76 protein-coding genes, 4 tRNA genes and 3 pseudogenes are annotated in these 96,745 nt (G+C 71.4%); 28 read left to right on the top strand and 55 right to left on the bottom strand.

The features are described from left to right. Nucleotides 1–635 precede the first annotated feature (635 nt). The 4 genes and pseudogenes from ACRWNP_RS22165 to ACRWNP_RS22150 all read right to left on the bottom strand — a co-directional run bounded on the left by ACRWNP_RS22165 (nt 636) and on the right by ACRWNP_RS22150 (nt 7,533). Nucleotides 636–1,481, bottom strand: coding sequence for a DegV family protein (locus tag ACRWNP_RS22165; protein ID WP_431963970.1), 846 nt, complete (start codon nt 1,479–1,481; stop codon nt 636–638). Between the two features lie 102 nt (nt 1,482–1,583). Next, nucleotides 1,584–2,228: a hypothetical protein gene (locus ACRWNP_RS22160; protein WP_431963969.1), complete on the bottom strand. Its 645-nt coding sequence runs from the start codon at nt 2,226–2,228 to the stop codon at nt 1,584–1,586. Nucleotides 2,229–2,454: 226 nt separating this feature from the next. Then, nucleotides 2,455–5,310, bottom strand: a complete 2,856-nt coding sequence (leuS, locus tag ACRWNP_RS22155) for a leucine--tRNA ligase (RefSeq protein ID WP_431963967.1) — start codon at nt 5,308–5,310, stop codon at nt 2,455–2,457. A 249-nt stretch (nt 5,311–5,559) separates the two neighbouring features. Then, nucleotides 5,560–7,533, bottom strand: a pseudogene (locus tag ACRWNP_RS22150) (S53 family peptidase). A 347-nt stretch (nt 7,534–7,880) separates the two neighbouring features. On the opposite strand from ACRWNP_RS22150, the gene ACRWNP_RS22145 reads away from it, so the two are divergent. Together ACRWNP_RS22145 and ACRWNP_RS22140 are read left to right on the top strand one after the other, a co-directional pair. Next, the gene (locus ACRWNP_RS22145; protein WP_431963965.1) at nt 7,881–9,044 is read left to right on the top strand and encodes a hypothetical protein; all 1,164 of its coding nucleotides are present in this window, start codon (nt 7,881–7,883) and stop codon (nt 9,042–9,044) included. After that, complete coding sequence (locus ACRWNP_RS22140; RefSeq protein ID WP_431963963.1) at nt 9,041–10,624, top strand: NADH-ubiquinone oxidoreductase-F iron-sulfur binding region domain-containing protein; 1,584 nt, start codon at nt 9,041–9,043, stop codon at nt 10,622–10,624. Before ACRWNP_RS22145 ends, ACRWNP_RS22140 begins: the two co-directional genes overlap by 4 nt. 93 nt (nt 10,625–10,717) lie before the next feature. Here the strand turns inward: ACRWNP_RS22140 and ACRWNP_RS22135 are convergent, their stop codons facing one another. Continuing rightward, nucleotides 10,718–11,167, bottom strand: coding sequence for a MarR family winged helix-turn-helix transcriptional regulator (locus tag ACRWNP_RS22135; RefSeq protein ID WP_431963961.1), 450 nt, complete (start codon nt 11,165–11,167; stop codon nt 10,718–10,720). Between the two features lie 116 nt (nt 11,168–11,283). Here ACRWNP_RS22135 and ACRWNP_RS22130 point away from each other — a divergent pair, with 116 nt between their 5' ends. From ACRWNP_RS22130 to ACRWNP_RS22070, 13 genes are all read left to right on the top strand, one after another. Next, entirely contained in the window at nt 11,284–12,735 is a 1,452-nt protein-coding gene (locus tag ACRWNP_RS22130) for an MFS transporter (protein WP_431963959.1), read from the top strand. A gap of 300 nt (nt 12,736–13,035) precedes the next feature. Continuing rightward, nucleotides 13,036–14,727 carry an AMP-binding protein gene (locus ACRWNP_RS22125; protein ID WP_431963957.1) on the top strand — a complete coding sequence of 564 codons (1,692 nt, stop codon included), beginning with the start codon at nt 13,036–13,038 and terminating at the stop codon, nt 14,725–14,727. A gap of 178 nt (nt 14,728–14,905) precedes the next feature. Next, nucleotides 14,906–15,943 carry a ribonucleotide-diphosphate reductase subunit beta gene (locus ACRWNP_RS22120; RefSeq protein ID WP_431963955.1) on the top strand — a complete coding sequence of 346 codons (1,038 nt, stop codon included), beginning with the start codon at nt 14,906–14,908 and terminating at the stop codon, nt 15,941–15,943. Nucleotides 15,944–15,982: 39 nt separating this feature from the next. Beyond that, entirely contained in the window at nt 15,983–16,246 is a 264-nt protein-coding gene (locus ACRWNP_RS22115; protein WP_431963953.1) for an acyl carrier protein, read from the top strand. Next, nucleotides 16,243–16,914, top strand: coding sequence for an SGNH/GDSL hydrolase family protein (locus ACRWNP_RS22110; RefSeq protein ID WP_431963951.1), 672 nt, complete (start codon nt 16,243–16,245; stop codon nt 16,912–16,914). Before ACRWNP_RS22115 ends, ACRWNP_RS22110 begins: the two co-directional genes overlap by 4 nt. Further along, the gene (locus ACRWNP_RS22105) at nt 16,911–18,467 is read left to right on the top strand and encodes a GMC family oxidoreductase (protein ID WP_431963949.1); all 1,557 of its coding nucleotides are present in this window, start codon (nt 16,911–16,913) and stop codon (nt 18,465–18,467) included. The genes ACRWNP_RS22110 and ACRWNP_RS22105 overlap by 4 nt, the downstream gene beginning before the upstream one ends. A 10-nt stretch (nt 18,468–18,477) precedes the next feature. Continuing rightward, nucleotides 18,478–18,843: a hypothetical protein gene (locus ACRWNP_RS22100; protein WP_431963947.1), complete on the top strand. Its 366-nt coding sequence runs from the start codon at nt 18,478–18,480 to the stop codon at nt 18,841–18,843. 45 nt (nt 18,844–18,888) lie between these two features. Then, nucleotides 18,889–20,163 (top strand): acyl-CoA dehydrogenase family protein, encoded by a 1,275-nt coding sequence (locus tag ACRWNP_RS22095; protein ID WP_431963945.1) that lies wholly within the window; start codon nt 18,889–18,891, stop codon nt 20,161–20,163. 29 nt (nt 20,164–20,192) lie between these two features. Further along, entirely contained in the window at nt 20,193–21,110 is a 918-nt protein-coding gene (locus tag ACRWNP_RS22090; protein ID WP_431963943.1) for a hypothetical protein, read from the top strand. Beyond that, nucleotides 21,107–21,964, top strand: a complete 858-nt coding sequence (locus ACRWNP_RS22085; RefSeq protein ID WP_431963941.1) for a HesA/MoeB/ThiF family protein — start codon at nt 21,107–21,109, stop codon at nt 21,962–21,964. Before ACRWNP_RS22090 ends, ACRWNP_RS22085 begins: the two co-directional genes overlap by 4 nt. A 9-nt stretch (nt 21,965–21,973) precedes the next feature. Further along, on the top strand, nt 21,974–22,897 hold the full coding sequence (locus ACRWNP_RS22080; protein WP_431963939.1) for an AurF N-oxygenase family protein: 924 nt from the start codon (nt 21,974–21,976) through the stop codon (nt 22,895–22,897). Then, nucleotides 22,894–23,256, top strand: coding sequence for a DUF4873 domain-containing protein (locus tag ACRWNP_RS22075; RefSeq protein WP_431963937.1), 363 nt, complete (start codon nt 22,894–22,896; stop codon nt 23,254–23,256). The genes ACRWNP_RS22080 and ACRWNP_RS22075 overlap by 4 nt, the downstream gene beginning before the upstream one ends. Before the next feature lie 28 nt (nt 23,257–23,284). Continuing rightward, complete coding sequence (locus ACRWNP_RS22070) at nt 23,285–24,058, top strand: dienelactone hydrolase family protein (protein WP_431963935.1); 774 nt, start codon at nt 23,285–23,287, stop codon at nt 24,056–24,058. Nucleotides 24,059–24,130: 72 nt separating this feature from the next. Here ACRWNP_RS22070 and ACRWNP_RS22065 read toward each other — a convergent pair. Next, nucleotides 24,131–24,203: transfer RNA gene (locus ACRWNP_RS22065), tRNA-Ala, on the bottom strand. Nucleotides 24,204–24,352: 149 nt separating this feature from the next. On the opposite strand from ACRWNP_RS22065, the gene ACRWNP_RS22060 reads away from it, so the two are divergent. Next, nucleotides 24,353–25,627, top strand: coding sequence for a glycosyltransferase 87 family protein (locus tag ACRWNP_RS22060; protein WP_431963934.1), 1,275 nt, complete (start codon nt 24,353–24,355; stop codon nt 25,625–25,627). A gap of 146 nt (nt 25,628–25,773) precedes the next feature. On the opposite strand, the gene ACRWNP_RS22055 is transcribed toward ACRWNP_RS22060, so the two are convergent. From ACRWNP_RS22055 to ACRWNP_RS22030, 6 genes are all read right to left on the bottom strand, one after another. Further along, a tRNA-Ala gene (locus ACRWNP_RS22055) sits at nt 25,774–25,846 on the bottom strand. A 107-nt stretch (nt 25,847–25,953) separates the two neighbouring features. Next, complete coding sequence (locus ACRWNP_RS22050; RefSeq protein WP_431963978.1) at nt 25,954–26,607, bottom strand: histidine phosphatase family protein; 654 nt, start codon at nt 26,605–26,607, stop codon at nt 25,954–25,956. Then, a complete protein-coding gene (gene rsfS / locus ACRWNP_RS22045; protein WP_431963932.1) occupies nt 26,604–27,041 on the bottom strand; it encodes a ribosome silencing factor in 438 nt (145 codons plus the stop codon). The genes ACRWNP_RS22050 and rsfS overlap by 4 nt, the downstream gene beginning before the upstream one ends. Nucleotides 27,042–27,125: 84 nt before the next feature. Further along, nucleotides 27,126–28,865: an LCP family protein gene (locus ACRWNP_RS22040; RefSeq protein WP_431963930.1), complete on the bottom strand. Its 1,740-nt coding sequence runs from the start codon at nt 28,863–28,865 to the stop codon at nt 27,126–27,128. Nucleotides 28,866–28,902: 37 nt separating this feature from the next. Then, complete coding sequence (nadD, locus tag ACRWNP_RS22035; RefSeq protein ID WP_431963928.1) at nt 28,903–29,484, bottom strand: nicotinate-nucleotide adenylyltransferase; 582 nt, start codon at nt 29,482–29,484, stop codon at nt 28,903–28,905. A gap of 34 nt (nt 29,485–29,518) precedes the next feature. Further along, nucleotides 29,519–29,677 carry a hypothetical protein gene (locus ACRWNP_RS22030; protein ID WP_018556595.1) on the bottom strand — a complete coding sequence of 53 codons (159 nt, stop codon included), beginning with the start codon at nt 29,675–29,677 and terminating at the stop codon, nt 29,519–29,521. Between the two features lie 142 nt (nt 29,678–29,819). On the opposite strand from ACRWNP_RS22030, the gene ACRWNP_RS22025 reads away from it, so the two are divergent. Continuing rightward, nucleotides 29,820–30,941, top strand: coding sequence for a M48 family metallopeptidase (locus ACRWNP_RS22025; protein WP_431963926.1), 1,122 nt, complete (start codon nt 29,820–29,822; stop codon nt 30,939–30,941). Here the strand turns inward: ACRWNP_RS22025 and ACRWNP_RS22020 are convergent. The 5 genes from ACRWNP_RS22020 to proB all read right to left on the bottom strand — a co-directional run bounded on the left by ACRWNP_RS22020 (nt 30,862) and on the right by proB (nt 35,772). Then, the gene (locus ACRWNP_RS22020) at nt 30,862–32,004 is read right to left on the bottom strand and encodes a hypothetical protein (RefSeq protein ID WP_431963925.1); all 1,143 of its coding nucleotides are present in this window, start codon (nt 32,002–32,004) and stop codon (nt 30,862–30,864) included. The genes ACRWNP_RS22025 and ACRWNP_RS22020 overlap by 80 nt on opposite strands. A 64-nt stretch (nt 32,005–32,068) precedes the next feature. After that, nucleotides 32,069–32,557, bottom strand: coding sequence for a hypothetical protein (locus ACRWNP_RS22015; protein ID WP_431963923.1), 489 nt, complete (start codon nt 32,555–32,557; stop codon nt 32,069–32,071). A gap of 71 nt (nt 32,558–32,628) precedes the next feature. Next, complete coding sequence (locus ACRWNP_RS22010) at nt 32,629–33,954, bottom strand: glutamate-5-semialdehyde dehydrogenase (protein ID WP_431963921.1); 1,326 nt, start codon at nt 33,952–33,954, stop codon at nt 32,629–32,631. Nucleotides 33,955–34,044: 90 nt separating this feature from the next. Then, the gene (locus tag ACRWNP_RS22005; RefSeq protein WP_431963919.1) at nt 34,045–34,491 is read right to left on the bottom strand and encodes a hypothetical protein; all 447 of its coding nucleotides are present in this window, start codon (nt 34,489–34,491) and stop codon (nt 34,045–34,047) included. Between the two features lie 126 nt (nt 34,492–34,617). Beyond that, nucleotides 34,618–35,772 (bottom strand): glutamate 5-kinase, encoded by a 1,155-nt coding sequence (gene proB, locus ACRWNP_RS22000; protein ID WP_431963917.1) that lies wholly within the window; start codon nt 35,770–35,772, stop codon nt 34,618–34,620. 266 nt (nt 35,773–36,038) lie between these two features. Here proB and ACRWNP_RS21995 point away from each other — a divergent pair, with 266 nt between their 5' ends. Next, the gene (locus ACRWNP_RS21995) at nt 36,039–37,436 is read left to right on the top strand and encodes a polysaccharide pyruvyl transferase family protein (protein ID WP_431963915.1); all 1,398 of its coding nucleotides are present in this window, start codon (nt 36,039–36,041) and stop codon (nt 37,434–37,436) included. 6 nt (nt 37,437–37,442) lie between these two features. On the opposite strand, the gene ACRWNP_RS21990 is transcribed toward ACRWNP_RS21995, so the two are convergent. From ACRWNP_RS21990 to ACRWNP_RS21980, 3 genes are all read right to left on the bottom strand, one after another. Next, nucleotides 37,443–38,708: a glycosyltransferase family 2 protein gene (locus tag ACRWNP_RS21990; protein ID WP_431963913.1), complete on the bottom strand. Its 1,266-nt coding sequence runs from the start codon at nt 38,706–38,708 to the stop codon at nt 37,443–37,445. Nucleotides 38,709–38,909: 201 nt separating this feature from the next. After that, nucleotides 38,910–41,057, bottom strand: a complete 2,148-nt coding sequence (locus ACRWNP_RS21985) for a hypothetical protein (RefSeq protein WP_431963911.1) — start codon at nt 41,055–41,057, stop codon at nt 38,910–38,912. Nucleotides 41,058–41,195: 138 nt separating this feature from the next. Further along, nucleotides 41,196–42,692 carry an SDR family NAD(P)-dependent oxidoreductase gene (locus ACRWNP_RS21980; RefSeq protein WP_431963909.1) on the bottom strand — a complete coding sequence of 499 codons (1,497 nt, stop codon included), beginning with the start codon at nt 42,690–42,692 and terminating at the stop codon, nt 41,196–41,198. A 315-nt stretch (nt 42,693–43,007) separates the two neighbouring features. On the opposite strand from ACRWNP_RS21980, the gene ACRWNP_RS21975 reads away from it, so the two are divergent. Further along, nucleotides 43,008–45,062 carry a hypothetical protein gene (locus ACRWNP_RS21975; protein WP_431963976.1) on the top strand — a complete coding sequence of 685 codons (2,055 nt, stop codon included), beginning with the start codon at nt 43,008–43,010 and terminating at the stop codon, nt 45,060–45,062. Nucleotides 45,063–45,208: 146 nt separating this feature from the next. On the opposite strand, the gene obgE is transcribed toward ACRWNP_RS21975, so the two are convergent. The 4 genes from obgE to ACRWNP_RS21955 all read right to left on the bottom strand — a co-directional run bounded on the left by obgE (nt 45,209) and on the right by ACRWNP_RS21955 (nt 48,152). Further along, a complete protein-coding gene (gene obgE, locus ACRWNP_RS21970) occupies nt 45,209–46,648 on the bottom strand; it encodes a GTPase ObgE (RefSeq protein ID WP_431963907.1) in 1,440 nt (479 codons plus the stop codon). Between the two features lie 115 nt (nt 46,649–46,763). Then, nucleotides 46,764–47,018, bottom strand: coding sequence for a 50S ribosomal protein L27 (rpmA, locus tag ACRWNP_RS21965; RefSeq protein ID WP_018556585.1), 255 nt, complete (start codon nt 47,016–47,018; stop codon nt 46,764–46,766). A gap of 14 nt (nt 47,019–47,032) precedes the next feature. After that, nucleotides 47,033–47,353, bottom strand: a complete 321-nt coding sequence (rplU, locus tag ACRWNP_RS21960; protein ID WP_431963905.1) for a 50S ribosomal protein L21 — start codon at nt 47,351–47,353, stop codon at nt 47,033–47,035. Nucleotides 47,354–47,537: 184 nt separating this feature from the next. After that, entirely contained in the window at nt 47,538–48,152 is a 615-nt protein-coding gene (locus ACRWNP_RS21955) for an acyltransferase (protein ID WP_431963903.1), read from the bottom strand. Nucleotides 48,153–48,377: 225 nt separating this feature from the next. Here ACRWNP_RS21955 and ACRWNP_RS21950 point away from each other — a divergent pair, with 225 nt between their 5' ends. Next, nucleotides 48,378–48,635, top strand: a complete 258-nt coding sequence (locus ACRWNP_RS21950) for a hypothetical protein (RefSeq protein ID WP_431963901.1) — start codon at nt 48,378–48,380, stop codon at nt 48,633–48,635. Nucleotides 48,636–48,927: 292 nt separating this feature from the next. Here ACRWNP_RS21950 and ACRWNP_RS21945 read toward each other — a convergent pair whose 3' ends face one another. The 20 genes from ACRWNP_RS21945 to ACRWNP_RS21850 form a co-directional block, all read right to left on the bottom strand. Then, complete coding sequence (locus ACRWNP_RS21945; protein WP_431963899.1) at nt 48,928–50,211, bottom strand: nucleotide sugar dehydrogenase; 1,284 nt, start codon at nt 50,209–50,211, stop codon at nt 48,928–48,930. Nucleotides 50,212–50,219: 8 nt separating this feature from the next. Further along, entirely contained in the window at nt 50,220–51,794 is a 1,575-nt protein-coding gene (locus tag ACRWNP_RS21940) for a glycosyltransferase family 2 protein (RefSeq protein ID WP_431963897.1), read from the bottom strand. Beyond that, nucleotides 51,794–53,278 carry a glycosyltransferase family 4 protein gene (locus tag ACRWNP_RS21935; protein WP_431963974.1) on the bottom strand — a complete coding sequence of 495 codons (1,485 nt, stop codon included), beginning with the start codon at nt 53,276–53,278 and terminating at the stop codon, nt 51,794–51,796. The genes ACRWNP_RS21940 and ACRWNP_RS21935 overlap by 1 nt, the downstream gene beginning before the upstream one ends. Nucleotides 53,279–53,321: 43 nt before the next feature. Then, entirely contained in the window at nt 53,322–54,341 is a 1,020-nt protein-coding gene (locus ACRWNP_RS21930; RefSeq protein WP_431963895.1) for a Gfo/Idh/MocA family protein, read from the bottom strand. After that, nucleotides 54,338–55,450, bottom strand: coding sequence for a DegT/DnrJ/EryC1/StrS family aminotransferase (locus ACRWNP_RS21925; RefSeq protein ID WP_431963893.1), 1,113 nt, complete (start codon nt 55,448–55,450; stop codon nt 54,338–54,340). The genes ACRWNP_RS21930 and ACRWNP_RS21925 overlap by 4 nt, the downstream gene beginning before the upstream one ends. A gap of 416 nt (nt 55,451–55,866) precedes the next feature. Continuing rightward, on the bottom strand, nt 55,867–59,997 hold the full coding sequence (locus ACRWNP_RS21920; protein ID WP_431963891.1) for an Rne/Rng family ribonuclease: 4,131 nt from the start codon (nt 59,995–59,997) through the stop codon (nt 55,867–55,869). Between the two features lie 218 nt (nt 59,998–60,215). After that, the gene (locus ACRWNP_RS21915; protein ID WP_431963889.1) at nt 60,216–60,989 is read right to left on the bottom strand and encodes a TIGR03936 family radical SAM-associated protein; all 774 of its coding nucleotides are present in this window, start codon (nt 60,987–60,989) and stop codon (nt 60,216–60,218) included. 101 nt (nt 60,990–61,090) lie between these two features. Continuing rightward, a complete protein-coding gene (locus ACRWNP_RS21910) occupies nt 61,091–62,197 on the bottom strand; it encodes a hypothetical protein (RefSeq protein ID WP_431963887.1) in 1,107 nt (368 codons plus the stop codon). Nucleotides 62,198–64,448: 2,251 nt separating this feature from the next. Next, nucleotides 64,449–64,637: a hypothetical protein gene (locus ACRWNP_RS21905; protein WP_431963885.1), complete on the bottom strand. Its 189-nt coding sequence runs from the start codon at nt 64,635–64,637 to the stop codon at nt 64,449–64,451. Between the two features lie 2 nt (nt 64,638–64,639). After that, nucleotides 64,640–66,565 (bottom strand): TIGR03960 family B12-binding radical SAM protein, encoded by a 1,926-nt coding sequence (locus tag ACRWNP_RS21900; RefSeq protein ID WP_431963883.1) that lies wholly within the window; start codon nt 66,563–66,565, stop codon nt 64,640–64,642. A 137-nt stretch (nt 66,566–66,702) separates the two neighbouring features. Beyond that, nucleotides 66,703–68,238: a CHAD domain-containing protein gene (locus tag ACRWNP_RS21895; RefSeq protein ID WP_431963881.1), complete on the bottom strand. Its 1,536-nt coding sequence runs from the start codon at nt 68,236–68,238 to the stop codon at nt 66,703–66,705. Nucleotides 68,239–68,297: 59 nt separating this feature from the next. Then, nucleotides 68,298–69,494, bottom strand: a complete 1,197-nt coding sequence (gene rodA, locus ACRWNP_RS21890) for a rod shape-determining protein RodA (RefSeq protein ID WP_431963879.1) — start codon at nt 69,492–69,494, stop codon at nt 68,298–68,300. Then, nucleotides 69,491–71,701: a penicillin-binding protein 2 gene (mrdA, locus tag ACRWNP_RS21885; protein WP_431963877.1), complete on the bottom strand. Its 2,211-nt coding sequence runs from the start codon at nt 71,699–71,701 to the stop codon at nt 69,491–69,493. Before mrdA ends, rodA begins: the two co-directional genes overlap by 4 nt. After that, nucleotides 71,698–72,306: a rod shape-determining protein MreD gene (gene mreD / locus ACRWNP_RS21880; protein ID WP_431963875.1), complete on the bottom strand. Its 609-nt coding sequence runs from the start codon at nt 72,304–72,306 to the stop codon at nt 71,698–71,700. The genes mrdA and mreD overlap by 4 nt, the downstream gene beginning before the upstream one ends. Next, the gene (gene mreC, locus ACRWNP_RS21875; protein WP_431963873.1) at nt 72,303–73,250 is read right to left on the bottom strand and encodes a rod shape-determining protein MreC; all 948 of its coding nucleotides are present in this window, start codon (nt 73,248–73,250) and stop codon (nt 72,303–72,305) included. The genes mreD and mreC overlap by 4 nt, the downstream gene beginning before the upstream one ends. A 122-nt stretch (nt 73,251–73,372) precedes the next feature. After that, a complete protein-coding gene (locus ACRWNP_RS21870) occupies nt 73,373–74,392 on the bottom strand; it encodes a rod shape-determining protein (protein WP_361797330.1) in 1,020 nt (339 codons plus the stop codon). A 315-nt stretch (nt 74,393–74,707) separates the two neighbouring features. Then, the gene (gene ndk / locus ACRWNP_RS21865; protein ID WP_431963871.1) at nt 74,708–75,121 is read right to left on the bottom strand and encodes a nucleoside-diphosphate kinase; all 414 of its coding nucleotides are present in this window, start codon (nt 75,119–75,121) and stop codon (nt 74,708–74,710) included. A gap of 95 nt (nt 75,122–75,216) precedes the next feature. Continuing rightward, nucleotides 75,217–75,552 (bottom strand): DUF4233 domain-containing protein, encoded by a 336-nt coding sequence (locus ACRWNP_RS21860; RefSeq protein ID WP_431963869.1) that lies wholly within the window; start codon nt 75,550–75,552, stop codon nt 75,217–75,219. 24 nt (nt 75,553–75,576) lie between these two features. Next, nucleotides 75,577–77,061, bottom strand: coding sequence for a bifunctional tetrahydrofolate synthase/dihydrofolate synthase (gene folC, locus ACRWNP_RS21855; protein ID WP_431963972.1), 1,485 nt, complete (start codon nt 77,059–77,061; stop codon nt 75,577–75,579). 131 nt (nt 77,062–77,192) lie between these two features. After that, on the bottom strand, nt 77,193–79,829 hold the full coding sequence (locus ACRWNP_RS21850; RefSeq protein ID WP_431963867.1) for a valine--tRNA ligase: 2,637 nt from the start codon (nt 79,827–79,829) through the stop codon (nt 77,193–77,195). A 444-nt stretch (nt 79,830–80,273) separates the two neighbouring features. Between ACRWNP_RS21850 and ACRWNP_RS21845 the strand changes: the two genes are divergently transcribed. After that, nucleotides 80,274–81,155 carry a hypothetical protein gene (locus ACRWNP_RS21845; RefSeq protein ID WP_431963865.1) on the top strand — a complete coding sequence of 294 codons (882 nt, stop codon included), beginning with the start codon at nt 80,274–80,276 and terminating at the stop codon, nt 81,153–81,155. A gap of 69 nt (nt 81,156–81,224) precedes the next feature. Here the strand turns inward: ACRWNP_RS21845 and clpX are convergent, their stop codons facing one another. The 5 genes from clpX to ACRWNP_RS21820 form a co-directional block, all read right to left on the bottom strand. Continuing rightward, nucleotides 81,225–82,511: an ATP-dependent Clp protease ATP-binding subunit ClpX gene (clpX, locus tag ACRWNP_RS21840; protein ID WP_431963863.1), complete on the bottom strand. Its 1,287-nt coding sequence runs from the start codon at nt 82,509–82,511 to the stop codon at nt 81,225–81,227. A gap of 174 nt (nt 82,512–82,685) precedes the next feature. Then, nucleotides 82,686–83,351: an ATP-dependent Clp protease proteolytic subunit gene (locus ACRWNP_RS21835; protein ID WP_431963861.1), complete on the bottom strand. Its 666-nt coding sequence runs from the start codon at nt 83,349–83,351 to the stop codon at nt 82,686–82,688. Nucleotides 83,352–83,420: 69 nt separating this feature from the next. After that, nucleotides 83,421–84,023, bottom strand: a complete 603-nt coding sequence (locus ACRWNP_RS21830; protein WP_319139309.1) for an ATP-dependent Clp protease proteolytic subunit — start codon at nt 84,021–84,023, stop codon at nt 83,421–83,423. A gap of 241 nt (nt 84,024–84,264) precedes the next feature. Continuing rightward, nucleotides 84,265–85,659, bottom strand: coding sequence for a trigger factor (gene tig / locus ACRWNP_RS21825; RefSeq protein WP_431963859.1), 1,395 nt, complete (start codon nt 85,657–85,659; stop codon nt 84,265–84,267). Nucleotides 85,660–85,823: 164 nt separating this feature from the next. Further along, nucleotides 85,824–85,900 (bottom strand) — tRNA-Pro (locus ACRWNP_RS21820). A 111-nt stretch (nt 85,901–86,011) separates the two neighbouring features. Between ACRWNP_RS21820 and ACRWNP_RS21815 the strand changes: the two genes are divergently transcribed. The 3 genes and pseudogenes from ACRWNP_RS21815 (at nt 86,012) to ACRWNP_RS21805 (ending at nt 88,036) form a co-directional block, all read left to right on the top strand. Further along, nucleotides 86,012–86,082, top strand: a tRNA-Gly gene (locus ACRWNP_RS21815). A gap of 593 nt (nt 86,083–86,675) precedes the next feature. Continuing rightward, a pseudogene (locus ACRWNP_RS21810) lies at nt 86,676–87,524 on the top strand (CorA family divalent cation transporter); the annotation flags it as partial. A gap of 137 nt (nt 87,525–87,661) precedes the next feature. Next, nucleotides 87,662–88,036 carry an arsenate reductase family protein gene (locus tag ACRWNP_RS21805; protein ID WP_431963857.1) on the top strand — a complete coding sequence of 125 codons (375 nt, stop codon included), beginning with the start codon at nt 87,662–87,664 and terminating at the stop codon, nt 88,034–88,036. A 19-nt stretch (nt 88,037–88,055) separates the two neighbouring features. On the opposite strand, the pseudogene ACRWNP_RS21800 reads toward ACRWNP_RS21805, so the two are convergent. Continuing rightward, nucleotides 88,056–88,370, bottom strand: a pseudogene (locus ACRWNP_RS21800) (glutaminase); the annotation flags it as partial. 25 nt (nt 88,371–88,395) lie between these two features. Next, complete coding sequence (locus ACRWNP_RS21795; RefSeq protein ID WP_431963856.1) at nt 88,396–88,848, bottom strand: Lrp/AsnC family transcriptional regulator; 453 nt, start codon at nt 88,846–88,848, stop codon at nt 88,396–88,398. Nucleotides 88,849–88,964: 116 nt separating this feature from the next. Here ACRWNP_RS21795 and ACRWNP_RS21790 point away from each other — a divergent pair, with 116 nt between their 5' ends. Beyond that, nucleotides 88,965–89,969: an asparaginase gene (locus ACRWNP_RS21790; RefSeq protein WP_431963854.1), complete on the top strand. Its 1,005-nt coding sequence runs from the start codon at nt 88,965–88,967 to the stop codon at nt 89,967–89,969. A gap of 67 nt (nt 89,970–90,036) precedes the next feature. Here the strand turns inward: ACRWNP_RS21790 and ACRWNP_RS21785 are convergent, their stop codons facing one another. Beyond that, entirely contained in the window at nt 90,037–90,231 is a 195-nt protein-coding gene (locus ACRWNP_RS21785) for a hypothetical protein (protein WP_431963852.1), read from the bottom strand. Nucleotides 90,232–90,684: 453 nt separating this feature from the next. On the opposite strand from ACRWNP_RS21785, the gene ACRWNP_RS21780 reads away from it, so the two are divergent. Continuing rightward, complete coding sequence (locus tag ACRWNP_RS21780) at nt 90,685–91,935, top strand: acyltransferase family protein (RefSeq protein WP_431963850.1); 1,251 nt, start codon at nt 90,685–90,687, stop codon at nt 91,933–91,935. 90 nt (nt 91,936–92,025) lie between these two features. Here ACRWNP_RS21780 and ACRWNP_RS21775 read toward each other — a convergent pair whose 3' ends face one another. Next, nucleotides 92,026–93,168 carry a PP2C family protein-serine/threonine phosphatase gene (locus tag ACRWNP_RS21775; RefSeq protein ID WP_431963848.1) on the bottom strand — a complete coding sequence of 381 codons (1,143 nt, stop codon included), beginning with the start codon at nt 93,166–93,168 and terminating at the stop codon, nt 92,026–92,028. A gap of 128 nt (nt 93,169–93,296) precedes the next feature. On the opposite strand from ACRWNP_RS21775, the gene ACRWNP_RS21770 reads away from it, so the two are divergent. Both ACRWNP_RS21770 and ACRWNP_RS21765 read left to right on the top strand, forming a co-directional pair. Further along, nucleotides 93,297–94,526: a GNAT family N-acetyltransferase gene (locus ACRWNP_RS21770; RefSeq protein WP_431963846.1), complete on the top strand. Its 1,230-nt coding sequence runs from the start codon at nt 93,297–93,299 to the stop codon at nt 94,524–94,526. A gap of 239 nt (nt 94,527–94,765) precedes the next feature. After that, complete coding sequence (locus ACRWNP_RS21765; protein WP_431963844.1) at nt 94,766–95,194, top strand: MscL family protein; 429 nt, start codon at nt 94,766–94,768, stop codon at nt 95,192–95,194. Nucleotides 95,195–95,240: 46 nt separating this feature from the next. On the opposite strand, the gene ACRWNP_RS21760 is transcribed toward ACRWNP_RS21765, so the two are convergent. Both ACRWNP_RS21760 and ACRWNP_RS21755 read right to left on the bottom strand, forming a co-directional pair. Then, nucleotides 95,241–96,056 carry an Fpg/Nei family DNA glycosylase gene (locus ACRWNP_RS21760; protein WP_431963842.1) on the bottom strand — a complete coding sequence of 272 codons (816 nt, stop codon included), beginning with the start codon at nt 96,054–96,056 and terminating at the stop codon, nt 95,241–95,243. A 7-nt stretch (nt 96,057–96,063) separates the two neighbouring features. Further along, the gene (locus ACRWNP_RS21755; RefSeq protein WP_431963840.1) at nt 96,064–96,552 is read right to left on the bottom strand and encodes a ribose-5-phosphate isomerase; all 489 of its coding nucleotides are present in this window, start codon (nt 96,550–96,552) and stop codon (nt 96,064–96,066) included. Nucleotides 96,553–96,745: the final 193 nt, after the last annotated feature.

Below are 96,745 nucleotides of genomic sequence, written 5' to 3'. Positions count from 1 at the left end.
GCACCGCGAGGGTGCGCGGCCGGCCGGTGCGGAAGTGGTGCACCGCGAAGGCGAGGGCGAGGAGGAGCACGACGGCGAGGGCGGCGGCGGTCTTCGCCTCGATGCCGCAGCGCACGGAGAACCAGGTGGGGAGGCGTTCGGTGAGGGCGAGGTGCCAGGCGCCCGCGACGCGGCGCCGCGGCGGATCCTGGGCGCTCGGCCGTTCCGGCGCGACCGGCCGTTCGTTCGCGACGGGCCGTTCGCGCGCGTCCTGTCGTTCGTGCGCGACCGATCGTTCCGGTGGATCCGGCGCCGCCGCACCCGGCCCACCCCGTGGCTCGGGGCGGGCCGGCAGAGGGGCGAAGAGCGCGGCGGCCCGTGCCCGGACCGCGCCGGGGTCGGGCGCGGGTCCGGATGCGGATGCGGGTGCGGATGCGGATGCGGATCCGGATGCGGATCCGGATGCGGGTGCGGATGCGGGTGCGGATGCGGATGCGGGTGCGGATGCGGATGCGGACGGATGCCTGCGGTGGCGAGGAGTTGCGGTGGTCGATCCCATGTCAGGGACGGTAGGCGGACCGGCACCAAAGAGATGATCTTGCTCAAGTCCTGTGAATTGTTCAGAGGTTGTGGATATCCCCGTCACCCGAAAGGTGTCACAGCGGGGAGACGACCGCCCCCAGCAACCCGGGCCCCGTGTGGGCGCCGATCACCGCGCCGACCTCGCTGAGGATGAGGGTGTTGAGGCCGGGGACCCGCGCGCGAAGCCGCTCCGCCAGGGTGGAGGCGCGGTCGGCGGCGGCCAGGTGGTGGACGGCGATGTCCACCGGCCGGGTGCCCGCCCGCTCGACGACGATCTCCTCGAGCCGCGCCAGCGCCTTGGAGGCCGTACGGACCTTCTCCAGCAGCTGGATGCGGCCCTCGTCCAGCTGCAGCAGCGGCTTCACCGCCAGCGCCGACCCGAGCAGCGCCTGCGCCGCGCCGATGCGGCCGCCCCGGCGCAGGTAGTCCAGGGTGTCCACGTAGAAGTACGCCGAGGTGTCCGAAGCCCGCTTCTCCGCCGCCGCCACGATCTCATCCGCGGAACCGCCCGCCTCCGCCGCCTCGGCGGCGCTCAGCACCGGGAACCCGAGGGCCATGGCGACCATGGCGGTGTCCACGACGCGCACCGGCACCGGTGCGTCCGCCCCCGCGAGCAGCGCGGCGTCGTAGGTGCCGGAGAACTCGGCCGACAGGTGCAGGGAGACGATCTCGGTCGCGCCCGACGCCGCCACCGCGCGGTAGGCGGCGGCGAATTCCGCCGGGCTCGGCCGCGACGTGGTGACGGGCTTGCGGCGCTGCAGGGCGCGGGCGACCGCGGGCGCCGACACCTCGGTGCCCTCTTCCAGCGCCTCGTCGCCGATCACCACCGCCAGGGGCACCACGGTGATCCGGTGCCGGGTCAGGGCCTCCTGCGGCAGGTAGGCCGTGGAATCGGTGACGATAGCGACATGGGGCGACATGTGCGGGAGGTTACCCGCGCCGAAGGCCGGACGACAGTACGGCTCCGCCGAGGTGAACCCCGGTGAACGTCCTCGGAACCCTTCCCGGCCGCGCCCGGCCCGTCACAACGCCTTGGGCGGCTGCCCGGCACCGGGCTCGGACGCCGGCTCGCGCCGCCTCCCCGGCTGAGTGCGCGGTTCCGGTTCCGGCTCCGGGAGCGCCGCGGGCGCCCAGTGCCGCAACGCCCCGGCCTCCAGGTCGATGTCGCGGCCCAGCGCCGCGAGATCGTCGTCGGCGAAGCGGCGGGCGCGGTCCTGGGCGGCCCAGCGCAGCGAGTCCGCGGAATGGGTGATCCGCCGCGTGCGCTCCTCGAGCTCGCCGATCCGGGCGGCGATGCGGGCACGGTCGGGCTCGCGCTCCAGCAGCCTCAGTTCCGCGTCGAGCTCGTGGGCGTGGGAACGCAGCCGGCCGAGGAGGGCGACGGCCTCGCTCAGGGAGGGGTCCACGCTTGCCTGCCCCTCCAGCGCCTCTGCCGTGCTCGTGATGGACGTACGCAGCGCAAGGCGCAACTCGGCGAGCTTCCCGGCGGGCCCCGGCCGGCTGTAGCGGCGCGCTCTGAGACCGGTCTCCTCGACCACGCGGCGGGCCTCGATGCCCGTGCGCTCCACCCCGCGCTTGACCGCCCGCGCCGTCTTGACCGCGGCGAAGACGCCGAGCGCCATGAAAGAGGCGAAGAGCAGCAGGATCACGGCGACGGCGACATCCACGGCGGCTCCTCTGCCTGGTCGGCCCGGTCCGTCCGACCGGCCCGATCCGTTCGATCGGCTGTATGCCCACCGTAAACGGACGGGGACGGGCGAGGGTTCCGGGAGAACCCCTACCCGCCCCCTACACCGACGTGCGCCGACCGGGCGACCAGACGACCGTGCCGCCGTCACGTCCCCAGGCGGGCAGGCCACCGTCAGACGCTCAGCCCCTCAGGCCCTCAGGCCCTCAGGCGGGAACGATGTTCACCAGCTTCGGCGCCCGCACGATCACCTTGCGGACCCCCGCCCCGTCCAGCGCGGCGACGACCGCCGGGTCGGCCAGGGCCTGGGCCTCCAGGTCGGCCTCGGAGATCGTCGGCGGCACCTCCAGACGGGCCTTGATCTTGCCCTTGATCTGGACGACGCAGGTGACGGCCTCGTCCACCACGTACGCCGGGTCGGCCACCGGCAGGTCCTCGTGCGCCAGGGACCCGTCGTGGCCCAGCCGTCGCCACAGCTCCTCGGCGATGTGCGGGGCCAGCGGCGCGATCAGCAGCACCAGGGGCTCGGCCACCGAGCGCGGCACGGGGCCGCCCACCTTGGTCAGGTGGTTGTTCAGCTCGGTGATCTTGGCGATGGCGGTGTTGAAACGCAGCCCCTCCAGGTCCTGGCGGACGCCTTCGATCGCCTTGTGCAGCGCGCGCAGGGTGCTCTCGTCCGGCTCGGCGTCGGTCACCGTGACCTCGCCGGTCGTCTCGTCCACGACGTTGCGCCACAGCCGCTGCAGCAGCCGGTACTGGCCGACGACGGCGCGGGTGTCCCAGGGGCGGGAGACGTCCAGCGGGCCCATCGCCATCTCGTACAGGCGCAGGGTGTCCGCGCCGTACTCGGCGGCGATCTCGTCCGGGGTGACGGCGTTCTTCAGGGACTTGCCCATCTTGCCCAGCTCGCGCTTGACCTGCTCGCCGCCGTACCAGTGGCCGCCGTCCCTCTCCTCGGCCTCGGCCGCCGGGACGGGGAAGCCACGGCTGTCGCGGTAGACGTAGGCCTGGATCATGCCCTGGTTGAACAGCTTGTGGAACGGCTCGGCGGACGAGACGTGGCCCAGGTCGAACAGCACCTTGGACCAGAAACGCGCGTACAGCAGGTGCAGCACCGCGTGCTCGGCGCCGCCGACGTACAGGTCGACGCCGCCGTGCGGCTGCCCCTCGCGCGGGCCCATCCAGTACCGCTCGATCTCGGGGTCGACCAGTTTCCGGTCGTTGTGCGGGTCCAGGTAGCGCAGCTCGTACCAGCACGAACCGGCCCAGTTGGGCATGGTGTTGGTCTCGCGGCGGTAGCGGCGCACGCCCCGGCCGTCGCCCAGGTCCAGCTCGACGTGGACCCACGACGCGTTGCGGGACAGCGGGGTCTCGGGCTCGGTGTCCGCGTCGTCCGGGTCGAAGGTGCGCGGCGAGTAGTCCTCGACCTCTGGCAGCTCCAGCGGCAGCATCGACTCGGGCAGGGCGTGGGCGACGCCGTCCTCGTCGTAGACGATCGGGAAGGGCTCGCCCCAGTACCGCTGGCGGCTGAACAGCCAGTCGCGCAGGCGGTAGTTGATGGTGCCCTCGCCGATGCCGCGCTGCTCCAGGTACGCGATGACCTTGCGCTTGGCGTCGGCGACCTCCAGGCCGTTCAGGTCGATCTCGTCGTTGGCGGAGTTGATCGCCGGGCCCTGGCCGGTGTACGCCTCGCCCTCCCAGCCCTCGGGCGGCCGGACGGTGCGGATGATGGGCAGGTCGAAGACGGTGGCGAACTCCCAGTCGCGCTCGTCCTGGCCGGGGACGGCCATGATGGCGCCGGTGCCGTAGCCCATCAGGACGTAGTCGGCGACGAAGACCGGGATGCGGGTGCCGGTCAGCGGGTTCACCGCGTACGCGCCGCTGAAGACGCCGGTCTTGTTCTTGCCCTCGGTCTGCCGCTCGACGTCCGACTTGGCCTGGGCCTGCTTGCGGTACTCCGCGACGGCCTCGGCCGGGGTGGCCGCACCGCCGGTCCAGGCGTCCTTGGCGCCCTCGGGCCAGGCGGCCGGCACCACGGTGTCGACCAGCGGGTGCTCGGGAGCCAGCACCATGTAGGTGGCGCCGAACAGGGTGTCGGGGCGTGTGGTGAAGACGGTGACCGGGGTGTCGCCGTGACCCTCGACGGCGAAGTCGACCTTGGCGCCCTCGGAGCGGCCGATCCAGTTGCGCTGCTGCAGCTTGATCGCCTCGGGCCAGTCCAGCGCGTCCAGGTCGGCCAGCAGGCGGTCCGCGTAGGCGGTGATGCGCATCATCCACTGGCGCAGCTTGGCCTTGAAGACCGGGAAGTTCCCGCGCTCGGAGCGGCCGTCTGCGGTGACCTCCTCGTTGGCCAGCACGGTGCCCAGGCCGGGACACCAGTTGACCGGGGACTCCGAGGCGTACGCCAGGCGGTACTCGCCCAGCACGGCGTCGCGCTCGGCGGGGGTCAGCTCGGCCCACGCCCGCCCGTCGGGCGTGGGCCGCTCACCCTTCTCGTACTGCTCGACCAGCTCGGCGATGGGGCGGGCGCGGTCGGCCTGCGGGTCGTACCAGGAGTTGAAGATCTGCAGGAAGATCCACTGGGTCCACTTGTAGTAGTCCGGGTCGATAGTGGCGAACGACCGGCGCTTGTCGTGGCCCAGGCCCAGCCGGCGCAGCTGGGACCGCATGTTGTTCATGGCCGCCTCGGTGGTGACCCGAGGGTGCTCGCCGGTCTGCACGGCGTGCTGCTCGGCGGGCAGGCCGAAGGCGTCGAAGCCCAGGGTGTGCAGCACGTTGTGCCCGGTCATCCGCTGGAAGCGGGCGAAGACGTCGGTGGCGATGTAACCCAGGGGGTGGCCGACGTGCAGTCCCGCGCCCGAGGGGTACGGGAACATGTCCATGATGAACTTCTTGGGCTTGGCCAGCTCGCCGTCCCCGGCCAGGTCACCGGTGGGGTTCGGGGCGGCGAAGGTCTGGTTCTGCTCCCAGAAGTCCTGCCAGCGGCTCTCGATGTCGGCGGCCAGGGCGGCCGTGTAGCGGTGGGGCGCAGCCGCCTCGGCGGCGGGGGTGGTCTCGCTCATCGTCCTTCGTACTCCATCGCTGTCATGACGGCCTGCGGCCCGGCCGCCGTACGGACATCTGCCTGCGAACTGCGGAAACGAAAAAGCCCCTCGCACAGGAGGGGCGCCGCACTGACATCGATCCTGGTCAGCGCGGCTTGCTAAGCAGAAGGCGTACGGCATGCATGGGGTCAGGGTACCCCAGAGCGGAAAGGGCCCGTACCGAGGATCCCCCCGGTACGGGCCCGTCCCTGCCGTTTCCGGCCGTGCTCAGCGGCGGTGGTGCGGCTTGTACGAGTCGACGTACCCGCGCGCCGGGGTGCCGACGCCGGTCACGTCGTCGTACCCGACGACCGCGGACAGCGAGCTGTCCTTGCCGAGGCTGCGGAGCGAGGTGAGCAGCCCGTCCGCCGCGTCGAAGCCGTTGGCGTAGTCCACGCGGACCACCGCGAGGTCCTTGCCGCGGCCCAGCGGGTGGTCGGTCACGTCGTGGTACGCGCCGGTGCCGTAGCGGTCGTAGATCAGCGGGTTCGCGAAGCCGATCGGCACGCCGTGCCGGGCCTGCTGCGCCAGCGCCTGGACGCCCGCGATGACGGGCGCGGCGAGCGAGGTGCCACCGATGCGGTACTCGCTGTACTGGAAGGACCCGTCGGGGAACGCTTGGGTCTGGCCGACCAGGAAGCCGGTGTTCGGGTCGGCGACGGCCGCGATGTCCGGCTCGACGCGCTGCTTGACCGTGCCACCGCCTGCCAGGGCGAGCGAGTCGGGGACGACGCCGCGCTGGTAGAAGGGCTGCCCGTAGAGCCTGCTGGTGCCGCCGCCCGCGCCGGAGGTGAAGCCGCCGGGGAAGGCCGTCCAACTGGAGCCGTCCACGGACAGCGTTGCCCTCAGGGTGCCCCAGCCGGTCTCCCACTGGTACTTGTCGCCCTTGCCGACGGCGAGCGAGGTGCCGCCGACGGAGGTGACCCAGGGGGAGTTCGCCGGGGTGTCGACCTGCTTCGCGCCCGTGCCCAGCGGGTTCGCCACGTTGTCGCCCGCGTCGCCGGAGGAGAAGTAGAAGCCGATGCCCTCGACCGCGCCGATCTGGAAGATCCGGTCGTAGGCGGCGGCGATGTCCGGCGTCTCGTTGGACTCGAGGTCGCCCCACGAGTTGGAGACGATGTCGGCGAGCCGGTGGTCGACGATCTTGCCGAGCGCGTCGAGCAGGTCGTCGTCCGTGCAGGAGGAGGCGCCGACGTAAGTGATGTCGGCGGCCGGTGCGACCGCGTGCACCGCCTCGACGTCCAGGGTCTCCTCGCCGTACCAGCCGGAGGCGTCGCACTCGTCGGGGCTCGTGTAGCGGTAGTCGTCCGGCAGCACCTGGGAGAGCTGGCCGCGCTTGTACGGGGCGTCGCCGTTGCGGGCGGCGTACTTCTGGGCGTCGGCGACGATCGTCGGGGAGGCGAACGCGTCGGTGATGGCGACGGTGACGCCCTTGCCGTTGTACGAGCCGGCGCCGTAGGCGGCGCGCAACTGCCTGCCCGTGTAGCCCTTGACGGCGTACGGGGCGTGCGTGCCGTAGGCGACCGGCAGCTTCTTGTCGGTGTTCGACCCGTAATAAGTGGAGAAGGGGCCGGAGTTCTTGAAGACGGCACCGGGCGGCGGCAGCGTGTCCTGGTGCCGCGCGCGCCGCGGGGAGTTGTCCAGGCCGGTGACCGTGAGCACCGCGCCGCCCAGGGAGGCCGGGACGGAGGCGGTCCCGGTCGGGGCGTGGTAAGTCTTCGCGCCCTTTACGTAGTTGTGGAGCTGGGTGCCGAAAGCCTTCTCCGCGTCGGCGACCTCGCCGGTGACGGTCAGGTAGTGGTCGTTGGCACCGGTGATTTTCAGCCCGGAGGACTCCAGCCACTACCGGGTCTGCGCGACCTGCCGCGCGGAGGCGCCGAAGCGGGCCTTGGCCCGCTTCGGCGAGAGGAACTTGCCGTACGAGACGGAACCGGGGTCGGACACCGCCTGCGCGTAGGCCGCCAGGCCCTGGGCGTCGCGGCCTGCGAGGTACACCCGGAGGGTGACCTCGGCCGAGTCGGCGGTGGCGCCCTTGTCCGCCTTTGCGGTGGCCCAGGCCGGCTTGCCGCCGGCGAGGTTGTGACGTCCGTGCGATGCGTCGGCCTGGGCGCTGGGTATGCCCATCGCCAGCACACCGGCGGCCAGCGGCAGTGTCGCCGCCAGGGCCAGGCCGGCCCGCTTCCTCGAGCGGGTGGAGCTCATGTAACCCCCTGCTGTGTGAAGTTCGCGCGGAGCGGCGGCGCGCCGGAACCGGCAGCGCGCGTGGACCGCCAGGCCACTCTCGCGGTGAACAGCTCACGCCAGGGACATGTGTGCGCCAAGAAGGACTCAAGGAAGGCCCACGAAAGGGCAATTGGGACGGCAATCCGACTCGGAATGCGGACATATGGTGCCGGAGAGCGGGCGCTCCGCTGAAGGACCGGTCATCCCTGCCGAACAGCGCCCGAACAGCGCCCGAACAAACCGACGTTAGCAGTTCGTAATGATCGTCATCCCGGGTTGTCGAAAGACGATCGATCCGACCACCCGTACGGGTTAGCGTCTGCCGCATGCGCACCAACCGACAGTCCCCGGACGGTCGCCGGACCCCCCCGATACCGGCGAGCGACATCCTGTCCGGGGCCCTTCGCGCCGCACGGTCGCCCCGCGCCTGGGCGATCGCCGGCACCGCCGCCGCCCTGCTCGTCCTCGCCGCCACCGCGGGTCCGTACCTGCGGGCGTTCCTGGACTTCGGCGCCGGCGTCCTCACCCTCGTCTCCCTGAGCTGCACCGTCATCTGGGGCCTGGTGTCCACCGACACCTTCTTCCTCGGGCCCCGCGAACGCCTGCTCACCCAGGGCATCCACCGTGGCCTGGGCGTGGCCGCGATCGGGTTCCTGATCCTGCACGTGACGACGAAGGTCATCGAGGTACGTGTCACCACCGCCGGCGCCTTCCTCCCCCTCGGGGTGACCGGCCGGGACGGCCTCATCGCTCTCGGCGTGCTGGCCGCCTACCTGATGATCCTCGCCGCCGCCACGGGCGCCATGCGCAGCATCTTCGCCGCCAACCGGCACCCCGTCCGGTGGCGCATCCTGCACAGCACGGCGTACGCGTCCTGGTGCATGGCGCTGATCCACGGCCTGCAGTCCGGCCGTTCGGCCAAGTCCTGGATCGTCGTGGCCTACGGGATCTGCCTGGTGGGTGTCGCCATCGGCCTGATCTACCGGCTCCGCAGGACCCGCGGCGAGGCGCTCTTCCCCGAGACCCGCGAACGCTCCGCCTCCTTCCGCAAGCTCGGGGGCGAACGGGCCGCGTCCCGGGGCGGTTCCGGCGGCCGACGGCGCGCCGCGCCGCGTGAGGAGACCGGGCCCAGCCTGGCCAGCGCCTACAGCGAACCGCTGCCGCCGCTGCCCAACTTCCCCACCGCCCAGCAGTACACGGCTGTCCCTCCCCCGGCCCCTGACCGTACCCTCGGCATGGATCCCGCGGCCGCCACGATGCAACTGCCGCAGTTACCGGCCGAACCTCAGGCGACGTACCCGCAGCAACCGCAGGTGCCGTACCAGCAGCAACTCCAGCAGCAGGCCCAGCAGGCCGGCTGGGACGGCACCCCGGCGTGGGGTACGCCGATGCCGGGCGGCGCGCAGGACGCGGACCCGCTGGGGGCCGACCGGCTCCAGCCGATCGCCTGGCAGCAGTCCACGCCCGGACCCTATGAAGGACAGCGATGAGCGTTCCCGCCATACCGAACCGGTCACCCGCCCCTCGTTCGGGGGCGGGTGACGTGCTCCCCGACGTGCGCACTGTCGGGCTGCCCCGGATCACCGCGGGTTTCGACGAGGTGGAGCGCCTGGACCGGGTGACCCACCTGAACGTCCACGGCTCCATGCCGAGCATGACCGAGGGCGAACTGCTCGACCTCGCCGAACTGATGGGCCTGCGCGGTCGCGGCGGCGCGGGTTTCCCCTTCTACAAGAAGCTCAAGGCCGTCGGTGAGGCCGCGCGCCGGCGCGGCTCCCCCACCGCGGTGATGGTCAACGGCTGCGAGGGCGAGCCGGCCTGCCGCAAGGACGCGGTCATCCTGCGCCGCGCCCCGCATCTCATGCTGGACGGGGCCCTGCTGTGCGCCGAGATCCTCGGCGCCCGCGAACTCGTCATCAGCGTCACCCGCGACACCAACGAGCAGTCCGTCCGCGACGCGCTGGCCGAACGCGGCCTCGGCACCAAGCGCGGCCGCCAGCTGAGGGCCCGGATCGTGCGCATGCCGGAGCGCTTCGTGTCCGGCGAGTCCTCGGGCATCATCTCGGCGGCCAACGGCGGCCTCCCCCTGCCGCCCGGCAAGAAGGTGAGTGCGAGCGAATCCGGCCTCGGCGGCCTGCCGACACTCTTCTCCAACACCGAGACCTACACCCAACTGGCCATCGGTGCCCGCATGGGAGCAATCCGCTTCGGCTCCGCGGGCGCCCCCGGCGAGCCCGGCACCGCCATGCTGACCGTCTCCGGCTCGGTGCCCCGGCAGACGGTCGTGGAGACCCCGACGGGCGTGCCGATGTCGTACATCCTGCAGATGTGCGGCGGTAACCCGGGGCAGGGCGTGCTCGTGGGCGGCTACCACGGCAACTGGATCGACCCCAACGTCGCCTCGATGGTGACCATCGCCCGCGAGAGCCTGGAGGCCCACAAGGCCACCCTGGGCGCGGGCGCCCTGCTCCCGCTGGACCCGGGCCTGTGCCCGCTGGGCGAGTCGCTGCGGGTCGCGCAGTGGCTGGCCGCCGAGACGGCCGGCCAGTGCGGGCCGTGCCGCCTCGGGCTGCCGCGTATGGCCGGACTGCTCCAGGACGTGCTCAACGGCGGCGGGCAGGCCGCGCTGGAGCAACTGCGGCAGACCGCGGTGGCGGTGAAGGGCCGCGGGGTGTGCAAGCACCCCGACGGCTCGATGCGCTTCGTGATGTCCACCATCAACGCCTTCACCGACGACCTGGCCGCCCACGTCCTCGGCGGCGGCTGCGGGCGCCCCACGGTGGGCGTGCTCCCACTGCTGAAGTCCGACCCGCCGGTGCTGCGCGGCGGCGCCCCCGCGGGCGCGACGGCCGCGCAGCCCAGCAACAAGCGCCTGGTCGTGGACTGGACGCTGTGCAAGGGCCACGGACTGTGCGCCGGCGTGCTGCCCGAGATCGTACGGCTGGACCGGGACGGCTACCCCGATATCGCCGGCACCCCCGTCCCACCGCACCTGGACGCGGCGGCGCAGCGCGCGGTGGCCCGCTGCCCCGCACTGGCGCTGCGCATGGAGGAGGGCGGCCGCCGCTGACCGCGGCCGCGTGGCAGAGGGGCCCGGCACCCACGGCCCACGGTGCCGGGCCCCTCGTACGTCCGTGCCGGCCGCCGGGCCGGCACCGCGCGCTCACTCCGCGCGGTCACCGGTCATGCGTCGCAGCCACTGCCGGGCCAGCCGGCGCTCCTCGTTGCTGAACCCGGCCTCGAGCTCCCGTTCGCGCTCGCGCACCACGGGCCGGGCCTCCTCGAGGCGCTCACGCCCGGCGTCGGTCAGGAAGACCTGCTGGCTGCGGCCGTCCGTGGGGTGCCGCCGGCGTTCGACCAGACCCTGGTCCGCGAGCCCGGCGAGCAGTTCGTTGGCCGACTGCCGGGTGCTCGCGACGGCACGGGCCAGGTCGGCGATGGTGATGCCCGGCTGGTCCGCCAGCACGAGCAGGGACGCGTACTGGGCGACGGACAGCCCGAGCCCCGACAAGGCGCCGTCCATGGCCCCGCGCATGTTCAGCCAGGCCTGACGCACCAGGAAGCTCAGGCAGAGCTCATCGATGTCGGCGTCCACCCAGGTCTCCCCTCGCATTGACAGGAACCTTACGTTCTTGGCACGCTAAGAACGTAAGGACCCTGTCCATCTTACCCGAGACGGCCGGTCCGCAGCAGTTCCGTCATACCCGCTCACCGGAGGTGTGCCGTACTATGTCCGATCGCTTAAGGAGTGGGCAGGGAGAGCCCGAGGTCAATCCGGGCCTGGTGCTGCTCCTCTGCTCGGGCGCGACCTTCATGGCGTTCCTCGACCTGTCCGTCGTGAACATCGCGTTCCCCAAGATCATCGAGAAGTTCCCGGACACCGGGATGGCCACGCTGACCTGGGTGGTCAGCGGCTACGCGGTGATGTTCGCCGCCGTACTGACGCCGGCGGGACGGCTGGCCGACACCGTCGGGCGCACCAAGGTCTTCCTCTGGTCGCTGGCCGGCTTCACGCTCGCCTCACTGGCCTGCGGCGCGGCCACCGGCCCGGAGTGGCTGATCGGGGCGCGGTTCGCGCAGGGAGCGCTCGCGGCGGGGATGATCCCCTCTGCGCTCAGTCTGATCATGTCCTCGACCCCACTGGAGAAGCTGATCAAGGCGATCGGCACCTGGTCGGCGGTGGCGGGTTTCTCCGCGGTCGTCGGCCCGGCCATCGGCGGCGTGCTCGTGGAGCAGCTGAGCTGGCGTGCGGTCTTCTACATCAATGTGCCCATCGGCGTCCTGCTGGCCGTCGCCGGGCTGAGGGCGCTCCCCCGCCATCAGCCCGCGACGGGCAGCAGGCTTCCCGACGTCGTGGGCACGGCGGCGCTCGCGCTCGGCATCGGACTGGTCGTGGCCTCGCTCACCGAGGGCGACTCCTGGGGATGGACGAGCGCCCGCACGCTCGGCCTGCTCGCCGGCGGACTGGCTCTGGGCGCGTTCGCGGTGCTGAGGTCGCGGCGGCACGAGTCCCCGGCCATCGCCACCGACCTGTGGAAGAGCCGGAAGTACGCGGTGGTCAACGGCGTCTCCGCGGTCTTCGGCGTGTCGATGTTCGCCTGGCTGCTGGCGGGCGCGCTCTTCGCCACCGGGGTGTGGCACTGGAGCATCATGGAGGCCGCCGGGGCGATGAGCGTCGGCGCGGTCGCCTCCATGATCACCTCGACCGCCGCCGGCCGGGTCTCCCGACCGGCGACGCATCGCTGGCTGGTGGTCCTCGGCGCGCTGATGTTCGCCGCGTGCACCGCGCTGATGGGCAGTGACTTCCTGGGCGCCGAACCCGACTTCTGGGGGGCCTGGGTCCCGACCGGACTCCTGGGCGGCGGCGGTCTCGGCTTCGCCGTCACCTCGCTGTCGTCCATCGCGGCGACCGCGCTCCCGCCGCTGCAGTTCGCGGCCGGCGTGGGGATGAACCTCACCGCGCGCCAGATCGGCGGCGCCCTGGGGACGGCGATGCTGGCCGCGATCCTGGCCGCGCACTCGGCGCCGGGCATCGACGCCTTCCACGACCTGTACCGGGCGTGCACGGCCGTCACCGTCGTGGCGGCGCTCGCCGCCCTGGGGCTCACCGACCGGGCCCCCGCGGCCGCCCCGCGGCAGGAGGCGGACACGCCGGCACCGGCGGAGGTCTCCGGCTCCTGACCCCCGCCCCGGAGCCGGGAAAATCGGCGGCCGGGAGAACATTGAATCGTTCTCCCGGCCGCCGCCCCCCCCGTTTTCCCTCAACATTCCCCACGATTGCTCACCGAACGGCGGAGTAAATCATTCCGGAAAGAATTCAAGGAATAAACCAATCCGCTCCCGCCGATCATTACCGATGGGTCGACTCAAATAATTTTCTTGCAGTCAACCCCTCCCCATGGCAGACTCGGTCGCGGCAGGGCCGGAACTTCGAAAACGACCATGTTCCGGCTCGTAGATCAGTGACCGCGGGGGGACCTGGTGCACACCGTTCTTGATTGGCTCGACCATGCCGCCGAAGATCGCGGAATCCATTTCTCGGATTCCGGTACCGGCTGGTCGTTCGTCTCCTACACCACACTGGCCGGCGAGGCGCACCGAGTGGCCTCCTTGCTCCATGCCCACGGCGCACAGCCCGGCGACGTGGTGTCTTTGCTGGTCAGCGAGGTACGTGACTTCGCACCCGCCTTCCTGGGCACCATGCTGGCCGGCCTCACACCGGCCCCCATCGCCTCGCCCCTCACCTTCCAGGGGAATGACCGGTACACCGAGCACGTCACGGACATCCTGAAGGTCGCCGAACCGGTCCTGGTGCTGTCCGACGCGCCCCTCGCCGAAATAGCCGGGAAAACATCGGCACAACTGGACGGCAGCTCCGTGGTACTCCTCGACGGCGCGGCAGAATTACCGATCGAGGATTCCGCGCGACGCGCTCCGGCGAACCTCGGGCTCCTGCAGTTCACGTCGGGATCCAGCGGCTCCCCGAAGGGGGTCCGGGTGTCCCGGGACAATCTGGCGGCGAATGTCCGGAGCATTCACGAGTGGCTGGGGATATCCGCCGCCGACTCCTGCTCCTCCTGGCTCCCGCTCTACCACGACATGGGGCTCATCGGAACGTTCCTCGGTTCGCTCACGGCCCAGATCGACCTGTGGCTCATGTCACCCCTGGACTTCGTTCGGGACCCGCTGCGCTGGCTGGAGGCGCACGGCCGGCACGGCGCGACCGTGACCACCGCCCCCAATTTCGGATACGGCTACACCGCCAAACGCGTCCGTCCGCAGGACCTGGAGGGAATGGACTTCTCCGGCTGGCGGGTCGCCATGAACGGAGCGGAGCGCATCGATCCCCGTGCCGCCGCCGCCTTCGACGCGCTGCTGGCCCCTCACGGCTTCCGCGCCACGGCCTTCGCCCCCTGCTACGGACTCGCCGAGGCCACCCTCGCCGTCTCGGGCGTCACGCCGGGCACCGGGGCGCGCACCGTACGGCTGGAGGGCGGACTGCACACCGGCCGGCCGGTCGTGCCCACCGACCGCGGACGGCTCGGGTCCGCACACCCCGACGGCGGGACGAACTGGCTGACGTCCTGCGGCCCGGCGGTGCCGGGCACCCGCGTGGACATCGTCGACGAGGACGGCGCGCCGCTCCCCGAGGGGCACTTCGGCGAGATCCGCGTCCGGGGGGCGTCCGTGGCGGGCGGCTACCGGTCCTCGGTACCGGACGCCTCGTCCGACTTCACGGACGGCGGCCTGCGCACCGGCGACTCCGGATTCCTGCTGGACGGCGAGCTGTTCGTGGTCGGGCGGGTCGGCGACAGCATCAAGGTCCGCGGTCGGAAGGTGCACGCGGAGGACCTCGAGACCGCGCTCACCGCGATCGACGGCATCCCGTCCGGGCGCTGTGCCGTCGCCCTCGGCACGACCGGTGAGGCCCACCACGTGGTGGCCGTCGTCGAATCGGGGCAGGCCGGCTGGCTCGACGGCGCGCTCGCCGTGGTCCGCGCCGCCACCGACGACACCGTCGGGGTCACCGTGGTCCGCGCCGCGCGGGGCGGCATCCCCCGCACCTCCAGCGGCAAGCCGCGCCGGCGCCTGCTCTGGCGCCGCTTCCAGGACGGAGAGGCCATCGGGGAGGTCGTGCACGGCACGGCTCCCGCCGGCCCCGTCACCGGCTGACCCGGCGCCTCCCGCACATCCGGCGCACCCGGCCCTCCCGGCACGTGCGCCGCAGCCGCAGTCCCCTTCACAGTCCCATGCGCAGCACATTCCTTTCCGTCATCCGTGAATTCCGCCGCATTCCCGCCGCGGTCACGCATGCCCTGACGACGTGAATTCCCACAAGGAGACGAGTGCCATGACGACCGCCGCCACCACGGACACCGGCCCCGGCCAGGGATACGTCCCCGACATCACCGCGGAAACCGGCGCCGACGAGCACGGACCCGGCCAGGAACGGCAGGGCCGGCTCGCCACCTCCGCCGACCTCTACCGCCGCTGGGAACGGCAGCAGTGGAGCGTCGCCGAGGTCAGGCCGGCCCGTGACGCGGAGCGCTGGAACGCCCTCACCCCGTTCATGCGGCAGCAGATGCTGGGCGCGCTGGCCGAACTGGAGGTCGGCGAGGTCGCGGTGACCCACACCCTCGGCACGCTGATCGACAGCCCGCCGACCGAGGACGACCGCATCTACCTGTGCACCCAGCTCGCCGACGAGGCCCGCCACGTGAGGTTCTTCCAGACCTACCTGGAGGACGCCTGCGGCATCGACCTCGACGCCGCGGAGGGCGGCGACCTGGAGGCGGCGGCCGACTACGCCAAGGTCTTCGCCCCCGAGCTCACCAGGGTCACCTCGGAGGTCCGGCGCAGCGGCGACACCGAGTCCTGGTACCGCGCCCTGGTCTACTACCACCTGATCACCGAGGGCGTGCTGGCCGCCACCGCGCTGCGCACCACCCGCTTCCTCGCCCGGCGGCTGCGGCTGGCCGCCCTGGAGGAGGGCCTGACCAACGTCACGCGGGACGAGTCCCGGCACGTCTCGTTCGGGCTGCGGGCCGCCGAGGACGGCGTGGCGCGCGGTTTCGGCCGAGTGGTCGAGGACGCCCACTTCGAGGCGGTCGGGATGGCGGCCTGGGTGCTCGTCGGCCCGGCCCGCCACAACCCCTCGCCCGCCATCCCCGCCGCGCTCGCCAGCCGGGCCGCGCAGTTGCAGGGCTCCGTCGACATCGGCGAGGAGCGGCTGGTCAAACAGCTGCGCCTGATCGGTATGCCCGAACTGGCCGACCGCGCCCAGCGGGCCTGGCGCGAGGAGATCGACAAGGCGCTCTCCGCCTACGAGGAGCGGTGGTCGGCCCCGCACCCGATCCGTGCCGCGGCCCGCGACGCCGCCGCCCGGTGAGCCACCCGTCAGTACACCTCTCAGGAAAGTGAGTTCGGCATGTCCAACGAGTCCACACGCGCCAGGGTCCGCGAGATCGTCGGCGAGATGAGCCCCAGCGGCAAGCGGGACGTCGCCCCCTCGGACCTCCTGGTGGAGGACCTCGGCTACGACTCCCTCGCCGTGATCGAGCTGTCGCTGCAGATCGAGTCCGCCTTCGGTCTCAGTTCCGTGAGCCAGGGGACGGTGCCCGACATCATCACCGTCCAGGACGTCGAGGAGCTGGTCGTGCAGGCCCTCGCCACCCCCATCGACGCCGCGTGAGCGCCGCCGTGACCCCGGCGAAGGAGCGCGCCGACCGGCACTGCCTGGCGGAGGACGCGGCGGCGGAGCTGCTGCGCCCCGCGCCCTGGCGCCGGTTCGCCGTGATGGGCGACAGCTTCGCCCAGGGCGTGGGCGGCCCGTGCCCCGGCTACGCCGACGTGCCCTGGCCCGATCGGGTCGCGGGCGCCCTGCGGGCCACCCGGCCCGGACTGGAGTACCTCAACACCGGCGAGACGGGGCTGCGCACCGCCCAGGTGCGCGAGACCCAGCTGGAGCGGGTGCTGGCGTTCCGCCCCGACCTGGTGAACGTCGCCTCCGGCGGCAACGACCTGTTCGTCCCGGAGCCCGACCTGGACGCGGTCGAGGCCGACCTCGACGCCATCTACCGGGCGCTGCGCGAGCGGAAGGCGCACATCTTCGCCTTCACGGTCGCCGACATCTTCGACGCCTTCCCCGAACTGGCCGAGTTCCGCACCAGGATCGCCGCGCTGAACGAGCGGATCAGGGCCGTGGCCGGCCGCTACGACGCCACCGTCGTGGAGATGGAGCGGCATCCGGTCCGGAACGAGCCCACGCTGATGAGCGGGGACGGGATCCACTTCTCGATGCACGGCCACGCCGTGCTCGCGTCCGAGATCATCCGCAACCTCGCGCAGGACGTCGCGTGACCGGGCCCGCCGCCTCGGCCGCCGGCGCCGACTACGTCGTGGTCGGCGCCGGCTCGGCCGGCTGCGTCCTCGCCGCGCGGCTGAGCGAGGACCCCTCGGTGCGGGTCGTCCTCGTCGAGGCGGGCGGTCCCGATCGCAAGGCGGAGATCAGCATCCCGGCCGCGTTCCCCAAGCTGTTCGGCACGGAGTACGACTGGGCGTTCTCCACCGCCCCCCAGCCGGCCCTGGGCGGCCGTGAGGTCTTCTGGCCGCGGGGCAGGACCCTGGGCGGTTCCTCCTCGCTCAACGCCCAGATCTGGACGCGCGGTCACCGCGCGGACTACGACGGCTGGGCCGCCGCCGGCCTCACCGGCTGGGGCTTCGCCGAGGTGGAACCGTACTTCCGGCGGGCCGAGGAGACCCTGGGCGTCCGGCACCTGCGGGATCCCAATCCGACCACCGCCGACTTCCTCGCCGCCTGCGCCAAGGCGGGCATCCCGCCGATGGGCGACACCGAGTGGACGGCGCCCGAGGGCTGCGGGCCGATCCGCGTGACCCAGCGCAACGGCCGTCGCTGGAGCACCGCCGACGCCTATCTGCGCCCCGCCCTCGGCCGGGACAACCTGACCGTCCTCACCGCGGGGCAGGCCCGGCGGGTCGTGCTCGACGGCACCCGCGCGGTCGGCGTGGAGATCGCCACGGTGGACGGCCCGCGGACGGTGGCGGCGGCCCGCGAGGTGATCCTCGCCGCGGGCGCGGTGGGCAGCCCGCACCTGCTCATGCTCTCCGGCGTCGGCGACCCGGAGCAGCTGCGCGCGCACGGCGTCCCGGTCGCCGTGGAGCTGCCCGCGGTGGGCCGGGGGCTGAGCGACCACCTGTTCGCGCCGCTCGCCCTGGCCGCCCGCGAACCGGTCTCGCCGGGCATCGGCGACCAGGCCGAGGACGTGATGCGGTACTTCCGCCACCGCACCGGGAAGCTGAGCTCCAACCTCGCCGAGGCCGTGGCCTGGCTGCGCACCGACGAGCGGCCGGCGGCCCCGGACGTCGAACTGCTGTGGATGCCGGTGCCGTTCCTCGACCACGGGCGCGGCGACCCCGGGCACGGGGTGACGCTCAGCGTCGTCCTGCTGCAGCCGCAGAGCCGCGGCCGGATCACGCTGCGGTCCGCCGACCCGGCCGCGGCGCCCCTGATCGACCCCGGCTATCTGACCGACCCGGGCGGGGCCGACCTGGCCACGCTGACCGCGGGCATCCGCCGGGCCCAGGACATCCTCCGCCGGGAGCCGCTGGCGCCGTGGCTCGGGGAGCCGCTGGTCGCCGGGGTCCTGGACGATTCCGCCGACGCCGTGGCCGCCCTGGTGCGACGCCACGCGGAGACGCTCTACCACCCCGTGGGCACCTGCCGTATGGGGGCGGACGAGGCGTCGGTCGTGGATCCCCTGTTCTGCGTGCGGGGGACAGCGGGACTGCGCGTCGTCGATGCCGGCGCACTTCCTGTCGTCCCCCGCGCGCACACCCACGCCCCGACCGTGATGCTCGCCGAGCGCGCGGCCGACCTGCTGCGCACCGCCTGACCCGAGCCCGATGAACGAGAGGCCATCCGCCATGACCGTGGACCACCGGACACTGTTCTGCGCCCTGCTCGCCGACGACGACTTCACCGCCAAGCTGAAGGACCGCGGTCTCTCGCTGTTCTTCGTCCAGCCCGAGCCCGGCGCCGCCGTCTTCGTCTCCTCCGACGGTGTGGTGACGGGCGAACCGCCCTTCCCTCCCACCCTGCGCTTCGAGATGGGGCCGGACACCGCCCACGAGGTGTGGAGCGGCCGGCTGCCGCTGATGAACGCCGTGGTGGAGCGCCGGCTGACCATCAAGGGCCCGGTCGCCCAGGTACGGCAGCTGGCCGACCTGCTGCCCGCGGTGGGCGCCGCGTACGCCGAGCTGTCCGCCTGACCCGTCCGTGACGCCTTCGACGACCGTACGACATCGATGAAAGGCATGACCGCCATGACCGCCGCCGTCAGCACCGGCATCGTGACCAATGCGCCGACCCTGTCCGACGCGGCCGCCCTCAGCGCGGCCGCCATGCCCTCCCTGTTCACGCTGCCGCCCGAGGTGGAGCGGCTGCGCGACGAGGTCCGCGAGTTCGCGCGCACCGTCGTGAAGCCCCGTGTCCTCGACAACGACCTCGCGCCGCACGACGACTTCGACTGGGAGATCGTCCGCCAGGGCCACGAGCTGGGGCTGCTGCGGATGACCCTGCCCCGGGAGTTCGGCGGCCGAGGCGTGGGGGTGCTCGGTGTCGCCGTCGCCCTGGAGGAGCTCGCCGCCGTCTGCGCCAGTACCGCGCTGATCTTCGGTGCGTCGCTGCTCGGCCAGAGCAGCGTGCTCGCCTCCGGCGACCCCGACCTCCAGGCCCGGTTCATCCCCGGGTTCCTCGGCGCCGAGCCGGTGCTCGCCTGCAACGCCATCACCGAGGAGGTGGCCGGCTGCGACCTGCTCATCCCGGAGAACTCCCCGTACGCACAGGAGGTGACCACCGCCCGCCGGGAGGGCGACACCTACGTCCTCAACGGCGTCAAGCGGTTCATCACCAACGGCAAGGTCGCGCAGTGGTGCACCGTCTTCGCCAACCTCGAGGGACATCCGGGGGCGGACGGCCTGACCACCTTCGTCGTCCCGCTGGACAGCGAGGGCGTGACCCGCGGCCCGGTCGCGGACAAGATGGGCTACCGCGCCTGCCTCGGCACCACCCTGGTCCTCGAAGAGGTCAGGGTCCCCGCCGCGAACGTGGTGCACGGCGAGGGCAACGGCTGGAACTTCCTCACCATGCAGTCCAACCAGGCCCGCGCCACCGTCGCCGCGATCTCCACCGGCGTCGCCCGGGGCGCGTTCGAGATCGCCAAGCAGTGGTGCGGCGAGCGCGTCCAGGCCGGGGTGCCGCTGTACCGGCACCAGTTCAGCGCGCGGAAGCTCGCCGACATGTCCGTGAAGATCGACGCCGCCCGGCTCCTCTACCTCCAGGCCGCCCACCAGGCCGACAACATGCTGCCCGCCCCCACCTACGGCCCGGCCGCCGCCAAGCTCTTCGCGGACCGGATCGCCATCGAGGTGGCCGAGGAGGCCATGTCGATGCTCGGCGCCCGCGGCTACTGCCGGGAGTACGACGTCGAGAAGTTCGTCCGCGAGTCCTTCGGGGCCCGCATCTACGAGGGCACCCCAGAGGTCCTCGCACTGGCCGTCACGGGCGCGCTCTACGGCCACCGCGCCTGATCCACGATCCGGCCGAGGGAGCCATCGCGATGGAGCAGACACTCGAACGGGCCCGGAGCACCGACGTCTACGCCGCCGAGGTGCAGATGGTGCACAGCCTGACCAGTTTCACGGGGCTCGCCGCCCAGGTGCCCGCGGAGAGCCTCCTCTACCACTGCGAACGGCCCGGCGGCCCGACCGTCCTCGCCGTGCGCGACGACGGGCTGCCGGAGCCGTACCGCCACGGTATCTACGGCTTCCGGCTCGCCCAGTACCTGCGCCTGAGGTTCGCCAGCGCGGATCTCGCCTTCCGGCGCTCGCTGGTGACCGAGCCCCACGGCGGCCACCGCAACGAGATCCACGTGCTCGCCCTCGACGGGCCGAGCGGCGCGATCCTGCGCTATCTCTCGCTGGTCGGCTCGACCAACCCGGTGCCCCGGCACCTCAAGGACCCGGCACGGTCGCTCTTCCCGTGCGAGGTCGCCCACGGAGTCAATCTCTTCGAGCACGTGGAGTGCGACGGGGACCTGGACACCAGCCGCGTGTGGGAGGTCAAGCGGCTGGTGCACCGCGCCGAGCAGAATCGTTCCAGCGCCTACGCGCGGCTCCGCCTGACACTGGAGCTGATGCTCGGCTTCTACACCGCGCTCGGCCGGATCGAGCCGGCCCCCGAGGCGCTCGTGGGGGACGGCGAGGAGGGCGTCGCGATCCGCAGGCTGCTGCGCAGCCTGAAGGACATCACGGTGCTGGAGGGCACCCGGCCCTCGCTGCCCGCCGACGACCTGATGTTCCCGCTCTACACGCAGCGCGACGTGGTGAAGCCCTTCGTGGCGCGGGCTCCGCACGGCGAGGAACTTCGGCGACTGATCCGACACATCGACCGCGCCCTGACCGACCGCAATCCGCTGGACGCCCTCAAGGGCCTGGTGGAGACGGTCGGCGGCCGCTTGCGGAGGGTTCACGTATGACCGGCATCCACACGACCGCACCCGTCCCGGCCCGCGCCGCGACCGCCGCCACGGGGACGGGCGGCGCCCCCGACGCGTTCTACGCCGCGTTCACCGAACGCAACCGCGGCCTGATCCCGGACGCCGCGCAGCGGGCGCTGCGGACGGCCGTGGTGCTCGTCGCGGGGTGCGGATCGACGGGCGGGGCGGCCGTCGATCCGCTGACCCGGCTGGGCGTGCAGCACTTCGTCCTCGCCGAACCCGGCGTGTACGAGCTGAACAACCTCAACCGACAGCACGCCGCGCACGCCGACATCGGCCGCAACAAGGCCGAGGTGGCCGCGGAGCGCGTCCGCGCGGTCAACCCGCACGCGGTCGCCGAGGTGCGCCCGGAGGGGATCCAGCCCGGGAACGTGGCGGCGCTGCTGGGCGGTTGCGACATCGTCGTCGACGGCGTCGACGTGACCACCCCGGAGGGCTGGCGGGCCAAGTACGCCCTGCACGCCGAGGCCGCGGCCCAGGGCCGGCCCGTCGTCTCCGGCTACGACATGTCCGGCACCCAGTACATCCGCTACTACGACTACCGCCTCGGGCTGCCACCGCTGGCCGGCGAGGTCACCGCGGAGCAGGTCGCCTCCGAGTCGGTGTGGGAGCTGCTGTTGCGGATCGTGCCGCGCGAGCTGGTGCCCGAGGACCTGCTGGCCGATGTGCGCGCCCACCGCGACGAGCCGGACTACAGCGTTCCGCAGCTGGTCTACACCTCGCTGCTCTTCGGCGTCCTGACCGCCCGTTACGTCGTCGAGGTGCTGGCCGGCCGTCCCGTCCGCGAGGCGCTGTCGCTGGACGTCCACCAGATTGTCCGACCGCAGTCCTAGGAGGAAGAGATGACGTCCGAACTGCTCAAGCCCGATCTCAAGGCCGATCCGGTCGCCCGCCAGACGAAGAAGGCGGCCCAGCTGCTCATCGCGTCCGCCCGGCACTCGTACGACCCCCTGGTGGACATCGACTGGGACGCGCCGCTCGTCGAGGGCAAGTGGTTCCTCGCGGAGAAGCGCTGCTCGCTCTACGGCACCGAGCTGTGGGACTCGCTCGGCGCCGAGCAGCGGATGCTGCTCAGCCGCGAGGAGCTGGCCGCCTCGGTCGCCGTCGGGGTGTGGACCGAGCACGTCCTGCTCCACCTGGTCTCCCGGTACGTCTACAAGCGCGACGTGTCGACCCCACAGGTGCAGTTCGCCCTGACGGAGGTCGCGGACGAGGTCCGGCACATGATCATGTTCGCCAGGCTGGTGGAGAAGATCGGCGCCGAGATCTACCCGACCCCGCCGAAGACCCTCCGCAGCGGCCTGCTGCTCAAGACCTTCGCGCCGGTGCCGGCGTTGTGGGCTCTGATCCTGCTCACCGAGGAGTTCTTCGACCGCTTCCAGCGCGAGCAGTCCAATGACGAGACCATCCAGCCCGTCGTGCGCGCGGTCGCCCGCATCCACGTGGTCGAGGAGGCCCGGCACATCTCCTTCGCCCGCACCGAACTCGAACGGTTCGTGCCCACCCTGTCCAGGGCCCGGCTCGGCGCGCTGCGCCGGCTGCTCGCGGGGATCGTCGCCGGCATGCGCAAGGACCGCTACAACCCGCTGATGTACCAGCGGGCCGGGCTCGACCCGAAGACCGCGATCGCGGCGGCCCGCGCGAACCCCAACAACATCGAGAACGCGAAGTACGGCGGTCAGCGGATCGCCGCGTACTACCAGCAGATCGGGCTGATCGGCGGCCCGACGGAGAAGGTCTGGCGCGAGGCCGGCTGGCTGTCGTGACCGCCCACGGCCACGAGTCCGATCACGGGCCCCACCACGACCACGACCACGACCACGACGAGGACGGCTACGCCGGACCGGCCACCCTGCTGGTGGCAGGCCGGACCCTGGACGTCGAGATCCGGCTGACCGGCTACTTCCAGCCCCTCGACGGCCGCTACCACTGGTACGGCCGGCTGGCCCCCGACGCGCGGCTGTCCGCGCTGGTGGGCGGACAGCCGGTCCCCGTCACCGTGTGCACCCCGCACGGCCGGGCCGAGGGCGAGCTCTCCGACCCCGACCTGTGGCAGCGGATGCGGGTCGCGGGCACCAGCACGCCCCCGTTCAGCGCCATGGCCACGCCCGGCCTCGAGAACTGACCCGCGAGAACCCCCAGGGAGCCGCACCATGTGCTTCGAACCCGATTCCGCGCCTCCGGTGCCCCACGGGCCGCAGGCCCTCGCCCGGGACCACCGGATCACGCTCACCGCGCGGGACGGAACCCGCTTCGCCGCCTTCGAGGCCGTACCGGAGAACCCCTCCGGCCTCGGTGTCGTCATCCTGCCCGATGTGCGCGGGCTCTACCGCTTCTACATCGAGCTGGCCCGGCGCTTCGCCGAGAACGGCCACCACGCGGTGGTCGTCGACTACTACGGCCGCACCGCGGGGGTGGGCGAACGGGACGCGGACTTCCCGGTGGACGAGCACATGGTGCGGCTGACCCCGCGCGGCCTGTACGACGACCTCTCCGCCGCGGTGGCGCACCTGCGCTCCCCCGAGGGCGGCGAGCGGCGCCGGATCGTCACCGCGGGCTTTTGCATCGGGGGCCGGCTGGCCGTCCTCGCGGGCACGAAGCGGGCGGGCCACGACCTGGCCGGGACGGTGGGCTTCTCCTGCTGGCCCGCCCCCGGCCCCGACGGCGCACCCGGCCCCACCCAGCGGGCGGGCGAGCTGACCGCCCCGGTGCTCGCGCTCATGGCGGGAGACGACCCCGGCATCCCGCAGCGGCATGTCGACGCCTTCGAGCGCGCCCTCGCCGAGGCGGGGATCGAGCACGAAGTGGTCACCTACCCCGGCGCCCCGCACAGCTTCTTCGACGTGAAGCAGGGCGAGAACACCGAGGCCTCGGCCGACGCCTGGCGCAGGGTGCTGGCCTTCGCCCGGCGCGCGGCCGCCGGGTGAGACGGCCGACGCGGAACACGAAGAACCCGTCCGATCGAGGCGATCGGACGGGCTCTCGTCACACTGCGGAAGTGGAGCTACGGGGATTCGAACCCCGGACCTCTTGCATGCCATGCAAGCGCTCTACCAACTGAGCTATAGCCCCGCGCTGCCGTCTCCCGGGGTTCCCCCCGGCGACCTGGCATACATTACACGGCCATGGGGGCGGTTCGCCAAATCCATTCCTGGCCGCCGCGGCAGGGCTCCCGGTACTGTCGGCTGACCCCTCCCCGACCGAGAGCGGAGCAGGCCGCCGTGACCGCGACACAGCCCAGAGCCGCCGCCGAGGACGCCACCCGGAGCCTCCCGGCGCGGCGGGCCGTCCTCGTCGCGGCACTCGCCTGCCTGGTCTCCTTCACGGCCTTCTGGGCCGCCCAACGCGCCGCACACGTCTCGATGATCGACCTCACCGTCTACCGTGCCGAGGGATGGACGGTGCGCAAGGGCGGGGACCTGTACGCGATGCGCGTCACCCACGCCCGGCTGCCCAACACCTACCCCCCGTTCGCGGCGCTGCTCTTCACGCCGCTGACGCTGCTCGGCACCGGCGCCTGCCGGACCGCGGCGACCCTGCTCAACCTGGGCCTGCTGGTGGCGCTCTGCCACCTGTCGCTCCGGCTGGCCGGACTGCCGCGGCGGCTCCCCCCGACGGCGGCCGCGCTCGGCGTGGCGGCGGCGGCCGTGTGGTGCGAGCCGGTGTGGACGACGCTGCGGTACGGGCAGGTCAACCTGCTGCTCGCGGTCCTGGTGCTGTGGGACTTCACCCGGCGCGGGAACCGGGCGGCCGGGATCGGCATCGGCGTCGCCGCGGGGATCAAGCTGACCCCGTTGCTGTTCGTGGTCTTCCTGGCCGTCGGCGGAGCGGCGGTGGCCTGGCGGCGGCGCGAGCGGTGGAACCCGTATCTGCGGCAGGCCGCCGTGGCGTGCGTCACCTTCGCGGCGACGGTGGGCCTTTCCGCGCTCGTACTGCCGCGCGACTCGGGGCGCTTCTGGACCGGGGTCGTCTTCTCCGCCGACCGCGCCGGCAACGCCGAGGACACCGCCAACCAGTCCTTGCGGGGAGTGCTCGCGCGGGCGCTGCACACCGGCGACCCGGGCGGCTGGTGGCTCCTCCCGGCCGTTCTCGCGGCCTGCGCGGGCCTGGCCGTCGCCACTGCGCACCTGCGGGCCGGGGAGCACGCCTGGGCGGCGCTGTCCTGTGCCGTGACGGGCCTCCTGGTCAGCCCCATCTCCTGGTCGCACCACTGGGTGTGGGCGGTTCCCCTGGCCGTGTTCCTCGCCGGACGCGCCCCGCGCGCCCGGCGGCCCGCGCTCGGGTGGGGCGGCACCGCGCTGTACGGCCTGCTCTTCTGCTCGTACGCGCTGTGGCTCACACCGCACGGCGACGGGGTCTCGCGTCCCGAACTCCACCAGTCCGCGGCCCAGATGGCCCTCTCCGCGGTCTACCCGGCCGCCGGGGCGGCGTTCCTGTGCCTCGCGGCGGCCATCGCCTGGCGCGACCGGAGGGAGCGCGCCACGGCCCCCGGCTGAGCCGGCCGGCCCGAGACCGGTCCCCAACGGTCCCGCCGGGAAGGCCGCTTCGCGCCGCCAGACGCTTCACGGCACGCCCGGAGCACGACGGCGGTGCGAACGCAAAGATCCCGCCTCCCTGGGGGAGACGGGATCCGCTGCTTCTGTGGAGCTACGGGGATTCGAACCCCGGACCTCTTGCATGCCATGCAAGCGCTCTACCAACTGAGCTATAGCCCCGCTGTCCTCGGGCTTTCGGCCCTCCGAACGAGAAGAAGCTTAGCCGGTCGGGGCCGGATTCCTGAAATCGGCTCCGGACCGGCCCCGCCCCGGGCGTCCGGGACCCGTCAGTCGTCGTCGCCGAGCACCGGCTCGGGCAGGGTGCCGGCGTTGTGCTCCAGCAGCCGCCAGCCCCGGGCGCCCTCGCCGAGGACGGACCAGCAGGTGTTGGACAGCCCGCCGAGCGCCTCCCAGCTGCGCGGGTCGAGCCCGAGGAGACGGCCGATGGTGGTGCGGATCGCGCCGCCGTGGCTGACGACCACCAGCACCCCGCCGTCGGGCAGCTTGTCGGCCGCCGCGAGCACCACCGGGGCGGCCCGGTCGGCGACCTCGGTCTCCAGCTCGCCGCCGCCGCGCCGCACGGGCTCGCCGCGCTTCCAGGCCGCGTACTCCGCGCCATAACGCTCGGTGATCTCCTCGTGGGTCAGGCCCTGCCACACACCCGCGTAGGTCTCCCGCAGCCCCTCGTCGTACGAGATGTCCAGGCCCGTGACGGCGGCCAGCTCCGCGGCGGTGTCGGCGGCGCGCTGCAGGTCGGAGGAGACGATCGCGTCCGGCTGCAGCGCGGCGAGCAGCCGTGCGGCCCGTTTGGCCTGCGCGACGCCGGTGGAGGTCAGCGAGATGTCCGTGGAGCCCTGGAAGCGGCCCTCCACGTTCCACGAGGTCTGGCCGTGCCGCCAGAAGACGACCCGGCGGCCGCGACCGCGTACATGCCCGTTCAGATCAGCTCTCCGTCCCCGTCGGCGGCCGCGGTGGCGCGGGCGTGCTCCTCGGCCTTGCCGCGGGTGGCGACGGCGTCCTTGGGCAGCTCGAGCTCGGGGCAGTCCTTCCACAGCCGCTCGAGCGCGTAGAAGACCCGCTCCTCCGAGTGCTGCACGTGCACCACGATGTCCACGTAGTCGAGCAGCACCCAGCGCCCCTCGCGCTCGCCCTCGCGGCGCACCGGCTTGACGCCGAGCTCCTTCTGCAGCCGCTCCTCGACCTCGTCGACGATGGCCTTCACCTGGCGGTCGTTGGGCGCGGAGGCCAGCAGGAACGCGTCGGTGATGGAGAGGACGTCGCTGACGTCGTAGGCGATGATGTCGTGCGCGAGCTTGTCGGCGGCCGCTTGGGCGGCGGTCTGGATGAGCTCGATGGAGCGGTCCGTGGCGGTCACTGTGCGGCTTTCCGGTCGGGGGCGTCGTACGTCCAGGGTCTCACGGACCGCACTCCGTCCCCGACCGGTTATGGGCCGCCCCGGTCAGCTCTTCTCCGGCGGGCTGTAGTCCTGGCCCAGGACGACCGTGATGTCGGCGTTGGAGGCCACGCCGCCCTTCTTGGCGGCCTTGGCGGACAGGCCCAGCGTCTTCGCCAGCTCCTGCGCGTTCGCCTTCTGGTCGGCGTCGGCGTACAGCACCTGCGAGGTGGCCTGGATGTCCGCGGTGGCGCCGGAGACGAAGGTGTAGCCGCCGCCGATGATCTGCACCTGGGCCTCGCCGGTGTTGGCCGCCACTCCGGTGGCGTTGCGCAGGGTGACCCGGGGGATGCCGTCGGACTCGGTGTTGGTGACGGTGCCGCCGAGCACCTTCTTCACCACGTCCTCGGTGGCCTTCTCGCTCAGCGTGCCGTCGGGCTCCACGGGCAGCGTCTCGGTGGTGTAGTCGCCGCCCTTCGCCTCCTCGGACAGCGCCGCGAGGCTGCTGCCGAGGTCCTTCTCGGTCAGCGGGGGCTCGATGACCTGGTTGAGCCCCTCGATGGTCTTGGTCGCCAGGTCCGGGTCGCTGTACATCTTCTTCAGCACGGCCTGGACGACCTGCCCGAAGCGGGCGAGCTGCTTGTCCGGCCCCTCGCCCGGTCCCCGGTAGGTCGCGTAGGCGACGGCGGCCTGACCGCCCAGCTCCTGCTGCTTGCCGGGCTTGACGAGGGTCTTGTCGCCCTTCTTCTTGCCGGCCTTCACCGTGGCGTCGGTGTCGACGAGGACCCCGCCGAGGGACTCGACGAGGTTGTCCAGGTAGGGGGTGTCCAGCCGCCAGGTGCCGCTGATCTTGGTGCCGAGCAGACCTTCCAGCGCCTCACGGGTGGGGGCGGAACCGTTCTCCACGACGGACTTGCCGAGCGTGGTGCTGCCGCCGTCGTCGCTGCTGACGGCGAGGGAGTTCGGCAGCAGGACGGTGGTGCCCTTCCTGGTCGTCGAGTTGCTGACCAGCAGCGCGGTCGAGGTCTCCTCGCTGCCGACCGGGCGCAGGTGCAGCACGATGACGTCGCGCTTCTGACCGCCCGCCGCCTGCTGGGCGGTCCCGGAGTCCCCACCGAGGCCGGGGATCTTGCCGGCCTTCCACAGGTAGCCGACGCCGCCGACGGCGGCCAGCACCAGGACGACGACCGCGGCGACCACGCGGTTGCGGCCGCGGCGCCTGGCCTCCTCGCGGCGCTCGGTGCGGGACTCGGTGAACTTCAGCCAGTCGATGACCTCTTCCGACTCCTCGGTCTCCTCGTCGACGAAGGAGAACTGGCCGGTGTGGTAGTCGGCTTCGCCCGAGGGCGCGCGGGCGGCGGCGGGCCGGGCCGGCGGTTCCTCGTACGCGGGCTGCCGCTGGGCCGGAGGGGCCTGCGGGGGCGCCGGAGGCTGCCCGTTCTGCTGCTGCTCGTAGTACGGCTCCTGGTACTGCGGCTGCTGCGGGATCCACCCCTGGTACTGCTGCGTCTGCTGGGGGTGTTGGGGGTGCTGCTGCTGGTACTGCGGCTGCTCCTGTGGGTAGTACGGCTGCCCGGAGTAGCCCTGCTGCCCGCCCTGCCGGCCCGGGTAGGACTGCTGCCGGCCGGTCTGCTGACCGCCGGGCGGGCCGGGTTGCTGGGCGTAGGGGCCGTACTGGCCGTACTCGTCGCCGCAACCGTTTGCGTAGTCGCCCCGCTGCTGTGCGTAGGGGTCCTCTCCGTAGGGGTCCTGACCGCCCTGCTCGGGTGTTCCCTCGGCGTATTGCCATCGGGGGTAGTCGTTCACTGGGGACCCCTCCAGTTGCCGATCAGCCGCTGATCACTTACCGGTACAGCCTGCGTTTGTCGATGTAGCGCACGACACCGTCGGGCACGAGATACCAGACCGGCTCCCCCTTGGCGACCCGCTGACGGCAGTCGGTCGAGGAGATCGCCAGGGCGGGCACCTCCACCAGGGAGACCCCACCGGCCGGGAAGCCGGGGTCGGACAGGGTGTGCCCGGGACGGGTGACGCCGATGAAGTGCGCCAGCGAGAACAGCTCCTCGGCCTTGCGCCAGGAGAAGATCTGGGCCAGCGCGTCCGCCCCCGTGATGAAGAACAGCTCCGCCTCGGGGTGCTCGGCCCGCAGGTCGCGGAGCGTGTCGATGGTGTACGTGCGGCCGCCGCGCTCGATGTCGCTGCGGCTGACCGAGAACTGCGGGTTCGACGCGGTGGCGATCACCGTCATCAGGTAGCGGTCCTCGGCCGCCGACACCTTCTGTGCGCTCTTCTGCCATGGCTGGCCGGTGGGCACGAAGACCACCTCGTCCAGCTGGAAAAGGTGCGCCACCTCGCTGGCCGCCACGAGGTGGCCGTGGTGGATGGGATCGAACGTCCCACCCATCACACCGATTCGCTTCTTCATGCGGATAGACCCTACCCGCATCGCCTGATCGAGCTCAGCGGTCGCGGTTGAAACGGGTGGTGATGAAGAGCAGGAGCAGCAGCGCGAACAGCGCGCCGCCGCCCGTGAGGTAGGGGCTCAGGCTCTCGTGGTTGCCGCCGCCCTCGCCCTCGGCGAGCGTGGTCAGAACGGCGGCGGTCGCGTAGGAGGTCATTCGGCGGTCCCTTGGTGGCTTCGGGGTCTGTCGACGGGCGGAAGACTCGGGCAACATCGTACGGGCGGTCCGGCTGGAACTTCGCGGTGGCTCCGCGCGTCCTCACTAGGTACCCAACGGGCGAGCAGGGGGGCGGGGACATATGTCCGGTCCGAACGATTCGAGCGGTGCGAACGGCGGCGGGAACGAGTCGGGGCGGCTGCCCGGACGCAACCGGCGGCGCTTCGAGGGCGTCTCCTCGCGCGCGTACGAACACCCGGCGGACCGTTCCGCGCTGGTGGCGCTGCGCAAGCTGAGCGGCTTCGACACCGTCTTCAAGGCGCTCAGCGGGCTGCTGCCGGAGCGCTCGTTGCGGCTGCTGTTCCTCTCGGACTCGGTGCGCGTCAGCGACCAGCAGTTCGCGCACCTCAACGACATGCTGCGGGACGCCTGCTACATCCTCGACCTGCCCAGGGTCCCGGCGATGTACGTCACCCAGGACCCGAAGCCCAACGCGATGTGCATCGGCCTGGACGAGCCGATCATCGTCGTCACCACCGGGCTGGTGGAGCTGCTGGACGAGGAGGAGATGCGGGCCGTCGTCGGCCACGAGGTCGGTCACGCCCTGTCCGGCCACTCCGTCTACCGCACGATCCTGCTCTTCCTGACCAGCCTGGCGCTGCGGGTCGCCTGGATACCGCTCGGCAACCTCGCGATCATGGCGCTCGTCACCGCACTGCGCGAGTGGTTCCGCAAGTCGGAGCTCTCCGCCGACCGCGCCGGACTCCTGGTCGGCCAGGACCTGCAGGCCTCGATGCGCGGCCTGATGAAGATCGCCGGCGGCAACCACCTGCACGAGATGAACGTGGACGCGTTCCTGAAGCAGGCCGAGGAGTACGAGGAGTCGGGCGACCTGCGCGACTCCGTGCTGAAGATCCTCAACGTCCTGCCGCGCAGCCACCCGTTCACCACCGTGCGCGCCGCCGAGCTGAAGAAGTGGGCGGCGAGCCGCGACCACCAGCGCATCATGGACGGCCACTACCCGCGGCGCAGCGAGGACAAGGACACCTCGGTCTACGACTCGTTCAAGGAATCCGCGAGCCACTACGCCGACACGGTGAAGACCAGCAAGGACCCGCTCATGAAGCTGCTCGCCGACATCGGGTCGGGGGCAGGGGACATCGGCGGCCGGCTGCGCGGCCGCTTCACCGGGACGCCGGGCCAGGGCTCCGGCTCGTCGGAGCGCCCGCCGAAGGACTCGCCGCACTCGCCGCCGGAGAGCTGATCCCCGGTCCGGCCACCGGGGCCGGGGCGAGCACCCCGCACACCGAGCTGATCTCGTGGCGGTGGTCGTAGGGGTCGACCCCGGGCTGCGCCGACGGCCGCTGCCCGGCCAGCAGCGGCAGGAAGTGCGCCACGGGGGCGCCCGCGCAGGACAGCGGCCCGGCCTCGACGGCGGCCTGCAGCAGCTCCACGTGCTGGTCGCGCAGGTCCGCGCGGTCGAACCGCAGCCGCAGTGCGCGGCGCACCGTGAACAGCGAGGCCTGGCCGCTGCCCCCGGTGGCGGCCTGTACGGCGTAGACCAGGGTGTGGTCGGTGACGACCTCCAGAGCCTCGCCGCCCGCCTCGGCCACGGTCATGGTGCCGCGCACCTTGACCTCGTCGTCGGCGAGGGCGACACGGGTGGGGTCGAAGCGCACCAGCCAGCCGGTCGCCGCGTGGCGCCCGTCGTCCGCGGGCCGCTCCAGGCTGCGGTCGAACTGGTCGAGCTGCCCGGGGTCGAGCATGGTGCGCACCGTGCGGATGTCCCCGCCGGTCAGCGCGCCGGGATCGGCGGAGGATGCGACCAGGTAGTCCTTGGCGAAGACCAGGGCCTGCATGACCTGGCTCTCGCTGAAGTGCGCGGTGCGGCGCGCCGGGGGCAGCGCGTAGCCGTCCCCGCCGGCCCGGTAGTGCTCGGCGCGCTGCCCGGCGAACGGCCGCGACCGGTCCACGGCGGCCACGACAGCCGTGGGGGCGAGCGGCAGCAAGGTGATCCGCAGCGGCTCCGCCACGGGAGGGGCGGGCTGGTCGTAGGGGTTGCGTATGCCCAGGTAGACGGCGGTGCCGAAGGCCATGACGATCAGCAGGACGAGGACCAGGGCCTGCCGCGGGGCACCGCCGCGGGCCCATGGGCGGCGGGTGCGCACCGAGCGGGCCGATCCGTCCAGCCGCTCCCGCGCGGAGAACTCCTGTATCCGGGCAGCACGGACGAACGACTCGTCGAAGACGACGGATCGGTACTCGTCCTCACCACCTCCCGGGGAGCCCTCGGGGTTCCCCTCCGGTGGGTTACCAGGCCCTGCCATACAACAAGCGTAGGTCTGTCAGGGCCCTTTAAAACGTCCTGGTACGAGACAAGTTCGGGCGGCGTCAGGGGGTGCGGCTGACCGCCACCGGGGGTAGCGACGGGGCTCCGATCCGGCCCGTCGGAGCGGGCGGGACGGAGGGCTGGCGAGCGCCTCCGGCACCCCGGTAGACCGCCGCGAACGTCAGTGCCACGACGCCGATGCCCATCACCACGGCGAGCACCCACGCCACGGTCCGGTGCCAGCGCCCGTGCCCCCGGTAGGGGCGCCGCTGGGAGTAGAGGTCCTCGTACTCAACGTCCTGCGCGGAGCGCTCGGCCTCCGCTTCCCCGTACGGGCTGGTGCCGTCCTCCCCGCTCAGGACGCGGGGGCGGGACGCCTCGGCCTCGGCCTGTGCCGTGGCGGCGGCGAGCATGCGCTCATGGGCGCTGGGTTCGTGGAAGGCGGCCGCCCGTATGAAGGCCTCGTCGAGCACCACGGACGCGAATTCGTCATCCGCGCCACCGTGGTCCTCGCCGTCCGGGAACGGCTTGCCCCCCAGTTCGTCCGGCACCCGTCCAGAATAGGGCCGATCACGCGGATTGGGCAGGCCGCTCGGGAAGTCCGTCCTTCCACCGGGGCCGGTCAGCCGCGGATGTGACCGTCCCCGGTGAAGACGTACTTGGTCGAGGTCAGCTCCGGAAGCCCCATCGGGCCGCGGGCGTGCAGCTTCTGCGTGGAGATGCCGATCTCCGCGCCGAAGCCGAACTGCCCGCCGTCGGTGAACCGGGTCGAGGCGTTGACGGCGACGGCCGCGGAATCCACCAACCGGGTGAACCGCCGGGCGGCCGGCTGCGAGGTGGTGACGATGGCCTCGGTGTGCCCGGAGGACCACAGCCGGATGTGCTGCACGGCGGCGTCCAGCGAGTCCACCACGGCGGCGGCGATGTCGTTGCTCAGGTACTCGGTCTCCCAGTCCTCCGCGGTGGCCGGGACGACGATGGCCTTGGTGCCGCTCTTCTCGGCCAGTTCCCGCACCCGGTCGTCGGCGTGCACGGTGACCCCGGCCGCGGCCAGCGCGTCCAGGGCGCGCGGCAGGAAGTCGGCGGCGATGTCCCGGTGCACCAGCAGTGTCTCGGCGGCGTTGCACACGCTCGGGCGCTGCGCCTTGGAGTTGACCAGGATCGAGACGGCGGTGTCGAGGTCGGCCTGCGCGTCCACGTACACATGGCAGTTGCCGGTGCCGGTCTCGATCACCGGGACGATCGACTCCTCGACCACCGTCTTGATGAGGGAGGCACCGCCGCGCGGGATGAGCACGTCGACCATGCCGCGGGCGCGCATCAGCTCGCGCACCGACTCCCGGCTCTCCCCCGGCACCAACTGGACGGCGTCGGCGGGCAGCCCGGCGCCGCCGACGGCGTCGCGCACCACCGTCACCAGCGCGGAGTTGGAGTGGTACGCCGAGGAGGAGCCGCGCAGCAGCACCGCGTTGCCGGACTTCAGGCAGAGCGAGGCCGCGTCCACGGTGACGTTGGGCCGGGCCTCGTAGATGATGCCGACCACGCCCAGCGGCACACGGATCTGCCGCAGGTCCAGCCCGTTGGGCAGCGTGGAGCCGCGCACCACCTCGCCGACCGGGTCGGGCAGGCCGGCCACGTCGCGCACATCGGAGGCGATGGCGCGGACCCGCTCGGGGGTCAGCGTCAGCCGGTCCACAATCGCCTCGCCGGTGCCCGCCTCGCGGGCGCGGGCGACGTCCTCCGCGTTGGCCTCGACGATCTCCCGTGTGCGGACCACCAGGGCGTCGGCGATGGCCAGCAGAGCATCGTCCTTCGCCGAGCGCGGCAGCGGCGCGAGGTCGGCGGCGGCCGAACGGGCACGGTAGGCGGCCTGCAGCACCGGGCTCTTCGGCCACGGCGAGGGCAGGGAGGCGGCGAGGTCGTCGTTGCTGTGGCTGCGGCTGCTCATAGCGGCCAGGGTACGGCGTGGGCGCCGGCCGACGGGGCGGCTTTCCAGCGGGTGAGACCCGTGCCGCGCACGGCCGGAGGCCGTCGCGGCTCAGTAGGGGTGCACGCCGACGGGCGCCGCCGGGGGAGGTCCGTAGCCCTCCGCGAGGCGCTGGTGATAGGTGTCCCGGTCGATGACCTCCAGGCCCACCGTCTCCCAGGGCGGCAGGTTGGCGGAGGAGCGGTGCTCACCCCACAGCCGCAGCGCGATGGCGGCGGCGTCGTGCAGGTCGCGGGCCTCCTCCCAGTACCGGATCTCGGCGTGGTCGGCCGCGTACCGGCTGGTCAGCAGGAAGGGATGGTCGTTCGCGAGTTGTTCCAGCGCGCGCCGCACCTCGGCGAGCGGGGCCTCGGGCCCGGAGACGCTGAGCGTCACGTGCCAGAGCCGGGACACGGGGCGCTCCCGGGTCGGCGGGGCGATGTCGTCGCTCGTCACGCTCACCAGTGTCCGCTCCGCCGTCCCTCGGGACGACGATGCCCCCGGGCGCCCTCGTCTCACCGGCGGCCTCCCTGTCGTCCCTGTCTTCACGTCCGTGGCCGGATTCCGTGCTCCGCCCTCAAAGTCCAGCAGCCCGGGAGCGGCCGCGGGGCGGTTTTCACGAAGTAACCACGAAGGAGGTCCGCCTCAGTGGTGCAGGAGAACGAGGTCGTCCCGGTGCACGACCTCGCGCTCGTAGGCGGGCCCCAGCTCCCGCGCCAGTTCGCGGGTGGAACGGCCGAGCAGCCGCGGCAGCTCCTTGGCGTCGAAGTTCACCAGGCCGCGTGCGACGGCGTGGCCGGAGGTGTCGCGCAGTTCGACCGGGTCTCCGGCGGTGAAGTGGCCCTCCACCGCCGCGATTCCCGCGGGCAGCAGTGAGGTGCGGCGCTTGACGACCGCCTGCACCGCGCCGTCGTCCAGGATGAGCGCGCCGAGCGGCGTGGAGGCGTGGGCCAGCCACAGCAGCCGGTCGGCGGAGCGCTTGCCGGTGGCGTGGAAGAGGGTGCCCGTACACCGTCCGGCCAGCGCGTCCGCGGCCTGCGAGGCGGAGGTGAGCACGACCGGGATGCCGGCGCCGGCCGCGATCCGCGCGGCCTCGACCTTGGTGACCATGCCCCCGGTGCCGACGCCGGCCTTGCCCGCGCTGCCGATGGAGACGCCCTCCAGGTCCCGCTGCCCGCGGACCTCCTCGATGCGCGAGGTGCCCGGGAGTGCGGGGTCGCCGTCGTAGAGGCCGTCGACGTCGGAGAGCAGCACGAGCAGGTCGGCGCGGACCAGGTGGGCGACCAGGGCGGCGAGGCGGTCGTTGTCGCCGAAGCGGATCTCGTCGGTGGCCACCGTGTCGTTCTCGTTGACGATCGGCATGGCGCGCATGGCGAGCAACTTGTCCAGCGTGCGGAAGGCGTTGCGGTAGTGCGCCCGGCGGCTCATGTCGTCGGAGGTGAGCAGCACCTGGCCGACCCGTACGCCGTACCGGGCGAAGGAGGCCGTGTAGCGAGCCACCAGCAGACCCTGGCCGACGCTGGCGGCGGCCTGCTGCCGGGCCAGGTCCCGGGGTCGCCGGGTGAGCCCGAGCGGCGCCAGCCCGGCGGCGATGGCACCGGAGGAGACCAGGACGACCTCCTTGGCCGCCGCACCCTCCTGCGCCGCGCCCTCCCCCGTCCCGCGCGCCTTGGCGAGCACGTCCACGAGGGCGTCCACCCGGTCGGCGTCCAGGCCGCCGGCCGCCGTCGTCAGGGACGACGACCCGACCTTGACCACGACCCGCCGGGCCTCCGCCACGTCCTGCCTCGCGCTCGCCACGTGCTTCCTCGCGTCTCGCACCGCTCCTGCAGCGGTCCCCGCCCCGCAATCTACGCGAGCGCCCGGTGCGCGCGCCTGCGTGTTCCAGCGTCCGGACGCCCCCGCCGACAGGCACGTCCACCGGCCGGCACGACGAAATGTGAACATCGTTACCACGCGGCAGGCGAAGCTTTACCCACGGGTTACGCTGTAGCCCGGCATTTACGTTCATCGCACGCGAGTCCCGTGCCCGAGGCACTCAGGATTACGCAGGGAAGCTGGCGACCATGAAGAGAGTTTTGCTGCGTTCCGGCAAGAGCCCGTTCGACGTGGTGTCACACGAACAGGCCATACACAATGACGTCATCGGAACGAATTCCGGCAATCTCGTCTTCAGCAACGCCGCGCACAAGCTCCTACAGGTCCCCGACGTCGAGATCGCCAACCAGTTCAGGTTCGAACCCTCCGAGGCCGGTCGCATCAACGAGCAGTTCGACGCGTTCGTGGTCCCGCTCGCGAACGCGTTCCGGCCCTCCTTCGCCGGTGGGCTCACCAGGCTCAGCAGGCTCATAGAGAAACTCAAGATTCCGGTGGTCGTGCTGGGGGTGGGGGCCCAGGCGGACGTGAAGTACAACACCGCGAGGCTCGATGGAATCGAGCGTCAGGTGAAGCGGTTCGTGTCGGCCGTGCTCGACCGTTCCGCGACGATAGGCGTGCGGGGGGAGTGCACCGAGACGTATCTGAGGGGTCTCGGCTTCCGCGACGTGGAGGTCATCGGCTGTCCCTCGATGTTCCTCAACGGCGACCGCTTCACCGTCGAACGCAAGACCGACGCCATCGGACCCCAGTCGCGCATCGCCGTCAACGGGTCACACAGCGCCCTGCGCGTAGGGCACATGGGCGCCCTGATGGACACCGCGTCCCGGACCTACCCGAACCTGACCTACATCGCACAGAACCTCACGGACGCGGAACTCCTCTACTGGGGTGACGTCTCCGAGGCCGCCGGACTGCACCGCCCCTACCCGGCGCACCGCACCCACGCGTGGTTCCGCGAGAACAAGGTGCGGATCTATCTCGACCCGGTGCCCTGGATCAACGACCTGCGCGCCTACGACTTCTCCTTCGGCGGCCGTATCCACGGAAACATCGCGGCTCTTCTCGCCGGCACTCCGGCCGTGGTGCTCTGCCACGACTCCCGCACGCTGGAACTGTGCCGCTACTTCGGCATCCCGCATCGGCTCGCCACCGACGTCACCGCGGACACCCATCCCGCGGACCTCTACGAGAAGGCCGACTTCTCCGAACTGCTGAGCGGACACCGGGAGCGGTTCGACCGGTTCACCGCGTTCCTCGACAAGAACGGCCTGCAGAACACGTACACCCACGGCGACCGAGGCGCGTCGTTCGACGCACGCATCGGCGAACTCGCGTTCCCTCCCGCGCTGGAGGCCTGGCAGGACGAGGCTTACGGCCTCATGGGCTACCGGATCGCCTGGCTCAAGCAGCAGGTCGCGCAGGCCAGAGCCGGCCAGGCGGAGGCCCTCGCCAAGACCGCCGCGCTGGAGGCCCGCCTCACCTCCATGGAGAAGCGGCTCAGATTCCTCATCGGCCCCGACCGCGACACCCTGCGCCGTGCGAAGCGGGCCGTGAACATCAAGAGGATCTTCAACGGCCGCGGCTGAACGCCCCTACCGCCCGGCCCGAACCTGCCGCAGTCCGGTTCGGGCCGCCAGGCGCGCGACCTTGCCCGCCAGTGCCCGTCCGAGCACCCGGCGCAGGAGCCTGCCCGCCCTGGTCGGCCGCCGGGCCGGGTTCGCCTTGACCCCCGCGGACTTGATGCGCGCGGCGATGTCGTCGGGGATCGGGTCCCGGGTCATCTCGTACACGTGGTCGGGGATGCCCGCGGCCTCGTCCCGGAAGTGGGGCAGCGCCAGGTACGCCCTGGTCCCGCCGGCGTCCAGATGCACCGGGGCCTCCGCCTTGGAGCGCACGAACCCGACGGCGTCGGCGAGCAGGTCGAGCCGCCCCTGACCCACGCAGTGGAGTCTGAGCCGCTCGTGCACGCGAAGCCGCCGTGCCACGCCGTCGGTGAAGTACTCCTGCACCAGGGGTCGGCCGAGTTCGACCTTGTGCCGCTGCTCCTCCTCGCTCCCCGCGAGGAAGCGCGGCCCGAACTGCGGGAGCAGCGTGACCGTGAAGGGCCGGGTCATCAGCAGGTCCCGCTTGTCACCCGGCGGCACGCGCTCGGCGATCAGTTCCGTCAACGCCCGGGCGGAGTCGAAGCGCAGCACGTACGTCCCGCTCTTGGTGACGTGTTTGCCGTCCTCACGCCCGACCAGGTAGTAGCACGTGTAGTCGGCGACCACGGAGACGCCGTTCGCCCGCAGGTACGCGTCCATCGTGAAGTGCGCGTCCTCACCGGTCTTGAGGTCCTCACGGAAGCGCATGCCGTGCCGGACGAGCAGTTCCCTGCGGAAGAGCTTCTGGGCACTGAGGGTGAAGCGGATCTGCGAGGAGAAGACGTCGGTGCGCTCGTGGTTCCGCCCCCACATGGACTTGGGAGCGGAGCGGTTGACCCCCTCCACCCGGCCCAGCACCACATCGGTGCCGTTGCGTTCGGCGACGGCGAGCATCCGTTCGAATGTCTCTTCACCGAGGTAGTCGTCGGCGTCGAGGAAGAAGACGAAACGGCCGCGCGCCAGGTCGAGCCCGGTGTTGCGCGGACCGCTGGGACCACCGGAGTTGGCCTGGTGGACCACGCGCGTCGGGATCGCGCTGCGGGCCGCGAACTCGTCCAGGTACGCACCGCTGCCGTCGCTCGAGCCGTCGTCCACCGCGATGATCTCGATGTGTTCGGCACCGAGAGTCTGCGTCTCGACGGACTCGAGGCACCGCACGAGGTAGGGCATCGCCTCATAGACGCCGATGACGACGCTGATGCTCGGTGTGTTCATCGATCTCCGATCGCTGCGGTCATGCCGGTAGCTGAGACGGGAACGGCGAGGGAAAGGTTGCACCGGCGCTCCGCACACCGTGGTGACCGGCGTCACACACCGCAGGTGCGACGGGGCCGCGGATCTCGGAGTCCGCCCTGCCGGCCTGGAGCGGCCGCGCCGGCAGGGCCTTCGGCGCGAGCCCCGGAACGGATCCGGGGCTCAGCCGATGTTCGCGTCGTCGAGGGCGTCGCCCTCGAGAGGTGCGACGAGGTCCAGGACCTCGTCCCCCTCGCGCTGGCCGGGGACGGCCGGCGCCGGGTTCCCTTCCGCCCCCTCGGCGGCGTGCCGTTCCGCCTGGCGGGCCGCGCGGGCCGTCGACTCGACGGCCAGCGCGCGCACGGCGTTGTCGAAACGCACGATCGAGGAGGGCTCGTCGGGACCGAGCAGGTACTCCTTCAGCTCCCTGCGCGCACCGGCCAGCGGGTCCCGGCCCTCCCCACTCACGGCGGCCACGAGCTCGCCGAGCCGTGTGGCCTGGTTGTCCAGGATCAGCGCGGCGCGCGCCGCGGTGTTCAGCCGCTTGAAGTCCGCCTCGCCGATCTCCGCGGAGTCGGTGATCGCGTACGGCTTGCCGCTCGCGATGAAGTCCGAGACGACGCTGGAGACGTCCGAGACCATCGCGTCCGCCGCGTTGAAGCAGCCGTACAGGTGCGGCATCGGACCGGTGATGACCTGGTGCTCCCACGGGACGAGCGCCCGCCAGTACGCCTCGCTCCACTGCTCGCGCAGCGACCGCATCTCCATCACGTCGTTCGGGTCGGCCGCCCGGCCGGGAACGTCGCCCGTCTCGTCCGAGGACTCACCGAGCGCGGTGTCGAGCTGCGCCAGTCGCGCCTCGATCCGGGCCATCTCCGCGCGCGCCTCGGCACGCGCGGAAGCCTGCCCGTCGTCCTGCCCGGACCACCGGGGGTCGGCGGCGCGCTGGGCGTTGGCCTTCTCCAGCAGCGCCACGATGCGCTGGTGCGCCTGCCCGGCCTTCGGCTGGCGTGTGCCGGTGAAGGGGTGCGGCTTGTAGAGGACGCGTACCGGCGTCTTGGAGGCGAGAAGGGTACGCACGATGTTCTCGCCCGCCAGCATCAGGGAGGTGTTCCCCGGGTCGTCGCTCCAGCCCTCCCACGTGGGGGCGTAGAGCACCGTGGGCATCCGGTCCGCCCGGGGACCGGTCCACGGCTGGATGCCGGACAGCTGGGGGCGGCCGACCTCCACGATGTCCTCGTCGCGGACTCCGACGTCGGCCAGTGCGTAGCGGTCACGGCCGGCCTTGCCGGCCGTCCACACCTGGTCGTACACCTTGCTGAAGGGGTTGACGCTCGCGACCTTGTCGCTGTCCCCGTGCCCGATGAAGACGTGCTTCATGGTCGGGACGCGCAGAAGGTGGATGTTCTTTCCGACGTTCGCCGGATAGAGCGCCACCCGCACGTGCGAGAGGTCCATGTTCATGAGGTGGACACCGCTGGGAATACTCACCACCGGCACCGTGGAAGGGGCGAGCTTGGGGAGGATGTGGTGCTCGCGCAGGAGCACCATGGGACGGCCACCGAGCTGCTCCATGGTGTCCAGCCACATGTTGACCTGGTACGCGCTCTCCGTGGACCCGGAGAAGTAGAGCACCGTGGTCGGCCGGTAGACGCGCAGCCACCGGTCCAGGGCCGCCAGTGCCTTCTCCCTGGCCGGCGCCAGGTGCCTGCGGCGCAGGTACGGGACCAGCAGCAGCACGCCCAGCAGTCCCGCGACCAGCGTCACGGCGGCACCCACCAGCGCGTACACCCGCTCGTCCGCCGCGGACGTGACGACCAGTCCGACCACGGCGAAAAGGTCCAGGTGCAGGAGCTTCTCCACTGCGCGACGGCTGAGCCAGCTCGGCGGACCGGGCGGAACGCGCAGTCCGGGCAGGTCGATGTTCCGCACCTCGAACGGCAGCTTGCGGCGGTTGCCGATCAGGGCGAGCAGTGCGGTGTGGGGAATCTGGAGCGCGTAGAGCACGAGGAAGCACAGGACGACGGCGTAGAAGACCGTGCTGTCCGTCGCCTCGACGCGTGCCAGGAGGAGGACGACGATGAGCTCACGCGCCAGGAAGCGGACGGGCAGCCCGGCCCCGGCCTTGGTGAGCCTGCTCAGCACAGGTGCGCCACGCCGGCGCAGCAGCCAGTCCGACGCGTAGCTGACCGCCGCCGCGCCGGCGAACACCCACAGGTGGGGCAGCAGAGCGCCCACCACCATGACGGGGTAGCTCAGCAACATGGTCAGCAATACGGACAGCTCGGTGCGATTGCCCACCCGGGCCAGGCGGACGGCGGTCGATATCACGAAATGCCTTCTCCTGAACGCTGGTGAAGACGAAGGTCTGGGAATGGACAAACGCGACCTGCGTCGCCAACGGATCAGGTCCCCGGAAATGCTTCTCCGAGTTTCCCGAGGACCCGAAATCACAATTGCGGAATCGTACTATGCGTTTTCTTCCCGCGCCAAAACCCCGGCGAGGGCCTGCTCGAAGCTCGACGCGCCGGCGGCGGCCTTCGTCGGATCCTGCTGGCGGACGTCGATGACATGGCCGGTCAGGTCGGAGAGCAGCACGTCGAGGGAGGAACGCGCGACGGACTCCGAGGACAGCAAAGTGCCCGCGGGCTCCTGCCCGAACGCCTTGGTGCGCATGGGCGTGGCCGTGCGCTCCGGGTTGACGCAGTTGACCCGGATGCCGTCGGCGGCCCACTCGTCGGCGAGTGCCTGGGTCAGATTGACCATGGCGGCCTTCGTCGAGGAGTACAGGCTGTACTCGGCACGGCCGCGGGTGTAGCTGCTGGAGGTGTAGAGCATGAGCTGCCCCCCGCTCTCCGCGAGGTACTTGTGCGCCGCGCGGGCGATCTGCACCGGCGCGAGGTAGTTGACGCGCAGGGCTTCCTCGATGGTGGCGTTGTCGGTCTCGGCGAGGCGGCCGATGCGCAGCACGCCCGCGGTGTTGACGACGTAGTCGATGCGGCCGGTCTCGGCGTAGGCCTTGGACAACGCGTCGTCGACGTGTTCGGGGTTGTCGACGTGGGTGCCGGTCGTGGAACGGCCCAGCGCGTACACGTTGGCGCCGAAGCGCCTGCCGAGCTCGGCGATGTCGGCCCCTATGCCGTAGGAACCCCCGAAGACGACCAGGGTCCGCCCGGTGAGCTGCGCGCGGTAGGCGGCGTCGTCGGCCTGCTCCGGGGCCGTCTGCGAGGCGAGCTGGAAGAGCTTGTCGGCGATGAAGACGTCGACCGGCTGGGTCACCTTCATGTTGTACTCGTCACCGGGCACCACGTACACCGGCACGTCCGGGAGGTACTTCAGCACGACGGTACAGTCGTCGGTCGCCTGGAAGTTGGGGTCCGCGGAAGCGATCTGGTAGGCGCGGCGGATCGTGGAGAGCTTGAAGGCCTGCGGGGTCTGCCCGCGGCGCAGCCGGGAACGATCCGGGATGTCGGTGATGAACTCGCCGTCCTCGCCATGCGTCCGCGTCACGATGATGGTGTCCGCCGAGGGGATCGCGACATCGACGGCCTGGTAACGGTCGAGGGCGGATACGCAGTCGGCGATGACGCGCTGCGAGAGCAGCGGACGCACCGCGTCGTGGAACAGGACGTTGCAGTCCTCGCCGTCGGCGAGACCGGCTCCGATGGCGGCGATGGCGCGCTCGGTCGTCTCGTTGCGCGTCGCACCGCCCTCCAGGACCCTGCTGACCTTCGCGAAGCCGGCCTTGGCCACGATCTTTTCCACGTCCTGCACATAACCCGGCGCCATGAGGACGATGACGTCGTCGATTCCGTCGGCCTGCTCGAAGACGGCAAGGGTGTGCTCGATGACCGCCTTGCCCGCGATCTTCAGGAGCTGCTTGGGGATCGAGAGGCCAACGCGCTGACCAGTACCGCCGGCCAGCACGACGGCCGTGGTACGGGGCTTGGCTATGTGCTCGGACACAGATGACCTACCTTGAAGGAATGGAGGGCGCAGGCAATGCTGCCGTCCGCCATCGTCGGAGCGTAAGGCGGACACATCCCACGCAGCATGATGCCGCAACCCTAGGTTCATCTTCCGCCCGACCGGAAATCCGGGGGAACCCCGGCAACCGAACTGTGACAGAATCCACAAGATTTTCTCATTTGAGACGGCTTCCGCTCATGCGTCGGCGTGACTGCCCCGCATTGCCTTCGTTGTCACCATGTGCCTCTTGTTCAGCTGAATCGCGACAATAGTTCCAGTCCTCCACCACCGTTGGGCCCGCGTTCCGCCGCGATGGCCGTGGCGATGCTGGCGGCGGCGTTCGCAGCGCACCTGACTGCGGCCGTCCTGTCATCCGTGCCGCTGCTCGTCGTGGCCTCGGCGGTGGGCCTACTGGCGGACCTCCACCTGCATCTGCGCCATCCCTCGCTGACGGGCCTGCTGACGCGCGTCCGGCTGGACGTCACGGCCCGGCAACTGCTGCGCGACCTGCTCACCATCACGACGCTGCTGCGCGTGGACAGCGTCCACGGCACCCGGGCCTACGCCCCTGTGCTGGTCGGGCTGATGGCCCTGTACGCGGCGCACAGCGCCTGCCACGCCCTCGCGCTACTGGTGCGCCGTGCCAGAACGCTGCCCGTGGTGACCCGCAACATCGACGCCGCCGCCCTCAACCCGACACCGGCTCCGCCCCTGTTGCTGGCCCGCCGGCCCGGTCACCGCCTCCTGCTGCTCTCGTTGTCCGTCTCCACCGGACTGCTCGCCACGGCCGTCACCGGCAACGCGCTGTGGGCGGCACTCGGCGCCGCCTCGGCCGCGGTGGCGGCGGTGGGCGGCGCCGCCTACCTTGCACTGTGGCTGCTGCCGGGCCGGCGCCCGGTGGACGGGGCCCGCGCCCTGCAGTGGCTCGACCGGTGGCTGGCCGACTACCGGCCGACGGTGGGCATCTACTTCTCGGGCGGCGCCGCGTCGGCCTACCAGCTCAACATGTGGCTTTCGACACTCGCCCGGCTCGACGGACGACCGGTGGTGCTACTCCGGGAACGCCCCATGGTGCAGCGCGTCGAGGCCACGGACATCCCCGTGCTGTGCATCCCCAAGGTCGCGGACGTGATGCGGCTGGAGCACTCCACGCTCAAGGTGCTGCTCCACCCCTCCAACTCCGGCAAGACCTCCCAGATCCTGCGCATCCCCACCATCAAGCACGCGTTCACCAACCACGGCGAGAGCGACAAGCTCTCCAGCTGCAATCCGTACGCCAAGGCGTACGACGAGGTGTGGGTCGCGGGCCCGGCCGCACGCGAGCGGTACGCCCTGGCGGACATCGGCGTGGACGACCGCGACATCGTGGAGGTCGGGCGTCCCCAGCTCGCGCCGATCCTGCCCGGTGGCGGGACCCCGTCGGGTCCGATGACCACGGTGCTGTACGCGCCCACGTGGGAGGGCTGGGACGGCCAGCCGGGCAACACCTCGGTCGTGCTCGCGGGGGAGAACATCGTCCGGGCCCTGCTCGCCGACCCGGCGGTACGGCTGCTCTACAAGCCGCACCCCCTGACCGGTTCCGTCGATCCCCGCGCGGGCCGCGCGGACCGCCGCATCCGGGCCATGATCGCCGAGGCCTGTCGCGAGCGGGCCCGGAACGCGCCGGGCGACGCACCGACCGCGTCGAGCACCGAACTCGCCCGCCGCGCGGCGGCACTGGACGAGCTCACCACCGCACGCTTCCGGGCCGACGCCGACGACCTCGAGCGCATGGCGCTGCAGGGCACCCCCGCCCCGGGACGCGCCGCCGCGGTCGAGGCCGCGACCGCGGCCTGGGAGGACTGCTACTGGTCCGCCGCCCGGGCGTGGGAGCACCGCGTCATCACCGACAGCCGTCCGTCGCTCTACTCGTGCTTCAACCAGGCCGATCTGCTGATCAGCGACGTGTCGAGCGTCGTCTCGGACTTTCTGGCCAGTGAGAAACCGCACGCCGTGGCGAACACCAGCGGGCTGGCCGAGGACGCCTTCCGTGCCGCCTTCCCCACCGTGGCCGCCGCGACGATCATCTCGCCCGACGCCCACGAGGTGCCCGCGTTGCTCGACAGTGTCCGCGACCCGGAACGGGACGGCCTGGGACCGGCCCGCGCAGCGCTGAAGGAACGGCTGCTCGGGCCGGCGCAACCGACCTCCCTCGAACGCTTCACGGCGGCGGCACGGGCACTGGCCGCGGCCGCGGACGAACGGCGCTCCCGGCAGGAGGCCGGAGGGACCGCCTCCGTGGCGCGTGTCGTGGCACCGCGCGAAGCCGGGCAAGGTGACGGCGTCGCAAGGGAACCGCGGCAGGAGGCACGGTCGGCGCGACGCTGAGCCGGACGCCCGCCCTCGGCACTCGCCTCCCCACCCCGGTCCGCCGGCCCCCGTGAGACGGCGGCCGCCCTCGGCAGCGCGCCTCCACCGCGGCATCGGTTCGACGCTGCCGCGGTGGCCGGGGGGGGGAGCCGGCACGACCGGGTTCAGCTCCCGAACGGGTCGAAGTCCTCGAACGCGCTGTAGGAGTCGTCCCGCTCGGCGTCGCGGTCCTTGCGCCGCTGGGCCGCCGGGCGGGGAGTGTCGAAGCGGTGGTCCTCACCGCGGCGGCCGAGCATCTCGGCACCGGCGGCGACCGAGGGCTCCCAGTCGAAGACGACCGCGTCGTCCTCGGCCCCGATGACAACCTCGTCGCCCTCGCGGGCGCCCGCCTTGACGAGTTCCTCCTCGACGCCGAGGCGGGCGAGCCGGTCGGCGAGGTAGCCGACGGCCTCGTCGTTGGCGAAGTCGGTCTGGCGGACCCAGCGTTCGGGCTTCTCGCCGCGCACCCGGTAGAAACCGTCCTCGGCCGTGACGGTGAATCCGGCGTCGTCCACGGCCTTGGGCCGGATGACGATCCGGGTGGCCTCCTGGACGGGCACGGCGGCCCGTGCCTCGGCCACGATGCCGGCGAGGGCGTAGGACAGCTCGCCCAGACCCTTGTGGGCCACCGCCGACACCTCGAAGACCCGGTAACCCCGCGCTTCCAGGTCGGGCCGGACCATGTCGGCGAGGTCCTGGCCGTCGGGGATGTCGACCTTGTTGAGGACGACCAGCCGAGGCCGGTCCTCGAGTCCCCCGTACGCCCGCAGTTCCGACTCGATGGTGTCGAGGTCGCTCAGCGGGTCGCGGTCCGACTCCAGCGTGGCGGTGTCCAGGACGTGGACCAGGACGCTGCACCGCTCGACGTGCCGCAGGAACTCCAGGCCCAGTCCACGGCCTTCGCTGGCGCCCGGGATGAGGCCGGGGACGTCGGCGATGGTGTACACCGTCGAACCGGCCGTGACCACGCCCAGGTTGGGCACGAGCGTGGTGAAGGGGTAGTCCGCGATCTTCGGCTTGGCCGCGGAGAGCACGGAGATGAGCGAGGACTTCCCCGCGCTCGGGTAGCCGACCAGTGCCACATCGGCGACCGTCTTCAGCTCCAGGACGAGGTCCCGGCTCTGTCCGGGCTCGCCCAGCAGCGCGAATCCCGGCGCCTTGCGGCGGGCCGAGGCGAGCGCCGCGTTGCCGAGGCCGCCGCGTCCGCCCTGGCCGGCGACGAAGGTGGTGCCGTGGCCGACGAGGTCGGCGAGCACGTTGCCCTGCTTGTCGAGGACGACCGTGCCGTCCGGGACGGGCAGCACCAGGTCCGTGCCGTCCTTGCCGGAGCGGTTGCCTCCCTCGCCTGGCTTGCCGTTGGTGGCCTTGCGGTGCGGGTGGTGGTGGTAGTCGATGAGCGTGGTGACCGACTGGTCGACGACCAGCGTCACATCGCCGCCACGGCCGCCGTTGCCGCCGTCCGGGCCGCCGAGCGGCTTGAACTTCTCCCGGTGCACGGAGGCGCAGCCATGGCCCCCGTTACCCGCGGCGACGTGCAGCTCGACGCGGTCCACGAAGGTGGTCATGCGGATGTTCCTCCTGATGCGTGCGGGAATGTCTGTGGGTTAACGCGCCGAGGGCGGACCTGCTTCCCGGCCCGGGAAGCAGCGTCCGCCCTCGGTGAAGTCGTATCGCGGCCGATCAGGCGACCGGGACGATGTTCACGACCTTGCGACCACGGCTGGTGCCGAACTCGACCGCACCGGCGGCGAGAGCGAACAGCGTGTCGTCCTTGCCACGGCCGACGCTGGCGCCGGGGTGGAAGTGGGTGCCGCGCTGGCGGACGATGATCTCACCGGCGTTCACGACCTGGCCGCCGAAGCGCTTGACGCCGAGCCGCTGGGCGTTGGAGTCGCGACCGTTCCGGGTGGACGATGCGCCCTTCTTGTGTGCCATTCCTCTTCAGTCCCTTACTTCGCAGCCGTGGGGATGCCGGTGATCTTCAGCGCCGTGTACTGCTGGCGGTGGCCCTGACGACGGCGGTAGCCGGTCTTGTTCTTGTACCGCAGGATGTCGATCTTCTGGCCCTTGTGGTGGTCCACGATCTCGGCCTGGACCTTGATCCCGGCCAGCACCCACGGGTCGCTGGTGACGGCGTCGCCGTCGACGATCAGGAGCGTCGAGAGCTCGACGGCGTCACCGACCTTGCCCGTGGAAATCTTGTCAACCTCGACGATGTCGCCGATGGCCACCTTGTGCTGGCGGCCACCGCTGCGCACGATTGCGTACACGCGGGAACTCACTCTCTCGCTCGGATCGTCACTCCTGACGCCAGCCGCCCCTGTGGTACATGGGAGGCCTCTACCGGCCGGAACCGGTAGGAAGGTGCTCAGGAATGGGCGCTGAAACGCCGACGGTCAAGACTACGGGCCCCCTGCGGGAGGGTCAAACCGGGTGGACAGGACGTCGCGCCCGCTACGGCATCTCCACCAGCGCGGTCTCCCCCTGGCCCGACGCGTCCTCCCGGTACAGCGCTCCGGTCTGCGGGCACTCCCACACGCCGGGCTCACCCGCCCGTTCGACCAGCCGCACCCCGGCCCGGCCGACCCAGCCGATGCGGCGGGCGGGAACACCCGCGACGAGGGCGAAGTCGGGGACGTCCTTGGTGACCACCGCTCCGGCGGCGACCAGCGCCCAGCGGCCGACCCGTACGGGGGCCACGCACACCGAGCGGGCACCGAGCGAAGCGCCCTCGGCGACCTTGACGCCGACGGCCTCCCAGTCGCCTCCGCGCTTGAGCTTGCCCTCGGGGTCGACGGAACGGGGGTACTGGTCGTTGGTGAGCACGACCGCGGGCCCGACGAAGACGCCGTCGCCCAGCTCGGCCGGCTCGTAGACCAGGGCGTAGTTCTGCAGCTTGACGTTGTCGCCGATCCGCACGCCCGTACCGACGTAGGCGCCGCGGCCGATGACGCAGCCCGCGCCGAGGCGGGCCTTCTCGCGGATCTGGGCGAGTTCCCACACGGTGGTTCCGTCGCCGAGCTCGGCGCTCTCGTCGACCTGTGCGGTGGGCTTGATGGTGTGACTCACGATGGACCTTCCCTGACGACGGCGTCGGCGCGAGCATACGGCTCGGCCCGGGGACCGCGGCCACGGGGCACCGGGGTGGGTGGGCCCGTCGCCTCCGCGTGGACGAAACCGTCATCCCAGCCATCAGGCCCGAGCGGTGACCGCCCCCAGGAATCGAATTGATCGCGATCTTGGCCGCTGCCACCCTCCGGCGGCTGTGTGATCCCGACGATTCCCTACCTTGGCGTGGAACACCCGATCGATCAAGCCCTCCGTGCCGGGCAGACCACCGGTCGCCCGCGACGGAACCGCTACCGCCAGGAACCCGACCTGATCGCCTGCCCGAAGAAGCCGCCCACGGCGCTCGCGGGCGGCAATCCCGCCTCCTGGTCACGCAGCGCCGAGGCATGGTTCCACCTGCTCTTGCCCCTCTTGCCGGCGCTGCTGCACCGGCGCCGGGGGCGCCGCTGGATCGCGGCGCCGTCTCGACCCGCGTTGAAGTGAAAAGCCGGAAGGCCCCCCGCGGAACGGGGGGACCTTCCGGATGACACACGGAGCGGTCAGGACAGGTGCCTCGGCACCCGCTCGTGCGGGTGGACGTACTTCCCCGCGCTTCCCCGCTCCACTCGTCCCATCCCGTGCCTCACCCAGGATGAGGTGGACCTCCCACCCGGCCTCGGCCATGGCCCGCGGCGCTCTTCTGAACCCGGGAATCACCATCGACGGTGTCGTCGACCGACATCACCACACGGCCGGGGCGCGAAGAGCCCACGTCGTTGCCTCCCCAGAGGTGCGCTCAGCCGCCGATCACGATGCGGCGCACGCCGGCCCAGCGGGCCGGGTCGGTGGTGCGGCGGCCGTCGACCAGGACGCGGACGTCGGGCAGGTCGGAGGCGGAGAGCTCGCGGTACTCGGCGTGGTCGGCCTGGAGCACGGCGGCGGTCACGGTCTCGCCGCGGTGCGGGGGCAGGCCGTGGGCGGCCAACTCCTCGTCCGTGTACATCGGGTCCGAGACATACGGGACGGCTCCGTACGCCTTGAGGGCCTCGAGGGTCGGGAACACGCCGGAGAACGCGGTCTCCTTCACGCCGCCGCGGTAGGCGGCGCCCAGCACGAGCACGTTGACGTCCTTGAGGTCGCCGTAGGCGGCGGCCAGCAGGTCGACGGCGTACGACGGCATGGCGGCGTTCGCCTCACGGGCCGAGCGGACGACGGTCGCCTCCGGGTCGTTCCACAGGTACATCCGCGGGTAGATCGGGATGCAGTGGCCGCCGACCGCGATGCCCGGCTGGTGGATGTGGCTGTACGGCTGGGTGTTGCAGGCCTCGATGACCTTCTTGACATCGATACCGGCCTTGGCGGCGAACCTGGCGAACTGGTTCGCCAGGCCGATGTTGACGTCGCGGTAGGTGGTCTCGGCGAGCTTGGCCAGCTCCGAGGCCTCGGAGGACCCGAGGTCCCACACTCCGTTGGGGCGCTCGAGGTCGGAGCGCTCGTCGAAGTCGAGCACCGCCTCGTAGAACTCCACACCGTGCTTCGCCGACGCCTCGTCGATGCCGCCGACGAGCTTGGGATAGCGGCGCAGGTCGGTGAAGACCCGGCCGGTGAGCACCCGCTCGGGGCTGAAGACCAGGTGGAAGTCCTGCCCGGCCGTCAGGCCGGAGCCCTCCTCCAGCATCGGCGCCCAGCGGTTGCGGGTGGTGCCGACGGGCAGGGTGGTCTCGTACGACACCAGGGTGCCGGGACGCAGGCCCCGGGCGATGTCCTTGGTCGCGGAGTCCATCCAGCCGAAGTCCGGCACCCCCTCGGCGTCCACGAACAGCGGGACGACCACGACGACGGCCTCGGACTCGGCGACGGCCGCCGCGGTGTCGGTCGTCGCGGACAGCAGACCGGCCTCCACGGCCGCCTTGAGCTTGGTGTCCAGGTCCGCTTCGCCGGGGAACGGCTCCACGCCGGCGTTGACCAGCTCGACGACCTTCTCGTTGACGTCCGCGCCGATGACGCGGTGCCCCTTGGCCGCGAACTGCACGGCGAGCGGCAGGCCGATCTTCCCCAGCGCGACTACACAGATGTTCATGGGCGTGGCTACTTCTTCCTCGGTCGGCGCAGGCGTCGTGCGATGCCCCGCAAGATACTGTCAGCGGCGACGGCAAGCACCAGTCTGCCCTGCTCGTTCGTGGTTACGGATACGCGGTAGGGGCGCGCCCGGCGCCATATCCACTTGTGCAGCACCGAGGCGTGGGCACCGAAGGGCACCCGGTACGGCTCGCCCGCCAGGTCCACGGCCACGTTGAGCCGCCAACGCGCGGACTGGCCCGGCCGCATCGCCACGAGCGGGCGCAGCGGCACCACGACGTCAACGCGGGTGCCCAGCCCGTTCTTCCAGGTGCTCGTGGTGGCCGGCAGCGGAACGGACTGCGGGCCGCTGAGCTCGCAGCGGACCGGGGCCGGACCCGCCCCGAAGGGACCGAGCAGCTTGGTCCGCGCGGAAACCGCCAGCGCGGGGCCCTCCGGGCTCTTGTGCCAGGCGGCGGACAGGGTCTTGGTGCCTGCCTTCAGCCGCCCGTGCACCCCCTCGCCGAGGAGCTCGTACCAGCTCATCGGCAGGACGGGATCCACGTCACGGAAACCCGGGTAGCGGGCGAAGGCCCGTTCCCCCTCCAGGACGAAGCCGGGAGCCCCGTGCTCCGCCTCGTCACGGATCAGCGCGACGAGCTCGTCGGTCCTGCCCCGCTGCGCCAGGCCGAGACGCACACGCTTCTTGACGCCCATGCCGTCACGGATGGTGCCGGTGAGGTACGCGTCGGCGAGCCGGCCGATGCCCGTCACCAGGTTCTTCTGCACGACGGGATCGAGCTCGGGGAAGTCGTCCAGCAGCAGCTTGGACAGCTCCCACCCGAAGTGGCGCTTCAGTACCGCGTCCCGCTCCGGGCCCGCGGGGACGAGCCCCGCCGTGAAGTGCATGATCTCGGCCGTGCAGCGCAGCCGGGCCTCATGGTCGGCTCGGTAGGTGATGTTGCTGGAGTCCCCACGCTTGACGGCGTAGTAGTAGGTGTAGTCCGCCAGCACCGAGATGCGGGCGGCCCGCACACAGGCCTCGATGGTGAACGGCTGGTCGCTGCCCACGGGAAGGTCCTCGGGGAAACGGAGCTCGTACCGCTCGACCAGTTCGCGCCGGAACAGCTTGGTGTTGGCGATCGTCCACGGCAGCGCCGAGTTGGTGAAGGTCACATCGTGCCGCGTCGTCTCGTACAGCGCCTGGTGGACGTACCGGCCGCCGACCCCCTCCATCTTGCCGACCACGACATCGGAACCGTGCTCGTCGGCCGCCGCGACCATCCGCTCCAGCGCCTCACGGCCCAGGTAGTCGTCGGATCCGATGAAGTAGACGTAGCGCCCGGTCGCGACATCCAGCGCCCGGTTGCTGGGCGCTGCCGGACCACCGGAGTTGGCCTGGTGGATCACCTTGACCGTACCCGGATACAGGTCCGCGAACCGGTCGAGCTCCTTGCCGCTGTCGTCGGTGGATCCGTCGTTCACGGCGACGATCTCCAGCCGGTCCCGGCCGATCGTCTGCTCCACCAGGGAGGTCAGGCAGTCGCTCAGGTACGGCATGGTGTTGTAGACGGCAACGATGACGCTGACGTCCGGCGTCGCCATCAGCGGCTCTCCAGGAGGCGGCTGTACACCTGGTCGAGAATCTTGGCCTGGGCTTCCCAGGTCCACTCCTCCAGCAGGCCCGAGGTCTCGTACACCGACCGGTAATGCTGCGGGTCCGCCAGCACGGCCTTGACGGCACGAGCGTAGTCGGCGACGTCTTCTGCCTTGAACACCTCGCCCTGACCGGTCTTCAGCGTCACCTGGGACATCGTCTTGACGTCACTGACGACCAGGGGCAGCCGCGCGTGCGAGTACTCGAAGTACTTCGTGATCAGGGCGATCTCGTGGTTCGGCCAGTGGTGGATGGGGATTACACCCGCGTCCGCCGCCGACAGGAACGGGACCACCTGGTAGTGCGGCACGTAGGGCAGCGCGTGCACCCGCTCGGAGACGCCGAGCTCCTCGGCCCGGGCGAGCAGCTCCTTGAGGTACGCCGACGTCGGCTTGAGCACGACGAAGGCGACGTGGACGCCCTCGAGGCCGGGAAGGGCTTCGACCATGATGTCGAGGCCCCGCTGCGGGGCCGCCGCACCGCTGTAGACAACCAACGGCGTGTCGGGCCCGATACCGCAGAGCGCGCGGAGGTCGGGCACCTCCTCGTCGGCTGCTCCTTCCGGCAGTTCGGCGCCGGGCGCGTTCAGCACGACGGCCGGCCGCTCGGTCAGCCCGTGACGCTCCACGAGCAGATCCGCCAGGGTCTCCGACACGGTCACCACCGCGTCGGCGTAGCGCGAGTACTCACGCTCGTGCGCGCACTGCGCGATGTGCCAGCGCGGGTGGCTGTTCCATGGCTTGATACCGGGCAGGAACTCGTGGGCGTCCCAGACCAGCTTCGGCCGGCGACCGTTGGCGCGTGCCCGCACGACCGCGCGGGCCCCGGTGCCGAGCATGCGGAAGTCGTTGGCGTGGACCAGGTCGGGACGCAGTTCGTCGATGACCTTGCCGTAGGCGAGTTCGTAGTCCCACAGCCCCGGGTCCAGCCGACGCCACGCCCGGTCGCCCATGGTCTTCTTCCAGAAGGCGGTGGTGAAGCGGTCCAGCCGGGATTCCATGTTCTTGCGCCGCTCGTCCAGCCGGCGGGTGACGCGGAACCGGATGCCCACCCAGCGGCTCATGACGTTGGACAGCATGCGCGGGAACAGCAATCCGACGCGCCTGAAGGTGGAGCCTTCGAGCCTGGCCGCCGCGTCCCGGACGTTGAGTTCGGCCCGCCACGCCTTCATCTTCTGCCTGCGGTACTCGGCCAGCTTGCCCGGAGGATAAGCGAGCGGGCTGCGCAGGGGCGCACGCCGGAACTCGTGGCGCCGCTTGTTCAGCGGCGTGGAGACAGGTATCAGAAGAACCTCTGCGTCCCCGAGCCGCCACTCACGGCGCTGCTTGTCGGGCGACTTGCCCAGCAGGATCACGTCCCAGCCGGCCGCGGCGGCCGAACGCGCCTGCTTCTGCACTCGGGAGTCACCATGGACGCCGTTGTCCACGAGCATGACGATCAGGCCGCGAGTGCCGGGTCTGCGAGCGGGCACGCGGTCACGCTCCATCGCTGGTCTCGCCCTTCTCCTGAATCGTGATCGTACGACCGCTCTGCGCGGACTCGAGGACCGCAGCCGACACCTGTACCGTACGCAGGCCCTGACGGAGGGTCACGATGTCACTGGGCACGCCCAGGACGGCGTCACGGAAGCGCTCGTGCTCGACGAGCAGCGGCTCCCGCTTGGGTATGGCGTAACGGACCATGTCGCCCTCGGAGACACCGCGGAACGCGCGCAGCGCCTCCCACTCGGTGTCCTGCACGCCGTTGGCGAAGAAGGTCAGGTCGGCGGTGAGCGTGTCGGCCACGAAGCAGCCCCGCTCACCGGTGACGACCGTGGTGCGCTCCTTGAGCGGGCTCAGCCAGTTCACCAGGTGGTTGACCATGGTGGAGTCGGCCAGCTGCCCGACGACCGCGACCATGTCCTCGTGCGGGCGGCCGCTCTTGGACACCGTGTGCGCGGCGACGGAGACGTACTCCTGGCCGGTCACCCATGAGGTGAGGTCGATGTCGTGGGTCGCGAGGTCCTTGACCACGCCGACGTCGGCGATACGGTGCGGGAAGGGTCCCTGGCGGCGTGTGACGACCTGGTACACGTCGCCGAGCTCGCCCGCCTCAAGACGCCCGCGCAGGTTCTGCAGCGCCGGGTTGTACCGCTCGATGTGGCCGACACCGGCGACCAGTCCGGCGGCCTCGAAGGCGTCGACGAGTGCCTGCGCCGCTTCCACCGTGTGCGCCAGCGGCTTCTCGATGAGCGCGCCGACACCCGCGCCGGCGAGCGTGAGGCCGACCTCCTCGTGCAGGGCGGTCGGGCAGGCGACCACGGCGTAGTCGACACCGAGGGCGATGAGTTCCTCGACCGTGTCGAGAACGGGGGCGCCGTGCGCCGCCTTGGGGTCGCCCTTGGGGTCGACCACGCCCACGAGGTCCACGCCCTCGAGGCCCGCCAGCACACGGCAGTGGTTGCGGCCCATGGCGCCCAGGCCGATCAGGCCGGCGCGCAGAGGTGCGGAGGTCACTGTGCGTCTCCCAGTGCGTTGACTGCCGCCACGACACGCTCGAGGTCGTCCTGTGACAGGCTCGGGTGGACCGGAAGCGACAGCACCTCGGCGGCGGCGCGCTCGGTCTCCGGCAGGTCCCAAGTGCGGTTGATCTTCTGGTCCGGCTCCCAGTAGGGCTTCAGCCGGTGGATCGGCGTCGGGTAGTACACACCGCTGCCCACGCCGGCCTCCGCCAGGGCGGAGTGCGCGGCGTCCCGGTCACCGCTGACGCGGACCGTGTACTGGTGGTAGACGTGGCGCGCGTGGTCCGCGACGGGCGGCACAGCCACACCGTTCAGCCCCGCGTCCAGGAACGCGGCGTTGGCGATGCGCCGCTCGGTCCACTCGGGCAGCTTCTTCAGCTGCTCGCGGCCGATGGCCGCGGCGACGTCGGTCATCCGCATGTTGGCGCCGACGATCTCGTTGGCGTAGCGCTGCTCCATGCCCTGGTTGCGCAACAGCCGCAAGGTGCGCGCCACATGCGCGTCGGCGGTGGTGACCATGCCGCCCTCCAGGGCGTGCATGTTCTTGGTCGGGTAGAAGCTGAAGCAGCCCGCGGCACCGAAGGAGCCGACCGGCTGCCCGTTCAGCGCGGCACCGTGTGCCTGGGCGGCGTCCTCGACGACCGCGAGCCCGTGCCGCTCGGCGATGGGCATCAGCTTGTCCATCGCGGCCGGGTGGCCGTAGAGGTGGACCGGCATGATCGCCACGGTGCGGGGCGTGACGGCGGCTTCGACCGCGGCCGGGTCGACGCAGAAGCTGTCCGCCTCGATGTCGACGAAGACGGGCTCGGCGCCCACGAGTCGCACCGCGTTGGCCGAGGCCGCGAAGGAGAAGGACGGCACGATGACCTCGTCGCCGGGGCCGATGCCCAGCGCGAGGAGTGTGAGCTGCAAGGCGGAGGTACCCGAGTTCACCGCCACGCAGTGACGGCCGGCCACCAGCTCCGAGAACTCCTCCTCGAAGGCGGCCACCTCAGGGCCCTGTACGACTCGGCCGCTGCGCAGCACACGCACGGCGGCCTCGATCTCTTCCTCGCCGATGACCGGCCGCGCAGCAGGAATGAATTCCTGGTCGACGCCTGGCATGGGGTTTCCTCCCGCTTCCAGCACCAAGGGTTCTCGGCCGGTCGCAACTACAGACGGCATGACGCCCGACGGACGCCACCGCCCTGGCGCAGCGCCGGCGGCTTCCGTTGACCACGCGGTGCCGGCAGGCCCTGGTTCCGAGGTGGGCGATGCAGTTCCGCGTCCGGAAAGACCCTTGAGGCCCAGCCGGATGTGGTATGTCGTCATCGTCCCGTGACGGTGAGCGACGGCAACGGCAGAACCGACAGCAGTGTCACCAGTGTTTGCACTGTCGGCCGCCGTAACATTATCAGCTGTTTCCCTTGTGTTCTGGCGGCGTAACGAGCGCCACATCCAAGGGCCCAACGGCCGCACGGCCGCCGGGCTGTTCTTCCCACGAGCGGGAAGAACAGCCCGGCTTTCGTGCCGGCGGAAGCCTACGACGCGTCGGTGGGCGTCTCGCCTGCGGCCTTGGCGACGGCCTTCTTCGTCGTCGCCTTCTTCGTCGGCGCCTTCTTGGCCGTCGCCTTCTTGGCCACGGTCTTCTTCGCCGCCGTCTTCTTGGCGACGGCGGCCTTCTTGGCCGGTGCCTTCTTCGCAGCCGTCTTGCGCGGTGCCCGCTTCTTCGGCTCCGCCTGCTCAGCCTCGCTGGTCCCCGTCTCCACCTCGGCCGCCGCCTGCTGCGCCTCGGCGGTCGCGGACTGCTCCGGCTGCGCCTCGGCGGCCGGGACGACCACGACCGCGGCCTCCTCGCCGGAGGACGGCGCGCCCGCGGGGGCGGACACCCTGCGCGTGGCACGACGCCGGACCGGCGGGGCCGGCTCCTGGACCTCCGCCACGGGCTCCGGCTCGGGGGCCGGGGCCGGGACTGCCGTCTCCGCCGCGGGGACGACCACGGTGGCCGCCTCACCGGCGGGGGCGCTCGGCGCGGTGGCCTTGCGGGTCGCCCGGCGCCGGCCGCGGACCGGTGCGACGGGCTCCTCGACCTCGGCGGTGCCCACGACGACGGAAGCCTCGACGACGGTGGGCGTCGCGGACTCCGCCACCTGAGGCTCGGTGACCGGGGCGACCGACGGGACGACGGTGACGATCTCGGCCGTCGCGTCCGGTGAGATCACCGGAGCGGTGACCCGCCGCGAGGCACGCCGCCGGGAACGGCGCCCGGCCGCGGCCTCGGCCTCCGCCGGGCTGCCGTACCACTCCTCGTCCCCACCGACCGCGGGCACCAGCTCGGCCTCGGCGACCACGACCGGCTCCAGCTCCGGAGCCTCCTGCGCGGCCTCCTCGGCCTCGGTGACGACGGTCGTCTCCGCGGCCGCCGGCTCCTCCCCCGCGCCGCCGCGACGGCGCTTGCGCTTGCCGCCGCCACCGGCCGCCGTGGCCTGGTCCATGTGCACGATGACGCCGCGGCCGTTGCAGTGCACGCAGGTCTCGGAGAAGGACTCCAGCAGGCCCTGGCCGACCCGCTTGCGGGTCATCTGCACCAGACCCAGCGAGGTGACCTCGGCCACCTGGTGCTTGGTGCGGTCCCGGCCCAGGCACTCCAGCAGCCGGCGCATGACGAGGTCGCGGTTGGACTCCAGCACCATGTCGATGAAGTCGATCACGATGATGCCGCCCAGGTCGCGCAGCCGCAGCTGGCGCACGATCTCCTCGGCCGCCTCCAGGTTGTTCCTGGTGACCGTCTCCTCCAGGTTGCCGCCCTGACCGGTGAACTTGCCGGTGTTGACGTCGATGACGACCATCGCCTCGGTCCGGTCGATCACCAGCGAACCGCCGCTCGGCAGCCACACCTTGCGGTCCAGCGCCTTCAGCAGCTGCTCGTCGATCCGGTAGGTGGCGAACACGTCGACCTCAGAGGTCCAGCGGCTCAGCCGCCCGGCCAGGTCAGGCGCGACATGCGAGACGTAGCCGTGGATGGTCTCCCAGGCGGTGTCGCCGCTGACGATGACCTTGGTGAAGTCCTCGTTGAAGATGTCGCGGACGACCCGGACGGTCATGTCCGGCTCACCGTAGAGCAGCGACGGGGCGTTGCCGCTCTTGGCCTTCTTCTGGATCTCCTCCCACTGAGCCTGAAGCCGCTCGACGTCACGGCGCAGCTCGTCCTCACTCGCGCCCTCGGCGGCGGTGCGCACGATGACGCCCGCGTCCTCCGGGACGATCTTCTTGAGGATCTGCTTCAGCCGGGCGCGCTCGGTGTCGGGCAGCTTGCGGCTGATGCCGGTCATCGAGCCCTCGGGCACGTAGACCAGATAGCGGCCCGGCAGCGAGACCTGGCTGGTCAGGCGGGCGCCCTTGTGGCCGATCGGGTCCTTGGTGACCTGGACCAGCACCGACTGGCCGGACTTGAGGGCCGCCTCGATGCGCCGCGGGCCGTTGCCCATGCCCAGCGCCTCGAAGTTGACCTCACCGGCGTACAGGACGGCGTTGCGGCCCTTGCCGATGTCGACGAACGCGGCCTCCATGGACGGGAGCACGTTCTGGACCTTGCCCAGGTAGACGTTGCCGACGTACGAGGTGGCCTGCTCCTTGTTGACGTAGTGCTCGACGAGGACGTCGTCCTCCAGCACGCCGATCTGCGTCCGGTCGCCGTTCTCGCGGACGACCATGACGCGCTCGACCGCCTCGCGGCGGGCCAGGAACTCGGCCTCGGTGATGATCGGCACACGCCGGCGGCCCTGCTCGCGGCCCTCGCGGCGCCGCTGCTTCTTGGCCTCGAGACGGGTGGAGCCCTTGATGGACTGCACCTCGTCGACCGGCTCGGCCGGCTTGCGCGGCTCACGGATCTTGACGACCGTGCGCTCCGGGGCGTCCTCGCCCAGGCTCTCCTCGGTCGTGCCCTCGCCGCCACGGCGGCGACGACGGCGACGACGGCGGCTGGTGCTGCTCTCCGCGTCCTGGTGCTCGTCCTCCTCGGACTCGTCCGCGGCGCCCTCGCCCTCGGCCTCCTCGTCCTCGCCGGCGCTCTCCTCGTCGTCGGCTGCCTCGCCGCGACGACGACGGCGGCCACCACGACGACGACGGCGGGACGTCCGCTCGCCGCCCTCGCCCTCGTGCTCCTCGGCCTCGTGCTCCTCGGCCCCGGCCTCCCCCTCGTCCTCGTGGACGGCCTCGGGCTCCTCGTCGGCGTGCTCCGTCACGGCCGTCTGCGCGGCCTCCACGGCCTCCACGGGCTCGCCACGACGACGGCGACGACGCCGACGCGCGCCGGCGTACTCCTCGGCCTCCGCCTCGGCCTCGGCCTCGTGCTCCTCCGGCTCCTCGTGCTCCGCGGGCTGCCCGGCCTGAGCCGGGGCAGGGGCCTGGAACACCGGTGCCTGGAAGACAGCCATGGGCGGCCGCACGACCCGGCGACGGCCACGCGTGGGAGCGGGCTCGGCCTCGGCTTCCGGGCCGACCTCGGCTTCCGGACCGGCCTCGGGCTCGGCACCCTGTGCCTCCCGGACCTCGACGACGATGGCGTCCTCGGGGACGCCGAACGCCTCCGCGACGGCCGCGACCGCGGCGACGCGGGCCTTCTCGACGGTGTCGCCGTAGCCACGGATCTCGTAGGCGTCCTCGACCTCGACGGCCCAGCCGGAGCCGTCCGGGACAGCCTTGGCGGTGTAGGTGCGCTGCTCCGGGGCACCGCCCTCGGCGGCCCCGGCCTCGGTCTCCGCCTCGTCACGCGGCGCGAGCGCGCCCGGCTTCAGACGGCGCGAACCGTCGTCGGCGGCGAGGAAGGAGGCGGCCGGAGCCGTACGCCGGCGCGAACGGGTGCTCCTGGTCTTCTCGGCCTGCGGCTGCTCGGCCTTCCTCCGCTTCGGCCGCTCCGCGGGCTCCTCCTGCAGGGCCTTCGCGGGCGCGTCGGCGGCGGCCACGGCCGTGGCCTCGGCCGGCTCGGGGCTGGCCACCTTGCGCGTGGCACGGCGACGGGTGCGCGCCGGAGCCGCCGGCTGCTCGGCCTGCTCCACCCCGGCGGCGGCCTCGGCGTGCAGCGGCAGGTCGGCCTGGAGTTCCTTGGCCTGCGTGTCGGCGGCGGCCGCGGGGCCGGCCGTCTCCTCGGCGGCCGGGGCCGCCTCGGGGCTGGCCACCTTCCGCGTGGCACGGCGACGGGTACGGGCCGGAGCCGCCGGCTCCTCGGCCTGCTCCGCCCCGGAGGTCTCGGTGGCAGAAGTCTGCGCGGCGGGGGCCTCGACGGCCGCCGCGGGAGCGGTGGCCTTCCGCGGCGCGCGGCGGCGGGCCGGGGCGGGGGCGGCCTCGGCCGTCTCCTCCACGGACCCGGCCGGCTGCGGCTCCGGGGCGGCGGCCTTGCGGGTCGCCCGGCGGCGGGTGCGCGGCGGGGCAGGCTCCGCCTCGGACTCGGCGGAAGGCGTTTCGGCCGGTATGGCCGGCGACTCGGCAGCCCCCGCGGGGACGCCGGACATCACGTCCTGGGCGGCCTCGCCGGCCGCGGGCGGTCCCGCGGGGCGGCTGGCCGCTCGGCGACGGCGGCGCGGAGCGGCCGTCGCCTCGGTGTCGGTGCCGCCGGAGGCGGCTTCAGTGGCGCCGTTCTCGGGCGCCTCGTTCGGCTCGTTGTGCTCGAGCATGCGGGCATTTCTCCCGTCACGCTCCCGGGCGCCGCGTCCTTGTCCGGTTCGCGGCGGTCCGCGTCATCGCGGTTCCGCCGCCCGGGGGCGCGGGCGCCACACGGGAGCTGTCGTATCGCTCGTCGGCACCGACCTGACGGGCCGACGAAAGTCTCGTCTGATGTGTGCTGCCGGACCCGGGTTTCCCCAGATGCGTCGGCCGCACCACGACGACGGTCCTAGGCGGAGCCCTCCGGCACCGTCGCGGCATCGCGGTCGGGCGCGAGCGGATCGGTCACCGTGCCGGTCTCCTCGTCGAGCGGCCCCTGCGCCAGCCTGGTCACCGCAACGGGGACCGGCGGCGCGAGGTCGGCCACCGCGCGGAGGCCGGACAGGACGTCGTCGGGTCGTACGGCAGGTGTCACATGCCGAACAACCAGCCGCAGTATCGCACAAGCTGCTGGTGCCGGCCTATCGGCATCCTGTTCGAGAATGCCGTCCTTGGCCCCGGCCACCTGCGGATCGACCGCTTCGAGCCGGGTCACGGCCTGGCGCGCGTCGAAAGTCCGCACGCCGTTCTTCGTCATCCGCTGGACCTCGACGGCCCCGGCGGCCAGGAACGCCGCCACGGCCCGCTCGGCCGCGGCGTGCTCCACACCGTCCAGCCGCAGCTGCCACACGGACGCCTCCAGCCGCTCGGCGAGACCCGACGTACGGGCCTCCACGGCCTCGACCACGTCGAGGCCGGCCGGCAGTGACTCGTCCAGCAGCAGGCGCAGCTTCTCCGGCTCACGTGCCTCGGTGAGCGCGATCTCCAGGTACTCGGCCTCGCTCGCCACGCCGGTGGGTGCGGCGTTGGCGTACGAGACCTTGGGGTGCGGGGTGAAGCCCGCCGAGTACGCCATGGGCACCTCGGCGCGGCGCAACGCCCGCTCGAATGCGCGCTGGAAGTCGCGGTGGCTGGTGAACCGGAGGCGGCCGCGCTTGGTGTAGCGCAGTCGGATGCGCTGCACCGCGGGTGCGGGCGGCGGGCCTTCGGGCTGTCGCTTGCCCAGTGTCGTTCAGTCCCTCGTGCGTCTGGTCACCCCGGACGGGGTTGCTTGTGTCTTCCAGATTACTGGGGGTCGCGGCCTTCCGGTTCCGCACGGCGCCCGCCGCGCTCCAACGGTCGCGGCGCGCCGGTCAACGCGGTGCGCAGATCGGCGCGCAGGCCGCGCACGGTCTCCCGCACCGCGGCCAGGGCCTCGCACACCGCCCGGCCCGCGTCGGCAGCCGCCCGCCGTACCGGCCGCCACACGGGCAGCACCAAGGCGCGCCACGCCCAGGCCACCGGAACCACCAGGACCGTGGTGGCCAGCCATTTCAGTGCCCGCCCCGCGGCCCGCGACACGTGACCCGCCACGCGCCAGGCCACCAGCAGGGCGTCCCGGACCTCCAGGGCGACCGGAACGAGCACCCGGCGCCACAGGAGGAGCAGCGGGGTCGCGACCACCCACCGCACCAGCCACGCCACCGCCACGGCCGACGGGACCAGGACGTAGCGGTACACCGCTACCGCCGGAACCACGACGAGCACCCGGACCGCCCACCGGGCCAGCCACACCGCCCCGGCCGCCAGCGGTACCAGGACATGGCGGTACAGCGCTGCCACGGGCACCACCAGCAGCGTCCGGACCGCCCACACCGCCCCCGCGCCGGCCGCCCGCCCCAACGGGACGAGCACGTATTGCCACAGCGCCACCGCCGGCACCACCACCAGCACGGAGACCGCCCACGCCACGGCGACGACGACGGCCCGCCCCACCGGCGCCAGCACATACCGCCACACCGCCACCGCCGGCACCACCACCGTGTACCGGACCAGCCCCCGCACCGCCCACACCACGGCCCGCCCCGCCGGCGCCAGCACGTACCGCCACACCGCCACCGCGGGCACCACCACCAGCACGGAGACCGCCCACGCCACGGCGACGACGACGGCCCGCCCCACCGGCGCCAGCACATACCGCCACACCGCCACCGCCGGCACCACCATCAGCACCCGGACCAGCCACCTGCCGAACCGGCCCAGCGCCCGGCCCGCCAGTGTCAGCACGTCCCACGCCATGCGCAGCGGAAGCACGACCACCAGCGCGACGATCCGCGCCGGCATCCTGATCGCCACCGTCAGACAGCCGTCCCCGTTTCCGCCGTATCCACCGGCGCTCCCCCGTTCCCGCATGCCCGAACGTTACGCCCGGAAGCCCGCCTTCCTCTCCCGTCGGCCGAACCGCCGACGCCCCGGCTTCCCCACGGGCGGAGCGGGAGGACGACGCGCCCCCGGCCCTGACGTCAACCGCCGTGCGCGACGCCGCCTGACGATTGTTCGCCTCTCCCGTACGCACGAGGAGGACTCTCTGCGTGCCGTGCGGCGGGGGCCTCGGGTACGCCGCACGCTCCTGAGCTGAAGTACCGGTGACGCCCGTTCCCGTCGGCTCCGCGTGTGAGCGTGATCCTGGTCGACTGATCGCAGGGGGCCCTGCCGAGGGCGGCCGAGGGGCGGTGGACCCGTTCGCCGTAAACCTGCTGATCCAGGTGGCTGATCTTTCGGGTTTTCAGGTAATCGCCCGGTTGGTTGTGGCAAACCTTCACCACCGATCAGAAGAGGGGGCTGCATGGGCCATGCGGGCCCAGGGACCGCAGAACAGGAGTAGCGCGAGCATGTCCGACTCGAACCGTGTCACCTCGACTGGCGTGCCAAGAGATTCGCGTGGCCCATCAGAGGTCTTCCGGCGGTGACGGGAGCGGACCCGAGCAGACCCGCGCCACTTCGGGGGCTCCGGTCCCCACAACCGAAAGCCCCGCCAGGCCCAGTACCACGAGGGAACGCGTTCACCGGTGACAGTCGGAGCTCAGGAGACCGGATCGATCTCGACGTGCTCTACGGGAACCTGATCACCGAGAAGGGGCGTGCACCATCAGCCGCATTGAATGCAAGGCATTCAATGCGGCAGCAGCCTGCAGCCAAGGGTCCACCTGAGTGCCGGGCACTCCCCTGAGCCGCCCCTGACGCCGGCCTCTACAGATTGGCCGATGGTCGAGCCCGCCAGATCCGTCCACACCAAAGCCAGACATCAGCAAAGGATGTCCCATGTTCGTACACGCAGGCCGCCTGGCCCGTACCGCAATACTCACCCTGCTTCTCGCCGCCGCCGCTGCGGCACCCGCCCTGCCACTGAGCCCCGCGGCAAGCCGTCCCGCTGACGTCGCGAACGTGGCAGCCGCGGCCCCAAGGGCTCCTTCGGCAGGCGTGGCGGTCATTTACCGGATTCCGGGGAGGCCGTATTTCCGGGTCCACAATGCCCTCTTGCTCGAGGCGCGACCCGGTGTGGGCCTCAAGATCGCTCACGTGGGAGTCTGGCCTGCCAACACGAGGAGGCCCACTGTCCAGGAATTCTGGGTCTGCTACCAGCCCCAGAGTGCAGGATGCCCAACGCCGAAGAGGACGAATTGGCAACTCAATTCGTTCCACAGGTACAGCAATCAGCCATGTCCCACCAGGGCAGGCGTGACCTATTGCCCTGGGCCCTTTATCGCCTACAGGTCGCCGGCCGGCACCCATAACGGCGCGTTCGCGTGCTGGCGGCCCACTGGCAGCGCGTCATGCAGCAGGACATGGCCGGGGGACAACAGGATCTTCCAGAGCTCCGGCACGCTCGTGGTCCTGCATTATGCGAATCCAACGCCGCCCGCAAATGCTCCCCAGATGAACAGGGGCTCGTACGCGACCGCCCCGGGGCAGTTCAGGTTCGAAGTGCGCGCTGTCCCCGGCCCGGTGTCGGCACAGCGAATCTGCTACCTGCGCCATACTTGCTGACGTGAATCGCCGCGGCGAAATCCTGACTGCCAGGACGTGGCGGTCCGCCTCGTTGCACTGGGGAGGTCATCCCCCACCCCTTCGCCGCCGACGGGGAACCGACGAAATGTCGTTCCCGAAGTGACGGCAAGCGCTGGCGAGATGAGCCGAGCCGGGAGCTGCTGCGCGCTGTCGGCGCCCGCACATCATGTGACGTGACGGCTGCTGACGCGCGCCTTGGCCCGGGAGTCAGTCCGAGCCCGGCAGTTCCTGGCCGGCGGGGAACGGCGCCCCACCGATGCGGACACCCGCCGCGGCCAGGGTCCTGAGTCGCCTCACCGCCCCACTCTTCGTCCGCGGGGCCAGAGACGGTGGAGACGTCGCCCTGCACGACGAACGAGCCGGAGGCGGCGCGGTGGACGTTCGGGCAGTCCCCCTGCCCGCAGTCGCCGCCGTCGGTGCTGCCGGTGAGCCGTGGGAGTTCTCCGCGCGCCATGCTGAACCCCCTCTCGCGACCGTACGAGGGAGGTGGACACGTCGTCCATGCGGGAACGCGCCCATGCGCGTTGTCGCATGAACAGGACCCTGGAAACGCCGAGAGGCGCCCGGACCGGATCGTCCGAACACCTCTCTTCGCCTACACCCACTCGACCGCCGAGACGATGCCCGAGTCCTGCCGAGGGGCGGGGAGCGGCGAACGCCGCGTGGGGCGGGGTGCCTGCTCGCGCTCCTTCACTCCGAGCCCTCGAAGGGCTTCGGCGCGGTCCGCCTCGGGTACCTCGGCAAGCGCCTCAGCCATCCACTGGATGGCATCGCCGCTGGTCACGACTACTTCTTGACCGTGAGCGGGAGCAGCTTCTTGCCGGTGGGGCCGATTTGTATAGCCGTGTCCATCTGAGGACACACCCCGCAATCGAAGCACGGCGTCCAGCGGCAGTCCTCGACCTCGGTCTCGTCGAGGGCGTCCTGCCAGTCCTCCCAGAGCCAGTCCTTGTCCAGGCCGGAGTCCAGGTGGTCCCAGGGCAGCACCTCCTCGTAGCTGCGCTCGCGCGTGGTGTACCAGGCGAGGTCGACGCCCTGCTCCGGGAGCGCCTTCTCGCACATGCGGATCCAGCGGTCGTAGGAGAAGTGCTCGCGCCAGCCGTCGAAGCGGCCGCCGTCCTCGTAGACGGCGCGGATGACCGCGCCCACGCGGCGGTCGCCGCGGGAGAGCAGGCCCTCGATGATGCCGGGCTTGCCGTCGTGGTAGCGGAAGCCGATGTTGCGGCTGTACTTCCGGTCGCCGCGGATGGCGTCGCGCAGCTTCTCCAGGCGGGCGTCGGTCTCCTCGACGCCGAGCTGCGGGGCCCACTGGAACGGGGTGTGCGGCTTGGGCACGAAGCCGCCGATCGACACCGTGGCGCGGATGTCGTTCTGGCCGGTGACCTCGCGGCCCTTGGCGATGACGTTCTTCGCCATGTCGGCGATCTGCAGGACGTCCTCGTCGGTCTCGGTGGGCAGACCGCACATGAAGTACAGCTTCACCTGACGCCAGCCGTTGCCGTAGGCGGTGGCGACGGTGCGGATCAGGTCCTCCTCCGAGACCATCTTGTTGATGACCTTGCGGATGCGCTCGGATCCGCCCTCGGGGGCGAAGGTGAGGCCCGAGCGGCGGCCGTTGCGGGTCAGCTCGTTGGCCAGGTCGATGTTGAAGGCGTCGACACGGGTGGAGGGGAGGGACAGGCCGATCTTGTCCTCCTCGTACCGGTCGGCGAGGCCCTTGGCCACGTCGGCGATCTCGGAGTGGTCGGCGGAGGACAGGGACAGGAGGCCGACCTCCTCGAACCCGGTGGCCTTCAGGCCCTTGTCGACCATCTCGCCGATGCCGGTGATGCTGCGCTCGCGCACCGGGCGGGTGATCATGCCGGCCTGGCAGAAGCGGCAGCCCCGCGTGCAGCCGCGGAAGATCTCCACGGACATGCGCTCGTGGACCGTTTCCGCGAGCGGCACCAGCGGCTGCTTGGGGTACGGCCATTCGTCGAGGTCCATGACGGTGTGCTTGGACACCCGCCACGGCACGCCGGACCGGTTGGGGACGACGCGGGCGATCCGGCCGTCGGCCAGGTACTCCACGTCGTAGAACCTCGGCACGTACACCCCGCCGGTGCGGGCCAGGCGGAACAGCAGCTCGTCGCGGCCGCCGGGGCGGCCCTCGGCCTTCCAGGCGCGGATCACGTCGGTGATCTCGAGGACGGCCTGCTCGCCGTCGCCGATCACGGCGGCGTCCAGGAAGTCCGCGATGGGCTCCGGGTTGAAGGCCGCGTGGCCGCCGGCGAGCACGATCGGGTCGTCCTCGGTGCGGTCCCGGGCCTCGAGCGGGATGCCCGCGAGGTCCAGGGCCGTGAGCATGTTGGTGTAGCCGAGCTCCGTGGAGAAGCTGAGGCCGAACACGTCGAAGGCCTTGACGGGGCGGTGCGCGTCCACGGTGAACTGCGGCACGCCGTGCTCGCGCATGAGCCCCTCGAGGTCGGGCCACACGCTGTACGTGCGCTCCGCGAGGACCCCCTCGCGCTCGTTGAGCACCTCGTAGAGGATCATGACGCCCTGGTTGGGCAGCCCGACCTCGTAGGCGTCCGGGTACATCAGGGACCAACGAACGTCGCACTCGTCCCAGGGCTTGACGGTGGAGTTCAGTTCCCCGCCGACGTACTGGATCGGCTTCTGCACATGCGGCAGCAGGGCCTCGAGCTGGGGGAAGACCGACTCGACAGGCATCAGAGGTGTCTTTCGTGAGCTGGCAAGGGTGACCATTCAGCGTAACGCGTCACGGCGGGCTTCCCGGCCGCGTTCCGCGCGGCGGCGGGTGCCTGGTGGTGGTCGTCCCCGCGGGCTTAATAAACGCCCTCGCGGGCTCAACCGGCCAGCTTGCCGCGGTCGGCCCTGGGCCAGTCCTTCGGAAGTCGCCGCTCGACCGCGGCGGCGCGGTCGCGTTCCAGCTGGTAGAGCGCGCCGTACGGGAAGGTGTCCTCGCCGGCCCCGCGGGCGTCGGAGGCGAGGCGGAGGACGGCCTCGCGGCAGATGACGCTGTCCTGGTGCTCGCCCAGGAGCTGCTGGACGGCCTTCATGCGCTTGGTGTGCTCCTTGGCGGGCTTGCGCAGCGCCGGGACGGCCTGGGCGGCCTCGCCGCTGTAGCGGGCGCGTTTGGCGGCCTTGCGGGCGTCGTGGAGGGCGAGGTCACGCTCGTGGCCGGGTTCCATCTCCAGGGCCGGCTCGACGCGCCGGCGCAGCCGCCGGTGGTCGCGGCTGACGGCCTTGGCGACGGCGTCGGCCGCGGGGGCCGCGGCCGCGTCGAGCAGGGGCGGGTCGGCGAGCAGGGACTCCAGGGTGTCCAGGAGCCGGAAGTAGCGCCCGCCGCCGAGTTCGCGCAGCAGCTCCTCGCGGGCGCCCTCGTGGACGGGGGCGTCACCGCCGATGCGCGCGGTGAGGACTTCCGTGACGAGTTCTTCCGGCAGTTCGGCCAGGCGGTCGCGGAGGCGGTCGGCGAGGACCTCGCGGTCGCGTTCCAGGCCCAGCACCCCGGCGAGCCACTTCAGTTCGTCGCCGATGGGGTCGGTCACGCCGCGGTCGAGTTCGCGGCGGAAGGACTTGAGGGCGCTGCGCAGCCGTCGGGTGGAGACGCGCATCTGGTGGACGGAGTCCGGCTCGTCGCGGCGGACCTCCGGGTCCCAGCCGGTGATCGCGGCGACCTGCTCGTGCATGTAGGCCAGGGCGACGTCCCCGGCGGTGTCGGTCTTGGCCGGCGGCTGCGGTGGCTCGGGTGCGGCGGTCAGGCGCTCGCCGAGGGCGCGGGCGAGCTTGGAGGGGGACTTCGAGCGCCGCAGCCCTGCCGCGCGGAGCCGCTTCTCGACGGCGTCGAGCAGGGCGGTGTCGCCGTCGAGGAGTTCGGTCTCGACCTCGGTCCAGGCCCTCTCCGATCCGTCGCCGTGGTCGAGGACGGTCGCGCGGACCTGGTCGTGGGCGATCTCCACCAGGGGGGCGCCCTGGGCGTCGACGAGGTGCACCCGCTTGCGGGTGTTGCGCAGCCGGACGACGGGGACGAGGTCCCGGTCGCGGACGATCGCGGCGACCTCGGCGAGCAGGGACTTGGGGACCCTGGGGCCGCCCTTGCGGCCCTGCTTGCCGAGCGGCGCGTGCACCTCGGTGCGGGTGTCGGCCTGTGAGCTCGGCAGTTTCAGGTGCCAGCCCGCGTCGTCGCCGCCGGTGCGGCGGCGCAGCGTGATCCGGTGGGTGGCCAGCCGCAGGTCGGAGGTGTCGACGTACACGGCGTCCAGTTCGGCCGGTGCCAGGACGCGCACCGCCGCGACTCCGGGCAGGCCTTCGAGATCGGGCTCACCACTCTGCTCGGCGGCCTCGTACTTGCGCTCGGTCTCCACCACACGCTTCCCCATGTCAGGAACGTAATCGCGGGTTCGCCGGGCCGCAATGGTGCGGTCACCCGGTGGACGGGTCAGGCCGACATGGGCCGTTTCATATGGATGGCCTGCAGCAGCCCGATCGCGATCCAGACGGCGAACATCGAGGATCCGCCGTACGAGACGAACGGCAGCGGCAGACCGGCCACGGGCATGATGCCGAGGGTCATCCCGATGTTCTCGAAGGACTGGAAGGCGAACCAGGCGACGATGCCCGCCGCGATGATCGTGCCGTACAGGTCGGTGGCGTTACGGGCGATCCGGCAGCCACGCCACATGATCACGCCCAGCAGTACGATGATCAAGGCCGCCCCGACGAAGCCGAGTTCCTCCCCCGCCACGGTGAAGACGAAGTCGGTCTGCTGCTCGGGTACGAACTGCCCCGTGGTCTGGCTGCCCTCGAACAGGCCCTTGCCGAGCAGTCCGCCGGAGCCGATGGCGATGCGCGCCTGGTTGGTGTTGTAGCCGACACCCGCGGGGTCGAGGGCGGGGTTCGCGAAGGCCGCGAAGCGGTCGATCTGGTACTGGTCCAGGACGCCGAGCTGCCAGACCGCGATCGCGCCGCCCGCGCCCGCCGCGATCAGGCCGAGGACCCAGCGGTTGGAGGCGCCGGAGGCCAGCAGCACGCCGAGCACGATGACCGCCATCACCATGACCGAGCCGAGGTCGGGCATCAGCATGACGATCGCCATCGGCAGTATGGCGAACCCGAGCGACTGGGCGACCGTCCGGTGGTCGGGGAAGAGCCGGTCGCCCGCGTCGACCCGGGCGGACAGCATCATCGCCATGCCCAGGATGATGGTGATCTTGGTGAACTCGGACGGCTGCAGCGAGAAGCCGCCGCCCAGCACGATCCACGCGTGGGCGCCGTTGACCGTGGAGCCCAGCGGCGTCAGCACCGCGGTCACCAGCAGCACCGAGACGGCGTAGAGCACCGGCACCGCGCCCCGCAGCCGGCGGTGGCCCAGCGCCACCGTGCCGGCGGCGAGGGCGAAGCCGATGGCGGTGTTGAGCATGTGCCGCAGCAGGAAGTAGTACGGGTCCCCGTGGGTGAGTTCCGTACGGTTGCGCGTCGCGGAGAACACCAGCGCCGTGCCGATCAGGGACAGCGCGAGGGCGGCGCCGAGCAGCAGCCAGTCCATCCGGCGCAGTATCGAGTCCCGGGCCAGGAGTTTGCCCAGGGTGCCGCGCTCGGGGGTGAAGCGCCGCGCGCCGTAGCCGTGCGCGCTCATGACAGGTACCTCCTGCCCGCCAGGAGCTTCCCGGTGCGGTCCGGGGGCAGCGCGGCGGCCGTCTGCACGGTGGCCTGCGGCGCGGACGGCATCTGCGGCACGTCGGCCCAGGAGGCCTTGGTGACCCGGATGGTGCCGTCGGAGTCGATCTTCGGCAGCTTGGTCAGCGGATGCGGGAGCAGCGCCTTCTTGGTGTCGATCGACCCGTCCTTCTGGACGCCGTACATCGCCTCGTAGATCTTGCGGACGGCCGGACCGGAACCACCGGAACCGGTACCGCCCTGGGAGATCGTCATGACGATCGCGTAGTCCTTGCTGTACGTGGTGAACCACGAGGTGGTCTGCTTGCCGGCGACCTCCGCGGTACCGGTCTTGGCGTGCAGCGGGATCTTGTCCTGCGGCCAGCCGCCGAACCGCCACGCGGCCGTACCGCGGGTGACGACGCCCTCGAGGGCCTCGTTGATGTACTTCAGCGTCTTCTTGGTGGCCGGGGCCTTGCCGTTGACCTTCGGCTTGATCCGGGTGACCGTCTTGCCGTCGGCGCTGATGATCGCCTTGCCGATGGTGGGCTGGTAGAGGGTGCCGCCGTTGGAGATGGCCGCGTAGATGTTCGCCATCTGGATCGGGGTGACGAGGGTGTCGCCCTGTCCGATGGCGTAGTTGACGGAGTCACCGGCGCGCATCACGTAGCCGTCGACGCAGTTCTCGCGCGCGATCTGGCTCGCGTAGTCCTGCTTGTCGCTCTTGGCGACCTTGCACCAGTAGTCCTTGTTGGCCTCGTAGTAGTCCCGCTTCCACTGCCGGTCCGGGATCCGGCCGGGCACCTCGGAGGGCAGGTCGATGCCGGTCACCGAGCCGAGGCCGTACTCCTTGGCGGTCTTGTAGAACCAGTCCTTGGGGTGCTTCTTGGGCTTGGTGCCGCCGTCCTTCAGCCACTGGTCGTACGACAGGCCGTAGAAGACGGTGTCGCAGGAGATCTCCAGGGCGTGGGCGAGGGTGATGGAGCCCGCGCTCTCCCCTTCGAAGTTGTTGAAGACGCGGCCGCCGATGGTCATCGACGAGGGGCAGGGGTAGCGCCCGTTGATGTCGTAACCGGCCCTCACCGCGGCCGAGGTGGAGATCGGCTTGAAGGTGGAGCCTGGGGCCGACTGACCCTGTATGGCCCGGTTCAGCAGCGGGAAGTTGGACTTCTTGCCGGTCAGCTTGGCGTAGTCCTTGGCTGAGATGCCGCCTACCCAGACGTTCGGGTCGTACGTGGGCGCGCTGGCCATCGCGATGACCTGGCCGGTGTGCACGTCCATGACGACGACCGCGCCGGAGTCCGCCTTGTAGAGGCTGCCGGTGACCTTGTCGAAGGTCTGCCGGGCGACCTTCATCGCCTCGGCGAGCTCCTTCTCGGCGACCGCCTGGACGCGCGCGTCGATGCTGGTCACCAGGTGGCTGCCGGGCTCTGCGGCGGTCTCGCCCGCCTTGCCGATGACCCGGCCGAGGTTGTCCACCTCGTAGCGGGTGACGCCGGCCTTGCCGCGCAGTTCGCTGTCGTAGGTGCGCTCCAGGCCGGAGCGGCCGATCTGGTCCGAGCGCAGCAGGGACTGGCCCTTCTTCTCCGCCGCGGTCAGCTCCTCGTCCGTCACGGGCGAGAGGTAGCCGAGGACCTGGGAGGCGTTGGCCCCGAACGGCGAGGTGTAGCGGCGCACCGCGGTCGGCTCCGCGGTGATGCCGGGGAAGTCCTCACGGCGCTCCATGATCTGCAGCGCCTGCTGGGTGGTGGCCTCGTCGGTGATGGGGATCGGCTGGTACGGCGAACCGTTCCAGCACGGCTTGGGGGTCTGCGAGTCGCAGAGCCGGACCTTGCCCAGGACCTCTTCCGGCTTCATGTGCAGCACGTCGGCGAGCCGGGTGAGCACCGCCTTGCCGTCGTCCTTCTGCTTGAGCAGGTCGGTGCGGCTCGCGGAGACCACCAGCCGGGTCTCGTTGTCGGCGAGCGCCACGCCCTTGTCGTCCAGGATCGACCCGCGGACGGCGGGCGCGACGACCTCCTGCACGTTGTTGCTGTTGGCCTGCGCCGTGTACTCCTGGCCGTTGCGGATCTGCAGGAACCACAGCCGCCCGCCGAGGGTGAACAGCAGGGACAGGACGAGGATCTGCAGAACCACCAGCCGGATGGTGACCCGCGGCGTCCGCCCCGTCTCCGGGATGTTGCTCAAAGCCGCCGTCCTCCCTTGGCGACGCTCCCCACCCTGCCCAGGATGCTCGAGCGCTGGCCGCCGATGCGGGCGCCGAAGCCGGGGCCGGAGGCGTCCTCCGTGAGCGAGTCGCCCTGGAACCGGCGGGCCAGTGCCATGATCCACGGCACGGTGAACGGCGCGAGCAGCAGGTCGTACACGGCGGCGGTGAACAGCAGCTTGCCCAGGCCCACGTGCTGGGCAGCGGTGTCGCCGACGAGGGCGCCCACGGCCGCGTACAGCACCGTGGAGCCGATGGCGGCGCCGACCACGACCAGCATCGGCCGGGTGGCCGACCGCAACTGCCCGCCGTCGGGCTTGACCAGGCCCGCGACGTAGCCGACGACGCACAGCACGAGGGCGTAGCGGCCCGCGGCGTGGTCGGCGGGCGGCGCGAGGTCGGCGAGCAGGCCGGCGCCGAAGCCGATGAGGCAGCCGGCCACGTGACCGTACGTCAGTGCGAGGCCGAGGACGACGAGCAGCAGCAGGTCGGGGACGGCGCCGGGCAGGTGGAGGCGGGCCAGGACGCACACCTGGACGACCATGCCGGCGACCACGAGGCCGGTGGCGAGCAGAGCGCGCTTCATCGGACCTCCTCCTGTCCGTAGAGGGAGGACTGGGAGGGGCTCCCACTGGGCGTCGCCGTGACGGTGACCGTCGGGACCGGCTTCGGGCCGGCGGGGAGCACCGAGTCACGCGGGTCCTTGCGCGGGCCCTGGACGACGACGCCGACGATGTCGAGCTTGGTGAAGCCGACGAACGGGGTGACCTCCACCGTACGGGTGAGGCCGCCGCCCGCGCGGTCGACTTTGGCGACCGTGCCGACCGGCACGCCGGGGACGAACGGCTTGTCCGCCTGCGAGCCGAAGGTGACCAGCCGGGCGCCCTTCTTCACGTGGGCCTTGCCGTTGAGGAGCTGCACCCGCATCGGCCGGTTGCCCTGACCGGTGGCGAAGCCGAGCTCCGAGGACTTCTCCAGCCGCGTGCCGACCGTGAAGTCCGGGTCGCAGGCGAGCAGGACGGTCGAGGTGGAGGGGCCGACGGTGGTGACCCGGCCGACCAGGCCGTCCCCGTTGACCACTGTCATGTCGCGCTGGATGCCGTCGTTGGCGCCGGAGTCGATGGTGACCGTCCAGGAGAAGCCCTGGGCCGCTCCTATCGCGATGACCTGCGCGCCCTTGACGCGGTACTGACCGGCTCCGGCGAGCTTGAGCAGCTTGTCGAGTTCGCGGGCCCGCTCGCGCGTGACGTCCTTGCTGCCGAGCTGCTGCTTGAGCTCGGCGTTCTCCCGCTCCAGTGCGCTGATGCGGCTGCTGCGGTCGCCGGAGTCGCGTACCGCGTCCACGGCATTGTCCACCGGGTCGACCGCGGCCGCGACCCCGTCCTCGACGGGGCCGAAGACGGCGGCCGCGGCGGACCGGGCGCCGTCCAGCGGTGAGTCCTCACCGCCGCGGATGTCGACGGTGATAAGCGCGAAAGCGATCGCCACCAGCAGCACCAGCAGAAGCCGGCTCTCTCGTGTGTCCCTCACGGGGGCCAGTCCGTGCCTTCCTCGTCAGAGCGTGTGAGCCCGTGGGCCCGATGGGCCGTCCCGGGAAGTAGAACGAGCCGGCGTACGGGCGGGACTTCACCCGTACGACGGATCGTGAGGACTCATCTGCGCGGCTGCGCGTCCAAGACCTGCTGCAGTGCCTCGAACTCCTCGACGCACTTGCCGGCGCCGAGGGCCACGCAGTCCAGCGGGGACTCGGCGATGTGGATCGGCATGCCGGTCTCGTGGCGCAGCCGCTCGTCCAGGCCGCGCAGCAGCGCGCCGCCGCCGGCCAGGACGATGCCGCGGTCCATGATGTCGCCGGACAGCTCGGGCGGGCACTTGTCGAGGGTCGTCTTGACCGCGTCGACGATGGCGTTGACCGGCTCCTCGATGGCCTTGCGCACCTCGGCGGCGGAGATGACCACCGTCTTGGGCAGGCCGGAGACCAGGTCACGACCGCGGATCTCGGTGTGCTCCTCGTTGTCGGCCGCGAAGGCCGAGCCGATGGTGAGCTTGATGGATTCCGCGGTGCGCTCGCCCAGCAGGAGGCTGTACTCCTTCTTGATGTGCTGGATGATCGCGTTGTCCAGCTCGTCACCGGCCACCCTGATCGACTGCGCCGTGACGATGCCGCCGAGCGAGATGACGGCGACCTCGGTGGTGCCGCCGCCGATGTCGACGACCATGTTGCCGGTCGCCTCGTGCACCGGGAGCCCGGCGCCGATCGCGGCGGCCATGGGCTCCTCGATGATGTGCACCTGGCGCGCGCCGGCCTGGGTGGCGGCCTCGATGACGGCGCGGCGCTCGACCCCGGTGATGCCGGAGGGGACGCAGACCACGACGCGGGGACGTGCCAGGTAGCGACGCTTGTGGATCTTGAGGATGAAGTAGCGCAGCATGCGCTCGGTGATCTCGAAGTCCGCGATCACCCCGTCCTTGAGAGGACGGACCGCGACGATGTTGCCGGGGGTCCGGCCGATCATCTTCTTCGCTTCGGAGCCGACCGCCAGAATGCCGCCCGTATTGGTGTTGATGGCGACGACGGATGGCTCGTTGAGGACGATCCCGCGACCCCTGACGTACACCAGCGTGTTGGCGGTGCCGAGGTCGACAGCCATGTCACGGCCGATGAACGACATGTTGTTCGCCATGAGGATACGTCTGGCCTTCCCGAGCTGGAGCGATGTGGGGGTGAGCACGGCGGGTGCGCTGCTGTGCGCTGAGCCGGAGGTGCGGAGATTCCATCGTAGTCGCGCCGGCCAGGGCACGGGATCAGGGTTCCGCCGCCATTGTCATCAGAACACACAGCTGTCCTCAGCAATGGTGACGCTGTGTCGGCGGAATTGGTTCCCCCGAACCCCCGGCATATGCCTTCGGGCGGCCGGGAAATTTCCGGCCGCCCGTTGAGCTGATCGGGCGTCAGCGGTGAATTCGGGGCGAACCGCCGCCGAGAATCAGGCCAGTCCCGGGAAGAAGATCTTGATCTCGCGCTCGGCGGACTCCTCGGAGTCGGAGGCGTGGATCAGGTTCTCCCGGACGATGGTGCCGAAGTCGCCGCGGATCGAGCCGGGGGCGGCGGCGATCGGGTCGGTCGGGCCGGCCAGCGCGCGCAGCCCCTCGATGACCCGCTCGCCCTCGACGACCAGCGCGACAGCCGGACCGGAGGCCATGAACTCCACCAGCGGCTCGTAGAAGGGCCGGCCGACGTGCTCGGCGTAGTGCTGTTCGAGGATCGCGCGGTCGAGCGTGCGCAACTCCAGCGCGGTGATGCTCCAGCCCGCCTTGCGCTCGATGCGGCCGAGGATCTCGCCGACCAGGCCGCGACGTACGGCGTCCGGCTTGAGAAGGACGAGGGTGCGCTGGGACACGGTGTGACTCCTATGTGCGGGATGCGGGTACGACGACATTACCGGGGATCTCCACGACCCACGGCACCCCCTCGGCCCGGGTACGGCGTACGCGATCAGGCCGGCTGCGCGGCGCGCGCCGCCTTGGCCTCGTCGACCTTCCGGCCGAAGTGGCCGGCGGCCCACCACAGGGCGGCGAAGACCGCGCCGAGGAAGAACATCACCGGGACGACGAAGCCGCTCACGATCAGCCCGGCCTGCAGCAGCCAGCCGACGGCCAGAGCGCCGCGCCGCCCGAGCATGCCGCACAGCAGCACGCACAGGGCCATGGCGACGCCGCTGACCGCCCACACCGTGCCGGCCGTCAGACCCGGCTGCTTCATGGCCACCAGACCGGCGAAGCCGATCACGAAGAACTCACCGATCAGGGTGCTCGCGCACAGGGTCCGCATCCGCTTGGCTTCGCTTCCCGCTCGTCACTTCCGGCCCAGCAGCAGCCGGGCCTCTCCCACGGTGATCACCGATCCGGTGATCAGCACCCCAGCGCCGGAGTACTCCCCCTGCTCCTCGGCGAGCGTCACGGCCGCCTCGATCGCGTCGTCCAGCCGGGGCTCGACCTGCACACGCTCGTCGCCGAAGACCTCGACCGCGAGCGCGGCCAGCTCGTCCACGTCCATGGCGCGGTGCGTGGAGTTCTGGGTCACCACGACCTCGGCGAAGACCGGCTCGAAGGCCTCCAACAGCCCCCGTACGTCCTTGTCGCCGCTCGGCCCCACCACGCCCACCAGATGAGTGAACCCGAAGGCCTCGTCCAGCGCGGCGGCCGCCGCCCGGGCTCCCGCGGGATTGTGCGCCGCGTCCAGCACAACGGCGGGGCTGCGGCGCACGACCTCCAGCCGGCCCGGCGAGGTGACGCCTGCGAAGGCGGTGCGAACGGTGTCGATGTCCAGGGTGCGCGCGTGCAGGGTGCCGATGCCGAAGAAGGCCTCCACGGCGGCGAGCGCCACGGACGCGTTGTGGGCCTGGTGCTCACCGTGCAGCGGCAGGAAGACCTGCTCGTACTCCCCACCCAGGCCGCGCAGGGTCAGCATCTGCCCGCCGACGGCCACCTCGCGGTGCGTGACGCCGAACTCCATGCCCTCCCGGGCGACCGTCGCGTCCACCTCGACGGCCCGCTTCAGCAGCACCTGCGCCGCCTCCATGGGCTGCTGGGCCAGCACCGCGATGGCGTCCTTCTTGACGATCCCGCTCTTCTCCACCGCGATCTCGCCGGACGTCTCGCCGAGGCGGTCGGTGTGGTCCAGGTCGACCGGGGTCACCACGGCGACCGTGCCGTCCACCACGTTGGTCGCGTCCCAGCTGCCGCCCATGCCGACCTCGACGACGGCCACGTCCACCGGAGCGTCGGCGAACGCGGCGTACGCCATGCCGGTCAGCACCTCGAAGAACGACATCCGGTACGGCTGCGAGGCGTCGACCATCTCCACGTACGGCTTGAGGTCGCGGTACGTCTCGATGAACCGCTCCGGCGCGATCGGCCGGCCGTCGAGGCTGATCCGCTCGGTGACGGACTGCACGTGCGGGCTGGTGTAGCGGCCGGTGCGCAGGTCGAAGGCGAGCAGCAGCTGCTCGATCATGCGGGCGGTGCTGGTCTTGCCGTTGGTGCCGGTGATGTGGATCGAGGGGTAGGAGCGCTGCGGCTCGCCCAGGATGTCCATCAGCGCGGTCATCCGGTCCAGGGACGGCTCCAGCTTGGTCTCCGGCCAGCGCCCGGCCAGCTCCGCCTCTACCTCGCGGAGGGCCTTGTCCACCTCCGGGTCGGCGGGGCGGGCCGGGACACCGTCGTCCTGCGGCACCGGTCCCCCGGCCCGGAGGGTACGGCTGCCCGCCTCGATCACCGCAAGGTCTGCCTCGCGGCCGGGGTCGATGTCGGCTTCGTCCTCGTCACCGCCCAGACCCATCGCGGCCAGCGGATCGGAAAGGGGCTCGTCGTTCTCGGGGCGCGGGTTGCTCACGACCACATTGTACGAAGCGGCCAGGTAGATCCGGGTTGTGGGCGGGCGTTTCCGCCTGCCCACCCACCCCGGGTGCGTCAGTCCCGCGGCAGCGAGGACAGCTGCGCGGTGATGCGGGCGATGTCCGCCTCGGCCGCCTCCAGGCGGGTGCGGATCTTGGCGACGACGGGCTCCGGCGCCTTCGCGAGGAAGGCCTCGTTGCCCAGCTTCGCCGTGGCCTGCGCCTTCTCCTTCTCGGCCGCGGCCAGGTCCTTGGCGAGCCGCTTGCGCTCGGCCTCCACGTCGATCGCCCCGGACAGGTCGAGCGCGACCTTCGCGCCCGCGACCGGGAGGGTCGCCGTCGCGGTGAAGCCCTCGCCCTCCGGCTGCAGGCGCAGCAGCTGGCGGACCGCCGCCTCATGGGCCTCCAGTCCGGTGGAGCCGAGGTCGAGCCGGGCCGGGACCTTCTGGCCCGGCTGCAGGCCCTGGTCGGCGCGGAACCGCCGGACCTCGGTGACCAGCGACTGGACCGCCGCGATCTCCTTCTCGGCGGCCGCGTCACGGAAGCCGGAGTCGGCCGGCCAGTCGGCGATCACGATCGACTCGCGTCCGGTGAGCGTGGTCCACAGCGTCTCGGTGACGAAGGGGACCACCGGGTGGAGCAGTCGCAGCAGCTTGTCCAGCACCTCGCCCAGCACACGACGCGAGACCTCGGCCGGACGGCCGCCCGCCATGAAGGTGGTCTTGGAGAGCTCGACGTACCAGTCGAAGACCTCGTCCCACGCGAAGTGGAAGAGGGCGTCGCTGAGCTTGGCGAACTGGTAGTCGTCGTAGAGCGCGTCCGCCTCGGCGACCGTGGCGTCCAGCCGGGACAGGATCCACCGGTCGATCGCCGACAGCTCCTCGGGCGCGGGCAGGTCGCCCTCGACCGTGGCGCCGTTCATCAGCGCGAAGCGCGTGGCGTTCCAGATCTTGTTGGTGAAGTTCCGGGAGCCCTGGACCCAGTCCTCGCCGATCGGCACGTCGGTGCCGGGGTTGGCGCCGCGTGCGAGCGTGAAGCGCAGCGCGTCGGAGCCGTAGGTGTCCATCCAGTCCAGCGGGTTGACCGCGTTGCCGAAGGACTTCGACATCTTCTTGCCGAACTGGTCGCGGACCATGCCGTGCAGGGCGATGGTGTGGAACGGCGGGGTGCCGTCCATCGCGTAGAGACCGAACATCATCATCCGGGCGACCCAGAAGAAGAGGATGTCGTACCCGGTGACCAGGACGGAGTTCGGGTAGAACTTCGCGAGGCTCTCGGTCTGCCCGGGCCAGCCGAGCGTGGAGAACGGCCACAGACCGGAGGAGAACCAGGTGTCGAGGACATCGGTCTCCTGGGTCCAGCCCTCGCCGCTCGGGGGCTCCTCGTCGGGGCCGACGCAGACGGTCTGGCCGTCCGGTCCGTACCAGACCGGGATGCGGTGACCCCACCACAGCTGGCGCGAGATGCACCAGTCGTGGAGGTTGTCGACCCAGTCGAAGTAGCGCTTCTCCATCTCCTGGGGGTGGATCTTGACCTTGCCGTCGCGGACGGCGTCACCGGCGGCCTTCGCCAGCGGGCCGACCTTGACCCACCACTGCATGGAAAGCCGCGGCTCGATGGTGGTCTTGCAGCGCGAGCAGTGGCCCACCGAGTGGACGTACGGGCGCTTCTCGGCGACGATCCGGCCCTCGGCGCGCAGCGCGGCGACGATGGCGGAGCGGGCCTCCAGGCGGTCCAGCCCCTGGAAGGGACCGTGCGCGGTGATGACGGCGCGCTCGTCCATGACGGCGAGGTTCGGCAGACCGTGGCGCTGGCCGATCTCGAAGTCGTTCGGGTCGTGCGCGGGCGTGACCTTGACGGCGCCCGTGCCGAACTGCGGGTCGACGTGCGTGTCGGCGACGACCGGGATACGGCGGCCGGTGAGCGGCAGCTCGATCTCGCGGCCGACGAGGTGCCGGTAGCGCTCGTCCTCCGGGTGAACGGCGACGGCGGTGTCGCCGAGCATCGTCTCGGCGCGGGTCGTCGCGACGACGATGGAGTCCTCGCCCTCGCCGTACCGGATCGAGACCAGCTCGCCGTCGTCGTCCTGGTACTCGACCTCGATGTCCGAGATGGCCGTCAGACAGCGCGGGCACCAGTTGATGATGCGCTCGGCGCGGTAGATGAGCTCGTCGTCGTAGAGCTTCTTGAAGATGGTCTGGACGGCCTCGGACAGGCCCTCGTCCATGGTGAAGCGCTCACGCGACCAGGCGACGCCGTCACCGAGGCGCCTCATCTGCCCGGAGATCTGCCCACCGGACTCCGCCTTCCACTGCCAGACGCGCTCGATGAACGCCTCGCGGCCGAGGTCGTGGCGGGACTTGCCCTCCTTGGCGAGCTCACGCTCGACGACGTTCTGCGTGGCGATGCCGGCGTGGTCCATGCCGGGCTGCCACAGCGTCTCGTACCCCTGCATCCGCTTACGGCGGGTGAGGGCGTCGATCAGCGTGTGCTCGAAGGCGTGGCCCAGGTGGAGGCTGCCGGTGACGTTCGGCGGCGGGATGACGATGGTGTACGGCTTCTTGTCGCTCTTGGCGTCGGCCTCGAAGTAACCGCGCTCTACCCAGCGCTCGTACAGGGGCCCCTCTACCTCGGCCGGCGCGTACTGGGTCGGCAGTTCGGGGGTCGCGCTGTTCGGCCCGCTCGCGGCGGCCTGCTGAGTGTTGTCGGTCACGGCGCTCAGTTTACGGGCGGGGCGGGCCCCGTTACGAATCCACCGGTACCCGGGCGCGAGGGGAGGGGACCGGGCCCGCAGGACGCGCGCCCGCCGCGGGCCCCGCCGGGGGGCCTGCCGGGGGGCCTGCCCGCCGTCCGATCCGGGTGGCCCGTGCTGCCGCCCCTCGGGCCGAGGCCACGGCGGGGGCCGGGGCGGCGGATGGCATCACCGGACCCAGGAGCACGGCCGCCGCGCCCCAACGGCCGGTGGACGCGGCGGCCCTGACGGTGACGCGGCGGATCGCGCGGGTGGGCGGTACCCGGCCGCACCGGCCGTCAGGGTGACCAACCGGGCATCTGCATCGTCTTGTTACCAAGTCCTGACGACCCCGATGTAAAGACGGCCTAAACAATCCGCAAGGATGAGTGCGAGGAGACAGCAGTTCAACGAGGGGACTCACCGATGAGCTTCAACCAGCCGCCGCCGCAGCCGGGTTACGGCGGCCAGCCTGGCCACGGGGGCCAGCCCGGACACCCCCAGCAGCCACCGGCGCCGCCCGGCCCGCCCCAGCAGCCCGCACCGGGCTACGGCTACCCGCAGCAGCCCACGGCCCCGCAGCCGGCCCCCGGATACGGCCACCCACAGCAGCCCGGCCCGTACGGCCAGCAGCCCGGCCCGTACGGCCAGCAGCCGGGCCCGTACGGCCAGCAGCCCGGCGCCTGGGGTGCCCCGCCGCCGCCGTCCTCCGGCGGCAAGGGCAAGATCATCGGCATCGTGGTCGGCGTCGTGGTCGCCGTAGCGGTGATAGGCGGCGGCGTCCTCGCCCTCACGAGCAGCGGCGGCGTCGGCGGCGGCGGTGACTACAAGCTCTCCATGCCGGCCACGCTGCTGAACGGTCAGTACGCCAAGTCCGGCAACGACCCCGCCCTCAGCGACGGTGAGACCGGGGACGACACGGGCATCGACAACGCCACCACGGTCTCCGGCAGCTACAAGAAGGGCACCACCGAGCAGCTGATCGTCACCGGCGCCTACGGCGACGTCAGCGACCCGGGCGACGTGCTCGACAAGATGCTCGCCGCCTTCACCTCCAAGGCCGGCGGCTCCGGCGGCGAGGCCCCGAAGGAGGTCCACCCCCCGGGCTTCGACGGCGACGTCATGAAGTGCGGCACGATCGGCTCGGCCGGCGTCAGCTTCCCGTACTGCGCCTGGGCCGACGACAGCACGGTCGCCCTGGCCATGAACATGAACGTCGACATCACCGGTGACGTCGAGGCGCCCTCCGCCACGGAGTGGGCGGACAGCACCGTGAAGATCCGCGACGAGGTCCGCGTCAAGAAGTGACCCACGCCGTACGGCGAAGGGGGCGCCCGGCATCCGCCGGGCGCCCCCTTCTTCGTCTGCCGGGGCGCGTCACGCGCTCTTCTGCTCGCCCTTGCCGATGATGCGGGGCTCGCGCGGGACCAGGGTCGGGTTCACGTTGGAGTGGACGACGTCCTCGGTGATGACGACGCGGGCGACGTCCTTGCGCGAGGGCACCTCGTACATCACCGACATCAGCACCTCCTCCATGATGGCGCGCAGGCCACGGGCGCCGGTCTGGCGAAGGATGGCCTGGTCGGCGATGGCCTCCAGGGCGCCGCGCTCGAACTCCAGCTCGACGCCGTCGAGCTCGAAGAGCCGCTGGTACTGCTTGACCAGGGCGTTGCGCGGCTCGACCAGGATCTGCAGCAGCGCCTCGCGGTCGAGGTTGTGCACGCTGGTGATGACCGGCAGACGCCCGATGAACTCGGGGATCATGCCGAACTTCACCAGGTCCTCCGGCATGACCTCGGAGAACTGGTCGGCGGAGTCCATCTCGCGCTTGGAGCGGATGGTCGCGCCGAAACCGATGCCCTTGGCGCCGGCCCGGGCCTCGATGATCTTCTCCAGACCGGCGAAGGCACCGCCCACGATGAACAGAACGTTGGTGGTGTCGATCTGGATGAACTCCTGGTGCGGGTGCTTGCGCCCGCCCTGCGGCGGCACCGAGGCCGTGGTGCCCTCCAGGATCTTCAGCAGCGCCTGCTGCACGCCCTCGCCGGAGACGTCGCGGGTGATCGACGGGTTCTCGCTCTTGCGGGCCACCTTGTCGATCTCGTCGATGTAGATGATCCCCGTCTCGGCCTTCTTGACGTCGTAGTCGGCCGCCTGGATCAGCTTGAGCAGGATGTTCTCGACGTCCTCGCCGACGTACCCCGCCTCGGTCAGCGCCGTGGCGTCCGCGATGGCGAACGGCACGTTCAGCATCCGGGCCAGGGTCTGGGCGAGCAGGGTCTTGCCCGAGCCCGTGGGGCCGAGCAGCAGGATGTTGGACTTGGCGAGCTCGATGCCGTCGTCGTGGCCGCGGCCGCCGCCGTTCTCACCGGCCTGCACCCGCTTGTAGTGGTTGTAGACCGCCACGGAGAGCGCCTTCTTCGCCGGCTCCTGGCCGACGACGTAGCTCTCGAGGAACTCATAGATCTCGCGCGGCTTCGGCAGGTCCTCCCACCGCACCTCGGAGGACTCGGCGAGCTCCTCCTCGATGATCTCGTTGCAGAGGTCGATGCACTCGTCGCAGATGTACACACCGGGTCCTGCGATGAGCTTCTTCACCTGCTTCTGGCTCTTTCCGCAGAACGAGCACTTGAGCAGATCGCCGCCGTCACCGATGCGTGCCACGAGGTGCTTCCCCTTCGCCTGGGTCCCGTCAGTTCGACGAGTCCTGGTGCTTGCCTATCGACGGTACCTTGCCGCGGCCCCAGTGCGGGCCCCCCTTGGAGCTACTGGGCCGTGACCTGCACAACCCAGTGACTCCAAGAGGGGACTTCTTGTCGCAGAATGCCCTGCCGGGCGTCAGACCGCGACCGACGATCCCTTGCGGGTCGAGACGATCTGGTCGACCAGACCGTAGGAGAGGGCCTCCTCGGCCGTGAGGATCTTGTCGCGCTCGATGTCGTCGCGGATCTTCTCGATGGGGGTGCTGGAGTGCTTGGCCAGCATCTCCTCCAGCTGGGCCCGCATCCGCAGGATCTCGTTGGCGGCGATCTCCAGGTCCGAGACCTGGCCGCGGCCGGTCTCGCTGTACGGCTGGTGGATCAGGATGCGGGCGTTGGGCAGCGCCATCCGCTTGCCGGCGGTGCCGGCGGCGAGCAGCACGGCCGCGGCGGACGCCGCCTGACCCATGCAGACCGTCTGGATGTCGGGCTTCACGAACTGCATCGTGTCGTAGATCGCCGTCAGCGCCGTGAAGGAGCCGCCGGGGCTGTTGATGTACACCGAGATGTCGCGGTCCGGGTCCATCGACTCCAGGCACAACAACTGTGCCATGACGTCGTTGGCGGAGGCGTCGTCGATCTGCACCCCGAGGAAGATCACGCGCTCCTCGAAGAGCTTCGCGTACGGGTCGTACTCGCGGACGCCCTGGGAGGTGCGCTCCACGAAGCGCGGGACGACGTAGCGGGCCTCGGCGGCGTTCACGCGGTCGTACAGGCCGCTGCCGGGGAAGTTCTGGGTGGTCACGTTCACCGTCCTGGAGATGAGCAGTGGGCTGGGGTCGGTCCTGCGGGGCTGTACGGGCTCACGGCCCGGTCAGGCCCCGGTGCCGCCGCCGCCCGGGACGTTCACGGCATGCGTGATGACGTCGTCGATCAGGCCGTACTCCTTGGCCGCCTCGGCGGAGAACCAGCGGTCGCGGTCGGAGTCACGGGTGATCGCCTCGACGCTCTGGCCGGAGTGCTCTGCGATGAGCTCGGCCATCCGCTTCTTCGTGCGGAGGAGCTGCTCGGCGTGGATCTTGATGTCCGAGGCCGAGCCGGCCAGGCCGGCGGACGGCTGGTGCATCAGGATGTCGGTGTTCGGCAGCGCGAAGCGCTTGCCGGGGGTACCGGCGGTCAGCAGGAACTGCCCCATGGAGGCCGCCAGGCCCATGGCGATGGTGACGACGTCGTTCTTGATGAACTGCATGGTGTCGTAGATCGCCATGCCGGCCGTCACGGAGCCGCCGGGGCTGTTGATGTAGAGGTAGATGTCCTTGTCCGGCTCGGCGGCAAGGAGGAGCAGCTGCGCGGTGATCTTGTTGGCGATGTCGTCGTCCACCGGCTGGCCGAGGAAGATGATCCGCTCGCCGAGCAGCCGGTTGTAGACCTGGTCGCCGAGGCCACCGATGGTCGGCTCGCCGGCGGCGGAAGGCATCGGAGTCGTCACGTATCCACCTGCTCGTTGTCGGACGGCGCGGACGCCGTCACAGGGTCTTCTCGTAGGGCACGGGCCCTCGTACCTACGGACCCTAACGCGCAGGTGGGGCCCGGCAATCCCCCACGCGGAACTGTTCGCTGTGAGCGCAGGGAGGGGGTAAGCGGAGAGCGAAACGGAGCAGAACGGGCCCGGACGCAACTGTCGTCCGGGCCCGTCGGATGGTGCTGCGGGGCGAGGCTCAGGCCTCGGAGCCCTCACCCTTGGGGGTCTCGGCGTCCGCGTCCTGCGAGGTGGCCTCGACCGTCTCGCCGGCCTCGTCCTCCTCGTCCTCCAGGTCGACGACCTCGCCGTTGGTGTCCTTGACCGTGGCGGCCTCGACGACCAGGGCCAGCGCCTTGCCGCGGGCGACCTCGCCGACCAGCAGGGGCACCTGGCCGCCCTCGACGACCGCCTGGGCGAACTGGTCGGGGCTCATGCCGGAGGAGGCGGCGCGGCGCATGAGGTGCTCGGTGAGCTCCTCCTGGTTGACCGAGAGCTTCTCGGTGGAGACGAGCTCGTCCAGGACGAACTGGGTCTTGATGCCCTTCTTCGCCTGCCCCTCGATCTCCTGGTCGTACTCCTCGCGGGTCTTGCCCTCGTTCTCGAGGAACGACTCCCAGGTCAGGCCCATGGCCGGGAACTGGTGGTGCTCCAGGTTGTGGACGCGGGTCTCGATCTCGTCCTTGAGCAGCTTCTCCGGCAACGGGATGTCGACCAGCTCCAGGAGGGCGTCCAGCACCTTCTCCTGGGCCTGGGTGGCCTGGTCGTACTGCTTGATGCGCTCCTGGCGCTTCACGGCGTCGGCGCGGAGCTCCTCGAGGGTGTCGAACTCGCTCGCCAGCTGGGCGAAGTCGTCGTCCAGCTCGGGCAGCTCACGGGCCTGGACGGTGGTGACGTCCACCTTGACCTGGGCCTGCTTGCCGGCGGCGGAGCCACCCTTGAGCTCGGAGGTGAAGGTGGCCGAACCGCCGGCCTCCAGGCCGATGACGGCCTCGTCGATGCCGTCGAGCAGCTGGCCCGAGCCGATGGTGTAGGTGACGCCGCTGGCGACGCCGTCCTCCAGCACCTCGCCGTCGACCGAGGCCTCCAGGTCGACGACGACGACGTCGCCGTCGGCGGCGGCGCGCTCCACGACGGTGGTGGAGGCGAAGCGCTCGCGCAGCTGCTCCAGGGCCTTGTCGACGTCCTCGTCGGACACCTCGATGGCGTCCACGGTGACCTCGATGCCGGAGTAGTCCGGGATCTCGATGACCGGGCGGACGTCCACCTCGGCGGTGAACTTCAGCTCCTGGCCGTCGTTGAATTCGGTGATGTCCACCTCGGGCTGGCCGAGGACGTTGAGCTCGCCCTCGTTGACCGCCTCGGTGTAGAACTTCGGCAGTGCGTCGTTGATGGCCTCTTCGAGGACCGCGCCACGGCCGAACCGCTGGTCGATGACGCGCGCGGGGATCTTGCCCTTACGGAAGCCCGGCACCGTGACCTGCTGGTTGATCTTCTTGTACGCCGCGTCGAGGCTGGGCTTGAGCTCCTCGAAGGGCACCTCGACAGTGAGTCGAACCCGGGTCGGGTTCAGAGTCTCGACGGCGCTCTTCACGGTTGGGTCTCCTTGGGGGCTTTACGTTGATGGGCGGCCGCTCGGCGTTCATGCGGGGCGGCTGGTGTTCGACCTGGCTTTTCCGCGTTTCAGGTGGCCGACGACCCATCCTACCGGTACCACAATCCTGCGGCCGGGCCTGCTCGGCACAGGCGGCCGAGCACTGGTCGGGGTGGCCGGATTCGAACCGACGACCTTCCGCTCCCAAAGCGGACGCGCTACCAAGCTGCGCCACACCCCGTCGGTGCGACACGTAGAGTACATGCCTCCGCACACCCCGACGGACAAATATGACGTGCGTGGGAGCCGGGTCGATCGGCTACGATCTGATGTGCCAGAATGACCGGTCGTTGCGGGCGTAGCTCAATGGTAGAGCCCCAGTCTTCCAAACTGGCTACGCGGGTTCGATTCCCGTCGCCCGCTCTGCAGACAAAGGCCCAGGTCAGGGCAGTATCTCCCCGGACCTGGGCCTTTGTGTTCCCCGGCCGCACCGGTCGCCCCGGCCGTCCGCGCGCGGTTCCGGCGGGGTTCCAGCGCGATTCCGGCGCGGGATGCCCCTCCTTCGCCCGGCCGCGACGACACGCCCGGCGGTGCCGGTAACCGCGGCCGTCCTGCGGGTACGCCCGTGTACTTGCCGGCGGGACCGGTCGACTCACCCCATCGGGGGTGCCCGAGGCGACGGCACATGCCGCCCGGGCGGACGCCCGCAGTGGTCGACCCGGTCGGCGCCGCCGTCGAGTTGGGGAACACGGGGCCCGCTCCGGAGAGGTCCGGAACGTCGTCACGAGGGCTTCGCCGGGCTCTGCTCCTCGAGCCAGTCGGCGAACGTCAGGGTGCCGCGGGGGCCGGGACCGGTCGGCAGCAGGCCGCCCTTCCTCATCGCGGCACCGCACCGCCCCGGGACCGCGGATCCCCGGACCGGGCGTCTCCGCATGCGGGGGGCGCCGGAGTCTGCGCAGGCTGGGAGGTGTGCCATTGATCCACGGTGAGGATCGGTGATCGTTACGGTGGTGTCGATGCCCGAGGGCACCGCCGCCCGCGCCGCCGTGTTGGAGGCGCGTGAGCGTCTGGCGGCGTGCCGGTTCCTGCTCGTGGACATCGAGGTGTCCGGGGAAGGGCCGCCCGACGAGCCGCCGATCGCCCCCGAACTCGGCCTGGACGCCGAGGACCTGGCATGGCTGGGCCGGGAGGGCGAGGCGGCACGGGCGGAGTTCCACGGGGACAACGCCCGGCTCGTCGTTCCCGTCATCGACGACGGCGAGGTCGTCCACGTCCACGCCTTCGTGACCGAGCGGTACCTGGTCACCGTCCACCGGGGGCCGAACACGCTCGTCGGGCGGTTCATCGCCCGGCTGCCGCACGAACGTCCCCCGGACTCCACCGGCGCGCTGTTCCTGCTGCTGGAGGACGCCCTGGAGACCTTCCGCAAGTCCGCCGTGGAGGCGCTGCTGCAGGTGGAGGACCTCGAGGACGAGATGTTCGAGAGCCGGCACCCGCAGCAGGTGTACCGGCTGGCCCGGCTGCGGCGGCGGGCGGCCCTGCTGCACCACGCCCTGCTGCCGTTCCTGCAGGCGACCGACGAGACCATCACCCGGCGGATGATGAGCGGCAGCTTCCCCGAGGAGCGGCAGCGCCTCGCCGCCTCCTACCAGCGGGCCGCGCGGATGGTGCTCAGCAGCATCGAGTCGCTCCAGGACGCGGCGCGGCGGGCCTTCGCCAGCTACTCCTCCCTCGTGTCCGGCGAGCAGAACGGCGTGATCAACCGGCTGGCCATCGTGTCGACGATCTTCCTTCCGCCGACCTTCCTGACCGGCTTCTTCGGCATGAACTTCACCTACATGACGGACGAGTTGGAGAGCAGGATCGTCTTCTGGCTGCTCGCCGTGGGACTGCAGGCGGCCGTCATGCTCGTCGCCGTCTACGTGCTGCACGCACCCGCATCCGGCACAAGCTGCGCGACGACGGGCGCGACGAGGGCTGAACGCCTCACTACATTGACGGCATGGAGATCTGGATCAACCCCGCGTGCTCGAAGTGCCGCTCCGCGCTGCATCTGCTGGACGAGGAGGGCGCGCAGTACACCGTGCGCCGCTATCTGGAGGACCCGCCGGACGCCGGCGAGATCCGGGCGGTGCTGGAGCGGCTCGGGCTGGAGCCCTGGGACATCGTGCGGACCCAGGAGGCCGAGGCGAAGGAACTGGGCCTGAAGGAGTGGCCGCGCGAGCCGGCTGAGCGGGAGCGCTGGATCGGGGCGCTGGCGGCGCACCCCCGGCTGATCCAGCGGCCGATCATCACCGCCGAGGACGGCACGGCGGTGGTCGCCCGCTCCGAGGAGGCGGTGCGCGACGCGCTCGGACGCGTCCAGGACACTGTCTAGAACCGCCTGGAACCGTCCAGAACACCGACAGCCCGGTGGCCGAGGTGAACGCGTCGAGGGCCGCCCTGGCACCGACAGAGTCGCCGGCCGGGGCTCCAGGCGCACAGGGCGCCCCGGCCGGGGAGGACGGCGAGGACGGCCCCGCCGACGCCGCTCTTGCCGGGCGGGACCACGCGGTGGGCGAACTCCCCCGCGGCGTCGTAGGTGCCGCCGGTGAGCAGCACGACGCTGAGGCGTTGGGCGTCGGCGCGGGACGCAGGCGGCTGCCGTCGGCGCGCGGACCGTGCCGGGCGAGGAAGCCGCCCGGCAGGGCGAGGTCGCGGCAGGAGGCCTCCCCACCGGGCCATCGGACCCGGGCCCTAGCCGACCGGCACTCCTTTGGGGCCCTTGATCCGCTTCATGATCATCTGCGAGTTCACCTCGCTCACGCCCGGCAGGGCGATCAGCTTCTCGGTCCAGAAGCGCTCGTAGGCGTCGCTGTCGGCCACCGCGATCCGCAGCAGGCAGCCGGGCGCGCCGTAGAGCCGGTAGGCCTCCACGATGTCGGGGATGGCCTGCACCTGCTCCTCGAAGTCGGCGACGGTCTCGCGGTCCCGCCGCACCTCGACGGAGGCGAAGACCTCGAAGCCCCGGCCGACGGCGGCGGGATCGACGACGGCCCGGTAGCTCTGGATCACCCCGTCCTCCTCCAGCTGGCGCACCCGGCGCAGGCACGGGGAGGGGGTGAGGCCGACCCGGGCGGCCAGCTCCTGGTTGGTGAGCCGGCCGTCGGCCTGGAGCTCACGCAAGATACTTCTGTCAATGGCGTCCATGACGGTGATGGATACCACGGATGCCCGGTCTACGCGGGCTGATCAGCAATCCAATGCCAGAGGTCAGCGCATATCCTTGCGGCGGAGGGTTGGGCGAACACGCGAGCGAGGGAAATGTGAAGCACGTCGTCGTGATCGGCACCGGCGGCACGATCGCCAGCCGGTGGCAGGGGGCCGGTTACGCGGCCGAGGCCGCCGGCCACGAGGTGCTGGCCGCGGGTGCGGTCCCCGAGGGCGTCGAGGTGAACGTCCGCGACCTGTTCACGGTGAACAGCTCGCGGCTGACCTCCGCCCACCAGCTGGAGCTGCTGCGGACGGTCCACGAGGTGCTGGCGGATCCGGCCGTGGACGGCGTCGTGGTGACGCACGGGACGGACACCATGGAGGAGTCCGCCTTCCTCCTCGACCTCCACCACGACGACCGGCGCCCGGTGGTCCTCACCGGCGCCCAGCTCCCGCTTGACGCCGTCGACGGGGACGCGGCGGGCAACCTCTACGACGCGCTGCTGACCGCCGCGACCGGCGAGGGCATCGGCGTGGTCATCGCCTTCGGCGGCTTCGTGCACGCCGCCCGGGGCACGGTCAAGGCGCACACCCTGGACGTCCAGGCCTTCGCCGACCCCTCGGGGCGGCCGCTGGGACGGGTGAAGTTCGGCGAGATCGCCTGGGGCGCTCCGCGGCCGCGCGCCGCCGCGCTGCCGCTGCCGGACGCCGGCGCCGGGGCGCCGCGCGTCGACGTCGTGATGCACCACGTGGACGCCGACCCCCTGCTGTTCGAGGCCGCGCTGGGCGCGGGGGCGCAGGGGATCGTGCTGGTCGGCACCGGCGCGGGCAACGCGACGCCCGACTTCGTGGCGGCGGTGCGCCGCGCGGTGGACGCCGGCGTGCTGGTCGCCGTGAGCACCCGGGTGGCGGCGGGGCCGGTGGCACCGCTGTACACCGGGGGCGGGGCGGTGGACCTCGCCGCGGCCGGCGGTGTGCTGACCGGGACGCTGCGCGCGGGACAGGCCCGCATCGCCGTGCTGGCGGCGCTGCTGTCCGCCGAGGGCCCCGAGGAGCGGGCCGCCGCACTGCGGCGCATCATCGCAACGGCCGAGGACCGCACGCCGGCTGTCGCCTGACTCCCCGTCACCCGGCGCGGTCATCGCGCCGGGTGACGGGTGACCTGTGACGGATGACCTGTGACGGTCAGAGGTTTATCTGGTTGATGGTGTCGGCCAACGAGTCCAGGAACTTGCTGATCGACGGGGCCATGCCCGTGGAGGCAAGGAAGAAGCCGAAGAGCGCGGCGACGATGGCCGGGCCGACCTTGAGCGACTTGCCCCTTATCAGGACGATCATGATGATCGCCAACAACAGCACCACGGACAGGGAGATGGCCACTGGGGATCACATCCTCGGTCTGACGCCTCACCGTTCCGGGGGGAGCCACCGCAGCCGCACCCCCGCGACGTCCATCGTGCCACCTGCCACCGACACCGTGACCCCGCGTGAGACCCCTTCCCCGCGCGCCGGGGTCGCACACCTGTGACGCAGGACGTCGCGACCGGTTCCGGTCGCTTCGGACGAGGCGAATCTCGCAATTGCACGGCACGTTCGAGTGAATTTCCCTCAAACTATTTCCCCGCACACCGACTTGCCACACAAAGGATCAACAAAAAACCTGCACAACCGCCAACCCGCCTGTCGACATGTCCCGTTCAACCCTTATATGACTGCCCAAAGCGTCATAGAACGGACAGTGGCGCGACGTAAGCATTACCGGCCGGCGGCGCCGCGCCCGCCATTCCGACCGGAAATTTACCCGGGCAGAGGGCGCCCGCTATGGTGCATCGAATGTTCCAGCCCCTCCGCACGAACACCCTGTCCCCCGGCAGGACCCAGACCGGGAATTCCGTTCTCCCCGCCCCGCGCAAGAAGGCCTTCTTCGGCCCCGGGACGGCCGCCCCCGCGGGGTCCTCCGCCCCCGCCACGTCCTGCGCGCCCTCCGCGGGACGCGACCCGTTCTTCGACAACGCCAAGTACCTCGCCATCGTCCTGGTCGCGATGGGCCACGCCTGGGAACCGCTCACCGGGCACAGCAGGGCCGCCGGAGCGCTCTACAACCTCGTGTACGCGTTCCACATGCCGGCCTTCATCGTCATCTCCGGCTACTTCTCGAAGAGTTTCGACGCCCGTCCGGACCGCGTCAGGAGACTGATCACCGGCGTCGCCGTCCCGTACCTGCTCTTCGAGGCCGCCTACTCGCTCTTCAGGAACTGGGCAGACGACGCCGCGCCGCAGCCGCTGAGCCTGCTGGACCCCTGGTACCTCACGTGGTTCCTCGCCGCCCTCTTCATCTGGCGCCTCACCGCACCCGTCTGGCGGATCGTGCGGCACCCGGTCGTGATCGCCCTCGTGATCGCGGCCCTCGCGTCCCTCTCCCCGGCCATCGGCGACGACCTGGAACTCCAGCGCGTCCTGCAGTTCCTGCCCTTCTTCGTGCTCGGCATGTGCCTGAAGGCCGAGCACTTCCACCTCGCGCGGCGCCGGGCCGTGCGCGTGCTGTCCGTTCCGGTGGGGCTCGCCGCACTGGTCGTCTCCTACTGGCTGGTGCCCCGCATGGACAGGGCCTGGCTCTACCACCGCACGAGCGCCCAGGAGCTGGGCGCGCCCTGGTGGACCGGGCCGGTCGTCACGCCGGTGCTGTTCTGCTGCTCCCTGGCGCTGACGGTGTGCTTCTTCGCCTGGGTGCCGCGCCGCCGCATGTGGTTCACCGCCCTCGGCGCCGGCACGCTCTACGGCTACCTGCTGCACGGCTTCATCGCCAAGGGCTCGCGCTTCGGCAGCTGGTACGACCACGACTGGATCCACACACCGCTGGGCCAGGTCGCGATCACCGCGATCGCCGTCGCGGTGGTCACCGCGTTGTGCACCCCGCCCGTGCAGCGGCTGTTCCGTTTCGCGATGGAGCCGAAGATGTCCTGGGCGTTCCGGCCGGCGCCTGGAGCTGTCGGCAAAGTCCCTCCCGCGACCTTCGGCCGGGGGTGCCCCCACCCCGCGACGCCTGGCACGGCACCTCGCTGCGTTGTGGAATCGTCCGAGTAGCCCACTACGAGGACGACTTTCCGCCTTGCGATGCACCGCGCCTGGGGGCACCTCCCAGCGGAGCTGGGGGAGCCAATTCGACGACGCGCTCTAGTCCCGGCACACGATGAGCAGGGCGCGGTCGTCGTTGACGTCCTTGGCCACCGCCTCGATCAGCTGCCAGGCCGCGCCGCGGAAGCCGTGCGCGACGTAGCGGTCGGCCTCGCCGATGAGCCGGTCGATGCCCTCGGTGAGGTCGCGGCCGGCGGCCTCGACCAGGCCGTCGGTGAAGAGCAGCAGGACGTCGCCGGAGCGCAGGGTGCCCTTCACGCTGTGGAACTCGGCGCCGTCGTACACCCCCAGCAGCGGACCCTCGGCCGCTTTCTCCTCCCAGCGGCCGGTGCCCGCGCTGAGCTGCATGCCCGGCAGGTGGCCCGCGGAGAGCAGCTCGTAGTCGCCGGACTCCAGGTCCAGCACCAGGTGGACGGAGGTGGCGAAGCCCTCCTCCCAGTTCTGGCGGAGCAGGTAGCCGTTGGCGGCGGTGAGGAAGGCGGGCGGCGGCAGCGAGCCGAGCAGGCCGCCGAAGGCGCCGGACAGCAGCAGCGCGCGCGAGCCGGCGTCCATGCCCTTGCCCGACACGTCGGTGAGCACGGCCTCCAGGACGCGCCCGCCCGAGGTGCGGGTGGCCACCACGAAGTCGCCGGAGAAGGACTGGCCGCCGGCCGGCCGCAGCGCCATCTCGGCGTGCCAGCCCTCGGGCAGCCGCGGCAGCCTGCTCTGCACCCGGATGCGCTCGCGCAGGTCGAAGAGCATGGTGCCGCCGCGCATCCAGGGCACACCGACCCGGGCGCGGAACTGCGCGACGATCAGCCCGGCCAGCGCCACCGCCGCCACCACGAGCACGGTGCCCGGGGTCACGCGGGCCACGCCCTCGCGGTACGGGCCGAGGACGGCGGACTCGACGACCAACGCGGCGGCGCTGGCCCCGTACAGCAACAGCAGGCTGGAGGGGCGCAGCAGCAGGCCGCCGACGACGACGGGCAGCACCAAGGTGGTGGGCGGGCACCATTGCGGCGCCAGCATCGTGCCCCAGGCGATCAGCGGGACGCTGATGGTCAGGGCGGTCAGGGCGAGCCAGTCGGCCGCGTCGCCGCGGAAGTAGTCCACGGCGGATTTGCGCAGGCCGACCCGGGCCCGGTGGACCGTCCTGCGCCACCGGGCCCTGAATCCGTCTCCTACCGGGCTTCGTGCCATCTTCCCGGCGACCCTATCCACCCTCACCCGTCCTCCGCATGGGAGGTGCCCCTCGTGGTGCGCCGATTCGCCGCGGTGACCGGCGAAAACCGTTCGCCCGCCGTTGGGACTGCTGGTAGGCAGGGGACATGACGGTGGAGTTGCGGGTTCTCGAGTCCGAACAGTGGGACGAGTGGTTCAGCAAGCTGGAACGCGCGTTCGGCAGTGCGCGCGAGCCCGCGGAGGAGCGGGAGTTCGACCGCGGGGTGACCGAGCTCTCCCGGTCGATCGCGGCCTGGGACGGCACGGAGGTCGTCGGCACCGCGGGGGCGTTCTCCTTCCGTATGGCGGTGCCGGGCGGAGCCGTGGTCCCGGCGGCGGGCGTCACCATGGTCAGCGTCGCCTCGACGCACCGCCGCCGCGGGCTGCTGAGCTCGATGATGCGGCGGCAACTGGACGAGGTGCGCGAACTGGGCGAGCCGCTGGCGGTGCTCACGGCGTCCGAGCCGGCGATATACGGCCGGTACGGCTACGAGGTCGCCACCCGCCAGATGAGCCTGGAGGTCGACACCCAGCGGGCGGGCCTCACCGTGCCCGCGGGCGCCGATGAGGTCACGCTGCGCTTCGCCGACCCGGAGGAGGCCCTGGCGGCCTGCGAGGAGGTCTACGCGCGGCTGGTGCCCACCCGGCCGGGCATGCTGGAGCGGCGGCCGAACTGGGAGCGCAAGGGCGTGCTCGACCCGGAGGCGTACCGGGACGGCGCGTCGAACCTGCTGTGCGTGGTCGCCGAGCGGGACGGCGAGGTGCGCGGCTACGCGCGGTACGCGGTGAAGCCCGCCTGGAACGCGGGCGGCCCCGACGGAACGGTGGTGCTGCGCGACCTGGAGGCGCTGGATCCGGACACATGTGCCGCGCTGTGGCGCTACCTGTTCGGCATCGACCTCACCTGCCGCATCACCTCCCGCAACCGTCCCGCCGACGACCCGGTCCTGCACCTGGTCGACGACGTCCGCCGCTGCGGCGTACGCGTCAGGGAAGGCCTGCTGCTGCGCCCGGTGGAGGTGGGCGCGGCTCTGTCGGCCCGTACCTACGTGGCCCCGCTGGACGTCGTGCTGGAGGTCTCGGACCCCTTCTGCCCCTGGAACGAGGGCCGCTGGCGGCTCGGCGGCGACGCCAAGGGCGCGACCTGCGAGCGGACGACGGACGCCGCCGACCTGGCGCTGTCGGTGCGCGAGCTGGGCGCGGCCTACCTGGGCGACGTCTCGCTGACCGCGCTGTCACGGGCCGGCCGCGTGCGGGAGCTGCGACAGGGCGCGCTGCGGGAGGCCACGGTGGCCTTCGGCAGTGAGGTCGCCCCCTGGCTGCCGCACGGCTTCTAGGCCCTTCCGGACCGGATCAGGTGCCTGCCTCACGGTCGGCCGCGCCGAGCCGGTCCCTGCGCTCCGCGGTCCGGCCGGCAGGCCCTCTCCCGCCGCACGGCCCTCCCCCGCACGGCCCTCCCCCGCCCGGACCCGCACCGCTTGCGGGCCCCGTCCCCGCCGACTGGTCTGGGGGCGGGGCGGACGACGGTGCGCCGGCCCCGCGGAGGTGTCCGGTCGAGCGGCGAGGAGGAATCGTCATGCTCAAGGGTTTCAAGAACTTCCTGCTGCGCGGGGACGTCATCATCGTGGCGGTGGGCCTGATCGTCGCCCTGGCGTTCAGCACGCTGATCCTGTCGTTCACCGCCAACGTGATCAACCCGATCATCGCCCGCGCCCAGGGCGGGGCGTCACCGGGCCTCGGCTGGCAGCTCGGCAGGCCGGGCAACAGCAAGACCTATCTGGATCTCGGATCCTTCATCTCCACGCTGATCTACTTCGTGATCTTCATGGCGGTCGTCTACTTCGTGATCATCGTCCCGTACAAGGCCTACCAGGCACGGCGTGGCGTCACGGTGTTCGGCGATCCCGGCCCGGTGAAGACCTGCCCGGAGTGCCTGTCCGAGGACATCCCCGCCGCGGCCCGCAAGTGCCGCTACTGCGGCAGCGGCCAGGCCGTCGCCCCGTAGCCGGGCAGGGCGCACCGCACGGCGGAACGGCCCGGCGGATCGGGCCTCAGCCGCGGGCGGGCTGGCAGACGGGGCACCAGAAGAGGTTGCGCGCCACCAGGGAGGCGGTGCGCACCTCGGTGCCGCATATGTGACAGGGCATCCCGGCGCGGCGGTAGACGTAGACCTCGCCGCCGTGGTCGTCGACGCGCGGCGGGCGACCCATCGCCTCGGGCGTGTGCTCGGGGCGGACGGTGTCGATGCGGTTGTTCCGCACACCCTCGCGCATCAGGGCCACCAGATCGGCCCAGATCGCCTCCCACCGGGCGCGGTCCAGGTCCCGTCCCGCCAGGTACGGGTCGACGCCGTGGCGGAAGAGGACCTCGGCGCGGTAGACGTTGCCGACGCCCGCGACGACCTTCTGGTCCATCAGCAGCGCGGCGACGCTGGTGCGGCTGCGGGCCACGCGGATCCAGGCGCGCTCCCCGGTGTCGGCCGGCCGCAGCGGGTCCGGGCCGAGCCGCTCGTGTATCGCCTGCTTCTCAGCCTCGGTGATCAGCTCGCAGGCGGTCGGCCCGCGCAGGTCGGCATGGTGCTCGTCGGTGGCCAGGCGCAGCCTGACCTGGCCGACGGGGGCCCGGCCCGGGCCGGTACCGAAGCCGAACTTGCCGTACAGCCCGAGGTGGACATGGATCCAGCCGACCGGGCCGAACCCCAGGAACAGGTGCTTGCCGTGGGCCTCCGCGGACTCCAGCACGGCGCCGTCGAGGAGGGCGGCGCCGTCGGAGAACTTGCCCTGCGGACTGCTCGCGCGCACCACGTGGCCGGCGAAGCGTTCCTCGTGGTCTGCGGCGAGGCGGTGGATCGTATGCCCCTCGGGCATGCCCGGATCAGCCCTCCTGCGGGTGGTGCGGGGGGATCGGGGGCAGCTCGCCGGTGGTCTCGTACGCGGTGAGCATGTCGATGCGGTGGGTGTGGCGCGGCTCACCCGAGTAGGGCGTGCCGAGGAAGACCTCGACGAACCCGGTGGCCTCGTCCGTGGTGTGCATGCGGGCGCCGACGCTGATGACGTTGGCGTTGTTGTGCTCGCGGCCGAGGGTCGCGGTCTCCCGGCTCCACGCGAGCGCGGCCCGCACGCCCTTGACCTTGTTGGCGGCGATGGCCTCACCGTTGCCCGAGCCGCCGATCACGATGCCGAGGGAGCCGGGGTCCGCGGCGGTGCGCTCCGCGGCGCGCAGACAGAACGGCGGGTAGTCGTCCTGGGCGTCGTAGACGTGGGGGCCGCAGTCGACGGGCTCGTGCCCGTTGGCCTTGAGCCACTCCACGAGGTGGTTCTTGAGTTCAAAGCCGGCATGGTCGGAACCGAGGTACACGCGCATGCGCACGAGTGTCGCACGGGCACGTCGGGCGACATGCCGTGGGTGTTCCGTGAGGGGAATTCGAGCCGCTCCAGGCGGGTCTTCCGGTAGCCGGGCACGTCGTGGGAACCGGCCTTGAAGGCGCGCCGCTGCTCCGGGAGGCCCACGGAGAACGGGTGGGGGGGGGGGACTCTCCCCGCCCCCCCCCCGGGTC

The organism is Actinacidiphila sp. bgisy160 (assembly GCF_965342435.1).
Classification (GTDB): domain Bacteria; phylum Actinomycetota; class Actinomycetes; order Streptomycetales; family Streptomycetaceae; genus Actinacidiphila.
This window is presented reverse-complemented; position numbering and strand designations above follow the sequence as displayed.

What these genes read in the sequence shown, in the direction of transcription:
- ACRWNP_RS21795 (WP_431963856.1), bottom strand. Translation starts at nt 88,848, where the DNA reads ATGGACGCCATTGACAGAAGTATCTTGCGTGAGCTCCAGGCCGACGGC.
- leuS (WP_431963967.1), bottom strand. Translation starts at nt 5,310, where the DNA reads ATGAGCGAGACCACCCCCGCCGCCGAGGCGGCTGCGCCCCACCGCTAC.
- ACRWNP_RS21900 (WP_431963883.1), bottom strand. Translation starts at nt 66,565, where the DNA reads ATGCCTGTCGAGTCGGTCTTCCCCCAGCTCGAGGCCCTGCTGCCGCAT.
- ACRWNP_RS22020 (WP_431963925.1), bottom strand. Translation starts at nt 32,004, where the DNA reads ATGGCAGGGCCTGGTAACCCACCGGAGGGGAACCCCGAGGGCTCCCCG.
- ACRWNP_RS21995 (WP_431963915.1), top strand. Translation starts at nt 36,039, where the DNA reads ATGAAGAGAGTTTTGCTGCGTTCCGGCAAGAGCCCGTTCGACGTGGTG.
- ACRWNP_RS22115 (WP_431963953.1), top strand. Translation starts at nt 15,983, where the DNA reads ATGTCCAACGAGTCCACACGCGCCAGGGTCCGCGAGATCGTCGGCGAG.
- obgE (WP_431963907.1), bottom strand. Translation starts at nt 46,648, where the DNA reads ATGACCACCTTCGTGGACCGCGTCGAGCTGCACGTCGCCGCGGGTAAC.
- ACRWNP_RS21775 (WP_431963848.1), bottom strand. Translation starts at nt 93,168, where the DNA reads ATGGCACGAAGCCCGGTAGGAGACGGATTCAGGGCCCGGTGGCGCAGG.
- ACRWNP_RS22165 (WP_431963970.1), bottom strand. Translation starts at nt 1,481, where the DNA reads ATGTCGCCCCATGTCGCTATCGTCACCGATTCCACGGCCTACCTGCCG.
- ACRWNP_RS22030 (WP_018556595.1), bottom strand. Translation starts at nt 29,677, where the DNA reads ATGACCTCCTACGCGACCGCCGCCGTTCTGACCACGCTCGCCGAGGGC.
- ACRWNP_RS22145 (WP_431963965.1), top strand. Translation starts at nt 7,881, where the DNA reads ATGCGCACCAACCGACAGTCCCCGGACGGTCGCCGGACCCCCCCGATA.
- ACRWNP_RS21910 (WP_431963887.1), bottom strand. Translation starts at nt 62,197, where the DNA reads ATGCGGGAACGGGGGAGCGCCGGTGGATACGGCGGAAACGGGGACGGC.
- ACRWNP_RS21830 (WP_319139309.1), bottom strand. Translation starts at nt 84,023, where the DNA reads ATGCCTTCCGCCGCCGGCGAGCCGACCATCGGTGGCCTCGGCGACCAG.
- ACRWNP_RS21940 (WP_431963897.1), bottom strand. Translation starts at nt 51,794, where the DNA reads ATGGCGACGCCGGACGTCAGCGTCATCGTTGCCGTCTACAACACCATG.
- ACRWNP_RS21755 (WP_431963840.1), bottom strand. Translation starts at nt 96,552, where the DNA reads ATGCGCGTGTACCTCGGTTCCGACCATGCCGGCTTTGAACTCAAGAAC.
- ACRWNP_RS21780 (WP_431963850.1), top strand. Translation starts at nt 90,685, where the DNA reads ATGTTCCAGCCCCTCCGCACGAACACCCTGTCCCCCGGCAGGACCCAG.
- ACRWNP_RS21895 (WP_431963881.1), bottom strand. Translation starts at nt 68,238, where the DNA reads ATGGGGAAGCGTGTGGTGGAGACCGAGCGCAAGTACGAGGCCGCCGAG.
- ACRWNP_RS22085 (WP_431963941.1), top strand. Translation starts at nt 21,107, where the DNA reads ATGACCGGCATCCACACGACCGCACCCGTCCCGGCCCGCGCCGCGACC.
- ACRWNP_RS21770 (WP_431963846.1), top strand. Translation starts at nt 93,297, where the DNA reads ATGACGGTGGAGTTGCGGGTTCTCGAGTCCGAACAGTGGGACGAGTGG.
- ACRWNP_RS22010 (WP_431963921.1), bottom strand. Translation starts at nt 33,954, where the DNA reads ATGAGCAGCCGCAGCCACAGCAACGACGACCTCGCCGCCTCCCTGCCC.
- ACRWNP_RS21935 (WP_431963974.1), bottom strand. Translation starts at nt 53,278, where the DNA reads ATGCTCGTGGACAACGGCGTCCATGGTGACTCCCGAGTGCAGAAGCAG.
- ACRWNP_RS21845 (WP_431963865.1), top strand. Translation starts at nt 80,274, where the DNA reads ATGAGCTTCAACCAGCCGCCGCCGCAGCCGGGTTACGGCGGCCAGCCT.
- ACRWNP_RS21805 (WP_431963857.1), top strand. Translation starts at nt 87,662, where the DNA reads ATGGAGATCTGGATCAACCCCGCGTGCTCGAAGTGCCGCTCCGCGCTG.
- ACRWNP_RS21945 (WP_431963899.1), bottom strand. Translation starts at nt 50,211, where the DNA reads ATGAACATCTGTGTAGTCGCGCTGGGGAAGATCGGCCTGCCGCTCGCC.
- ACRWNP_RS21765 (WP_431963844.1), top strand. Translation starts at nt 94,766, where the DNA reads ATGCTCAAGGGTTTCAAGAACTTCCTGCTGCGCGGGGACGTCATCATC.
- rodA (WP_431963879.1), bottom strand. Translation starts at nt 69,494, where the DNA reads ATGAGCGCGCACGGCTACGGCGCGCGGCGCTTCACCCCCGAGCGCGGC.
- ACRWNP_RS22080 (WP_431963939.1), top strand. Translation starts at nt 21,974, where the DNA reads ATGACGTCCGAACTGCTCAAGCCCGATCTCAAGGCCGATCCGGTCGCC.
- ACRWNP_RS22100 (WP_431963947.1), top strand. Translation starts at nt 18,478, where the DNA reads ATGAACGAGAGGCCATCCGCCATGACCGTGGACCACCGGACACTGTTC.
- rpmA (WP_018556585.1), bottom strand. Translation starts at nt 47,018, where the DNA reads ATGGCACACAAGAAGGGCGCATCGTCCACCCGGAACGGTCGCGACTCC.
- ACRWNP_RS21920 (WP_431963891.1), bottom strand. Translation starts at nt 59,997, where the DNA reads ATGCTCGAGCACAACGAGCCGAACGAGGCGCCCGAGAACGGCGCCACT.
- ACRWNP_RS22095 (WP_431963945.1), top strand. Translation starts at nt 18,889, where the DNA reads ATGACCGCCATGACCGCCGCCGTCAGCACCGGCATCGTGACCAATGCG.
- ACRWNP_RS22070 (WP_431963935.1), top strand. Translation starts at nt 23,285, where the DNA reads ATGTGCTTCGAACCCGATTCCGCGCCTCCGGTGCCCCACGGGCCGCAG.
- ACRWNP_RS21760 (WP_431963842.1), bottom strand. Translation starts at nt 96,056, where the DNA reads ATGCCCGAGGGGCATACGATCCACCGCCTCGCCGCAGACCACGAGGAA.
- ACRWNP_RS21990 (WP_431963913.1), bottom strand. Translation starts at nt 38,708, where the DNA reads ATGAACACACCGAGCATCAGCGTCGTCATCGGCGTCTATGAGGCGATG.
- ACRWNP_RS22090 (WP_431963943.1), top strand. Translation starts at nt 20,193, where the DNA reads ATGGAGCAGACACTCGAACGGGCCCGGAGCACCGACGTCTACGCCGCC.
- ACRWNP_RS21870 (WP_361797330.1), bottom strand. Translation starts at nt 74,392, where the DNA reads ATGTCGTTCATCGGCCGTGACATGGCTGTCGACCTCGGCACCGCCAAC.
- ACRWNP_RS22140 (WP_431963963.1), top strand. Translation starts at nt 9,041, where the DNA reads ATGAGCGTTCCCGCCATACCGAACCGGTCACCCGCCCCTCGTTCGGGG.
- ACRWNP_RS22025 (WP_431963926.1), top strand. Translation starts at nt 29,820, where the DNA reads ATGTCCGGTCCGAACGATTCGAGCGGTGCGAACGGCGGCGGGAACGAG.
- ACRWNP_RS21975 (WP_431963976.1), top strand. Translation starts at nt 43,008, where the DNA reads ATGGCCGTGGCGATGCTGGCGGCGGCGTTCGCAGCGCACCTGACTGCG.
- ACRWNP_RS21860 (WP_431963869.1), bottom strand. Translation starts at nt 75,552, where the DNA reads ATGCGGACCCTGTGCGCGAGCACCCTGATCGGTGAGTTCTTCGTGATC.
- ACRWNP_RS22130 (WP_431963959.1), top strand. Translation starts at nt 11,284, where the DNA reads ATGTCCGATCGCTTAAGGAGTGGGCAGGGAGAGCCCGAGGTCAATCCG.
- folC (WP_431963972.1), bottom strand. Translation starts at nt 77,061, where the DNA reads ATGGGTCTGGGCGGTGACGAGGACGAAGCCGACATCGACCCCGGCCGC.
- ACRWNP_RS22120 (WP_431963955.1), top strand. Translation starts at nt 14,906, where the DNA reads ATGACGACCGCCGCCACCACGGACACCGGCCCCGGCCAGGGATACGTC.
- nadD (WP_431963928.1), bottom strand. Translation starts at nt 29,484, where the DNA reads ATGAAGAAGCGAATCGGTGTGATGGGTGGGACGTTCGATCCCATCCAC.
- ACRWNP_RS22135 (WP_431963961.1), bottom strand. Translation starts at nt 11,167, where the DNA reads ATGCGAGGGGAGACCTGGGTGGACGCCGACATCGATGAGCTCTGCCTG.
- mreD (WP_431963875.1), bottom strand. Translation starts at nt 72,306, where the DNA reads ATGAAGCGCGCTCTGCTCGCCACCGGCCTCGTGGTCGCCGGCATGGTC.
- ACRWNP_RS21925 (WP_431963893.1), bottom strand. Translation starts at nt 55,450, where the DNA reads ATGCCAGGCGTCGACCAGGAATTCATTCCTGCTGCGCGGCCGGTCATC.